Below are 114,413 nucleotides of genomic sequence, written 5' to 3' on the forward strand. Positions count from 1 at the left end.
TGCGCCCGCGCGCCCCAAGCCCGGCGGCGGGCGGCCCCCCGGGGGGGCGGCGCGGCCTCGCCGTTTCCACCCCGTGACTTCTCCCATAGCGGGTCTTTATGAACGGCCGCCATTCATGCGTGGCCGGACTTTGCGCCGGGCATAGTTAATTATCCGCCGGGCACACCGATAGCGCGCCATCGGAAATTCCGGGCGCGCGCGAAATAGGGGCGACGGAGGCCACTGAAGGGCAACGGAAATACTGCTCCACCGAATAACACCCCTTTGTATACGGCGCCCGTGTTAATGCCGCAGGCCCGACACGTTTACGGGATGTTGCGAAGTCCTCACACCGTTCACCCGGTCCGTGCCGCCGGAAAAGCGCAGCCGGTGGGAGATCGTGGACCGCTCGGTGTGCAGCGCGGTGATCGCCCGCGCGCGCTCGCCGTCGCCGCGCGTCACCGCGTCCACGATGGCACCGTGCTCGGCCCAGGACTCCACGGGGTTGACGGGTGCGTCGACGGCGTACATCCAGGCGATCTTGTGGCGCAGCTGGGTGAGTGTCGAGGTCAGGGCGTGGCTGCCGGTGGCCTGGGCGAGCGTCTCGTGGAACCAACCACCCAGGGAGCGCAGGTCCTCGCTGCCGCCCCTGCGGGCCCGTTCCTGGCCCAGCCTGACGAGTCCGCGCAGCACCTTGAGGTGGGCCTCGGTGCGGCGCTGGGCGGCGCGGGAGGCGCCGAGCGGCTCCAGGAGCAGGCGCATCTCCAGCAGGTCGGCGGCCTCCTGCTCGGTCGGTTCCGCGACGCACGCACCCGCGTGCCGACGCGTCACCACGAAGCCCTCGGCCTCCAGGGTGCGCAGGGCCTCGCGGACGGGGACGCGCGAGACGCCGTAGCGACGGGCCAGGAGTTCCTCGGTGAGCCGGCTGCCGCGCTCGTAGACACCCGCGACGATGTCGTCCCGGATCGCTGTGCATACCGAGTGCGCCGGAATCCGCATGTCCGACCTCCGCCTTAATCCCCGTGAAACGCCGCCGAGTGACGTCCGTTCCGTGACTCTATTGCAATGAGCGGGAATTTCCGACGGCGGCCCGGAATCCATGCATATTTTTTGGACACCGGAGTCACGAAAACGACGAAAGCCCCGACTCCGGGGGCCGGGGCTTCGGGGCTCTCGCCAGGTGACGTCACATGGTCATCGCCGTGGTCGGGTCAGACGTTCAGGCCGTGCTTGCGGAGGTAGGCGACCGGGTCGACGTCCGAGCCGTACTCGGGGGTCGTGCGGGCCTCGAAGTGGAGGTGGGGGCCGGTCGCGTTGCCAGTCGCGCCGGAGAGGCCGATCTGCTGGCCGGGGGTGACCTTCTGGCCCACCGTGACGCCGATGGACGACAGGTGGCCGTACTGGGTGTACATGCCGTCGGCCATCTTGATGACGATCTGGTTGCCGTACGCTCCGCCCCAGCCGGTGGTCACGACCGTGCCGGTGCCGACGGCGTGCACCACCGTGCCGCTGGCTGCGTGGAAGTCGATGCCGGTGTGGGCGCCGGAGGACCACAGGGAGCCGCCGGTCTTGTAGCCGGTGGAGACGTACGAGTCGGAGATCGGCGCGACGAAGGCGTTGAGGCGCTTGCGCTCGGCCTCCCGCGCGGCGCGCACCTTGGCCTCGCGCTCCTTCTTGACCTTCTCCGCAGCCTTCTTGCGCGCGGCCTCCTCGGCCGCCTTGCGCTCGGCGGCGGCCTTCTGCGCGGCGGCCTGGGCGTCGATCTGGTCGGCGACGGAGTCGCTGACCGTGATGACCGGGGTGAGGCCGGTCTGCTCGACGGAGTTCTCGGCGGCGAGCGCCGGGGCGGCCGAGACGGTGCCGATGACACCCGTGGCGGTGAGGGCCGCGATGCCGGCGGCCTGCGCGGTGGTGCGCTTCACCCGGCCGGGACGACGGTGCTTCCCGGAGGCGCACATGAACGCCATGTAGAGGCTGGTCCTTTCCTTCCCTCTCGCCTACCGGGTTAGCTGACGGGTTCGGAGCAGGAAGGTCTCCTACGGGCCCCCTCGCGGCTCGCGTGGGCGCCCGATTCACCCCAGGGACTGCATGGGTCCCCGGCTCCCCTGGCTCGCGCCGTACGGGGACTCGGCGATGGCTGTCCGGTGCCGCGGGCGCGGCGCACTGCCTGACGGACAGCCCGGAAGAACCTACGAGGACGTCCTCACAATGCCCAAACGGATCACGGTTTTTGTCGCGTATCCCACAGGGCAGACAGGCAACCTCCGCCCCAATTCGGACATTGGGCGGCCCTGGTGACGCGACAGTCACCAGGGCCGCTGCACGCGCGCGTGCCGCTCGTCCGGCCGCGCTGCTTGCTTCGCTCTGCCTACTCCGCGGCGACGACCGTGACTTCGCCGATACCGAGGGCCTCCACGGGCTCCTTGATCTGCGCCGCGTCGCCGACGAGAACGGTCACCAGGTGGTCCACCGGGAAGGCGTTCACGACCGCCGCGGTGGCCTCCACAGTGCCGGTGGCGGCCAGTTGCCGGTAGAGCGTGGCCTGGAAGTCGTCGGGCAGATGCTGCTCGACCTGGTCGGCCAGGGTGCCGGCGACGGCCGCCGCCGTCTCGTACTTGAGCGGCGCCACGCCGACCAGGTTCTGCACGGCGACGTCACGCTCGGCGTCCGTGAGGCCCTCGGCGGCGAGGGTGCGCAGCACCGTCCACAGGTCCTGGAGCGCCGGGCCGGTGTTCGGGGTGTCCACGGAGCCGCTGACGGCGAGCATCGAGGCGCCGCTGCCGTCGGGGGCGGACCGCAGGACCTGCCCGAAGGCGCGGACGCCGTAGGTGTAGCCCTTCTCCTCGCGCAGGACGCGGTCCAGGCGGGAGGTGAGGGTGCCGCCCAGGCAGTACGTACCGAGCACCTGGGCGGGCCAGACGCGGTCGTGCCGGTCGGGGCCGACGCGGCCGATGAGCAGCTGCGTCTGGACGGCTCCGGGGCGGTCCACGATGACGACACGGCCGGTGTCGTCGGCGGACACCGGGGGAACGGGCCGGGGCTGGGCGGTGGAGCCGCGCCAGGCGCCCAGGGTCTCGCCCAGCAGCTCGTCCAGGTCGATGCCGGTCAGGTCGCCGACGACGACCACCGTGGCGGTGGCGGGCCGTACATGCCGGTCGTAGAAGGCGCGTACGGAGGCCGCGTCGATCTTCTCGACGGTGTCCTCGGTGCCCTGGCGCGGACGGGACATCCGCGCGGTCGACGGGAACAGCTCCTTGTAGAGCTCCTTGGCGGCCCGGCGGCTGGGGTTGGCCAGCTCGTGCGGGATCTCGTCGAGGCGGTTGCGGACCAGCCGCTCGACCTCGCTGTCGGCGAAGGCCGGCGCCCTGAGCGCGTCGGAGAGCAGTCCGAGCCCCTTGCCCAGGCGGGAGGACGGGACCTCCAGGCTGAGCCGGACACCGGGGTGGTCGGCGTGTGCGTCGAGGGTGGCGCCGGCGCGCTCCAGCTCGGCGGCGTACTCCTCGGCGGAGTGCTTGTCGGTGCCCTCGGAGAAGGCGCGCGCCATGATGGTGGCGACGCCGTCCAGGCCGGCCGGCTCGGCGTCCAGGGGTGCGTCCAGGAGCACCTCCACGGCGACGACCTGCTGGCCGGGGCGGTGGCAGCGCAGCACGGTCAGCCCGTTGTCCAGGGTGCCGCGCTCGGGGGCAGGGAAGGCCCAGGGGCGGGCCTCGCCCGCTTGGGGCCGGGGGTGGAAGTCCATGGTGGCGAGCTCGGTCACTTGGCCGTCTCCTCGTCGTCGTGCTCGGCGGTGGCGGCTTCGACCGTGGCCTCGGCCTCGGGGTCCTCGGGTACGTCGGCGTCCTCGACCGCCTCCGGGGACTTGGGCTCGTAGACGAGCACCGCGCGGTTGTCGGGCCGCAGACGGGCCTTGGCGACCTCCTGGACCTCTTCCGGGGTCACCGCGAGGACGCGCTGGACGGCGGTCAGGGCGAGCTGCGGGTCGCCGAACAGGACGGCGAACCGGCACAGTTCGTCCGCGCGGCCCGCGACCGTGCCCAGCCGGTCCAGCCACTCGCGCTCCAACTGGGCCTGGGCGCGCTCCATCTCCTCGGGCGTGGGGCCCTCCTCGGCGAACCGGGCGAGCTCTTCGTCGATGGCGGTCTCGATGACCGGAACCTCGACGTCACCGGAGGTCTTCACGTCCAGCCAGCCCAGGGATGGCGCGCCGGCGAGCCGCAGCAGGCCGAAGCCGGCGGCGACGGCCGTACGGTCGCGCCGTACGAGCCGGTTGTAGAGGCGGGAGGACTCGCCGCCGCCGAGGACGGTGAGGGCCAGGTCCGCCGCGTCGGACGCGCGCGTGCCGTCCTCCGGGAGCCGGTAGGCGGCCATCAACGCCCGCGCGGGCACCTCCTCCACGACGGCCTCGCGCAGCTGCTCGCCGATGACGTCGGGCAGCGAACCGTCACGCGGAGTGGGCTTGCCGTCGTGTGCCTGGATGGAACCGAAGTACTTCTCGATCCAGGCGAGGGTCTGCTTCGGGTCGATGTCGCCGACGACAGACAGGACCGCGTTGTTGGGCGCGTAGTAGGTACGGAAGAACGCCCGCGCGTCCTCCAGGGTGGCCGCGTCCAGGTCCGCCATCGAGCCGATCGGCGTGTGGTGGTAGGGGTGGCCCTCCGGGTAGGCGAGCGCGGTCAGCTTCTCGAAGGCCGTGCCGTAGGGGACGTTGTCGTAGCGCTGGCGGCGCTCGTTCTTGACGACGTCCCGCTGGTTCTCCATCGACTCGTCGTCCAGGGCGGCCAGCAGGGAGCCCATGCGGTCGGCCTCCAGCCAGAGGGCGAGCTCCAGCTGGTGGGCGGGCATGGTCTCGAAGTAGTTGGTGCGCTCGAAGCTGGTGGTGCCGTTGAGCGAGCCGCCGGCGCCCTGGACGAGCTCGAAGTGGCCGTTGCCCTTCACCTGGGCGGAGCCCTGGAACATCAAGTGCTCGAAAAGGTGAGCCAGGCCGGTACGGCCCTTGACTTCGTGCCGGGAACCGACGTCGTACCAGAGGCAGACCGCCGCGACCGGGGTCAGGTGGTCCTCGGAAAGCACCACGCGCAGACCGTTGGCCAAGCGGTGCTCGGTCGCTGTCAGGCCTCCGGAGCCTGTCTCGGCCGTGGTCGTGTGACCCATGGGCATGTACGTCCCTTCACTCGCGCTCACTCGCGGAAGCGGTCTCGAACCGCGGTTTTTCTGCCAGTCCTGCCACTGTATGCAAGCGGGCGGGGGCCCGGCGAAGTTCCCGCACGACGTACGCCCACAGCGGATCGCGTAGCCTGCGTCCGACCCACTCCCGAGCGCCTCCGAGGCACCGGGGCGGGCCGCGGAGACCGGGTCCTGGCCCGGGTTGTCAGTACCGCGGTCCACAATGGTCCGCGTCAGATCCCGTTCACGCATGAGCAAGGAGCCGGCAGCGATGGCCCGCCGCAGCACGAAGACCCCGCCGCCCGACGACTCGTACGAGGAGAGGATCCTCGACATCGACGTCGTGGACGAGATGCGCGGCTCCTACCTCGAGTACGCGTACTCGGTCATCTACTCGCGCGCCCTGCCGGACGCCCGTGACGGCCTCAAGCCGGTGCACCGCCGGATCGTCTACCAGATGAACGAGATGGGACTGCGCCCCGAGCGCGGCTACGTGAAGTGCGCGCGCGTGGTCGGCGAAGTGATGGGTAAGTTGCACCCGCACGGCGACGCGTCGATCTACGACGCGCTGGTGCGCATGGCCCAGCCGTTCTCGATGCGCGTCCCGCTGGTCGACGGCCACGGCAACTTCGGCTCGCTGGGCAACGACGACCCGCCGGCCGCCATGCGGTACACCGAGTGCCGGATGGCCGAGGCGACCAGCCTGATGACCGAGTCGATCGACGAGGACACGGTCGACTTCGCGCCCAACTACGACGGCCAGGAGCAGGAGCCGGTGGCGCTGCCCGCCGCCTTCCCGAACCTGCTGGTCAACGGCTCGTCGGGCATCGCGGTCGGCATGGCGACGAACATGCCGCCGCACAACCTCGGCGAGGTGATCGCGGCCGCCCGGCACCTGATCCGGTACCCGAACGCGGACCTGGACACGCTGATGAAGCACGTCCCGGGCCCCGACCTGCCGACCGGCGGCCGGATCGTCGGCCTGGAGGGCGTCCGGGACGCGTACGAGACGGGCCGCGGCACCTTCAAGATCCGGGCCACGGTTGCGGTGGAGACGGTCACGGCCCGCCGCAAGGGCCTGGTCATCACCGAACTGCCCTTCACGGTCGGTCCCGAGAAGGTCATCGCCAAGATCAAAGATCTGGTCAACTCGAAGAAGCTGCAGGGCATCGCCGACGTCAAGGACCTCACCGACCGCGCGCACGGGCTGCGCCTGGTCGTCGAGATCAAGAACGGCTTCGTGCCGGAGGCGGTCCTGGAGCAGCTCTACAAGCTGACGCCGATGGAGGAGTCCTTCGGCATCAACAACGTCGCCCTGGTGGACGGCCAGCCGCTCACCCTGGGCCTCAAGGAGCTGCTCGAGGTCTACCTCGACCACCGCTTCAACGTGGTCCGCCGGCGCAGCGAGTTCCGCCGCACCAAGCGCCGCGACCGGCTGCACCTGGTGGAGGGCCTGCTGACGGCCCTGGTCGACATCGACGAGGTCATCCGGCTGATCCGCTCCAGCGACAACAGCGCGCAGGCCAAGGAACGCCTGATGGAGCGCTTCTCGCTGTCGGAGATCCAGACCCAGTACATCCTGGACACGCCGCTCCGCCGGCTGACCAGGTACGACCGCATCGAGCTGGACGCGGAGAAGGACCGGCTCACCACGGAGATCGCCGAGCTGACCCGGATCCTGGAGTCGGACGCGGAGCTGCGCAAGCTGGTCTCGGCCGAACTGGCCGCGGTGGCGAAGAAGTTCGGCACCGAGCGGCGTACGGTGCTGCTGGAGGCCTCGGGCGCCCCGGCGGCCGTGGTGCCGCTCCAGGTGGCCGACGACCCGTGCCGGGTGTTGCTCTCCTCGACGGGCCTGCTGGCGCGCACGACGAACGGCGAGCCGTTCCCCGAGGACACCGACGGCAAGCGGGCCAAGCACGACGTGATCGTCTCGGCGGTCCCGGCGACCGCCCGCGGCGAGGTCGGTGCGGTGACCTCGTCCGGCCGTCTGCTCCGCGTCAACGTGGTCGACCTCCCGCAGCTCCCGGAGACGGCGACCGCCCCGAACCTCGCGGGCGGCGCACCTCTGTCCGAGTTCCTGTCCCTGGAGGACGACGAGTCGGTGGTCTGCCTGACCACGCTGGACGAGTCCTCACCGGGTCTCGCCCTCGGCACCGAGCAGGGCGTGGTCAAGCGCGTGGTCCCGGACTATCCGTCCAACAAGGGCGAGTTGGAGGTCATCACCCTCAAGGAGGGCGACCGGATCGTCGGCGCGATGGAGCTGCGCACCGGCGAGGAGGACCTGATCTTCATCACCGACGACGCACAGCTGCTGCGCTACCAGGCCTCCCAGGTGCGTCCACAGGGCCGTCCGGCGGGCGGTATGACGGGCATCAAGCTCACTGAGGGTGCGAAGGTGATCTCCTTCACGGCGGTGGACCCGGCGGCCGACGCGGTGGTCTTCACGGTGGCCGGCTCGCGCGGCACGCTCGACGACTCGGTGCAGACGACGGCCAAGCTGACCCCGTTCGACCAGTACCCGCGCAAGGGCCGCGCCACCGGCGGTGTGCGCTGCCAGCGGTTCCTGAAGGGCGAGGACTGCCTGGCCTTCGCCTGGGCAGGCCCGGTCCCGGCGAAGGCGGCCCAGAAGAACGGCACACCGGCCGACCTCCCGGAGGTCGACCCGCGCCGGGACGGCTCAGGTGTGTCGCTGCCGAAGACGGTGTCGGTGGTGGCAGGCCCGGTCTAGGCCTCGTAGTCCTCCTGAAGGCTCGGGCCCTCCTCCAGGCGCTGGACGTACCGAAGGACGCCCCACATGCCGTACTCGTCGGCGTGCGGGGCGTCGTTCGTACACGCGTCCAGTTCCTTGGGCAGGGCGGCCACGTCGATGCCGGAGCCGATCAGCACCAGCTGCGTCAGCCGCTCCTCGTCCCGCCCCCAGGGCTCGGGGTAGAACCGCAGAAACCGCCCCACGGCGTGTACGGCGTACCGGTTCCCGGTGTCGTACGGCCCGAAGTCGACGTACCCCTTGATCCGGTAGAGCCCCTCGGGCCGGCTGTCGAGGAAGGCCATGAGCCGACGGGGATCGAGGGGCAGCTCGGAGACGAAGGACAGACTGTCGTACACGGTGTGCAGATGCCCCTCGTGCGCGTCGTCTTCTTCGTGATCATGCAGATCGTCGAAGGACAGCTGCCCGACGCGCTCCTCGCTGGGCCGGCAGTCGAAGAGGAACCCGGGGTCGATACGGCCGTAGGTGGCCGGGACGACGGCGGACCCATGGTCGCTGAGGGACCGGACGAGCACCAGGACACGCTCACCGCCCGGCTCGGCCCGGTCGAGCTTGTTGACGACGACCAGGTCGGCGAGGGCGAGGTGCCGGTCGATCTCCGGGTGCTTCACACGCGTGTCGTCGAACTCGGCGGCGTCGACGACCTCGACGAGGCCGCCGTAGACGATGCCGGGGTGCTCGCTGGCAAGCAGCATCCGGACGAGTTCCTGGGGCTCGGCGAGACCGCTCGCCTCGATGACGATGACGTCGATACCGGTGGCGGGGTTGGCCAGGCGCTCCAGGTACAGGTCGAGTTCGCTCGCGTCGACGGCGCAGCACAGGCAGCCGTTGCCGAGCGAGACGGTCGAGTCGCCGAGGGCGCCGGCCACGGCCATCGCGTCGATCTCGATGGCCCCGAAGTCATTGACGATCGCCCCGATCCGGCTGCCTCCGCTGCGGTGCAGCAGGTGATTGAGGAGCGTGGTCTTCCCGGAGCCCAGAAATCCGGCGAGCACGACGACCGGGATCTGCTGGGGGCTGCGGTGGTGCTCCAACGGGGGCCTCTTTCATGCGGGCGGGGTGCGGGTCGGTCCAGGATAGGAAACGACCTGCCGCCGAAGACCGCGCCCGTCGCCCCAGGCGTGCGACTGAGAAACGACGGTTCGAGACGACACCGAAGAGGCCTACCGAGCCGCAGCCGTCACCCTCGGCTCCGGCCCCACATACCGTGCCACCGGCCGGATGATCTTGGAGTCCGCCGCCTGTTCCAGGATGTTGGCGCTCCAGCCGACCGCGCGGGCCGCCGCGAACGTCGGGGTGAACATCTCCCGGGGCAGGCCGCAGAGTTCCATGACCACGCCCGCGTAGAACTCGACGTTGGTGTGCAGTTCACGGCCGGGCTTCAGTTCGGCGAGGATGCGCTCCACTTGGCGTTCGACCTCTACGGCGAACTCCACCCGGGGGCCGCCGAAGTCCTGCGCGATCTCGCGCAGCATGCGGGAACGCGGGTCCTCCGTACGGTAGACCGCGTGCCCGAAGCCCATCACGCGGTCGCCGGCGAGGACCCGTTCGCGGATCCAGGGGTCGATCCGGTCCGGCGTCCCGATCGCGTCCAGGGTGTCCAGCGCCCGGCTGGGCGCGCCTCCGTGCAGAGGCCCGGACAGCGCGCCGACCGCTCCCACGAGACAGGCCGCGACATCCGCGCCCGTGGACGCGATGACACGGGCGGTGAATGTTGATGCATTGAATCCGTGATCAATAGTTGAGATCAAGTATTGCTCGACCGCACGCGCCCGCCGGGGATCCGGCTCCGACCCCGTCAACATGTACAGGTAGTTGGCCGCGTATGAGAGATCCTCGCGCGGTTCCACCGGGTCGAGCCCCTGCCCGAGCCGGTACAGCGCGGTGAGCAGCGTCGGTACGGCCGCACAGGCGGCGACCGTGTCGGCGCGTCGCCGGTCCGCGTCGATGTCGTACACCGGCCGGAACCCCTGTGCCGCGCCGAGCAGCGAGAGCGCGGTGCGCATCCCGGCCAGCGGTCCGGCTCCGCTGCTCGCCGCGGCCACCGCGGGCAGGGCCGCCCGTACCTCGCCGGGCAGGCGCCGCAGCGCGGCGGTCTCGGCGGCGAAGGCGGTGGCGTGCTCCGCGTCGGGCAGTTCACCGTGGATCAGGAGGTGCCAGACGTCCTCGAAGCCGCGGGTGCGCGCCAGTTCGACGGCCGAGTACTGGCGATAGTGGTAGAAGCCCTCGATCCCCCGGACGTCGCCCACCTCGGTGTCCGTGACGACGACACCGGCGAGCCCGCGCGGCACCTCGACAAGGGCCGAAGCGCTCCTGTTGACGGTCATGACGTCCCTCCGCTTTCCTCTGTGAACTTGATTTGACTGTCCATGCTTGACTCGTTCTCTGTCAATATTGATTCAATCAATTCACATCCGACACGACTACGGTGGCGCCATGCGCGATCAACAACCCGCTCCCGGCAGTCCCGCGCGGCGGCTGAGCACCAAGGAGACCGCCGAGCTGCTCGGGGTGAAGCCCGAGACCGTGTACGCCTACGTGAGCCGCGGTCAGCTCAGCAGCAGGCGCGAACCCGGTGGACGTGCCAGCACCTTCGACGCCCAGGAGGTGGAGGCCCTCGCTCGGCGCAACAGACGGGACGCCGCGGGGACTTCAGGCTCCGGCGGGGATCTGTCGGTGCGCACCCGGATCACCCTGATCGAGAAGGACCGCTACTTCTTCCGGGGTGTCGACGCCACCGAACTCGCCGCGCACCACTCCTACGAGGAGGTGGCCGAGTGGCTGTGGACGGGCCGGATGACCCCGGGCGTGACCCTCACCGCCCCGGAGGCCACCGTCGCCGTCGCCCGCCGGGCCGTCGACGCACTGCCGGAGCACACCTCCCCCACCGACCGGCTGCGGGTCGCCACGATCGCGTCGGCCGCCGAGGATCCGCTGCGTTTCGACCTGTCCGAGGACGCCGTCCTCGGCACCGCGCGCGTGCTGATCCCCACCCTGGTCGCCGCGCTGCCGGTGCAGCGCGAGCGCCGGCACGACGACGGCCCGCTGGCCCACCGCCTGTGGCGCCGGCTGACCGGCATCGACCCCAGCGACGCGGCGCTGCGCGTGCTGGACACGGCGCTCGCCCTGCTCGTCGATCACGACCTGGCCGCCTCCACGCTCGCGGTCCGGGTCGCCGCCTCCGCGCGTGCCCACGCGTACGCGGCCGTGTCGGCCGGGCTCGGCGTCCTCGAAGGCCCCCTGCACGGTGCATCCAGCGGCCTCGCCCACCGGATGCTGCTCGACGTCCTCGACCAGGGCACCGCCGTCCCGGTGATCGCGGACGAACTCCGCGCGGGCCGCCGTATCCCCGGGCTCGGCCACCGGCTCTACCAGGGCGAGGACCCACGCGCGCGTGTCCTGTTCGGCCTCCTGGAGGAGGTTCCCCGCGCGGAGCCCGCCCTGCTCGCGGCCCGGGACATCGTGGCCACGACCGCCCGGTACGCTCCCCTGCACGCCAACGTCGACCTGGCGCTGGCGGTGTTCACGGCCTCCTGCGGCATGCCCGCCACCGCGGGCGAGACGATCTTCGCGATCGCCCGAACGGCGGGATGGATCGCGCACACCCTGGAGGAGTACGGGGAACACCCGCTGCGGATGCGTCCCAGCGGCCACTACGTCGGTCCCAAACCGCCGCAGCCCGTGCCTGAGTAGCCCACCCGAGAAGCGAACGGACCGGGCCGGAAGTGGCCCCGGCCGAAGTCAGGTTAGGCTCACCTCTGTGAGTAGGTGCGCAACCGTCTCCCGAATGCTCGACGAGCCCGTTTCCGGCACCGCCGCCACCGCGACGACGTGGCTGCTGCTGGAGCAGGCCGGCCCGTGGGGTGCCAAGGCGCTCACTTCGAGCCATCTGGACCCCGCGCTGGGCCGCGCCCTGGAGGCAGCCGCCAAGGGGACCGGCGTGCGGATCGCACTCATCCGCCGCGCCGGCCGCCACGCCGACCCCGGCCCACCCGCCGTACGCCAGGTGTACGCGGCCCACACGGTTCCCGGGAACGTCTGGCTGCACAGTGCCACCACCCGCGATCCCGGGCGGCTGCTCGGCCTCGACTTCGCCGCGCTCGGCGCGGGCGACCACCGTTCCTTCGGTGCGGCGCTCGGCGGTCGGCCGCACGCGGGCAGTCCCCTCGCCCTCATCTGCACCAACGGCAAGCGCGACCGCTGCTGCGCCCTGCTGGGCCGCCCGCTCGCCGCCGAGTTGGCCGCCTCCGGCGTGACGGGCACCTGGGAGGTCACCCATCTGGGTGGTCATCGCTTCTCGCCGACGGTGCTCGTCCTGCCGTACGGCTACGCGTACGGCCGCGCCGAGGCCCATGCCGTCAAGGAGGTCGTGCACGGCGCCCAGGAGGGCCGTGTGGTGCTGGAGGGGTGCCGTGGGTGCTCCGCCTGGGAACGGCCCGGCCAGGCGGCCGAGCTGGCCGTGCGCGAGGCGGTGGGCGAGTACGCGGCGGGCGTGCTGAGCGTCGTACGGACCGAGGGCGCGGCCCCGCGCTGGGACGTCACCGTCGCCCACGCCGACGGCCGTCGGTGGCGGGTCGGCGTGGCCCAGGGCGCCTCCGTGCCGCCCCGCGCGGAGAGCTGCGGGGTGTCGGTGCTGGGGTCGCCGGCCCGGATGGACGTGGTGTCGCTGCGGGAACTGCGGACGACGGCTCTGGCGAGCTGACGCGACCCTGAAGCCGGATTTCCCCAAGAAACAGTCAAGAGATCCACGCCACACCCTCTACGGCCAGGCCCGCACGCCCACGTACCGTCGTGGGTATGAGCCCCACTCCCCCCGCCCGCCGCCTGCGCCTCGGCCTGCCCCGACGGGCGTTCTCTCAGGTGCTGCTGATGCAGGTGGCGATCGCCGCGGGGGTCGCGGTGCTCGCGACCGGGCTCTTCCTGGCACCGCTGAGCAAACAACTGGACCAGGAGGCGATGCGCAGGGCGCTGGCGATCGCGCAGACCACGGCGCAGGACCCGCAGATCGCCGAGGGCGTCCTGACCACCGAGCCGAGCACGACCGGACCGGTGCAGCGGGAGGCGGAGCGGATCCGGAAGGCCACCCGTGCCGAGTACATCGTGGTGATGGACCAGCGGGGATTCCGCTGGTCGCACACCACTCTCTCGGAGATCGGCCAGCATGTCTCGACCAGTCCCCGGGATGCGTTGGCCGGCAAGGAAGTCATGCAGATCGACAACGGTACCCTGGGCCGCTCCGCACGCGGCAAGGTGCCGCTGTACGACTCGAAGCACCGGATCATCGGGGCGGTCTCGGTCGGCATCGCGTACGACAGCGTGCGGGCGCGCCTGCTCAGCGCGATCCCCGGGCTGTTCGCGTATGCCGGTGGCGCTCTCGCGGCCGGCGCTCTGGCCGCCTGGCTGATCTCCCGGCGAGTCCAGCGGCAGACCCGTGACCTGGCCTTCTCCGACATCTCGGCGCTGCTCGCGGAGCGCGAGGCCATGTTGCACGGCATCCGGGAAGGCGTGGTCGCCCTCGACCGCGGCGGCCGTATCCGCCTGCTGAACGACGAGGCGGGGCGGCTGCTCGGCATCGGTGACGAGGCCGTCGGCCAGTCTCCGGACGAGGCGCTCGGCGAGGGCCGTACGACCGATGTCCTGGCCGGCCGGGTGGTCGGCACCGATCTGCTCACCGTGCGCGGCCAGCGGGTCCTGGTCGCCAACCGCATGCCCACCGACGACGGCGGCGCCGTCGCCACCCTGCGTGACCGCACCGAGCTGGAGCAGCTCGGCCGCGAACTCGACTCCACACGCGGGCTCATCGACGCCCTGCGCGCCCAGGACCACGAGCACGCAAACCGTATGCACACCCTGCTCGGGCTGCTGGAACTGGAGATGTACGACGACGCCGTGGAGTTCGTCGGCGAGGTGGTGGGCGACCACCGGGTCACCGCCGAGCAGGTCACGGAGAAGATCCAGGACCCGCTGCTGGCCGCCCTGCTGGTCGGCAAGGCCACCGTCGCGGCCGAGCGCGGGGTCGCCCTGTGGGTGTCGGACCGCACCCGGCTGCCGGACCGGCTCATCGACCCCAGGGGTCTGGTCACGGTCGTCGGGAATCTCGTGGACAACGCCCTGGACGCGGTCGCCGGCACTCCGCACGCGCGCGTGGAGGTCGAGTTGTGCGCCGAGGGCCGCGCGATCGTCCTCAGGGTGCGCGACACCGGGCCCGGGATTCCGGCGGAGCAGCGGGAGTTGGTCTTCACCGAGGGGTGGTCCACCAAGAAGCCGCCCGTGCACGGCAAGCGCGGCATCGGGCTCTCGCTGGTGCGCCGGCTCGCCGAACGGCAGGGCGGCCGGGCGACCGTGGGCGAGGCGGACGGCGGGGGCGCGCAGTTCACGGTCGTGCTCCCGGAGGCGCTGACCGAGCCGGAGCCGGAACCGGCGCTCATCTGGGCCGACGAGGAGACGCGATGATCGAGGTCCTGGTCGTGGACGACGACACCCGGGTCGCCCACGTCAACGCCGCCTACGTCGAGAAGGTGCCGGGCTTCCATGTGGCCGGCGAGGCCCACAACGCGGCCGAGGCGCTGCGTCAGGTGGAGGTGCTGCCCCGTCTCGACCTGGTCCTCATGGACCACTATCTGCCCGACGACACCGGCCTCGCGGTGGTCCGGGAGATGCGCCGGCGCGGCCTCCAGACCGACGTGATCATGGTGACGGCGGCCCGGGACGTGTCGACCGTGCAGGCGGCGATGCGTCACGGCGCCCTGCAGTACCTGGTCAAACCGTTCGCGTTCGCGGGACTGCGCGCCAAGCTGGAGGCGTACGCCGAGCTGCGACGCACCCTTGATGGCGGCGGTGAGGCCGAACAGGCCCAGGTGGACCGCATCTTCGGCGCACTGTCCACGACGTCCGAGCCGGACCTGCCCAAAGGGCACTCCCCCACCACCGCCGAGCTGGTGCGCCAGTCCCTGATGAACGCCGAGGGTCCGCTGTCGGCCCAGGAGATCGCCGAGCGGACGGGGGTGAGCCGCCAGACCGCCCAGCGCTATCTGAAGCTCCTGGAGCGCACGGGACGGGCCAGGCTGACCCTCAAATACGGCGACGCGGGCCGCCCGGAACACCGTTACGTGTGGGCGACCCGCGGCTGAACGCCGTCAGCTCCGCCGCTACTTGGCGGCCTCGACGAACTCGGTCGTGTACGTCTTGCTGAGGTCGACATCGGCGTTCTGGATGTTCGTGTTGAACGCCTTGAGCACCTTCTCCACGGTCTCCGGGCCGTTCTTCGGCATCACACCGTCGTCGGTGAACATCGGCAGCGTGCTCTTGATGGACTGCGTGTAGAGAGCCTTGTCGCCCTGCGCGTAGTCGGCGGGCATCTTGGCCGCGATCTCGGCAGCACTGTGCGTGGACATCCACTTGAGCGTCTTGACGAATGCATTGACCAACTTCTGGACGGTGTCCTTGTGACCGTTGACCCAGTCCGTCTGCATGTACAGGCTCGACGACGGGTACGGGCCGCCGAGCGCCTCCTGGGAGCCTTGCGGCGTGCGCATGTCCAGCAGGACCTTGCCCGCCTTCTTGTCCAGGATGGTCGCGACGGTCGGATCCGTCGTCATGCCGCCGTCGATGGAGCCCTGCTGGAGCGCCGAGATGAAGGTCGCACCCGCTCCGACAGCGACCGGCGAGAAGTCGCTGACCTTCACCCCGTTCTTGACGGCGAGGTACTTGGTGAGGAAGTCGGTCGACGACCCGAGGCTGGTGATGCCGAGCTTCTTGCCCTTGAAGTCCTTGGGCGAGGTGATGTCGCCGGCCGCCTTCGTGGAGACGACCTCCACCTCACCGGGCGCCCGCGAGAACTGCACGACGGATTCCACCGCCTTGTGCTTGGTCTGGAGGTCCAGTGTGTGGTCATAGAAGCCGACCGTCCCCTGGACCTGCCCGGCGACGAGCGCGGTCTCGGCCTGGACGCCGGCCGGCTCGGTCAGCAGTTCCACGTCGAGGCCCTCGGCGTCGAAGTAGCCGAGCCGCTGGGTGAGCATGGCGGGCATGTAGATGACCTTGTCCAGGCCGCCGACCATGATCTTGACCTTCGTACCCTTGCCGTCACCCTTGCTGCCGGAGCCGGTGGAGGCGGTGCTCGCCGCGTCGTTGGCGCAGGCGGTGAGCGAGGAGAGGGCGAGCAGGCCGGCGGCGGCCAGGGTGGTGTATCTGGCGGACTTGCGCATGACGGTTCACGTCCTTGTGAGAGGGCGGTGCGGGGTGAGGAGAAGGCGGGCCGGTCAGCTGTCGGAGTCCGACGGCTTCCAGCGGAAGATGCGTCGCTCGGCGAAGGTGAGCAGCCCTTCGGCGGCGAGCGCGACGACGGCGAGGATGACCATGGCGGCGTAGACACCGGCCGCGTTGAAGGTGCCCTGCGACTGCGCGACGAGCAGGCCGATGCCCTTGGTGGCACCGATGTACTCGCCGACGATGGCACCGATCAGGGCGAAGCCGAAGCTCACATGAAGGCTGGTGAAGATCCAGGAGGTGGCGGACGGGATGACGACCTGGAGGGTCACCCTGCGGTCGCTGGCGCCGAGGATGCGGGCGTTGGCGACCAGGTTGCGGTCGACCTCACGCGCGCCCTGGAAGGCGTTGAAGAACACCGGGAAGAACACCAGTACGACGGCGGACGCGACCTTGGAAGAGGCACCGAGCCCGAACCAGATCACGAAGATCGGGGCGAGCACGATCCTGGGAATCGAGTTGAGCACCTTGATGTATGGACCAAGGACATCGGCGAGGAAGGTGATCCGCCCCAGGGCGATACCGCAGACCACACCGGCGATGACACCGATGACCCAGCCGAGCAATGCCTCGTAGAGCGTGTACCAGATCTGTTCGCCCAGGGAGCCGAGGGCGGTGCCGTGGGTCACCCAGGTCCAGATCTGGTCCCAGATCTTCGACGGCATGGAGAAGTTGAACGGGTCGATGACCTCGGCCCGGGAGAGGACCTCCCAGAGACCGAGCACGGCCACCAGAAGCAGTACGCGCACGGCGAGGACGATCGCCTTGCGTCTGCGGGCGGCCTGGGCGCGCGACCGGGCGCGGTCCGGGGTCTGCTTGACGGTGTCGACGACCGGTGTGCTGAGCACCTCAGGCGACATGAGCGGCACCCCTCTCGCGGGTGATGCGGACCTCTTCGCCGAGGGACTCCCAGATCTCGCGGTAGATCTCGATGAACCGCGGCTCCAGACGCACCGACTCGACCTTGCGGGGGCGGGGCAGGTCGATGTCGAAGACCCGCTTGACGGTCGCGGGCCCGGCGGTCATGACGACGACCTTGTCGGCCAGCGCGATGGACTCCTCCAGGTCGTGGGTGACGAAGACGACCGAGGCGCCCGTGCCCTCCCACAGTTCCAGCAGTTCGTCCGACATCAGGGCCCGGGTCTGGACGTCGAGCGCCGAGAACGGCTCGTCCATGAGCAGGATCTCGGGGTCGTTGACGAAGGTGGCGGCGAGCGCCACACGCTTGCGCTGGCCGCCGGAGAGTTGATGCGGATAACGGTCCTCGAAGGCGGCGAGACCGACCCGGGCCAGCCATGCGCGGGCCTTCTCCCTGGCCTCCGCCTTGGGCACGCCCCGGAAGCGGGGGCCTGCCATCACATTGGACAGCACGGTCCGCCAGGGGAAGGTGGCGTCCTGCTGGAAGACGAAGCCGACCTTGTCGCCGACACCGGCCACCGGCTCACCGGCCACCAGCACATCGCCCTCGCTGGGCTCCTCCAACCCGCTGACCAGCGTCAGCGTGGTGGACTTGCCACAACCCGTCGGCCCTACGACGGCCACGAACTCGCCGCGCCCCACGGTGAGGTCGAGGCCGCGAACGGCCGTGTGCAGACCCCCCGACGGGGTCTTGAAGATCTTGCTCGCGCCCCGCAGTTCGATGGCGGGGCTGGTCTCTGCGCTCATGGGCCGGGACGGTATGTGTGGCCCGGACCACAGCAGCAGTCTTCTGGGCACAAGCCGTTCTTTTGCTCGCAAGCACCTGTTGTGCTCGTTTTGCTCGCGCTACAACTGCGCAGACGAAACACGGGCTTAACGCTCGCCGGCCTTGAAGGAGAGGCCTGATGATTGACGTCCTGGTGGTCGACGACGACTTCCGCGTCGCCGAGATAAACGCCAAGTACGTGGGGAAGGTTCCCGGCTTCCGGGTGGCCGCCCGCGCGCACAGCGCCGCCCAGGCCCTGGCCATCGTGGAACGCGGCACCATCGACCTGGTCCTGCTGGACCACTATCTGCCGGACCGGACCGGCCTCGAACTCGTCCACCGGATGCGGGAACAAGGCCATGGGACCGACGTCATCATGATCACGGCCGCCAGCGACGTGGCCACGGTCCAGAAGGCGATGCGCCTGGGCGCCCTGCACTACCTGGTCAAGCCGTTCACCTTCGCCGCCCTGCGCACCCGCCTCGACTCCTACGCGGCCCTGCGCCGCACCGTCGACCGGGTCGGCGGCCGGGGTCTGACCGGGCAGGAGCAGGTCGACCGGATCTTCGGCGCGCTGCGCACCTCACCTGCGCCGTCCGCGCCCGGGCTGCCCAGCGGCCACTCCGAACCCACCACCGACCTCATCTGCGCCGTCCTGCACGGTGCCAACCACCCGCTCTCCGCACACGAGGTCGCCGCCGAGACCGGCCTCAGCCGCTCCACCGCCCAGCGCTATCTCCGCCATCTGGAACAGGCGGGCCGACTCCGTCTCTCCTTGAAGTACGGCGACACGGGCCGCCCGGAGCACCGGTACGCCTGGGTGGCGCCGTAGCGGCTCCCAACGGGTCAGACGGCCCCCGCCCCGGTCAGCGACCGCACCTCGGTCTCCGCGTGCTTGGCCTCGTCCGGCACCTCCTCCGAGGTGACCGTGCCGAGCCACCCGGCGAGGAAGCCGAGCGGGATGGAGACGATCCCCGGGTTCTGCAACGGGAAGTACTGGAAGTCGACGCCCGGGAACAGCGCTCCCGGGCTCCCCGACACCACCGGAGACAGCACGACCAGCCCCAGGGCCGGGACGAGCCCGCCGTATACGGCCCACACCGCGCCGCGGGTCGTGAAATCCCGCCAGAACAGCGAGTACAGCAGTGCGGGCAGGTTCGCCGAGGCTGCCACCGCGAAGGCCAGCCCCACCAGGAAGGCGACGTTCATGTCGCGGGCCAGCAGGCCGAGGGCGATCGCCACCATCCCGATGCCGACCGCGGCCGTGCGCGCCACCGCCACCTCGCTGCGCTGCTTGGCGTGCGGCCTGCGCAGCGAGGCATACAGGTCATGGGCGACGGAAGCCGAGGAGGCCAGGGTGATCCCGGCGACCACCGCGAGGATCGTCGCGAAGGCGACGGCCGCGACCACCGCGAACAGAACCGTTCCGCCTGTGGAGCCCGCGCCACCGCCCAGGTCGAGCGCCAGCAGCGGAACGGCTGTGTTCCCCGACGCGTTCGACGCGCGCACCGCGTCCGGTCCCACGAGGGCCGCCGCCCCGAAGCCGAGCACGATCGTCATTAGGTAGAAGCCGCCGATCAGCCCGATCGACCAGACCGCCGAACGCCGGGCCGCCCGAGCCGTGGGCACCGTGTAGAAGCGGGACAGGATGTGCGGCAGCCCCGCCGTGCCCAGCACCAGCGCCAGCCCCAGGCTGATGAAGTCCAGCCGGGCGCTCCAGCTGCCGCCGTACTTGAGGCCTGGCGCCAGGAACGCCTGCCCGTGTCCACTGCGGTCGGCGGCCGTGAGCAGCAGGCGGTCGATGTCGCCGTGGAACCGCAACAGCACGAGCACGGTCAGCACCACCGTCCCGCTGAGCAGCAGGACCGCCTTGACGATCTGGATCCAGGTGGTCGCCCGCATCCCTCCCAACGACACATAGATCACCATCAGCGCGCCGACCCCGATGACCGTCCACGCCTGCGCGGCCTGGCTCGTCCGCCCCAGCAGCAGCGCCACCAGACTGCCCGCCCCGACCATTTGCGCCACCAAATAGAGAACGGAGACGGTGATCGAGGAAGTTCCCGCCGCGATCCGCACCGGCCGCTCCCGCATCCGTGCCGCGATCACATCGGCGAGCGTGAACCGCCCGCAGTTGCGCACCAGTTCTGCCACCAGGAACAGCACGACCAGCCACGCGACCAGAAAGCCCACCACGTACAGCAGCCCGTCATAGCCGAAGAGCGCGATGAGCCCGGTCACGCCGAGGAAGGAGGCCGCCGACATGTAGTCGCCCGCGATGGCAAAACCATTCTCCATCGGGGAGAAGAGCCGCCCGCCGGCATAGAACTCCTCCGCCGAACCGTGCCGCCTCCGGCTCACCCACGTCGTGATCCCGAGCGTCACCGCGACAAACGCGCTGAACAGCAGCAAGGCCAGCGTCTGATGATGCCCCGTCATGACTCACCACCCCTGGCCCCCCGAGTCAGCTCCTGGGTGTCCCAGCGCAGCTCCAACGCGGCGCGGTCCCTGCGCAACCGTGCATGCCGGGCGTAGGCCCAGGTGAGCAGGAACGTGGTCAGGAACTGCCCGAGGCCCGCGACCATCGCCACGTTCACCGCCCCCGCGACGGGCCTGGCCATCAGCCCCGGCGCGGTCGTCGCGGTCACCACATATCCGACGTACCAGGTGAGGAAGACGGTGACGCCCGGCACCACGAACCTCCGGTAGCGGCTGCGCACCTCCTGGAAGGCCGCGCTGCGCTGCACCTCCAGATACACGTCACGGGCGCGAACGGCCGCCCCCTCCCGCTCCGTCCGCGCGGCCGGTACGGCGGGAGCCGGTACCCCGGTGCCGTCCAGCTCGCCCCAGCCGGAGGCCAGTGCGTCGTACCAGGGGTCCTCATACCTGACTTCTCGGGAGGCCGTGCCGTACTCGCCCTGGTCCTCGTGCTTCTCGGCCGAACTCTCGGGACCGCCCCCGCCGTCGCGGTGACGCCCGTTGCTTGACTGCATGCCCAAGGATGGACAGACCGGGAAGATCCCCGACACTTCTTCCCCTGGCTCTTCACCCCATCAGGTGACTCAATCCGCTGGTGGCCGCACCAATCCCTTCCCATAGGCGTAACGCACCGCCTGGGCCCGGTCCTTGAGGCCCGTCTTCGCGAACAGGTTGTTGATGTGTGTCTTCACGGTCGCGGTGGACACGTGCAGCCTGCGGGCGATCTCCTGGTTGGTGAGCCCGTCGGCGATCAGCACCAGGACCTCGGTCTCCCGCGCGGTCAGCCCGTCGGGCGCCTCGGCGGCCACGGGCGCCGGCTCGGGCTGCGACAGCCTTTCCAGCAGCCGCCGTTGGATGCTCGGCGACAGCCCCGCCTCCCCCGAGAGCACGCTCTCCACCGCCCGCACGATCTCGTCGCCGCCCGCATCCTTGGTGAGGTAGCCACGCGCGCCTGCTTTCAGCGCCGGGAACAACGAGTCGTCGTCCGCGAACGTGGTGAGCACCACGACCTGGGTCCCGGGGTACTCGGACCTGATCCGCCGGGTCGCCTCCACACCGTCGCAGCGCGGCATCCGCAGGTCCATCAGCACCACGTCCGGGGCGAGTTCGGCGACCAGCCGCACCGCCTCCTCCCCGTCGCCCGCCGCTCCCACGACCTCGACGCCGGGCAGCAGACCAAGGAGCATCACGATGCCCTCCCTGACCACGGTCTGGTCATCGGCGACCACGACCCGCGCGGGCTTCTTCTCCCCCTCCGTCATACGGGCACCCTCAACTTCACCTCGAACCCCTCGTCGTCACGCCCTGCCTCCAGCGACCCGCCCAGCAACTCGGCCCGCTCCCGCATACCCAGCAGACCGTACCCGCCGCCGGCGCCGGTCAGTTCGCCGGGACGGCCGCCCGAGTCCCTTACGTTCAGGGTCACTTCGTGCTCCTGGTAGTCCAGCCGTACCTCCACCTTGGCGCCGTAGGCGTGCTTGCGGACGTTCGTCAGCGCCTCCTGGGCGACGCGTCGTACGGTCTGCGACGCCTCTGCGGGCAGGGGCCTGCGTTCACCTGTGACGGTGACCTCGGCGCCGTCGGTGGAACCGACGATCTCCGTGAGGAACTCCTCCAGCGGGCTCAGCTCGCCGCGCAGAGCGGACAGCGCCTGACGGGTCTCGGCGAGTCCGTCCCGGGCCATTCCCCGGGCGGCCACGACGCGTTCGAGAATCTGCTCCCGGTCGGCTCCGCGCTCGATCAGCAGCCGCGCCGCCTCCAGGTGCACCATCTGGGCCGAGAGGCTGTGGGCCAGCACATCGTGGATCTCCCGCGCGATCCTGGCCCGCTCCGCGAGCGCCGCCGACTCCGCCTCGGCCGCTCTCGCCGCGCGTTCCTGGGTCAGCAGTCGCTGCGCGTGGCCCCGGGCCTCGGCGTCGAGTCTCATCACGTAGCCGGCGAGAGCCATTCCGACGACGGTGGCCGCGGTGGTCAGCCACACGTCGTTGTTGAACGCGGAGTACGAAGCCAGGGCCACGGACGCGACGGGCACCGCGATCGCGATCGGCAGCCGCTCCAGTGCGGCGATGCCGCAGCCACACCAGATCACGAGGGCCGGTCCCCGGAGCCCGTTGGCCTCCGCAGCGACCGCGGCGGCCAGAAGGACACCGATGAGGACCAGGGAGGGCACGAGCCGGTGGGCGTAGGTGGTCCGGTAGAAGCCCCAGGAGGCCACGGCGGTCACGACGACACCCGCCACGGCCGCGGCTACGTCCCAGCCGTGGATGTGCGACTGGTTGAAAGCGCTCCACAGCAGGAGGGCGAGGATCACCAGCCGCACGGCCCAGGCGAGCATGCGCCGGGGCCGGGAGATACCCGCGCGGCTCAGCGCTTCGCGCGAGGGCCAGCGCGTCCAGACGTTCTCCGTCACACGCCTTCCTTCCTGGTGACCCGTGCCATGCCGCCACCGTAAGCCCGGGCGGGGCCATCCGCGGACGGCCCGGAGGGGAGCGACTGCGCACGCCAGACGAGGATGCCGGCGCGAACCAGCAGAGTGACCGCCAGTCCGAGCATGAGCGCCGAGCTGTCCTGATGGACGCCGGCGAGGGCGCCGAGGCCGACGAGACCGACGCGCACGGCTATCCCGACGAACCAGACGACCGCGCTGGCCTTGGTGCTCTTCGTCCATACGACCCCATCGGGCTCCGTCCACACCCGGGTGGTCCAGGCCCAGGCGGCACCCATGACCAGCCCCACAAGCAATTCCATACCGAGCAGCAGGGCGGATTCGGCGCGGTGATGGGCGTCGAGTATGCCGGGTTCGCGCAGCGCGACGACCGCGAGGACCACGGGCAGTAGCCACCAGCGCCGGCCGGTGTTGATCGGGCGGGCACGGAACTGGCGCACGATCACCACGACGATGACTGCCACGATCAGCAACGCGTTGACGAGCCCGGACATCAGAGCCTCCGTGAGCGGGAAGGGGCCGTGTCGGGAGCGGGAGCTGCCGACACCTTCGAAGCTACGGAAACGCGCAGGTCAGCAGATCGGAGCACGGGTGGATCACGGGTGGAATCCGACGAGCGGGATCTCTCCACCCAAGGGTGGAGAACCATGCGGAGGGCCGCGGGGACGGCTGACGCGTGGCGGACGGCGGGCACATGGGGGGCGGCTGGCACATGGGGAGCGGCGGGCACACGGGGCGGGTACGTGGGGGGGCGACGGGCGAATGCCGACGAGCGGCAGGCGAGGGATAACCCGAGCGGCGGGTGTCTCGTGGGATAGCCGGTTGGTGACTCGTGGGACGGTCGGCGGACGTCTCCCGGGTCAGGCCGACGGGGCCCTTGCCCAAGGGCCCGGGGTCCGTGCACGCCCCCTCGACCAGTCAATGGAACACGAGCGTGGAAATCGGGCGAGCCCCCCGTTGAGGCCGGTCAGCACGCATGCTCGCAAACGCCCAGTCTCCACCACCGCCCGGCCCCACCGTCACCACCGCGCGACCCACCCCGCCATGCCCCACCGCCGCCCAGCCCGCGCCCGCCCCGCCCGACCTACCGACGCCGGCCCACCGCCCCTTCGTCCAAAGCCCGGCGCAGCGGCTACGCGTCGATCCGCGACCGGTCCAGCGTCGCCGCCGAGCCGGAGATGAACTCCTTCCGGGGAGCCACGTCGTTGCCCATCAGCAGGTCGAAGACCTGCTCGGCCGCTTCGAGGTCGGAGAGGTTGATCCGCCGCAGGGTGCGGTGGCGCGGGTCCATGGTCGTCTCGGCCAGCTGGTCGGCGTCCATCTCGCCGAGACCCTTGTAGCGCTGGATGGAGTCCTTGTACCGGATGCCCTTGCTCTGGAACTCCATGAGCTTGTCGCGCAGCTCACGGTCCGAGTACGTGTAGACGTACTTGTCCTGGCCCTTCTTCGGCTGGACGATCTCGACGCGGTGCAGCGGTGGCACCGCCGCGAAGACCCGGCCGGCCTCCACCATGGGCCGCATGTAGCGCTGGAACAGCGTCAGCAGCAGGCAGCGGATGTGCGAGCCGTCGACATCGGCGTCGGTCATCATGATGATCTTGCCGTAGCGGGCCGCGTCGATGTCGAAGGTGCGGCCGGAGCCTGCCCCTATGACCTGAATGATCGCGCCGCACTCGGCGTTCTTGAGCATGTCCGTCACCGAGGACCGCTGAACGTTGAGGATCTTGCCCCGGATCGGCAGCAGCGCCTGGAACTCCGAGTTCCGGGCCAGCTTCGCCGTACCGAGCGCGGAGTCCCCCTCGACGATGAAGAGCTCGCTGCGCTCGACGTCGTCGCTGCGGCAGTCGGCGAGCTTGGCCGGCAGGGACGAGGACTCCAGGGCCGTCTTCCGGCGCTGCGCGTCCTTGTGCTGGCGCGCGGCGATGCGGGTCCGCGCGGCGGCGACCACCTTCTCCAGGACCACGCGGGCCTGGGCGGCCGCGTCACGCTTGGTGGAGGTGAGGAACGCCTTCAGTTCCTTGGTGACCACGTTGTTCACGATCCGGCGGGCGGCCGAGGTGCCGAGGACCTCCTTGGTCTGGCCCTCGAACTGCGGCTCGGCAAGGCGGACGGTGACGACGGCGGTGAGGCCCTCCAGGGCGTCGTCCTTGACGATGTCGTCCTCTGCGACGCGCAGCAGTTTCTTGGCGCGCAACACCTCGTTGAGGGTCTCTCGGACGGCCTGCTCGAAGCCGGCCATGTGGGTACCGCCCTTGGGCGTGGCGATGATGTTGACGAACGACCTCAGGGTCGTGTCGTAACCGGTGCCCCAGCGCAGCGCCACGTCGACGCCGAGTTCGCGGGTGACCTCGGTGGGGGTCATCTGGCCGTGGTCGTCCAGGACCGGGACGGTCTCCTTGAAGGTGCCCTGCCCGGAGAAGCGGAGGACGTCGCAGACCGGCTTGTCGGTGGCCAGGTACTCGCAGAACTCGCTGATGCCGCCGTCGAAGCGGAAGGACTCCTCGCCCTTGCTGCCGTCCGCGCCGAGGCCGTACTCGTCACGGACGACGATCGTCAGTCCGGGCACCAGGAACGCGGTCTGCCGGGCGCGCTGGTGGAGGGTCTCCAGAGTGAGCTTGGCGTCCTTGAGGAAGATCTGGCGGTCGGCCCAGTAACGCACGCGCGTGCCACTGCGCGTCTTGGGGATCTTCTTGGTCTTGCGCAGTCCGCTCTTGGCCTCGAACTTCGCGTCCGGGCCGTCGCCGGCGAAGGCGCCCGGGGCACCGCGGCGGAAGCTGATCGCGTGCACATGGCCGCCGCGGTCCACCTCGACGTCGAGCCGCGCGGAGAGCGCGTTGACCACGGAGGCGCCGACGCCGTGCAGACCGCCGGAGGCCGCGTAGGAGCCGCCGCCGAACTTGCCGCCGGCGTGCAGCTTGGTCATGACGACCTCGACGCCGGACAGGCCGGTCTTGGGCTCGACGTCCACGGGGATACCGCGGCCGTTGTCCCGGACCTCGACGGAGAGGTCGTCGTGGAGGATGACCTCGATGTGGTCGCCGTAGCCGCCCAGGGCCTCGTCCACGGCGTTGTCGATGATCTCCCACAGGCAGTGCATCAGACCGCGACTGTCGGTCGAGCCGATGTACATACCCGGGCGCTTGCGCACTGCTTCGAGGCCCTCGAGGACGAGCAGGTGCCGCGCGGTGTAGTTGGAACCGTCCCGGTCTGCTCCTGCCAGCAGCGCTGTGGACGGCACGGACGTATCGGCGGTCACGCGGTTCGCTCCTCGCTGAATTTCAGTGAAGCCCCTTTTGGGTAAGGGGCCGGCTTCGGTCGCCGTTCAGAGGGTACCGAGGCCTGGTAGAGCCGTTGTAACGCCACCCTCGTCGGGGACTCACACTAGTCCAGGGTCGCATGCGTGTTCGATCCCTCGATGGAGTGAAGTACATATCACGTTCCCTTCGAGGCATGAACCATTTAGGCTCCGGGCACGTCCTCACAAACAACCGGCAACCCGGCCGGGAGGATGAGACCGATGAACCGCGCGAACCCGTAAGCACCGAAGACGACGCAATACGGCACATTCGCCGCCAACCGGCAGCAGACGGCCACCTCGAAAGATTTTTTTCGAGGAGAAGCCCCGAGCGGGAACGTTTTCGGGCTGGTTGGATGTTGACCCTGGTACGACAGCTCGTCGAGCTAGAGAAGAGGCGACGTGACTACTGTTCTGACCCCCGCGAGCCACCTGACGGCCGCCGATCGCTGCGACCGCTGCGGCGCCCAGGCATACCTGCGCGTCGTGCTGCTCAGCGGCGGAGAACTGCTCTTCTGCGCCCACCACGGTCGCAAGTTCGAGCCGGAACTCAAGAAGATCGCCGCTGAGATACAGGACGAGACGGAGCGGCTGACGTCCGTTCCGAACAACGACTCCGAAGATGAGCGCTGACCTCTCGCACACACGACGAGCCAGCTCCGGCCCAGACCGGTGAACGGGCGGCCGCTCCCTCGGGGGAGCGGCCGCCCGTCGTCATGTTCCCCGCAGCGGCCCTCAGGAGGGCTTGTGGGGTCCCCCTGAGCCACTGCGGGCACCGTCCCACCCCAGTGCTCGCACGACCTCGGAGACGCGCGTATAGACGCCGGGGCTTCCCGGGCGCCCGCAGCCGCTGCCCCACGACACGAGTCCGATCAGCCGCCCCTCGGCGACCAGCGGTCCCCCGCTGTCCCCCTGGCAGGCGTCTGGACCACCCAGCGCCTCCCCGGCGCACACCATGGAATCCGCCCGGTAGGTGCCGTCGGGGCCTCCGGGATAGGCCCGCTCGCACGTCTTGTCGGGCAGCACATGGACCTGCGCCGCATACAGCCGGCGCGTGTAGTCACCGCCGCCCGAGATGTCGCCCCATCCGGTGACCAGGGCACCGGTGCCGGGCCGGTAGGCGGCGTCGCCCTTGGCGGCCATCGTGACGACGGCGTCGGCCGGCAGGGGCTGGGCGAGGGTGAGCACGGCGAAGTCGCCGGTGTTCGCATCGGCGTCGTAGCGCGGATTGACCCGGGCGACGGTCACCGGGATCTCCTGGCCCTGCACCGAGAGCAGATCCGTACGGCCCGCGATGACCTTGAGATCGCGCACCCGGTCGGAGGGCCCTCCGATCACGTCGTCGGCCAGGCAGTGGGCGGCGGTGAGCACCGTGGTCCGGCCGATCGCCACTCCGCCGCAGAACTGACCGGCCCGCGTACCCCCGAACCGGTCACGGCTGGACAGCGCGACCGTCCAGGGAGTCTGGGAGACATCGACGGGAAACCCTCCGACGACAACGCTGTCGGCGGCTGCCGGAGGCGGGCCGGCCAGCGGTATTACGGCGGCGACGGCCGCCAGGATCAGCGGTCGGATCAGGACCGGGGCAAAGGGACGGCGCATGCACACTCCTCACTCTGGGTGGTACCAGGACACCCAGAGTCATCCAGTGCATCGCGACCCGCAGCCCGAAGGCCCGGCTCCCCCGTGGGGAGCCGGGCCTTCGACTTCGTACGTCCGCGACCTAGTCGAGGTAGTCGCGCAGCACCTGGGAACGCGACGGGTGGCGCAGCTTCGACATGGTCTTGGACTCGATCTGGCGGATGCGCTCACGCGTGACGCCGTAGACCTTGCCGATCTCGTCGAGGGTCTTCGGCTGACCGTCGGTGAGACCGAACCGCATGGAGACGACACCGGCCTCGCGCTCGGACAGGGTGTCCAGCACCGAGTGCAGCTGCTCCTGGAGGAGCGTGAAGCTGACGGCGTCGGCGGGGACGACGGCCTCGGAGTCCTCGATGAGGTCACCGAACTCGCTGTCACCGTCCTCACCCAGCGGAGTGTGCAGGGAGATGGGCTCACGGCCATACTTCTGGACCTCGATGACCTTCTCGGGGGTCATGTCGAGCTCCTTGGCCAGCTCCTCCGGAGTGGGCTCACGGCCCAGGTCCTGGAGCATCTGGCGCTGCACACGCGCGAGCTTGTTGATGACCTCGACCATGTGCACCGGGATACGGATGGTGCGGGCCTGGTCGGCCATGGCGCGGGTGATCGCCTGACGGATCCACCAGGTGGCGTACGTGGAGAACTTGTAGCCCTTGGTGTAGTCGAACTTCTCGACCGCGCGGATCAGACCGAGGTTGCCCTCCTGGATGAGGTCCAGGAAGAGCATGCCGCGGCCGGTGTACCGCTTGGCCAGGGAGACCACCAGACGGAGGTTGGCCTCCAGGAGGTGGTTCTTGGCGCGGCGGCCGTCCTCGGCAATGATCTCCAGCTCGCGCTTGAGCTTCGGCGCCAGCTTGTCGGCGTTGGCCAGCTTGTCCTCGGCGAACAGACCGGCCTCGATGCGCTTGGCGAGCTCGACCTCCTGCTCTGCATTGAGCAGCGGGACCTTGCCGATCTGCTTGAGGTAGTCCTTGACCGGGTCGGCGGTGGCACCGGCCGCGGCGACCTGCTGCGCCGGCGCGTCGTCCTCGTCCTCGTCGGACAGGACGAAGCCCGCGCTCTCGGTGCCCTCGGGCTCGTCGGCTCCCGCCTTGGGCTCCTCGAGGACCTCTTCCTCAGGAATCTCGGCGTCGTCCTTCTTGGCGGTGGTCTTCTTCGCCGGCACCGTCTTCTTCGCGGCGGTCGCAGTCTTCTTCGCGGCCGCCTTCTTGGCGGTGGGGGCGGCCTTCTTGGCGGCAGCGGCCTTCTTCATGGGCTCCGCCTCCTCGGCCGGATCGTCGGTTCCGGCGGGTACGGCAGGGGCGGCCGTGGCGGTGGCCTTCCGGGCGGTCACCGTCTTCGCCGCGACCGTCTTGGTGGCGGTGCGCTTGGCCGGACTCTTCGCTGCGACGCTCTTTCGGGTGCGCTTGGGCTCCGCGGCACTGACCATCAGCGTCACACCCTCTTCCTCAAGGATCTGGTTGAGGCTGCGCAGTACGTTCTTCCACTGAGTGGCCGGAATCTGGTCAGCTTCGAAGGCCCGACGCACATCGTCGCCGGCGATCTGCCCCTCAGCCTTTCCCTGCTCAATGAGAGCCATGACAGAGACGGACTCGGCGATCTCCGGCGGGAGCGTACGGGATGTGCTGGCCGACACGAACAACCTCTCGGAACGTTGGAAAACGGCTTCCGGCCCCGTCCTGGACGGACCGGAGCCGACCGCCGGCTTGGGGATGGGCCGACGGCGCGGGCGGGGGCCGGGAAGATACACAGCGCCATGAATGGCGTCCGTATTCCCTCCGCGACTGTCACCTCTTAGGTCATCGCGCTGTTCGCAAGAGCGTTACGCCCAATCTACGTGGCCCGAGTCACACCCCGTAAGCGCTCAAAAACGGTCAGACATGGGCAGAGGTTGTCGCCAACGATCTCTCAGCACTGTTCCGGACGGCAGCGGGTTCGCCGTACGACCGCCACGGGCCTGACACACACCGCTCGACCGTTGCGGTGCCTGTCACGCTCGACCGTTGCGGTGCCCGTCATACGACCGCTGCACGCGCGCCCCGCCGCCGGACCTCGCCGGAGCCCCGAGGGCTCCGGCGAGGTCCGGCGGAAGCGGGGTCCGAGGCCGACTGCGCCCCTGGCGCGCGGAACCGACCGAGCACACCGCTCTCGACGAGGGTCAGTGCTCACGCGGGGCAGGCACCACGCGCTCGACCTCGGGGTGGACGGTGAGCAGTTGACGCATGGCCGACTCTGCCGCCGCGCCGTCGCCGGTGCCGAGCGCGTCGACGATCCGCGCGTGCTGGGCCAGGGACGTCTCGTTCGGCCGCTCACAGCCGGTGAACGGGCCACCGGAGACCTGGAGGGCCGCCGTCACGATGCCGGAGAGGTGCTCCAGCATGCGGTTGCCCGCGATCTGGATGAGCATCGAGTGGAACTCGGCGTCCGCGCGCGAGAACGTCAGCGCGTCGCCCTGCGCCATCGCGTGGCTCATGATCTCGACCATGTCGGACAGACGCTGCTGGACGTCCTCGCGCCCGTGCCCGGCGGCGAGCCGGGCGGCGAGTGGCTCGATCGTCCAGCGCAGCTCGCTGAGCTCACGGCGCTGGTCGTCGCGCTGCGGCCCGAAGGCGCGCCACTCGATGATGTCGGGGTCGAGGAGGTTCCAGTCACTGACGGGACGCACGCGCGTGCCGACGTTCGGGCGGGCGCTGACCAGGCCCTTGGCCTCCAGGACCCGAAGGGACTCACGGACTACGGTGCGGGAGACCTCGAAACGCTGGCCGATCTCCTCGGGCACCAGCGGGCGGTCCGCGCCCAGGTCGCCGGAGACGATCATCTGACCCAGCTGTTGAACGAGTTGACCGTGCAGTCCGCGGCCGCGGCTGCCCGCGGCACGTCGGCCCACACGGCCCAGCTCCGGATCCGGGCCCTCCCAGGAGGGCGCCCCGACACGATCGGGGGTGGGGGCGTCCGCGTAGGGGTAGCGGTCGAGTTCGCCCGGGCCGACCAGACCAGAGTCTGCGGAGCGGGCGGCGGTCATCATGGTGTGCGCAAGGGTACTCACGGATCCTTTGTCGGCGCTGCCTCCAACTCCCTTGAGGTCTTTGGTGAAAAGCACACGAAAGGGTGATCGCTCACCCCATCGCAATTGACGCCTTATCGGAAAGAAATGCCCTTTCTTCAGGGAGTTGTGTGCACGGCGGGATCGGAAGCGCCCGGTCCGTGGTCATCGAAGTCTGGCTCGCAGGGTGGTGAACAGGTACGCGCAGAGCAGCGCGGTCAGCGACAACGCCAATGCCCCGCCCACGGGTTGGGCGAGTACCCGGATGGCAGCGACGAGATAGCGCTCGCCTCCGAAGGGCCACTGCAGCAGGAACGTCTCCCGCATCCGCGTCGGGAGTCCGGCGGCCATCCGCACACCCGGTCCCTGCAGCACCTTGTGTACGACGGGCACGACGAGCACGGGTACGGCGAGCACCGCGGCGAGACCGGCCGTGGTGGACCGGAAGACGCCCGCGGCCAGCACACCGGCCCAGGCACAGCCGAGGACCAGTCCGAACCAACTCGCGGTCAGCGGAAGCCAGTCAGCGGGAACCTTCGCGAGTTCCCGACCGTAGACGAGATAGAGCATTTCGGCGTCGCAGCCCAGGGTGAGGAACGAGAGCAGCACCGCGGTGGCTCCGGAGACCACCAGCTTCGCGGTGAGCAGCCCCAGCCGGCGGGGCACGGTGCCGCGGTCCGCCGCAAGCGCGGGGTGGCGGAACTCGTCTCCGAAGGCCAGCGCCCCGAGCAGCCCCGCGCCGAGCGCCGCGGGGGGCAGCGGCAGCTCCCGCGGCCAGGCGGCGAACAGCCGGGCCTGCGGGGTGTGCCCGAGCCGGGCGAGCAGGACGGCGATGAGGGCGGACACCACCAGGACGGCACCGCAGGTGACAAAGCCCGTACCGACCCCGGCGGCCCGTCGGAGCTCGTAGCGCAGGGGGCGGAGGGGGCTGGGGGCAGGGCGGACGGAGATGGCGGGTGGGAGCGGGGACAGGTCGTCCAGAGCGACGGCTTCGCCCCGCCACGCGGGCCCGACCGGGGTCAGGGCGGGGTCATCGCCGACTGTCGGGATTTCACCGGGCCGTGGCTTCGGCTGCGGCTGTTTGGCCGGGAGATGGGTGGTGGTGGGGGCCTCGCCGGGTTGCGACTGCGGCTGGTTGGCAGGGTGCGGGGCAGTGGCGGCTTCGCCAGGCTGTGGCTGCGGCTGCTGGGCGGCGGGGGCTTCGTCGGGCACGGCGCCGGTCGGTGACTGCGGAGAGGCAAGGAGGGCGGAGGAATCGCCTGGAACGGAGCGGGTCGGTGACTGGGGGGATACGGCGGGGGCCTGCGGTTGGTCGACTACGGCGGAGGCCGGCTGCCGGGCGGAGGCCGTGGCACCTGTCGGGCGGGCGGAGGCGGCAGTGGCCGAGGGGTGCGTAGAGGCGCCAGCGGCCGAGGTGTGAGCGGAGGCGGCGCCAGCTGATGGCCGGGCGGAGGCCGTGGCGACTGTCGGGCGGGCGGAGGCGGCAGCGGCCGAGGGCTGGGCGGAATCGGATGCGGACGGTGGCTGAGCCGGGACGGTGGCGGAAACCGGGTCCGGGGGTGTTGCGTGGGCCGGCGGTTCGGGTGATGTGGCCGGGGCCTGAGGCTGTGAAGACGTGGCGGTGGCCGACGGCCGGGTAGTTGCGGAGGCGCCTGTCGATTGGGCCGAGACCGCGGCGGTCGGGGCCTCGGTGGCAAGGGCGACTCCAGGCGGTTCCGCGTGCGAAGACCTTGGCGCGGCCGCCGGGCCGTCGGCGAGCGCCCCGGTGGGCGCGGGCGGCTGCTCTTCAGCCGTGACGGACGGCTCCACTGCGTTCGAAGACCGATCCGGGCCGGACTCCTTGCCGGTGGCGCGCGCCTGGCTCACGGGCCTCTGGGCGGCCGACACCCGTGGCTGTGGGGTGACCGGGGAACCTCCCGCGTCCTGGCGTCGATCGGCGCCGGGCATGTCCCACCGCCCAGTGGTCGGCGCCTCGTCCGCCGTCCGGCGTTCGTCCGCCGTCCGAGCCCCGTCCGCCGCAGCCGGCTCGCTTACGCTCCGGTGCCGTCGTACGGCCTCCGGTACGGCATGCGTCGACGGCTCCGTTCCGGCGCCCGCTCCCATGTCGCCGACCTCGTCGGCGAGTTGGTGCACGAGGATGCCGTGGCGGAACGCGGTCTCGCCGACCTCGGCCGTCGTGCTGCCGTACACCGACAGACGGTTACCCCCTTCGCTTACTACCTCCACGGAGCGGTGGGCCGTGCGGGCCTCCTTGGTGAGAAGGGCGGCGAGCCGGACGGCGTGGGGGCTTCGGACGGCCACACGTGGGCGCAGCCGGGTGCGGGCGAAGTCGGTGGCCTCCTGGTCCGCGACGAGCCTGCCGGCCTCCAGGGTGACCACCCGGTCCGCGGCGCGGGCCGCCTCCTTGGGGTCTGAGGTGGTGAACAGGACCGTGCCACCCTGCGCGGCGTGCGCCTGGAGCATGCGGTGCAGCCAGCGGCCCTCACGGGCGGAGAGACCGTGCGCGGGTTCGTCCAGGACGAGGGTGTGGGGGTCGGGGAGCAGGGCGCAGGCCAGGCCCAGCCGGCGGTCCACGCCGCGTGACAGCGTGCCCAGGCGCTCCTCGCGCAGGCTGACGAGCCCGACCGCTTCGAGTACTTCGTCTGCACGCCGGACCGGGACTCCGGTCGCCGCGCACAACATGCGCAGATGGCCGCGGACGGAGCGGGCCGGGTGACCGGGGACATCACCGAGGAGCACGCCGACCTCACGCGCCGGGTGGGCGATGCGATGCAGGGGGCGACCCCTGAAGTAGGCGATTCCACGGCCCGGTTGGAGTTCGAGCATCAGTCTGAGCGCCGTGGTCTTGCCCGCGCCCGCCTCGCCCAGGAGCGCGGTGACGCGCCCCGCGCACGCTTCGAAGGTCACGTCGTCGACGGCGGGCGGGTGCGCCTTGCGGGGATTGCTGGTCAGTCCGAAGGCCTCGATCACCTTAGGGAAGATAGCGCGGAATGACCGTTTTTCCAGGTATAGAAGGGTTTAACCCGGCAGGGTTCGCGCTGTCGGGCGGTTCAGACCTCGGGTCGCAGCATCGGCGGGTTGAGCAGAGTGGCGCCACCGGCGCGGAAGAGCTGGGCCGGACGGCCGCCCTGACGAGTGGTCGTGCCGCCGGTGGGGACGAGGAAGCCGGGGGTTCCGGTCACCTTGCGATGGAAGTTGCGCGGGTCGAGTGCCACGCCCCACACCGCCTCATAGACCCGGCGCAGCTCACCGACCGTGAACTCGGGCGTGCAGAACGCGGTGGCCAGGGACGAGTATTCGATCTTGGAGCGGGCGCGCTCCACCCCGTCGGACAGAATCTGCGCATGGTCGAAGGCGAGCGGCGCGACGGGCTCGCCCTCCCGGCCGTAGCCACCCTGCGCGAGCAGTTCCTCGACCGGTGCCCAGCGCGCGTTGCTGGCGTCGCCGCCCGCGCGGGGCGCGGGAAGGTCGGGGGCCAGGGCGAGGTGAGCGACGCTGACCACGCGCATCCGGGGGTCCCGCTTGGGGTCACCGTAGGTCGCCAGCTGCTCCAGGTGGGCTCCGCCGTCCTGGGCGGGGGCGTCGGGGTCGTGAGCGCGCAGCCCGGTCTCCTCCGCGAGTTCCCGCGCCGCCGCCTGCGCGAGATCCTCGTCGGCCCGCACGAAGCCGCCCGGCAGCGCCCAGCGCCCCTGGAACGGCTGCTCGCCTCTGCGTACCGCCAGCGCGCACAGTGCATGGCGGCGCACAGTCAGCACGACCAGGTCCACGGTGACGGCGAAGGGCGGAAAGGCTGACGGGTCGTAGGGCATGCCGTGATCATAGTCGTCTGCCTGACGATAAACACTCCCTTCGTCACCCGCTTCGACGGCTGATCCACGTCGCTCCGGTATGCGCCCTCGGTCCGTTCCGGTAGGGCGTTTGGCGTCCGGCCGCCCGTTCGTCATGACGGGCACGTCACGCAAGGTTGCCCAAGGGGTCACACCCCCAACTGCAGGCCGTCCGCGGCCTCCTCCACCATGGCCAGGCCGAGTCTGCTGACCCGTACCGAGAAGGGCGCGCCGGCCACCCGCAGGCCGGTCAGGCCGAGCTCGCCCAGGGGTGCGCTGTGGACAGGCCGGAGGGTGACGGTCCCGGCCGGGGCGTCGGGGCGGATGCCGGCGAGCGTGGTGAGGAGCAGAACCCCGGAGGCGGCCGCCGTGGCCGCCGGACGACAGGCCGCGGGGTGCGGAAGGGGGACGCCCCCGTCGGTACGCTGCTCACCGGCGAACATCTCGGGCAGCCGGTGGCCGAAGTGCTCGGCCGCCGCCAGCAGGCCGCGTAGCAGCCCGCCCGCCTCCTTCTCGTAGCCCGCGGCGGCGAGCCCGGCGACGGCGAGTGCCGTCTCGTGGACCCGGACGGCGCCGGCCCGGTGACCGAACGGATTGTGTCCCGTCTCCTTGGCCCCCAGTCCGCGCAGCCCCCACCCCGAGTCCATGGCCGGACCGCCGAGCAGCCGGGCGAGCTGCTCGGTCTGCACCTTGTCGAGCAGGCCGGCGGCCGGTCTGCCCGCGCCGAGCAGGCCGGTGTCGAGCAGGTGGACGACGGCAGAACCGAGGTGGGTCAGGGTGCGGCCGTCCGGGGTCCGCGCCGCCGCCGGACGGCCGCCGCCTCTGTCATCGGCCCAGAAGTCCGTCCGGAACGCCTTCCTCAGCTCCCCTGCCCAATGCCGCAGTGCGGCGCCGCCGGGCCGGTCATACGCGTCGAGGAGATCGGCGCCGAGCAGTGCCGCCCGGTGGGCGTGGGCCTGCGTCTCGCTGCGTGCAGGGCCGCCGGGCTGCGGGTCGCAGAGGTAGGTGTGGTCGCCCACCGTGGTGCGCAGCCAGGTCAGGCAGTGCTCTGCGGCGGGCAGCAGCTCTCGCGTCTCCTGGTCCGGGAGCCCCCAGCGGCGGGCCTCCGCCAGCAGGACGGGGAAGAGCAGGGTCGCCTCCGTACCCGTGCAGCCCGGTGGCAGATGTGCCCCGGCGTCGCGGCGCGGGCCGGGGATCATGCCGGCCCGCGGTCCCGGGCCGCGGAGTTGGGTGCGGGCCAGAGTGCGCAGGGTGCCCGTGGCGAGGCGGGTGCCGAGGGGCAGGGTCATCCGCGCGGCTGCCAGCGCCTCGGCGGGGGCCAGACCACAGCGCCAGGGAGCCCCGGCCGCGAGGTAGGTGTCGGAGGGGTGCGCCGGGTCGCGGAGCAGCAGCGCCTGGAGGTCCTCGACGCTGGTCCTGAGCAGCGCCCCGGCCCTCGGGTCGTCGCCCGCGGCCCTGGCCGGCGCCACCGGGCTCGTGGCGGCGCGCCCCACGGCACGCAGGGGGCCCGCGCCGTCCGGGCGCACCCGCAGTTCCACGCTCGCCGTTCCGCCCGGTGGCAGTTCGAACTCCCAGCGCAGCAGTCCAGCGGAGGCCAGCGCGTCGGCGGGTGGTGGGTCCGCCGTGACCGCCGAGCTGCCGGTGGGGGTGGCCCAGCGCAGGCCGGAATCGTGGACGCTGGCCGGGATTTCGGGGCCGGGACTGCCGGAGGCGATGGCACTCAGCTCCGCGAGGTCGGTACCGAGGGCCACCTCCAGCGGCAGGCGCAGGGGGTGCCGGGCGGAGTTGTGCAGGGTGATGCGCTCGGTGCCCTCGGCGTGACGAATCCGCTCTACGACGACGTCCGGATCCGGGCCGGCCGCCGGGGAGGCCCGCAGCGTGCCCACGAAGCGGGCGGAGTCCGCCCCCGCCATCAGGGCCTGCACGGGGAGCGGTTCGCGGCCGGCGACACGGACCTGGCAGCGCGCGAGCAGCCGTCGGCCCGCCCGGTAGAACCCCTCCAGGCCGCGACCGGCCAGCTGGCCCTGCTCCGTGGAGACAGCGAGGCCGGGCAGCGCGATGCAGATCAGGGCGGTGTGCGTGGGCGGCAAGCCGCCGGCCTGTGCCGGGCCCTGGGCACCGGGAGCCGGTCGCGGGGGCGTGGGCCGGGTTCTGCGGTTGCGTGGCTGTCCCGAGACGCCCTCTGCCGGCGGGAGCCACGGCGGGCTGTCCCGGAGTCGGCGGTTGTCGTCGGTGGTGGAGGACGGAGTCGACTGATGCATGGGGAGGCTCCTTCTGCGCTCTGTGCGCCTGGGACGTGCCAGGCGCCGGACGGAGGGCTTCGGAGGGAGGGGGGATGGGCGACGGCACGGCCCGTCCAGGCGTTCCGCCACTCAGGTGAACGGGGGAGGGCTCCCCCTGGTCACGCCTTCGCCCGCGGAACCCCAAACGGGCGACGGTGTGCGGAGACGTCGTTCGGGCCGGTCGGCCTGCACTTCCGGACGCCGAAGGCCAACGGGCCGCCACCGCCTCGGCCGAAGGGCGGGCAGTCACGGCGCCGCCCAGTCCGATGAGGTTCCGTGCCCGACGGCAGAGGCCGACCCACGCCCGTCCGTGTGCCACCCACGGCCGGTCCCCGTTCATTCGTCCCCCTCGCCACAGCCCTTCCCCGTGCGCGTGTCCTCCCGCGCGGCCCGGCCACCTCGGGTGTCCCTCTTCTCCGCCGCGCGGCTGCGGGCGCCTTCACCCGGCCTGGACGAACCGGGGCGAGTGCGGGTGCGACCTGCGCCCGTCTGTCGCGGACGGGCGCCCTCCGGCCGTGGCCGCGGCACCTCGGGATCGTCCCCGGTGCGCGGACGGTGGCGACGACGTCGGGTTTCGGAGGCGTCGATCGGCTCTTGGTCGGCGCCCGGACCGACCGGAGCAGTGTCGGCGCCCGGATCGACCGGAGCGGTGTCGGCGCCCGCTGCCGTGCTGTCCGCCGGCTCGCGCCTCGCGCGTTCCGTACGCAGGCAGCGGCGGATCGACTCCGGGTCAAGGCCCTCGTTGCAGGCCTGGTGCAACAGGCGGGCGAAGAGGTAGTCGACATCCGCACCCAGTGCCATCGCCAGGGCCTCCCGCGCCTCCAGGTCGTCGCCGGTCGACCAAGCGACCCAGCCGGCCAGTGTCAAGGGGGCGGCAGCGTGTTCGCCGTACGGGCCGACGCAGCGGCGGGCAAGGGCTCGCCACAGGCGCAGAGCGGGTCCGGCCTCGTCGCCCTCCATCCAGGCGGCCGCTCGGTCGCGGGTCGTGCGGTCCTGCAGTCCGAGGATCAGCACCGCGGCCTCGTCGTGGGCGAGCATGGCGTCGTCACGGAGGTCCGCCTGGTGGATGCCGGACACCGGGGTGGCGGCGGCGTACCGGCTCATGATCCGCTCGGCGAGGGCGAGCGTCTCCTCGGCCACCTCCGCGCGCGATGCGTCGTCGAGGATACGGGGCACCAGTGCCATTCCGGCCTTGTCCAGGGCGATCTCCTGTTCCAGCGCGGCACCGGTCTCCCGGGGCTGCAGCCTGGCCTGGAGCTCGCGCAGGGTGCCTCGTACCTGGATCCCGGCGTAGGTGGCGGCGGCGGCGAGCACGGAGGTGCCGGGCAGGCCCATGGGGGCGCCCTCGGGGGGACAGCACTCATCCGCCGGGCAGCAGTACGACCAGAAGCGGCCTTCCGAGACGCACAGCGCCTCGATCACCGGAACGTCGAGGCGGCCGCACTCGGTGCGCAGCAGGTGGGACAGTGGTGCGAGCCGGCGCATGACGTCCCTGCCGGTTTCACCGGGCGCGGGTTCCTGGCAGACGTAGGCGACCATCTGCTCGGGGCGCGCTCCGCGGCGCTCGCTGCCCGTCATCAGGCCCTGGGCCAGCTGGCGCGCGGCCGATTCCCAGTCGTCCTTGTTCGCGGGGATGCCGAGCCGGGCCCGTCCGCCGAAGCGGCCGCGGCCGCCACAGTCGTGCAGGGCCACCAGCACCATGCTGTCCTCGGGACGGTACCCGAGCAGATAGGGCAGTGCGTCGGCCAGTTCGGCCGGGGTGCGCAGGGTGATCTGGGTGTCGTGGGCGGATCGGCCGAGGGGCGCCGCACCTCCTGTGATGTCGCCGTTTTCGGAGGGTCCAGTGGTTTCGCTGTGATTCGTCATGCCGCGACGATCTCGCGGATTTTGGGGTTCCGGTTGACCTGTGGATAAGTCGAATCAGGGACACGACAAAGCCATCTCGCTCGTCCACAGTTCGCCCGGCTGTCGGTCCCGTCCTGTTGTATGGGGCGCATGGAGCACACGAACAACGCGGAACTCCGGACGCGGGCGGACGCCGTCCTCGCCCGTCTCGTCGGCGACGACACGGGCACGGCCCGGTTGCGCGAGGACCAGTGGCGGGCGATCGAGGCACTGGTCGCCGACCGGCGCCGGGCCCTGGTCGTCCAGCGCACCGGCTGGGGCAAGTCCGCGGTGTACTTCGTGGCGACCTCGCTGCTACGGGCCGCGGGCAGTGGCCCGACGGTCATCGTCTCCCCGCTGCTCGCGCTCATGCGCAACCAGGTGGGCGCCGCGGCCCGGGCCGGCATCCACGCCCGCACCATCAACTCCTCCAACACCGAGGACTGGGAGGCCATCCAGGCAGAGATCGCGGCCGGCGGCGTCGACGTCCTCCTCGTGTCCCCGGAGCGCCTCAACAACCCCGACTTCCGCGACCAGGTCCTGCCTAAGCTCGCCGCGGCGACCGGTCTGCTCGTCGTGGACGAGGCCCACTGCATCTCCGATTGGGGCCATGACTTCCGGCCGGACTACCGGCGGCTGCGCACGATGCTCGCCGACCTGCCGCCGGGTGTACCGGTGCTGGCGACCACCGCCACGGCCAACGCGCGTGTGACCGCCGATGTCGCGGAGCAGCTCGGCACCGGTGGCGGCTCGGACGCGCTGGTGCTGCGCGGTCCGCTGGACCGGGAGAGCCTGAGCCTGGGTGTGCTGAGGCTGCCGGACGCCGCGCACCGGATGGCGTGGCTCGCGGATCACCTGGACGAGCTGCCGGGTTCCGGCATCGTCTACACGCTCACCGTGGCCGCCGCCGAAGAGGTCACCGCCTTCCTGCGGCAGCGCGGGCACGCTGTGGCGTCGTACACGGGAAAGACGGAGAACGCCGACCGGCAGCAGGCCGAGGACGACCTGATCGGCAACCGCGTCAAGGCGCTGATCGCCACCTCGGCCCTCGGTATGGGCTTCGACAAGCCCGACCTCGGGTTCGTGGTGCACTTGGGCTCGCCCTCCTCCCCCATCGCCTACTACCAGCAGGTGGGCCGCGCGGGGCGCGGTGTCGAGCACGCCGAGGTACTGCTGCTGCCGGGCAGGGAGGACGAGGCGATCTGGGACTACTTCGCCTCGCTCGCCTTCCCGTCGGAGGACCTGGTACGCCGCACCCTGGACGTCCTCTCCCAGGCCGGTGGCCCCGTGTCGCTGCCCGCGCTGGAGCCGCTGGTGGAGCTGCGCCGCTCCCGGCTGGAGACCATGCTGAAGGTTCTCGACGTGGACGGCGCGGTCAAGCGGGTCAAGGGCGGGTGGATCGCGACCGGGCAGCCGTGGGCGTACGACGCGGAGCGCTACGACTGGGTGGCGCGGCAGCGCGCGGCCGAGCAGCAGGCGATGCGCGAGTACGCGGCCACCTCCGACTGCCGGATGGAGTTCCTGCAGCGCCAACTCGACGACGAGGGCGCGAAACCCTGCGGCCGCTGCGACAACTGCGCGCGGCCGCGCTTCACGGCGGACACCTCCACGTCCGCGCTGGACGCCGCACGGGTCGACCTCGGCCGCGCGGGCGTCGAGGTGGAGCCCCGCCGGATGTGGCCGACCGGCCTGCCGACCATCGGCATCGATCTCAAGGGACGCATTCCGGCCGGTGAACAGGCCTCGACGGGTCGGGCCCTGGGGCGGTTGTCGGACATCGGGTGGGGCAATCGGCTACGGCCACTGCTCGCGCCCCAGACGCCGGACACTGCCGTGCCGGACGATGTCGCCCATGCGGTGGTGGAGGTGCTGGCCGACTGGGCAAAGGGCCCGGGCGGATGGGCCCCGGGCGTGGCCGACGCGCAGCCACGGCCGGTGGGTGTCGTCACGGTCGCCTCGCGCTCCAGGCCCCGGCTGATCGAATCCCTGGGCGCCCGCATCGCGGAGATCGGCAGACTGCCCCTGCTGGGTTCCGTGGAATACGCGGGCGAAGCGCCACGCGTCTCGCGCAGCAACAGTGCCCAGCGTCTGAAGGCCCTCGACGGTGCGCTGACCCTGCCATCCGCACTCGCCGCCGCGCTCTCCGCGGCTCAGGGCCCGGTACTGCTGGTGGACGACTTCACCGAGACCGGCTGGACGCTGGCGGTAGCGGCGCGCATGCTGCGGAGGTCCGGGGCGCGCGGGGTGTTGCCGCTGGTCCTGGCCGTTCAGGGCTGATCGGCCCGGTGCTGTTGAATACGGCAACGGGTGCGACGTACGCATGTGCCGTAGTCGAACGTCCCAAAGCGCCTCCGGTGCCTCACTGGGTAGGGATATAAGCCACGCACCATCAGATAACAGTCGGTGGCCCCATTTGCTCGTTGCCGCATTCAAGTTCGACAGGAAGAATTGAGGTCCGCTCCCCGCACGGCTCGTCCGTGATCCGGTTGGGCCTTACTGCGGTGCGCGCTCCCCAATCCGATCTCGCCCGCTGTGTGGGCGCGTAGCCGAAGGGAGGAACGTGACCTTCGGATTCGCTCCGTCCTCGGCGGCATCGTTGTCGACATCCGCGTCCGCCGCTTCCGCCAGCCGTCTGCTCGAGCCCGCGGAGTGGGCCGATGCCGGAATACCGCTGCTCCGGAACCCCCGTGAGGTCGTCAGCGGGCTGCACGCCCGGCACCGCCCCAAGCCGGGGACGGCGATCGTGGCCGTCCTCGACCCGGAGGAACGGCTGTGCGCCAGCGCCTCGTTCACCCGGCTCTCGGCCCAGGCCGACGGCTGGATGTTCCGCAACGCGCTGCTGGCCCAGCTTCGCCGGGTCATCCCGCACGACCTGCGCCGCCGTACCCCGGTACGGACCGCCGTACTGCTCTACTGCCGCGAGGGGGACGCGCGTTGGACGGAGGAGGACGGTGCCTGGATGTGGGGGCTACGGGACGCCTGCACCCTGCACGGGCTGCGCTGCGGGGCCTACATCACCCTGACCCACGACGGCTGGCAGGTGCTCGGCGAGGGCCGCGGCGGAAGGCGTCCGAACGCCGACTCGCCTCCCGAACCCTTCGCGCTGTCCGAGGCCGCGCCCCTGCCACCGCGCACCGGAGGCGCGGCCTCCGAGGTACTGCGCCGCGCGGCCGCCCGCTGAAGCCGGCCCCGGCCCGGGGGCACCGGCCGAGCCCGCACCGTCCGGGCGCGGCGCCCCGCGCGTGTCATGCCGCCCGACCTGCTCAGCGGGTCGCTCGACGTGCTCCGGGCCGCCGAGGACGGCCCTTCGTCCCGTCGTGCCGTCACTCGGGCAGGTCCGGCCCGTTGCCCGCTCCGGATCCGCCGTCCGCCGAACGGCCGCTCCACGACGGTCAGTGCCCATCGCCCGACGTCCGGACATGCCGAAGGCACCACCGTGCGAGTCCGTCACTGCGGCTCCTTCGGTACCTCCGGAGTCCCAGAGGTGCCGGAGGTGGCTCAGACGCCTGCGCCCAGCACCGAGTTGATCCGCTGCGGGTCGCCGCAGACGATCAGCAGGGCACCGGCCCGGGAGAGAGCCAGCGGCAGGGCGGTGCCGGCGACGGCGTCGGAACCGCCGTTGAGGGCGACGACGACCACTGGGCGACTCGCGGCACGGGAAGCGACGGCGGCGTCCGTGTAGAAGACGTCGTCGCCCGCGTCGTGCTGCGCCCAGTAGGAGGCTTCACCGAAGGACAACTCGTGGTCGGCCCACGGATGCTGCGCGCCGGTGGTGATCACCAGCACGTCACCGGGGGCACGGCCTGAGTCGAGAAGCAGGTCCACTGCCTCCTCGGCCGAGTCGAGAGCGTTCTCGACCGATGCCGGGATCAGCTGGATCTGCGGGGCCGCCGCTGCCGCGGCGGGCACGACCGGGCCGGACGGGCCTGGCTTGGCCACCTCACGCGGCGTGCGCTGCACCGGCGGCGTGGGCCGCAGAGGGCCGGGATGACCGGGACGCGACGGTGCCGCCGGGCGGGGGCCGGGTACGGGACGAGGGGTCGGCGCGGTACGGCCGCTGGCCGGAGTGGCGCGGGGACCCTGGGCACTCTCGTGAATCTGAGGCTCCTCGGGAATGAGAGGCATGAGCTGATATTTATCAAACGTTGGTGCAGGTCACGTGAACTGGGTGGCACAACAGTGCGACTGGAACGTCAGAAGTCGAAGCCGAGCTGACCCTCGATCTCCGGAACGCTTCCCTCCGCCCAGCTGCGGACCTTCTTGAGGTGCTGCCACTGGGGCAGCGCATCAAGATACGCCCACGACAACCGGTGGTACGGGGTGGGCCCCCGCTCCTCCAGTGCGGCCTTGTGCACAGGCGACGGATACCCGGCGTTGTCCGCAAATCCGAAGTCTGCATGGTCGATACCCAGTTCGGCCATCATTTTGTCGCGCTGAACTTTGGCGATCACCGAGGCCGCGGCGACGGCCACGCACAATCGGTCACCCTTGATGACCGTGCGCACCTGCCACGGGGCACCGAGGTAGTTGTGCTTCCCGTCGAGGATGATCGCGTCGGGACGGACCGGGAGTGCCTCCAGGGCACGGACCGCGGCGAGCCGCAGCGCGGCCGTCATCCCGAGGCCGTCGATCTCCTCCGGCGAGGCATGACCCAGGGCGTAGGCCGTGACCCACGTCCGCAGCGCCTCGGCAAGTTCCGTACGCCGCTTGGCGGCCAGCAGCTTGGAGTCGGTGAGGCCCTCGGGCGGCCGGCGAAGACCGGTGACCGCGGCGCAGACGGTGACAGGGCCGGCCCAAGCGCCGCGCCCCACTTCGTCGACACCGGCAATGACCTTCGCTCCGGTCGTGGCGCGGAGGGAGCGCTCGACGGTGTGAGTAGGCGGTTCGTACGGCATGGCGCCCTTAGGGTACGCCGCACTGATCCCCGAACGACACCCCGGCCTACCCGACGGAACCGTGGGCCGCCGGAGCGGTGGATCAGGCTCGGTGCGACAGCAACAGCGGAAGCATGTAGTGGTCGATCATCTGCTCGACCTCCTGGTCGTTCCATTCGCTTCCGGAAATCTTGTTGCGATACATCATCATCGCCGGAATGGCGTCGAGGACATAGTCGTTGGCCGCGTCGGCGCGCACCTCCCCCCGCTCTATGCCACGGGCGACGATGTCACCGATCAGCTTGGTGGTCGGCCCTACGACGCCGTCGAAGATCACGCAATGGAACCGCTCGACCTGCGTCGGATCGCATTCGTGAATCACCGATCGCAGTGCGAAGCCGGGGCGCGAGAACATCGCGTCCCGGGCCTGCCGGCACAGGGCCAGCAGGTCTTCGCGCACACTTCCGAGGTCGGGGGCCTCCTCCAAACGTGGCAGACCGGCCTGCAACGCGTCGGCGACCAGATCCTCCTTGGAGGGCCAGCGCCGGTACACGGCTGCCTTCCCGGTCTGCGCACCTGCGGCGACACCCTCCATGGTGAGGCCGTTCCATCCGACGGTGCTGAGCTGCTCCAAGGCGGCGTCCAGGATCGCGCGTTCGAGGACCGCACCGCGCCGACGAGGGGAGGCCGCCTGAGGAGGAGCGGCAGTCCAGCGCGAGGTAACCATCTGAGTATCTCCAGCGAGCGAGAGGGAGCGGGGATTGCGGAGCGGGGAGAGGCGCGGCGCGCGACGACAAAGGGGGACGCGGCACGCGACGCGCAGTTAAGTGAACGCTTGCGTTCTCTACCGAGGACTCACTACCGTTGACGCGACAGTGAACGCGAGCGTTCACTAAAACCTTCGTGGGGGACCCATAGTGACAACCTCTCAACTGATACCTGATCAGAAACCAGGGGCGGCCCGTCGGCAGGGGCGCCCCGGCATCGCGCTCACCGTGATTGCCGCCTGCCAGCTCATGGTCGTACTTGACGCGACGATTGTGAACATCGCGCTCCCGCACATTCAAGACGCGCTCAAGTTCAGCACCACGGATCTCACCTGGGTGGTCAGCGCCTACACGCTCACCTTCGGCGGTCTGCTGCTGCTCGGTGCGCGGGCCGGTGACATCCTCGGCCGGCGCCGGGTGTTCATGACCGGCATCCTGCTGTTCACCTTCGCCTCGCTCCTCGGCGGTCTCGCCCAGGAGCCCTGGCAGCTGCTGGCCGCCCGCGCCCTCCAGGGCATGGGTGGCGCGATCGCCTCGCCGACCTCCCTGGCGCTGATCACCACCACCTTCCCGGAGGGCCCGGAGCGCAACCGGGCGTTCGGTGTCTTCGCCGCCGTCTCCGCGGGCGGCGGTGCCATCGGCCTGCTGGCAGGCGGCATGCTCACCGACTGGCTGGACTGGCGCTGGGTGCTCTTCGTCAATGTGCCGATCGGACTGCTGATCGTCGCCCTCACCCCGCAGTACATCAGCGAGTCCGAACGGCATCCCGGACGGTTCGACATCGCGGGCGCGCTGACCTCCACACTGGGCATGGTCTCCCTGGTGTACGGCTTCATCCGGGCCTCGGAGGAGGGCTGGCGCGACAGTCTGACCCTCGGCTCCTTCGGCGCCGCGGTGGTACTTCTGCTGGCTTTCGTCTTCATCGAGACCCGGGCGAAGGAACCCATCACCCCGCTGCGGATGTTCGCCGACCGCAACCGGTCCGGCACCTACGTGATCATGCTGAGCCTGGCCGCCGCGATGTTCGGCATGTTCTTCTACATCGTGCTGTTCGTGCAGAACGTGCTGGGCTACAGCCCGATCCAGGCCGGTCTGGCCTTCCTGCCCGTGACGGTGGCGATCGCCGTCGGGGCCGGGCTGTCGCAGCGGTTCCTGCCCACCCTGGGCCCCAAGCCGTTCATGATGACCGGCTCCGCGCTCGTGGTCGTCGGCCTCACCTGGCAGACGTTCATCAAGCCCGACAGCTCGTATCTCGGCGGGATCCTGGGACCCATGCTGATCTTCGGCTTCGGTATGGGCCTGAACTTCGTGACGGCGACCGTCACCGCGGTCTCCGGGGTCGCCCAGCACGAGGCGGGAGCGGCCTCCGGACTGCTCAACGCCATGCAGCAGGTGGGGGGTTCGCTGGGCCTGTCGATCCTGACCACGGTCTTCGGCTCGGCCAGCAAGGACGAGGGGAAGAAGCAGTTGCCGAAGTTCCTCACCGACGGTTCGCCGGAACAGAAGGCGGCGTTCGCCAAGTCCCACCAACTGCCCGCGCCCTGGGGACACGAGGTGCTCGCACACGGAATCTCGACCGCGTTCGTCCCCGCCGCCGTCATGGCCGCGCTCGGCCTGCTCACCGCGTGGTTGGTGATCAAGGTCCGCAAGAGCGACCTCGAAGCCCTCGCCGGCACGGCCGGCCCTGGACTGGGCTGACCCCACCGGGTCCGCGCGGAGCCGCGGATGGCCCGACCGCCGCCAGGGGACAGACGGCAGGGGCAGAGGTCCGGCCATCCGCACCACGGCCGGCATGGCCGCCAACACCATCAGAAGGAACACTCCGACCCACACCAGCGCCACCCCTCCCCCGGCGACTCCGCTTCCTTCTCCGCCGTCCACACTCGGACGGAGCGCGGAGCGGATGCCGGGAAAACGCCTGGTGGTCACGGAGAGTTCCCATTGGGCACAGAGAGTTTCGATCGTGCCCGGGACGCCGCGACCCAAGGCCCACAGGACCACCCAGACTCAGGTCGCACAGACCAAGAGAGCCTCGACTCGGGCGTCGCGGTGCACCCGTGATCACCCGCCGACAGCGGTTCCCGTCCTCGTAGGCACCCACTCCGGCAGCGCCTCCGTCCGCTCCGTCCATGCGGCCGGGGGCGCTCCCGCCTTGCCGGCCGCGAGCACGCCGCCGACGATGGCGCAGGTGGTGTCCACATCGCCGCCCACCTGGGCGGTCGCCCAGAACGCCGTCTCGTAGTCGCCGAGGGCACGCGCCGCCGACCACAGGGCGAAGGGGACGGTGTCATGGGCGCTCGTACGCCGTCCGCAGCCCAGGACGGCCGCGACGGTGCCGGCGTCGCCGTAGTCGAGCATGTCGCGGGCGCGCCGCAGGCCCTGGCCGACAGCGCTCTTGGGGACCAGCGCGACGACCCCGTCGAGGAGCGCCTCTGGGCTCGGCAGACCCCCGGGCGCCCCCGCCAGTGCCGCTGCCGCGGCAACCGCCATGGCACCGACCACCGCCTCGCGGTGCTGGTGCGTGGGGTAGGCCGAGATCTCGGCCTGGTGGGTGGCCTGCTCGGGATCGTCCGCGTACCAGGCACCCAGGGGCGCGATCCGCATCGCCGCGCCGTTGCCCCACGAGCCCCGCCCGTTGAAGAGCGCGGCAGCCAGTTCGCGCCAGTCCCCGCCCTCCCTGACGAGGCGGAGCAGCCGGTTGACGGCGGGGCCGTAGCCCCGGTCGAAGTCGTGGTGCGCGGCGAAGGAGTGGGCCAGCGCGTCCTGGTCGATGCGATGGTGGGCGGCGAGGACGGCGACGACCGAGCAGGCCATCTCCGTGTCGTCGGTCCACTGCCAGGGGCCCGGCGGCAGTTCGCGCCGCCGCAGCAGCGGGTAGTTCACCGGAACGAAGAACTGTGAGCCCAGGGCGTCGCCGGTCGCGAGTCCGCGCAGGCTGGCCAGGGCGCGTTCCAGGCGCCCGGCGTTCGAAGTGTCGGAGGGAGAGGTCATCTCGGCCAGCCTAGCCGCTCATCCAGTAGGGCTCCGGGTCCCGCCAGCGGTCAAAGGGCCGGTCGAGCGTGTACTTGCCGTCGTCCCCCAGAACGAGCATCCGCATCTCGGCGTTCCCGGGATTGGAGAGCGACTCGAAGTCCGCGACCGTCCAGTGGAACCAGCGCATGCAGAACAGCCGCATCGCCAGGCCATGGGTCACCAGGAGCACGTTGGGCGGATGGTCCGGCGCCTCGAAGCTGCGGAACAGGCTCTCCAGGAAGCCGCCGACCCGGTCGTACACGTCTGCTCCGGACTCGCCCTGGGGGAAGCGGAAGAAGAAGTGCCCGTACGCGTCCCGGTACGTCTTCTGCAGTCGTACGTCGTCACGGTCCTGCCAGTTTCCCCAGTCCTGCTCGCGCAGCCGGGGCTCCTCGCGCACGCGTATGAAGTCCGGGTCGAGATGGAAGGCGCGGAGGGTCTCGTGCGTGCGCCGGTACGGGGAGACGTACACGCTGACGCGCTCCTGGCCGAAGATCTCCCGGATGCGTTTCCCGGTCTCCTCGGCCTGTCGCCAGCCCCGGTCGGTCAGGGCCAGCGAGTGGTCGGGTTCCCGCTCGTACACGGAGTCGTCGACATTGCCGGTTGACTCGCCGTGCCGGACAAGGACGATGCGCCGTGGTCGTGCCATGCCAAAACCCTAGATCGAGTGACGGAAAGTCGAGCACTCGGATGGGCTCTATACGGCGTAGGTCACACAAATCGCGGGTTGGAGATTCATACGATCCAGCTCGGTTCGAGCTCCACGATGTCGCCCGTGAGGGCTGCGATGTCGGCCTCCGTCTGGGCTCGCAGCGCCAGCCGTTCCACCCGCTCGGTGCGGTACTTGCCGTGCTCGGCGGCCGACCGCCACATCGAAAGGATCATGAACTCGTGCGCCGGGGCCTCCGCGAACATGCCGCGGATCATGCCGGGCGAGCCGGCCATGGCCGGATTCCAGACCTTCTCCTGCATCAGCATGAAGTGCTCCACGCGCTCCTCGTGCACCCGGCAGAGGGCCACCCGGATCAGGTCGGAGTCCGTGAACCGCGGTTCGAAGCCGGTCTTCACATCGAACCGGTACTCGAACAACTTGACCTGCTGATCCTTGTACGTGCCGGACTGGGACGCGGCCAGACGGTCGTGCGAACGCGCCATGAAGGAGTCGTAGAAGGCACGGCTTTCCCAGAAGGCGAAGGTGTGCGCCACTCCCGGCCGCTGCCGACTCCAGCCCCCGCCCTGTCCGCGAAATCCCGGCTCCCCCGGAAGCCCCGCCCATTTCCGCTGCCCCCGCTCGAACCCGCGGCGGTCCACCACGGTGCAGCGAATCCACTTGACCAGCACCGCGCCATCGTAAGGCCATGGGACGTGGCGTCGGTCACGCTCCGGCGGAGATCACCCGCGCATGCACCCCCGCGCGCGTGGCACGATGGACAAAGAGCCTCGGCAGCCCATCAGTTGGGGCAGTGGATCTCCAGGGGGGAAGGGGACGCGTGATGAGCGGTTTCAGCAAGGCGCTCCGCAAGGTCGAGGTCGCGGTGAAGTGGGATCCCAGCCCGGCCGGGCAGCCGCCCACCGATCTCGACATCATTGCCGGTACCTACACGGCGGGTGACCCGTACGGGACTGCGGCCTATCTGGTGCACTTCGACAGCCGCTCGCCCGACGGCACCATCTTCCTCAACCGGGACAGCCAGGACGGCAAGGGTTTCGGCTGGGACGAGGTGATGACCCTGGAACTCGACCGGCTCGACGGCAGGTACACGCGCGTGGTGGTCGGAGTCGTCATCCAACAGCGGTCAGCGCACCGGACGTTCGTGAACGTCCTGAACCCGGAGGTGCGTGTCCGGGAGGGTTACAACGTGCTGGCCGAGGACGACTTCGGCTCGGTCCTCGGGGCGACGGCGGCCGCTGTCGCGGAGTTCGTGCGCGACGAGTCCGGCGACTGGAGCTTCCGGCCCGGCCTGCACGGCTTCGAGGACGACCCCGTGGTCTTCACACGTGCCATGGGCGGCCTCGGCCGGCCATGACGGCGAACCACCAGAAGCAGCGGTAAGGGGCGTCGGCCAAGGCCGACGCCCCTTACCTCACTTCACATCAACTCGTCAGCTGCAGCCGCTGGTCGAGCCGCAGCCCTCGCAGATGTAGCAGGAACCGGCCCGCTGCATCTTCGTACCGCAAGAGAAGCAGAGCGGGGCGTCGGCCTGGATGCCCAGCTGCATCTCCACCAGTTCTGCGCTGGTGTGGGCCTGCTGCCGGGCCGGCTTGGCCGCCCCGGCCTCGGCCTTCGGGGAGGCGACGGCCTTCAGCTCCTGGGCGCGCGGCGCGGACTGGGCCAGGCCCTCGACGTCCACGTCGTCGTCGGCCGACTCGTACGAACCGGTCTCCAGGTGGCGCTGACGCTCCTCGGCGGAGTGGATGCCGAGCGCGGAGCGCGTCTCGAACGGCAGGAAGTCCAGCGCCAGGCGGCGGAAGATGTAGTCGACGATCGACTGCGCCATCCGCACGTCCGGGTCGTCCGTCATACCGGCCGGCTCGAAGCGCATGTTGGTGAACTTCGAGACGTACGTCTCCAGCGGGACGCCGTACTGAAGGCCGACGGAGACCGCGATGGAGAAGGCGTCCATCATGCCCGCGAGGGTGGAGCCCTGCTTGGACATCTTCAGGAAGACCTCGCCCAGGCCGTCGTCCGGGTAGGAGTTGGCCGTCATGTAGCCCTCGGCGCCACCGACGGTGAAGGACGTGGTGATGCCGGGGCGGCCCTTCGGAAGGCGCTTGCGGACCGGGCGGTACTCGATGACCTTCTCAACCGTCTCGCGGATGGTCGCCTCGGCCTTCTCGGTGGCAGCGTCGGCCGGGGACTTCTCCTTCTCCTTGGTCTTGGCGGAGAGCGGCTGGCCGACCTTGCAGTTGTCGCGGTAGATCGCGAGCGCCTTGACGCCGAGCTTCCAGGCCTCGTAGTAGATCTCCTCGACCTCCTCGACGGTCGCCGTCTCCGGCATGTTGACCGTCTTGGAGATGGCGCCGGAGATCCACGGCTGGATCGCGGCCATCATGCGGACGTGGCCCATCGGGGAGATGGCGCGCTCGCCCATGGCGCAGTCGAAGACCTCGTAGTGCTCGTGCTTGAGGCCGGGGGCGTCGATCACATTGCCGTTCTCGGCGATGTGGGCGACGATCGCCTCGATCTGCTCCTCCTGGTAGCCCAGGCGGCGCAGGGCCTGCGGCACGGTGCCGTTGACGATCTGCATCGAGCCGCCGCCGACCAGCTTCTTGAACTTCACGAGCGCCAGGTCGGGCTCGACGCCGGTGGTGTCGCAGGACATCGCGAGACCGATGGTGCCGGTCGGGGCGAGGACGGACGCCTGAGAGTTACGGAAACCGTTCTTCTCACCAAGGCGCACCACGTCCTGCCAGGCCTCGGTGGCGGCGGCCCACACCGGGGTGTCCAGGTCGTCCATGCGGACGGCCACGGTGTTGGCGTCGGCGTGCTGCTTCATGACGCGGTTGTGGGCGTCGGCGTTGCGGGCGTAACCGTCGTACGGGCCGACGACCGCGGCCAGCTCGGCGGAGCGCTTGTACGCCGTGCCGGTCATCAGGGAGGTGATGGCACCGGCCAGCGCGCGGCCGCCGTCGGAGTCGTAGGCGTGGCCGGTCGCCATCAGCAGGGCGCCGAGGTTGGCGTAACCGATGCCGAGCTGGCGGAAGGCGCGGGTGTTCTCGCCGATCTTCTGGGTCGGGAAGTCGGCGAAGCAGATGGAGATGTCCATCGCCGTGATGACCAGCTCGACGACCTTGGTGAAGCGCTCGACCTCGAAGGACTGGTTGCCCTGGCTGTCGTCCTTCAGGAACTTCATCAGGTTCAGCGAGGCGAGGTTGCAGGACGTGTTGTCCAGGTGCATGTACTCGCTGCAGGGGTTCGAGCCGTTGATCCGGCCGGACTCCGGGCAGGTGTGCCAGTGGTTGATCGTGTCGTCGTACTGGATGCCCGGGTCGGCGCAGGCCCAGGCGGCCTCCGCCATCTTGCGGAACAGGTCCTTGGCCTGGACCTCCTCGATGACCTCGCCGGTCATCCGGGCGCGCAGACCGAACTGTCCGCCCTGCTCGACCGCCTTCATGAACTCGTCGTTCACGCGGACCGAGTTGTTGGCGTTCTGGTACTGGACGGAGGTGATGTCGTCACCGCCCAGGTCCATGTCGAAGCCCGCGTCGCGCAGGGCGCGGATCTTCTCCTCTTCCTTGACCTTGGTCTGGATGAAGTCCTCGATGTCGGGGTGGTCGACGTCCAGGATGACCATCTTGGCGGCGCGGCGGGTGGCACCGCCCGACTTGATGGTGCCGGCGGAGGCGTCGGCACCGCGCATGAAGGAGACCGGGCCGGAGGCGTTGCCACCGGAGGAGAGCAGCTCCTTGGAGGAGCGGATCCGGGAGAGGTTCAGGCCGGCGCCGGAGCCGCCCTTGAAGATCATGCCCTCTTCCTTGTACCAGTCGAGGATCGACTCCATGGAGTCGTCGACGGACAGGATGAAGCAGGCGGAGACCTGCTGGGGCTGCGGGGTGCCCACGTTGAACCACACGGGGCTGTTGAAGCTGAAGATCTGGTGCAGGAGGGCGTAGGCCAGCTCATGCTCGAAGATCTCGGCGTCGGCGGGCGAGGCGAAGTACTTGTGGTCCTCGCCGGCCTTCCGGTACGACTTCACGATGCGGTCGATCAGCTGCTTGAGGCTGGTCTCGCGCTGCGGGGTGCCGACGGCACCGCGGAAGTACTTGCTGGTGACGATGTTGACCGCGTTCACCGACCAGAAGTCGGGGAACTCGACGCCACGCTGCTCGAAGTTGACCGAGCCGTCGCGCCAGTTGGTCATGACGACGTCACGGCGCTCCCAGCTCACCTCGTCGTACGGGTGTACGCCGGGGATGGTGTGGATGCGCTCGACACGCAGCCCCTTGGTGGCCTTGGCCCCCTTCGCGCGGGAACTCCGTGCCGGACCGCTCGCCGTCTCTGTCATGCCGCCTCCCTCTACGGGCTAAAACGCCCTGAAATGCCACGATGTTCCCGTGACACGCTGTTCTGTTCTCACGTCGCGGGCACCCTCAGCTGCCACCCGCAACAAGTCCTGGACCGCCGTCCGACAACCGGATCCGAGTCCTCCGCCCGGTTCCGGTCCGCGCGTCAGCCGGCGAAGTGGACGGGCGCGGGCGCCCGAGTGGTCCCGCCCGGCCCGTGATCGTCCTCCTGGCTCCCCGCTCCCGCGTCTTCGTCGTCCGCGACGGGGCCCTGCGCCGCCTGCCTGAGCTCCGCGATCGCCGCCTCGAAGTCCTCCAGCGAGTCGAACGCCCGGTAGACGGAGGCGAATCGCAGGTAGGCGACGAGGTCGAGCTCCTGCAACGGACCGAGTATGGCCAGCCCCACGTCGTGGGTGGTCAGCTCGGCACTTCCGGTGGCCCGCACCGCCTCCTCGACCCGCTGGCCGAGCTGGGCGAGCGCGTCCTCGGTGACTGGCCGTCCCTGGCACGCCTTGCGCACGCCGTTGATGACCTTGGTACGGCTGAATGGCTCGGTGACCCCGGACCGCTTGACCACCATGAGCGAGCACGTCTCCACGGTCGTGAAACGACGGGAGCAGTCCGGACACTGGCGGCGCCTGCGGATCGACGTGCCGTCGTCGGTCGTACGACTGTCGACCACACGGCTGTCGGGGTGCCTGCAGAAGGGGCAGTGCATGATCTCCAACCCTCCTCACAGCAGACTCAATAGCCTCGCTGGGCCACCCGGGCCTCGCGAAGCAGCCCCAAGCATAGGCGATCTCTGAGCCACCGGAGACCCAGGGGACCACAACTTGTGGGCTGCTGTAGCAATCCAACCACTAGATGTGGTGATTGGCTGATACATCGCCAGGTTGCGCGTGTCGCACACGTACCGCTACGGCGGATACGGAGATACCGTGGGCGCCGCACGGAGGTCACGTGCGGCTCCGGCGCAGATGGGGACGGCCGTCCCGGTCAGCGGCGGTCCGGATGGCAGACTGGGCCCGCCCACCAGGCCATCAACCCGGCGGCGAAATTACAACAACGGGTCCTTTGTCCGACGGGTATCGCGTGAGCCATACACCCCGAAATGTGATCGCGTCCGATGAACCGCGTTTTTTCACTCGAACGTGTGTTTGGCGCAACCTTTCGAAAGCAACTACCGTTGTCCAGCAGGGAGACCATCGAGAGGGGCCGACGTGACCACGACCGCTGACAGTGCCACCATCACCGCCCAGGACCGCTCCCAGGGCCGACTCGACCCGGTGCATGCCGTGAACGAAACCGTGAATCCCGAGGGACCCAAGCGTTCCCTGCCGGGTCGACCTCCAGGCATCCGGGCTGACAGCTCGGGGCTGACCGACCGGCAGCGCCGAGTGATCGAGGTGATCAGGGACTCGGTGCAGCGGCGGGGCTACCCGCCGTCGATGCGCGAGATCGGCCAGGCCGTCGGTCTGTCCAGCACGTCCTCGGTGGCGCACCAGCTGATGGCACTGGAACGCAAGGGCTTCCTGCGCCGCGACCCGCACCGCCCGCGCGCGTACGAGGTGCGCGGTTCCGACCAGGCCGTGACCGTGCAGCCCACGGACACCGCCGGCAAGCCCGCCGCGTCGTACGTCCCGCTGGTCGGCCGGATCGCCGCCGGTGGCCCGATCCTCGCCGAGGAATCGGTCGAGGACGTCTTCCCCCTTCCCCGGCAGCTGGTCGGTGACGGCGAGCTGTTCGTGCTGAAGGTCGTCGGTGACTCCATGATCGAGGCCGCGATCTGTGACGGCGACTGGGTCACCGTCCGCCGTCAGCCGGTCGCCGAGAACGGCGACATCGTCGCCGCCATGCTCGACGGCGAGGCCACCGTCAAGCGCTTCAAGCGCGAGGACGGCCATGTGTGGCTCCTCCCCCACAACTCGGCCTACGAGCCGATCCCCGGCGACGACGCGACCATCCTGGGCAAGGTCGTCGCGGTGCTGCGGCGCGTGTGACGCCTGCGGCGGGCGGCCATCCCGCCCGCCCTCCGATCGGGCCCCGGGACCCCTGCGCCGGTTCCGGGGTCCTGCACTGTCCGGGCCCTGGGCGACCGCGTCTTGGTATCGCGGGTTAGCCTGTCCCTGCGCAGGGACAGGCTAACCCGCGATCATTGCGCCTCCGCCTGCCGCGCCACCGCGTCGATGGCCGCCAGCGACTTGCGGACCTGGTTACGGTCCGTGGTGTACCAGAAGTCGGGCAGTGACGTCTTCAGATAGCCGCCGTACCGCGCGGTGGCCAGTCGCTGATCGAGCACGGCGACCACACCCCGGTCCCCCGACGCCCGGACCAGCCTGCCCGCGCCCTGGGCCATCAGCAGCGCGGCGTGGGTGGCGGCGACGGCCATGAAGCCATTGCCGCCTGCGTCCTCGACGGCCTTCTGCCGGGCGCTCATCAGCGGGTCGTCCGGGCGCGGGAACGGGATCTTGTCCATGACGACCAGCTGGCAGCTGGGGCCCGGGACGTCGACACCCTGCCACAGCGACAGCGTGCCGAAGAGACAGGTCTGGGGGTCCGCCGCGAAGTTCTTGATCAGCTCACCGAGGGTCTCCTCGCCCTGCAGCAGTACCGGGAACTCGGGGATCCGGACGCGCAGCTCCTCGGCGGCCTGCTGGGCGGCCCGCATCGAGGAGAACAGGCCGAGAGTACGGCCGCCGGCGGCCTGGATCAGCTCGGTCAGTTCGTCCAGCATGTCGGCGCGGTCGCCGTCCCGCGCGGGGCGTGACAGGTGCTTGGCGACATAGAGGATGCCCTGCTTCGGGTAGTCGAAGGGCGAGCCGACGTCCACGCCCTTCCACTGTGGGAGGTCCTCGCCCTCGGTGCCCTCGGGGGCCAGGCCCAGGGACGCGGCCACGCCGTTGAAGTCGCCGCCGAGCTTGAGCGTCGCCGAGGTGAGCGTGACCGAGCGGTCAGCGAAGAGCTTCTCCCTGAGCAGGCCCGAGACGGACATCGGGGCGACCCGCACGGAGGCGCCGAAGCGCTCGTGACGTTCGTACCAGACGACGTCCCACTCGGAGCCGTTCACGATCCGCTCCGCCACGTCGTGCACGGTCTCCACCGAGGCCAGCGCCTGTTTACGGACCGCGTCCTCGTCCTGGACCGACTTGTCACGGGTCGTGCCGATCGCGGAGATCACGGTTCGGGCGGCGTCCCTGAGGGCCGCCAGGGCGTAGCCGAGGTCCTCCGGGATCTCCTCCAGACGGCCCGGCAGGGCCAGCTCCATCAGCCGCTCGAAGCCCTCGGCGGCAGTCTGGAGCTGGTCGGCGGCCTTCTCGTCGACCAGCTTGGCGGCGCGCCGGACCGCACGGTTGACCTGGCCCGGGGTGAGCTCGCCGGTGGCCACACCGGTGACGCGGGACACCAGTTCGTGCGCCTCGTCCACGATCAGCACCTCGTGCTGCGGAAGCACCGGGGCCCCCTCGATGGCTTCGATCGCGAGCAGCGCGTGGTTGGTGACGACGACGTCGGCGAGCTTGGCGCGCTCACGGGCCGTCTCGGCGAAGCACTCGGCGCCGTAAGCGCACTTGGAGGCGCCGAGGCACTCCCGGGAGGAGACCGAGACCTGCGCCCAGGCCTTGTCGGAGACGCCCGGCGTGAGGCCGTCGCGGTCACCGGTCTCGGTCTCGTCCGCCCAGTCCCGCAGTCGCAGCAGGTCCTGGCCGAGTTTGCTGGTCGGCGCGGCCGCCTCGAACTGGTCGAAGAGGCCCTCCTCCTCGTCCTGCGGCACACCTTCGTGCAGCCGGTGCAGACACAGGTAGTTCGACCTGCCCTTGAGCATCGCGAACTCCGGGCGGCGGCGCAGCAGCGGGTGCAGGGCGTCGACGGTGCGCGGCAGGTCACGTTCCACGAGCTGTCTCTGCAGGGCGAGGGTCGCCGTCGCCACGACGACCCGCTCCCCATGGGCCAGCGCGGGCACCAGATAGCCGAGCGACTTTCCGGTGCCTGTGCCGGCCTGGACCAGCAGATGGGATCCGTCGTCGATCGCTTCGGCGACCGATTCGGCCATGGTCACCTGGCCAGGGCGCTCCGTACCGCCGACAGCTGTGACAGCGGCATGCAGGAGTTCAGGGAGTGAGGGCTTCGTCATAGCCCGACCACCCTACGGCCCGGCACTGACAATCGGGCGATCAAGGCGGGGACGGGGGATGGGATCACGCCGGGTGCTCCTGGACAGGGGGCTATGGAGAGGCTGAGGAGGGAAGGGCAGGTCGGGCGGTTGGGGCGCGTCGTTTTCATCCGAGTGGCCGGGAACTGGATTCTTCTGAATTCTTCCGAGTGGCCGGGAACCTGATCGGCGGCCGCTTCGTACTACATGTGTACGCGCAATCACTCAGCGCTACATCAGGTGACGTAGGGACCGGTCTCGGATCATGAGGGCGGCCCGTTTGGCAGGCAGAGCGACCTCGGCGGCGTAGCGGAAGCCCGCGTCGAGGAAGGCGGCCACGGAGGGGGTGTTGCGAAGATCGGGCTCCGCGACGACGCGCGCACAGGCGGGGCGATGATCGAGTACGAGATCGGCCACGGCTCTGAGCAGGGCGGACCCCAGTCCTCGGCCCCGGTCGGCGGCGTCGCCGATGAGGAGGTGGACTCCGGTGTCGTGCGGGCGGGCCGGATAGTGGCGGGCGAGTGGGTCCAGATCGGCCCGGTAGATCTCCCAGTAGCTCATCGGGACGCCGTCGAGCCTGCCCAGGCAGGGCACGCTGCGTCCGTCTCCGGCGAGCTGGGCGCGCAGATGGTCCTCTGTCTGCGCCCGTGAGCCGGCCAGCTGCCAGAAAGCGGCCACGGCGGGGTCGTTCATCCAACCGCTGATGATCGGCAGGTCGCGTTCGACGTCGACGGGCACGAGGTGGAAGGCGCCGACGGGGGTCTCGGTGGGGCCCCAGGCGGCCAGCTGATCGAGCAGGTCGAGCGTGTCGAGGGGGCCGAGCGGCTCGATCGGGTCGTGGTGGAGCGGAGTCGGTCGGACGTGGGCGTGCGGGGTGGGTCGTTCGTGACCGAGCGGGGTGGGCCGTTCGTGACCGGATGCGGCGGCTCGATCATGGTCGAGCGCGGCGGCTTGGTCATGACCGTGTGCGAGGGCCTGGGGCTCGGTGGCCCGGCCGGCGCGAGTGCCGTCCGGGGCGGACGCTGCGGGTAGTCCCCCACCGAGATCGGGGCCGGTCGCCTTCCCGGCGTAGAGGGTGAGGAGTTCGGCGGGCAGGCGGAGGTCCAGGGTGTCCTCACAGTCCCGGGTGTCCTCGGCGGGACCGGAGCGGCCGGGGTGGACGGGGTGGACCGGTACGGGGCCTGCGTCGGCGCTCGCGTCGGTGGGAGGCATGGTGCGCTCCTCTCAGGAGACGAGGTAGGTCATGTTCCTCGGTCGGTGAATGAAGGGCGGTGAATGAAGGGCGGTGGGTGGGAGGAGGTGAAGGTGGTCAGGGCGGGTCGGACGGTCAGGAGCGGAGGGGGTTGGTGATGGTGACGTAGACGGACTGGGTGTCGACCGGGCCGACGAGTTCGTCGAGGCCGTGCAGCCGCGTCAGCAGGTTGGCCTTGCAGCGCAGGACGGGTGAGTCGAGCAGGCGGCCGGGCAGGGAGGTGCGCATCCGGGCTGGTCCGGAGGCCGCGTCGGTGAGGAACCGGCGGAAGGCCGCGAGCAGCAGGCGCTCGTCGGCGAGCCGCTGGGAGCCGAACGCGCCGATCAAACCCAGCACGTTGTTGATGCCGAGGTAGTAGGCGAAGCGTTCGTCGGTGACCTCGTCGGAGACGAAGGTGTCGCTGTGCTCGCCGATGCCGGGCAGCCGGGCGTCGAGTTCGGGCCGCCGGGACTCACGGAAGTAGTAGCCCTGGTTGTCGCGGTAGCGCCCGCCGGCAGGCCAGCCGTCGGCGTCCAGCAGGAGCAGGGTGTTCTGCTGGTGCGCCTCCAGGGCGATACCGGCCTCGCCGTCGAGCCAGAGCACGGGGCGGACGACCTGCTCCAGGTAGCGCAGGAACCACTCGGCACTGACGGCGTCGACAGGGCGGCCGGTGCGTGCGGCGAGCCGGGCGACCACCCGGGCCAGCCGGGACCGGTGCGGCCGGGGACTGCCGTTCGCCGCGGGGGTGTCGAGGGGGCGCGGGGCGACCAGCCCGGCGACGCAGGAAACGTCGTCGGTAGGCGTGAACGGGTTGTGCCGGATCACCACGTCGAGTCCGGGCACGGGTCGGCCGTCCTGGCCGTCCACGGCCAGCCAGGCGGGGTCGCGCACGATGTCGAAGCCGGGGTGGACGGCCTGCCACTGCTTGGCGAGGCCGGTGCGCAGCAGGCGGTGCATCTCGACGCCCCGGTGGAGTTCCTTGCGGAGGTTCTCCCGGCGGGAGTTGGTGATGCGCAGGCCCAGCGACAGCTTGAGCATGGCGGGGGCGCCGGTGCGGTGAACGGTTCGTACGGAGGAGGTGGGATGCCAGGGGGCACCGAGGGGGCCGAGGTCGCGCAGGAGCCCGGCGTCGAGAAGGGCGGCAGTCGTCTCGCGGTGGCGGACCTCCCGGGCCTGCCAAGGGTGCAGGGGCAGGGCGGCGGCATAGCCGTCGGGCAGCGGCAGGGTCGTGCCGGCCAGGCCTTCCATGAGGTGCGGCGCGGGAACGGGGCGGCCGCGCTCGGTCCAGGCCGAGTCGGTGGCGAGAAGGGAGGAGGCGACCGCCATCCAGTGCAGGGGGAAGGAGCCGCGTAGCTCCGGTGAGTAGAGGCGGGCTTCGGAGTCGGTCAGGCTCTCGCGGCTCTTGGGGGTCGGGTGCAGCGGATGCCCGAGGAGGAGTGCCTGCTCGGCGGCGAGAAAGCGGTCGGGGCCGTCGGCGGGGTGGGCGCGCCGGTCGGCGATAAAGGTGACCGTGCGGCGCAGGGAGTCGGCGACCCGAGCCACGAGGTCGCCGGTGTCGGGAGGCACCCCCCGCACCCAGGCCGCTCCGCGGTGTTGGCCGTCGGCGCGGACGGGGCCGTCGTCGGCGCGGACGGGGCCGCCATTGGCGTGGGCGGCGGTGCCGTTGGCCTGGGCGACGGTGCCCTCGGCCGGATCGGCGCTGCCGTCGACTGGGCCGACGCTCGTATCGACGTGACCGCCGGCAGTGCGCTCGGCTCGGCCCGCGCTTTCATAGGCGTGACCGACGCTGCCCTCGGCTCGACCGGCCGCATCCCCTGCCGCTGGGGCCGTCTCGCGGGTGAGCAGGGCGGCGAGGGTGACCGCGTCGACGGGTGGGGCGGTGTCGGGGGTGCCTGCCAGGCGGGGTTGGCCGAAGCGGTGCCAGCCGGTCGGGGACCAGTGGCGGACCGGGGTGATCAGGGCCGTACCACTGGCGGGCAGTGGAATGCGGAGGGCGCCGGTGTCCGGCGCGGGGAGGTTCGTCTCGCGTGCCCAGCAGCGAAGCAGGTTCTCCACGGTGGCGGCCTGGGCAGCGATGTGCGGGTCGGGGTGTTCCAGAAGATCCCCCGTGTCGTCGCGGGGCCGCTCGGGCTGGAAGGTGCGGGCCCGTTGCTGGGGAACCGACTCGGCGAGCGGAACGGGACGTCCCTGTGAGCCTTGGTCTCCGTGGTCGTCGGGGGTGGGGGTGGCGTTCAAGGGGGTTCCTCGGGGGCTCGGGCGGTGCGGGGTTGGCCGTTGGCCGTTGTGCGCGGCGAACTCGGCTGTACGGGAGTTGAGTTGAGTGCTGGCTGTCCTTACGAGAGAGGTGCGGACGATGTGGGGTTTCCTGCACGGGCCGGTCGGGCCGGCCGGTCCGCTCCGGGCGCGCCGACCGACTGGTTCACCTCGGCGGCACCGGGCGGGCGACCTCCTGACGGCGGTCCGGTGGGCGGGCGCCGTTCGGGTGGTCCGGCGGGACGGGTCCCTCCGGGCGAGCCGTTCTGCCGGGTCGCCCAGGGCACGAGGGGTGGTCGGCCCGTTCCGGAGGCGTGGGCTAGCCAGTCGGCTCCTTGCGGCCATCGGGTCGGCGGGACCGTACGCCGTGGGCGGCCGGGTCGCGGGCCACCGCCGCCACGGCGTCGGCGAGGCGGTCCAGGACGGCGTCGGCCTGTTCGTCGGTGATGGTCAGTGGCGGGAGGAGTCGCACGACACCGGCATGGCGGCCGCCGAGTTCGACGATCAGGCCGCGTTCCAGGCATGCGCGCTGCACGGCGGAGGCCAGTTCGGGAGCGGCGGGGCGGGGCCGGGCCGCACCGTCCCACTCCCTAAGCGCACCACCGTCCCACCCACTCCTCGCGCCGCCGTCCCAGTCACCACCGTCCCACCCACTCCTCGCGCCGCCGTCCCAGTCACCCGCGCCCACGGAACCGCCCTGCATCGCCACCGCCCTACCGGAGCCCCGGACCTCGCCGGAGCCCCCGACCTCGCCGGAGCCCCCGACCTCGTCCTCTCCCTCCGGGTCCACCAGTTCCACCCCGATCATCAGCCCCCGCCCCCGCACATCACCCACGCACGCGAACTCCTCCTGGAGTCCGCGCAGTCGGGAGAGCATGCGGGAGCCGAGCAAGCCCGCGCGTTCGGCGAGGCCGTTTTCGCGGACGTGGGTGAGGGTGGCCGTGCCGGCCGCCATGGCGAGTTGGTTGCCCCGGAAGGTGCCGGCGTGGGCGCCGGGTTCCCAGACGTCGAGGTCGTCGCGGTAGACGACGACGGCAAGGGGGAGGCTGCCGCCGATGGCCTTGGACAGGACCATCACGTCGGGGGTCACGCCACTGTGTTCGACGGCCCAGAAGGCACCGGTTCTGCCCACCCCGGTCTGGATCTCGTCCGCGATGAGGGGGATGGACCGGTCGGCGGTGAGTCGGCGCATGCGGCGGAGCCAGTCGTCCGGTGCGGGAATCACCCCTCCCTCGCCCTGGACGGGTTCAAGGATCATCCCCGCGGGCAGCGGGACACCGGACTTGGGGTCGTCGAGGACGGACTCGGTCCAGCGGGCGGCGAGTTCGGCGCCGCCCGGGCCGCCGACACCGAACGGGCAGCGGTAGTCCTGGGGGTAAGGCAGCCGGGCGACGCGGACGTGGTCGGCTCCGCCGGAGGCGGCCAGCGCGCCGCTGGTCATCCCGTGGTAGGCGCCGGTGAAGGCGAGGATGCCGGTGCGGCCGGTCGCGGCTCGGACGAGTTTGAAGGCGGCTTCGACGGCGTCCGTGCCGGCGGGCCCGCAGAACTGGACACGGGCACGGTCCGCGAGGCCGGGCGGCAGGGTGCGGAACAGTTCGGTAGTGAAGGCGTCCTTGACGGGGGTCGCCAGGTCTAGGACGGAGAGCGGGGCGCCGGAGTCGAGGACCTTGCGGATCGCCTCCAGCACGACCGGGTGGTTGTGGCCGAGCGCGAGGGTGCCGGCGCCGGAGAGACAGTCCAGGTAGCGGCGGCCGTCGGCGCCCTCGATGGTCAGGCCCCGGGCCCGCACCGGCACGATGGGGAGGGCGCGGGCGTAGGTTCGCGCCCGCGACTCGCGCGCCGACTGGCGTCTGAGGATCCCCTCGTGCGCCGCGCGCGCTCCTGCGAACGTCCCCCCGGTCACCGACTCCGTCACGGCCACGGCTCGCTGTCCTCCCCGCTGTCCAGAGGCGACTTGATCGGCGGCACCGGGCACAGGCAGCGGGACCCCCACCGCTACCAACCCCGGACCGTCCACGGAGTTACGGGTTGCCTCAAGATCCTTGCCACACCCTTTCCCTGCTCCTCGAACTCGACCACGAGACCGACGACGGCTGTGACCGGAGTGGCAGGTGAGCGGGGTTGTCCGGGCGGACGGCCCGTAGCGAAACCGTTGCCCTTCCATGGGAAGCCCCGCACAGCAACCGCATAGTGTGTGGCGCTGAAGTTCCTTGCCGACAGGGGGAGTCACCACCATGCGATCCATCCGGCCGTCGTTCACCCTTCGAAGGGGCGCGCCCCGGGCGCTGGCGGCCGTCGCCCTCGCCTCGGCGCTGGCGCTGACCGCGACAGCCTGCGACACCTCCGGCGACGACAACGCGGCCGGCCCGGCATCCGCGTCCGCCACCGGGGACACCGGCGACACCGGCGACGGCAAGATCAAGATCCCGGACGACATCAAGAACAAGCTCAAAGAGCACGGGATCGACATCGACAAGTGGAAGAACGGCGCCTGGAAGAACTGGGACAGGGACGACTGGCTGCGCGAGGCCAACGACTTCGTCAACCCCATCATCAAGGGCCTGTGGGACCCGGACCGGATGCGGGACGCCAACGACCCGGACAAGGACAAGGGTGTCGACGCCAACGACATCTCCGGTGACCAGGGGGTGACCGACCCGACGCCGGACCCGGTCGAGGCGAGGGCTGTGCAGCCGGCGTACCACGCCAACGCGGCCACCGCCGGGAAGGTGTTCTTCGACTCCCCCGAGGGCACGATGGTCTGCTCGGCGACGGTCGTCGAGGACCCGGCGCACCCGGGCAACTCCAACCTGGTGTGGACGGCGGGACACTGTGTGCACGCCGGCAAGAGCGGCGGCTGGTACCGGAACATCGCGTTCGTGCCGTCGTACAACGACCAGGGGCTGACGGGCACGGCGCTCACGCAGGCGACGCGCTCCCAGGTCGCGCCGTACGGCGTCTGGTGGGGTGACGGGGCGCAGACCTCGCAGCAGTGGATCGACCAGGGCGGGGAGACGGGCGGCGACGGTGCGTCGTACGACTACGCCGTGATCCATGTGACGCCGGAGCAGGGCAGTGGCGGCAAGTCCCTTGAGGAGACGGTCGGTTCGGCGCTTCCGGTGAACTTCGACGCGCCGGCCGTGCCGAAGGTGTCGAGTATCACGGCCACCGGGTATCCGGCGGCGAAGCCGTATGACGGGTCGCTGCTGTACCAGTGCGCCGGCAAGCCGGGGCGGCTGTCGGTCGACGCGTCGGCGCCGACGATGTACCGGATCGGTTGCACGATGACCGGTGGGGCGTCGGGTGGCGGCTGGGTGGAGACGGGCGCCGACGGCAAGCCCGCGCTGGTGTCCAACACGTCGATCGGGCCGGTGAGTTCGGGGTGGCTGGCCGGACCGCGGTTGGGCGATGTGGCCAAGGGTGTGTATGAGGGGGTCAGTAAGGAGTTCGCGGGGCAGTAGGGACAGTCGCCCCTGGGCAAGTGAAGGCCCGCCCCCTTGAAAAAGGGGGCGGGCCTTCACATACCAGTCGTCAGCCAGCCGGAGTCGGGACGTACGGCGCAAGTTCCGCCGCCAGTTCCTCGTGCACCCGCACCTTGAGGAGGGTGCCCTCGGCGGTGTGCTCCTCCGAGAGGACCTCGCCCTCGTTGTGGGCGCGGGCGACCAGCTTGCCGTGGGTGTACGGGACCAGGGCCTCGATCTCGACCGACGGGCGGGGCAGCTCGTTGTCGATCAGGGCGAGGAGTTCCTGGATGCCCTGGCCGGTGCGGGCCGAGACCGCGAGGGAGCGCTTCTCGTTGCGCAGCAGGCGCTGGAGGACCAGTGGGTCCGCCGCGTCCGCCTTGTTGATCACCACGACCTCGGGTACGTCGGTGGCACCGACGTCCCTGATCACCTCGCGCACGGCGGCCAGCTGCTCCTCCGGGGTCGGGTGCGAGCCGTCGACCACGTGCAGGATCAGGTCGGCGTCGCCGACCTCCTCCATGGTGGAACGGAACGCCTCGACCAGGTGGTGCGGCAGATGGCGCACGAACCCGACCGTGTCCGTCAGCGTGTACAGACGGCCGCTCGGGGTCTCCGCGCGACGGACCGTCGGGTCCAGGGTCGCGAACAGGGCGTTCTCGACCAGGACGCCGGCGCCGGTGAGGCGGTTGAGCAGGGAGGACTTGCCTGCGTTGGTGTAGCCCGCGATGGCGACGGAGGGCACCTTGTTGCGGCGGCGCTCCTGGCGCTTGATCTCGCGGCCGGTCTTCATCTCCGCGATCTCCCGGCGCATCTTCGCCATCTTCTCGCGGATCCGCCGCCGGTCCGTCTCGATCTTGGTCTCACCGGGACCACGTGTGGCCAGGCCACCGCGACCGCCACCCATCTGCCGGGACAGCGACTGACCCCAGCCTCGCAGTCGCGGCAGCATGTACTGCATCTGTGCGAGCGCGACCTGCGCCTTGCCCTCTCGGGACTTGGCGTGCTGGGCGAAGATGTCCAGGATCAGGGCGGTCCGGTCGATGACCTTGACCTTGACGACGTCCTCCAGCTGGATCAGCTGGCCGGGGCTCAGCTCACCGTCGCAGATGACGGTGTCCGCGCCCGTTTCGAGGACGATGTCGCGCAGCTCCAGGGCCTTGCCGGAGCCGATGTAGGTGGCCGCGTCGGGCTTGTCGCGGCGCTGGATGACACCGTCGAGCACCAGCGCGCCCGCCGTCTCGGCGAGTGCGGCCAGCTCCGCGAGGGAGTTGTCCGCGTCCTGCACGGTGCCCGTGGTCCACACCCCGACCAGCACGACCCGCTCCAGACGGAGCTGTCGGTACTCGACCTCGGTGACGTCCTCGAGCTCGGTGGAGAGGCCCACCACGCGGCGCAGGGCCGCGCGCTCGGAGCGGTCGAACTGGTCGCCGTCCCGCTCTCCGTCGATCTCGTGGCTCCAGGCGACGTCCTCTTCCATCAGGGCATCGGCCCGAAGACCGTCGGGGTAGTCCTGCGCGAGGCGCCTGGTGTCCTGGGAAGGGGAAGAAGAGGAGGTCATTGGGTCCTTACGTCGATGGGGATGCCGAAAATCGGCGTTCACTTGCTCAACGTACGAATACCCCGGGAGATTCCCCGTGACCCGTACCACGCCGACCCCATGATGGTCGCACGGTACGCCCCTTCCCGGCATCGTGTTATTCCGTGGCCCGCCCCGCCGTCACCTCTTGGCTTGCTTGGCCGGGGCCGGGACCTGCTTCCAGTCCGGGTGGCCGGGCATCGGCGGGGTCTTCTCGCCGTACAGCCAGGCGTCGAGGAAACCCGTGAGGTCGCGGCCGGCGATGGCGGAGGCCAGCTGGACGAAGTCGGCGGTGGTGGCGGTGGCGTCCTTGTGCCGCTGCACCCAGATCCGCTCCAGGCGCTCGAAGGCGGGCTTGCCGATCTCCTGGCGCAGGGCGTAGAGGGCGAGGGCGGCGCCGTCGTAGATGTTGGGGCGGAAGATGCTGATCTTCTGCCCGGGTTCGGGGGCCTTGGGCAGGGCGGGCGGCCCGCCGGCGGCGCGCCAGCGGTCGGAGGCGCCGTAGGCCGCCTTCATCCGGTCGATCATGGGCTTGTGGCCCTTCTCCTCCGCGTACAGCGCCTCGTACCAGGTGGCGTGGCCTTCGTTCAGCCACACGTCCGACCAGACGCGCGGGCTGACGCTGTCGCCGAACCACTGATGGGACAGCTCGTGCACCATGATCGACTCCAGGTACCACTTGGGGTACGCGGGCTCGGTGAACAGGTTCTTCTCGAAGAGGGAGAGGGTCTGGGTCTCCAGTTCGAAGCCGGTGGACGCCTGGGCCATGAGCAGGCCGTACGTCTCGAAGGGGTACGTCCCGATCTTGCTCTCCAGCCAGGCGATCTGGTCCGGGGTCTTGGCCAGCCAGGGTTCGAGCTTCTTGGCGTCGGCGCTCGGGACGACGTCCCGGACGGGCAGTCCGTGCGGTCCGGTGCGGTGCAGTACGGCGGAGCGGCCGATGGAGACCTGGGCGAGCTCGGTGGCCATGGGGTGCTGGGTACGGTACGTCCAGGTGGTCTGGCGGCCGACCCGGGCGGAGTCGGTGGGGAGCCCGTTGGCGACGACGGCGTAGCCGTTCGGCGCGGTGATGTGGAAGGTGAACATCGCCTTGTCGGACGGGTGGTCGTTGCACGGGAAGACCAGGTGGGCCGCGTCGGCCTGGTTGGCCATGGCGAGCCCGTCGGTGGTGCGCACCCAGCCGCCGTCCTGGCCCTTGGCGGCCACCGGGTCACTGGTGTGCTTCACGGTGATCCGGGTCCAGCTGCCCTGCCGCAGCGGCTGGTCCGGGGTGACGACCAGGTCCTCACCGGCGCTGTCGAAGGAAGCGGACCGCCCGTCGACCTCGACGGACTCGACCTTGCCGTGCGCGAAGTCCAGGTTGACCCGGTCCAGGTCGGCGGTGGTCCAGGCGTCGATGGTGGTGACGGCCTGGAGCGGCTTGTCGTTGCTGCCGGGATACGTGAAGGAGAGGTCGTACGACGCCACGTCGTACCCCGGGTTGCCCAGGTAGGGGAAGAGCCGGTCGCCGAGGCCCAGCGGGACCGGCGGGGCGCTCGCGCCGAGCAGGGCGACGGAGACGGCGGAGGCGAGAAGGGCGGCGTGCCGGCGCCTGGGCCGACGGGCGCGGAGGGTGAGCGACATGGACCACCGCTACCAGCGCGTTCCCGGCTCACGGCGACGACGCGCGTCCGATCCACTCGAACGAGTAACTCACTGGTGTTGCGCTCGGTCGACGTCGTACACACCGGCCACGTTGCGCATCGCGCGCATCAGGGCGGGCAGGTGGGCCGCGTCGGGGAGCTCGACGGTGTAGGTGTGGCGGACGCGCTGCTGGCTGGGCGGTTCCACGGTCGCCGAGACGATCTCGGCGCCTTCCTGGGCCATCGCCTCGGTGAGGTCGGCGAGCAGATGGGGGCGGCCGAACGATTCGGCGACCAGGGTGACCCGGCAGGCGGTGCTGTCGCCCCAGTTCACGGCGACCTCGGGGCGCCCGGTGCCCTTCATGTGCGCCACCGAGGCGCATGCCACGCGGTGCACGGTGACCACTCCCCCGCGCACGGCGAAGCCGGTGACCTCGTCGGGCGGTACGGGGGTGCAGCAGCCGGCCAGCCGTACGGTCGCGTCGGGCCGGTCGACGACCATGGCGCTGGCGGTGCGGGGGGTGGGGGCCTGGGGCTCCGGGACGGGGCGCGTGGGTACGGCCACGGGAGCGTGGAGCTCCTCGGTGCTGTCCGGGTGGGTGGCGAGCCAGCGCTGGATGGCGATGCGCGCGGCGGGCGTGTGGGCGTGCTCCAGCCACTCCCGGGAGGGTTCTGAGGCCGGGTCCTGGCCCATCAGCAGCTGGACGGTGTCGCCGTCCTTGAGGACGGTGCTGAGGGTGGCGAGGCGGCCGTTGACCCGGGCGCCGATGCAGGCGTGCGCGTCCTCGCCGTACTGGGCGTAGGCGGCATCGACGCAGGTGGCGCCCTCGGGGAGGCCGAGGGTGCCGCCGTCGGGGCGGAAGACGGTGATCTCGCGGTCCTGGGCGAGGTCCTCACGGAGGGTGGACCAGAAGGTGTCGGCGTCGGGCGCGGCCTTCTGCCAGTCGAGGAGGCGGGAGAGCCAGCCGGGGCGGGTGGGGTCGGCGCGCTCGCCGTCGGCCGGGGCGTCGGAGACGGGCGCGTCGGCGGCCGGGGCGTAGGGGTTGCCGAGGGCGACGACACCGGCCTCGGCGACCTTGTGCATCTGGTGGGTGCGGATGAGGACTTCGGCGACCTGCCCGTCGGCACGGGCCACCGCCGTGTGGAGCGACTGGTACAGGTTGAACTTCGGTACGGCGATGAAGTCCTTGAACTCCGAGACCACCGGGGTCAGACAGGTGTGCAGTTCGCCGAGGACGGCGTAACAGTCCGCGTCCTCGTTGACCAGCACAAGGAGCCGGCCGAAGTCGGCGCCGCGCAGCTCGCCGCGTTTGCGGCTGACGCGGTGGACGGAGACGAAGTGGCGTGGCCGGATGAGGACTTCGGCGGGGATGTCGGCCTCGCGCAACACCCCGCGCACCTCGTCGGAGATCTCGGCGAGGGGGTCGTCCGCGCGGGCCGCGTTCTCGGCGATCAACTCCCGTGTGTGCTCGTACTCCTCGGGGTGCAGGATCGCGAAGACCAGGTCCTCCAGCTCGGTCTTCAGGGCCTGTACACCGAGCCGTTCGGCGAGCGGGATGAGGACGTCGCGGGTGACCTTGGCGATGCGCTCCTGTTTCTCGGGGCGCATGACGCCGAGGGTGCGCATGTTGTGGAGACGGTCGGCGAGCTTGATCGACATCACCCGGACGTCGCTGCCGGTGGCGACGAGCATCTTCCGGAACGTCTCGGGTTCGGCGGCGGCCCCGTAGTCGACCTTCTCGAGTTTCGTCACCCCGTCGACCAGGTAACGGACCTCCTCACCGAACTGTTCCCGCACCTGGTCGAGGGTCACGTCGGTGTCCTCGACGGTGTCGTGGAGCAGAGAGGCCGTCAGGGTCGTGGTCTCGGCGCCGAGTTCGGCGAGGATCAGGGTGACCGCGAGGGGGTGGGTGATGTACGGCTCGCCACTCTTGCGCATCTGGCCGCGGTGCGAGGACTCGGCCAGTACGTAGGCGCGGCGCAGGGGTTCGAGGTCGGCGTCGGGGTAGTGGGCGCGGTGCGCCTCCACGACGTGGCCGATGGCGTCGGGGAGTCTGCCGCGGGCGGCGTTGCCGAGCAGCGCGGCCCGGCCCAGCCGGCGCAGGTCGATCCGGGCGCGGGCCTTCCTGCGGGCCGCTGTGGGCGCTACAGGTCCGGGCGTCGCAGGGTTCGTGGCCTCCGCACTCATGGGCACCTCCGGCTCGTGGACCGGCGGACGGGGCCCCAGGGCATACACGGCTCAGGGATTGGTGACATTCCCCCGTCCGTGCCGGTGCTTGATGCTATCGAGCCCAACACGCCCGACTGACCGCCTCTCGCCGAGCGTGAAACGGATCACCCATTCGAGCGACGACTTGGAGGTTTACGATTTTGCGCCACCTGTTCGGGGGGTGGCCGCCGTTTCTCGCCACCAGGGGCAACGCGGGCCGTGGATCCGGGTGTTGTACGGCGTCCCGGACCACGGTTCGCGACGTTCGGCCGATTCAGCGGGTGGCGTTTTCCAGCCATTCGGCGTCGATCTCGCCCTCGGCCACGATCACGGCGGGGCCGGTCATCTCGATCTCGCCGTCGGGTCGTTCGGTGATGACCAGCCGTCCGCCGGGCACGTCCACGGTGTACGTCGCCGGGGTGCCGGTGACGGCGGGGTCGGCGCCGTCACGGCGGGCGGTGGCCACGGCGACCGCGCAGGCGCCGGTGCCGCAGGAGCGGGTCTCGCCGGAGCCGCGCTCGTGCACGCGCATCGCGACGTGGCGGGGGCCGCGGTCGACGACGAACTCGACGTTGACCCCTTCGGGGTAGGCCGAGGGCGGGCTGAACGGGGGCGGGCTGTAGAGGTCGCCGGCGTGCGCGAGGTCCGCGACGAAGGCGACGGCGTGCGGATTGCCCATGTTCACGTTCCGCGCGGGCCAGGTGTGGTCGCCGACGCTCACGGTCACCTCGCCCTCGGGAAGGCGGGCGCTGCCCATTCCGACCGTGATGTCGCCGTCCTTGGCGATGTGGACGGTCTTCACTCCCCCGCGGGTGGCGACGGCGAGATCGCCCTCCGTGACATGACCGGCGTGCTGGAGGTAGCGGGCGAAGACACGGACGCCGTTGCCGCACATCTCGGCGATCGAGCCGTCGCCGTTGCGGTAGTCCATGAACCACTCCGCGTCGGCGGCCATCCCCTTGGCCTCGGGGTGCGCGGCGGACCGGACGACGTGCAGCACGCCGTCCGCGCCGAGGCCGGCCCGGCGGTCGCAGAGGAGGGCTACGGCGGTCGGCGTGAGGCCCAGGGCGTTGTCCGGGTCCGGGAGGATCACGAAGTCGTTCTCGGTGCCGTGGCCCTTGAGGAAGGGGATGCTCATTCTTCGAGGGTAAAGGAGGAGTGTGGTCCTTTGGCTTCGGCCCCGCCCCGGTCGGCGGCGCCTGCTAGCGCAGTCGCGCCACTCGCCACACAGCCAGGACGACCACGACCGCCACCAGCAGCACGTAGCCGATCACGACCCGCCAGTCGGGCCTGCGGCCCGAGCCCTTTGCCGGGAAGCCCGGCAGGGTGTAGCCCACCCTACGGGCGGCCATCATTCCCCAGCCCGCCGCGCAGGAGCAGATCAGCAGGCCCAGCATCGCGATCACCGCGCCGCTGTCGCCGAAGTCGAAGGCCAACGGGAAAGCGAACATCAGGGAGCCCACCGCGGCCAGGCCCACGATCGGGGCCAGCTGCCACAGGCGCAGACGGCGCTGCGGGCGGAGTTCGACCTCGACCTCGGGGCCGCTGGTGAACATCTCCTCCGGCTCGGGGCCGTCGGCGGTCACGCCGCCACCCACCGTGTCGTCCGGACCGTCCGGTGTCAGGCGGTCCTCGCCCTCTTCCGGATCACCCGGTTCCACGGCGACGTGCTCGGTGTCTTGTGCGGTGTCGCGAGGGCCGGCCTCCATCGCCACGCGCCCTCCCAACTAGGACTCCACTTGCGATCGAAGCTCGATGATGGCACGGCGCCGGAGGCCTCGATGACCGGTGGCGCATCCCGATGCCATGACGTGATCAGGCTGTGACCGGTCGTTCGAGCAACGCCAGGGCCAGCCGCGGAAGTTCCTCGCGGTCCGCCGCGGCCCCACTCAACCAGTGCACCCGGGGGTCGCGCCTGAACCATGAATCCTGGCGGCGTGCGAAGCGCTTGGTGGCACGGACGGTCTCGGCTCGCGCTTCCGCTTCCGTGCACTCCCCGGCGAGCGCCCCGAGGACCTGCTGGTAGCCGAGCGCACGCGACGCCGTACGGCCCTCGCGCAGCCCGTGCGCCTCCAGTGCGCGCACCTCGTCGACGAGCCCGGCCTCCCACATCCGGTCGACGCGCAGCGCGATGCGCTCGTCTAGCTCGGGGCGGGCCACGTCGACGCCGATCTGGACGGTGTCGTAGACGGAGTCGTGGCCCGGGAGATTGGCGGTGAAGGGCTGGCCGGTGATCTCTATCACCTCCAGGGCCCTGACGATACGGCGCCCGTTGCTGGGCAGGATGGCGCGTCCGGCCTCGGGGTCGGCGGCGCACAGCCGGGCGTGCAGGGCGCCGGAACCGCGCAGCGCGAGTTCCTCCTCCAGGCGGGCCCTGACCTCGGGGTCCGTGCCGGGGAACTCCAGGTTGTCGACGGCACCGCGGATGTAGAGCCCGGAGCCGCCGACCAGGATCGGCCAGCGGCCCTCGGCGAGCAGGGCGTCGATACGGGCGCGGGCGAGTCGCTGGTACTCGGCGACGGATGCCGTGACGGTCACGTCCCAGATGTCGAGCAGGTGGTGCGGGACGTCGGCGCGCTCCTGGTGCGTCAGCTTGGCGGTGCCGATGTCCATCCCCCGGTACAGCTGCATGGAGTCGGCGTTGACGACCTCGCCGCCGAGCCGTTGGGCCAGGAAGACGCCGAGGTCGGACTTTCCGGCCGCGGTGGGGCCGACGACGGCGATGACACGGGGGGCGGGGGATGCGCTGCTCACCGCACCAGTCTCGCAAACCTCGCAGGCGGGTCTCGAACGAGTTACGTGACAGTCCGTGTCCGGCTTCGTTGCCCGTTGCGAGGTTCCTGCCGCCTGAGAGAGGCGGTGACCGGGGTGGCGCAAACGGACGCACCGGGTCACGCGGGATTTCGCTCGCACGAGTAACGTATGGAGTGGATATGGGCGTTTTTGCACGATTCCTCGGGACGAAGCCGAAGGCGACGGAGGAGCCGGGCGCCGAGACGCCGGCCGGTGTCGAGCCGGACGGGGCCGAAGCGAACGGGTCCGAAGTGAACGGGTCCGAGGCGGAGAACGTGGTGAAGGAGGCGGCCGGGGCGACGGCGGCGAAGGGGCCCGGCGAGGACGACGGCGGGAGCGCGGAGGCGCGCACGGAACCGGATCCCGTCGGGGTCACCGGCGCCGAGAGCACCGAGATCCCCCAGCAGCAGTCCGCCAAGGAAGCCGCTGACAACGAGGCCGGCGAGGGCGCCCGCACATAGCGCCCCGCGAGGGAAGCCATAGGGAAGGTAACCATGGGTCTTTTGGACAATTTGAAGGCCAAGCTCGCCCCGGCCAAGGACAGGGCCTCTCACCTCGCGCAGCAGCACGAGGACAAGATCGACAAGCTCCAGCACGGCATGGACAAGGCCGCGCGGGTCGTCGACGAGAAAACCAAGGGCAAGTACAGCGACAAGATCCAGACGGGTACGGGCAAGGCGAAGGACGCCATGGACCGGTTTGTGCACCCGGACGCGACGGGCGGTACCGCGACCGGCCCCATCACCCCGACCCGGCCGGAGGGACCGCCGCCGGCACCCTGAACCAGGCGGACCACGAAGATCGGCGGACGGCCGAGAGTCACCCGACTCCCGGCCGTCCGCCGTTTTCCCGAAGCGGTCAGGACCAGATCGCCACGAGGTAGCCGACGCCGTACGGCGCGTCGTCGTAGAGCAGCGCCCCGGCAAGGCCCGCCTCCTCGGCAGCGCCGGCCAGGATCTGCCAGGGGGCCCGGCCCGAGGCCTTGAGCTGGTACGCCAGCTCGGTGTCGAGGGCCTTGATCGCCGCGATGTCGGCCGTGCCGAGCGCGCGGGCCGCCTCGGCGTCGAAGGGGGCGGCCCGCTCGTCGAGGTAGCCCGGCGCCTTGAGGGTGCGGCAGGCGCTGGCGTCGCCCATGACCAGCATCGCCACCCGCGCGGCCCGGCCGGCGATCTCCCGCCCGGTGCGGACGCACCGCTCGGCCTCCAGAGGCTCGCCCACGCCGAGCCCCTCGATCGGTGCGTCGGCCCAGCCGGTGCGCTCCAGCAGCCAGGCGCCGACTGCGAGCGAGGCCGGCAGCTCCCGCTCACCGGCCTCGCCGCTGCCCAGCCGTACGTCGACGTCGACGCCGAAGCCCCGGAAGGAGCCCCGGCTGCCCTGCGGGAACACGCCCCGCCCGGGCTTCTCGGCGGGCCCGACCACCACCAGCAGGTCGGGCCGCGCGGCGGCGAGCACGCCCAGCGCGTCGGCACAGGCGGCACGGGCTGCGTCCAGTTCGGGGGCGGCGCCCGCGGCGACCTCGGGGACGAGAAGCGGCGGGCAGGGGCAGACTGCTGCTGCGACAAGCATGATCGGCAGGTTAGCGGCGACGGCCGCCCAGGAGTCAGTCCTCGATCAGGACGTCAGTCAGGTCGATCAATGTGAGGACGAGCACGACGAGCTTGCCGTCGCTGATCACGTACTCGACGAAGAGGTTGCGGGAGAGGGCGATCTCCCGCGTCGACTCGTCGCCGCGGACGGGATGGGAGAGCTTGTGCCGCGGTTCGGTCACCAGTATGGCCAGGCCGCGCTCCAGCACGTCACGCCTGTCGGCGGGCAGGCTGTCGCGCACTTGGGCGGCCTCTTCGGTGAACGCAACTCGGTACGGCAACATGTGATGCTCCTTTCCGCCCGTATTGTGGCAGGCCGTCAGTCGCAGCCGCAGCCGCTCCCCGAGGCCACGGGCAGTGGCTCCGGTACGCCGATCTTCGGCAGTCCGAGCAGTACGCCCGCCGGCTTGGCCGCCTCGGCGGCGTTGCGCTTCTCCCAGGCGTCGCCCGCGCGGGTCCGGCGCACGTCCAGTACGGCGCCCTCCGCGAGGAGGTGGTGCGGGGCGGCGTACGTGATCTCGACGGTGACGACGTCGCCGGGGCGGATCTCCTGGTCGGGCTTGGTGAAGTGGACCAGGCGGTTGTCGGGGGCGCGGCCGGAGAGGCGGTGGGTGGCGCCGTCCTTGCGGCCCTCGCCCTCGGCGACCATCAGCTCCAGGGTGCGGCCGACCTGCTTCTTGTTCTCGTCCCAGGAGATCTCCTCCTGGAGGGCGACGAGACGCTCGTAGCGTGCCTGGACGACCTCCTTGGGGATCTGGTTCTCCATGGTGGCGGCCGGGGTGCCGGGCCGCTTGGAGTACTGGAAGGTGAAGGCCTGGGTGAAGCGGGCCTCACGGACCACGTGCATGGTCTGCTCGAAGTCCTCCTCCGTCTCGCCCGGGAAGCCCACGATGATGTCCGTCGTGATCGCGGCGTGCGGGATGGCGGCCCGCACCTTCTCGATGATCCCGAGGTAGCGGTCCTGCCGGTACGAGCGGCGCATCGCCTTCAGAACCGTGTCCGAGCCGGACTGGAGCGGCATGTGGAGCTGGGGCATGACGTTCGGGGTCTCCGCCATGGCCGCGATCACGTCGTCCGTGAAGTCGCGGGGGTGCGGGGAGGTGAAGCGGACCCGCTCCAGACCCTCGATGCTCCCGCAGGCCCGCAGCAGCTTGCTGAAGGCCTCGCGGTCGCCGATGTCGGAGCCGTACGCGTTGACGTTCTGCCCGAGCAGCGTGATCTCGCTGACGCCCTCACCGACCAGGGCCTCGATCTCGGCGAGGATGTCGCCGGTGCGGCGGTCCTTCTCCTTGCCGCGCAGGGCCGGGACGATGCAGAAGGTGCAGGTGTTGTTGCAGCCGACGGAGATCGACACCCAGGCCGCGTACGCGCTCTCGCGCCGGGTCGGCAGCGTGGAGGGGAACGCCTCCAGCGACTCGGCGATCTCGACCTGCGCCTCCTCCTGGACCCGGGCGCGCTCCAGCAGGACCGGCAGCTTGCCGATGTTGTGCGTGCCGAAGACGACGTCGACCCAGGGGGCCCTCTTCACGATGGTGTCGCGGTCCTTCTGAGCGAGGCAGCCGCCGACCGCGATCTGCATACCGGGGCGCTTCGTCTTCATCGGGGCGAGGCGGCCGAGGTTGCCGTAGAGGCGGTTGTCGGCGTTCTCCCGGACGGCGCAGGTGTTGAAGACGACGACATCGGCGTCGCCGTCGGAGCCCTCGGGCGCGCGTACGTATCCCGCCTCCTCCAGCAGCCCGGACAATCGCTCGGAGTCGTGGACGTTCATCTGGCACCCGTAGGTGCGGATTTCGTAACTCTTGGATCCTTGAACGTCCACTGCGGGGCTCCGGTCGCTGCTGCTGGTCATGGCTCAAGGGTAGGCGTTGTCCTTGGTGCCCTGTCCCCACGCGTGTGGCGGCAGCCGGATCAGCACGCCGCTAGGGCTGCGCCCCGGTGCAGGTCTTGCCCGGGGCCAGGGGGTCGGGGTCATAGAGTCCGTCCACGTCCCAGCGGCTGGCGGGGATCTCCTCGACGCAGTCCCGCCCTTCCCGCAGCACTGTGTAAAGGTCGTCCGGCCCGTGCACTCGACCGGGGAGAGTGCACCCGATCCCTATCGACGCGATGGGCTCGACATCCATGCAGGATTTCTCCTTCGAAGGACGGGAAAAGGAGCTGTCACAGCGCCCGGAAATTCGCCGAGTTCCATTTCGGCGCACCTGTGTAAGGCTGGGTGCGCGGCCGATCAGGGAACAAGCAGCGCTGTTGGTGCGGGCGACGTCTGCGGAGGGCGTGCGTGGACGGAGGGCGCGTGACGGTGGCCGTGTGCCCGCCCCGAGTTCCTGCCGTGGCCCGAGGGGCGAGCCGTCGCGCCGAGAACCGCGGACACCGCGGCCCACCCGCCGCCGTCGAGCTCAGGCCCGTGCCGGTTCGGCCTCGGTGATGGCCGGGGCCACGTCGTCCGTGGCGTGGCCGGACGCGATCGCCTCGTCCCAGCGCTTCAGCAGTGCTTCGGTGAGCGGCAGTTCGAGCCCCCGGTGGTCGGCGGCCGCCAGGGCGAGGGCCGCGTCCTTGCCCGCGTGGTGCAGCGGGAAACCCGGGGTGAAGTCGTGCTCGACCATGGCACGCCCCTTGGCCGTCGCATAGGGGGATCCCAGCGGGCTCTCCGTGAGGGTGCCGAGCACCAGACCCGGTTCCAGCCCGAGCGCGCCGGCCAGGCTGATGGTCTCGGCCATGCCTTCGACCAGGACCGCCAGCCAGTTGTTCAGGACCAGCTTGAAGCGGTTGCCGTCGCCGAGGTGGTCCAGCCACAGCGTCCGGTGGCCCAGCGCGTCGAACAGTGGCTGTACGCGGGGGCGCAGTGCCGGATCCCCGGAGGCGAGGACGAGCAGTTCGCCCCGTTCCGCGGGCTCGGAACTCCCGGAGACGGGGGCGTCGACGAACGCGGCGGTCCCCTCGGTGAGTTCCGCCAGGTGCCGGGTGGCGTGCACGCCGACCGTGCTCATCTGGATCCAGACCGCGCCCGGCTCGATCGCGGTCAGGGCACCCTCGGCGCCGGCCATCGCGCTCTCCACGGCGGCACCGTCGGTGAGCATGGTGATCAGGAACTCGGCCTCCGCGGCCGCCTCGGCCGGGGTCCCGGCCACCCGCGCGCCTTGGCCGGCGAGCTCCTCCGCCTTCTGCCGGGTCCGGTTCCACACCGTCACGTCGAACCCGGCGCGCAGCAGACTGCGCGCGATGGGGGCGCCCATGACACCGGTGCCGAGGACGGCGACCCGGGTCCTTGCTGTGCTTGTTCGTTCGGTCTGTTCAGTTCGCTTTGTCATCACACACTCTCCGGGGAAGGTCCGGCCACCGGGGCGGCCGCCGCCATGATCGAGTCGCTCGACTTGAGGTCCGCCGGTGCTGCGCAGGCTGCCCTTATGGGTGACCACCAACTTGCCGAAGTGACCGCGGAGGTCGAGGTCAGCCCGCTCTGGCGCCGACCACATGCCCGATCCCGAAGACGGCCGCGGCGGCGAGGGCGCCCACGAAGAGCTGACGGGCTCCGGAGCGCAGCGGGGGCCGGCCGTTGAGCAGGCCGATCGCACCGCCGACGGCGAACAGGGCGCTGCCCGCCAGGGCGACGGCGAGGAGCAGTGCGGCCGTCCCCGAGAGGAAGAGGAAGGGCAGTACGGCGGTCAGCGCGCCGATGGCGAACGAGGCGAGGCTGGAGAACGCCGCCGACCACGGTGAACCCAACTCGTCGGGGTCCAGCCCGAGTTCCTCGCGGACCATGGTGTTCAGGGCGGTGTCGTGGTCCCGCATGATGGTCGTCGCGACATGCCGGGCGTCGTCCGCGTCCAGCCCCTTGTCCCGGTAGACCTGGGCGAGTTCCGCCTGCCGCGCGCCCGGGTCGGCGCGCAGCCGGTCGGCGGCGACCGCTATCTCGCGTTCGTAGGCCTCGCGTTGGCTGCGCATGGAGATGTACTCGCCGGCGGCCATGGAGAACGCTCCGGCCAGCAGTCCCGCGACTCCGGCGAACAGGACCGCCGTACCCGGGACGCCGGATCCGGCGAAGCCCATCACCAGGGCCGTGTTGGAGACCAGGCCGTCGTTGACGCCGAACACCGCGGCGCGCAGGGCGCCCGAGCGGTCACCGCGCCGCGATCGCTCGGCGGGGTCCCTGGTCTCGGCCTTCACCGTGTCCGCGCGAGCGACGTACGGCCGTTCGGATGACGTCAGCGACATCGCAGCTCTCCGATCTTCGATGGTGGTTCCATCGGCGACTAATACCGGCCTGCCGGATATTCACCGCCATACACACCAACGCACGGAAAGCCGCACTGTTTCCCAATTGCGATAGATAGTCGAAGATAAGTGTTATCGCCGGAAAGGATAGGCAACGTAAGAATTATATAAGCGCGTGACTCCCGTCGGCGGGCGTGATGGCACGGGCGGCATGGAGCTGCGGGCGTTCGTGGCGGTCGTGGAGGAGGGCGGGCTGTCCGCTGCGGCGCGGCGGCTGCATGTGAGTCAGCCCGCTCTACCTTCTTGATCGGGTTGATCGAGCCATTCGTAGGTTGGATCGCCCAGGGGTACTGGGTGTGGCTATCAGCCCGCTGCCGATTCGTGGCTCCCGAGGCTTCGCCGCCCAGTGCCCCACGACGACTCGGCCGCCGATTAGGAAGTGCGAACAAGTCGCTGTGTAGAGCAATGCCGGCGAGGTCGTCCGTGGCACGAACAGCACGAATACGCACGTCAGGAGCACGATGAGCCGGATATGGGCAGGGATCGACAGCGGCAAGGGCCACCACCACGGCCTCGCGCTGGACGCCGAGGGCAAGACCCTGCTGTCGCGACGGGTCGCCAACGACGAGCCCGAGCTGCTGAAGCTGATCGGAGACGTCCTCGACCTCGCCGACGGTCGTCCGGTCACCTGGGCCATCGACATGACCGGCGGCGAGCCCGCGCTGCTGCTGGCCCTGCTGGTCAACCACGGCCAGGAGGTCCTGTACTTCCCCGGTCGGCTGGTGAACCGGGCCTCCGACGGCTACCGCGGTGAGGGTAAGACCGACGCTCGCGACGCGTACGTCATCGCCGACCAGGCCAGGATGCGCCGCGACCTTCGGCCCATCCGCCCCGGCGACGATGCGGCCGTCGAGCTCAAGCTGCTGACCGGACGCCGGGCCGACCTGGTCGAGGACCGTACCCGGGTCGTCGACCGCCTGCGTGGCACCTTGCTGAGCATGTTCCCAGCCCTGGAGCGGGCTCTGGACGTGACCAAGACCGGTCCGCTCCGGCTGCTGACGGGGTACCAGACCCCGGCCGCGATACGCCGGGTCGGGACCGCGCGGCTAACGAAGTGGCTGGCCAACCGCAAGGTCCGAAACGCGAGATCCCTGGCCGAAGCGGTGGTGGAGGCCGCCGAACGTCAGCACACCGCCGTCCCCGGGGAGAAGACCACCGCGAAGCTGGTCCACACCCTGGCCGAGGAGGTGATGGCCCTCAACGAGCAGATTTCCGAGATGGACAAGCTCATCGAGGGCCGGTTTCGCGAGCACGAACTCGCTGACATCGTCCTGAGCGTCCCGCGAATCGGCACCGTGCTCGGTGCTGAGTTCCTCGCCGCCGTCGGCGGCAGCCTGGACGAGTTCGACTCCCCGGACGCCCTGGCGGCCTTCGCCGGCGTCGCCCCCGCGCCGCGCGACTCGGGCAAGGTCAGCGGCAACCTCCACCGGCCGCTCATCTATCACCGCAGGCTCCAACGCGTCTTCTACACCTCCGCGCTGGTCAGCGTCCGCTGCGACCCGAACTCGCGGAAGTTCTACGACCGCAAACGCGTCGAGGGGAAGAAGCACGTCCAGGCCGTGCTCGCCCTCGCCCGCCGACGCGTCAACGTCTTGTGGGCCTTGATCCGTGACCGACGGTGCTATCAAGTCACACCACCGGTGACTGCCGCCGCTTGACAACAGCATTAGGAAGCCTCGGGCGCCCGCCGGAAGAGCTCGTTCAGGTCTGTCTGTGAGATCTGGTGTTCGGCGTAGGAGAAGGTCCCCCGGTCCGCCAGCTCCTTCGCCGCGCCGAGCAGCTGCGCATACATCGCCCGTGCGATGCTGCCGCCCACCGTGACCCGGCGCACCCCGAGCTCCCGCAGGTCGGCCAGTGACAGGGCGTTGCCGGTCAGCCCCATCACCACGTTCAGCGGGCCGTCGATCTCGCGCACCAGTGTGCCGATCGTCTCGGGATCGGCCGCACCCGGCACGAACGCGCAGTCCGCGCCCGCCGCCAGATAGGCGTTGGCCCGCCGGACGGCCTCGTCGAGCGGTCCTCCGGTCAGCAGCACGTCGGTGCGGCCGACCAGGACGAACGGCTCACCGGCCGTGTCGACCGCCTCCCGTGCGGCACGGATACGGTCCGCCGAGAGCTCCGGATCGTAGAGCGGCCGGGAGCGGTCGCCGGTGAAGTCCTCGACGTTGCCGCCCGCGGCTCCGGCCGCGAGGGTCATCGAGATCGTCTCGGCCACGGTCCCGGGCGCCTCGCCGAACCCGTCCTCCAGGTCCGCGCTCACCGGGATCCGCACCTCGGCGGCCATCTCGCCGATCCGGCGGATCATGGTCGGGCGGTCCACCCGGTCGCCGGCCGACGATTTGTCGACGTAGTCATGGTCCGGGCGGCCCAGGGAGAAGGCCACCCCCGCGCTGGTGGTGGCCACGGCCGGGAACCCGGCCGACTCCAGGACGCGGGCGCTTCCCGCGTCCCAGGCGTTGGGGAGCAGGAAGCAGCCCTCGCGGTGCAACTCGACGAAGCGTGCGGCCAGTTCCGAGCGTTGAGTGTCCACGTCGCCCAGTCTGTCAGCCCGGCATAGCCGAGGGTGAGGGTCTCGCGGTCCACCCGCGCCTCACGGTCCTGCAGCGGTCGTACGACGTCGTCGGCCGCGTCCATGAGCGGGAAAAGCGCGCAGCCGTGCTCTCAGCCCATCAGGTCGGCGACCGCGACGAAGGCCTCCAGCGGACAGTTGCCGGCCCCGGCGCCCTGGCCGGCGGGGGAGGCGTCGACGCGGGTGACGCCGTTCTCCACGGTGACGACCGAGTTGGCCACCCCCGGGCCCAGGTTGTGGTGGGCGTGAATGCCCAGCTCCGTCGCCGGGTCCAGGACCTCGCGGTACGCCCGGACCCGGTCACGGACGCCGTCCATGGAGTTCTGCGCACGGGTCACCGGGTGGCTGGAGACGACGGGCCGCGCGCCCGGCCGGACGATCGCGGTGGTGGAGCCGGAGGTGGTACGGGCCGTGGTACTGCACGCGCTCGGGGCGCCCGAGTCGGCATTCTGGCGCGTGGACGTCCCGCCGCCGGCGGCGACGGAGGTCACCGGCGACCCTGGCCGGTCGGAACCTCCGGCTCGGCCGGGTCGGCAGCTAGGGAGCGTCCGACGGGCGGCGGAAACCGGTGGAACAGCGCACCCCGCCCTGCCTAGGGTCCCGGCATGACCACCCGCACCTTCCGCGTCACCGTCCGCGGCGTCTTCGACGGCCTCAGCGCCGAGCAGCGCGCCGAACTGCTGTCCAGGGCCGCCGACCACGACGTGCTGCGCGCGGCCTTCACGCCCGAGGGCCATCTCAGCTACGACATCGCCGCGAGGGCCGCCTTCACCTTCCGCTTCCTGGACACCGGGGAGGAAGAGGAGGACATCCTGGAGGCGACCGAACGTGCCGAGGAGGCGGCCAGGGAGTGGCTCGCCGAGCGCGGGTACGGCCACAAGAACCTCCGGTCCCGCGCGGAGGATCTCTCGCAGGCACCCCTGAGCAAACGGCAGCGCCGGGCTGCCGCGCAGCAGCAGGGCTGAGCTTCCCGGAAACGGCCACGGCGGCCTGAAGTCGCCGTGGTTCAGGTCACGTTGGGCTGTGGCCGGGTTGTGGAGGCCTGGTGTCCGCGGGCGTGGCATGCTCGGGCCCGCACCGAGTTACCGGCCGGTTCTACCCGTCGGTAGCCAACGTCGGTGTCTCTTCGTCACCCCCCACCCTCAGGACTGACCTTGCGCAGACGCACGAGGCCCGGGCATGCCCTCATGCCCGCCTTCGCCGTGACCGCCCTCCTTCTCGCCGTGGGCTGCTCCGCACCCCCGCACCAGAGTTCCGCCGGGGACCGCGCCCAGGAGACCGGCCGGGTCTCCGACGACACCACCGCCACCGCCCGCACGGACGGCCAGTCGCTCGCCGTCGCCGCCGCGCCCGCCGCCACCGCGACCGCGACCGCCGGTCCGGCGGGTTCGGGCCGCCCGGCGCACCCCACCACGCTCACCATCGCCTCGTACGACAGCAGGACCCGGCGCGCCGTCATATCCAAGACGGCCAAGGGAAGTTCGGCGTCCCCGACCGTCTCCCCCAGCCCCTCGGCATCGGCATCGCCCCCGGCAGCGCCCGGGCAGGCCGCCGTCGGTGATGTGATCGCCAGCGCCCCCGCGCCCGGCGCCCCGGACGGACTGCTCGCCAAGGTCACCAAGGTGATCGGCGAGACCGACGAGGGCACCGAGGTGCAGACCCAGTCCGCCACGCTCGACGCCCTGCTCGGCGACGACACCGCGAAGGGCACCGTGCCGGTCGCCCCCGACACCTTCGACGTGGACAAGCTGCTGCCCGGCGTCAAGGTGTCCTGGGCCAAGTCGGGTGATGTGCACGTCGGCCCGGAGGGCGCCACCGTGCCGCTCGGCAGTCTCCGGCTGGACGTCAGCGCCGAGATCCCGACCGCCACGGGTGCTCCGGCGTCCGACTCGGCCTCGGTGTCCGGCTTCGTCCAGGTCGCCCCGCAGGTCGACTTCGCCTACGGCGGCGCGGGCACCGGCGCCGCGCCCGGCTCCGCCTACCTCGGCGTCTCCGGTGACTGGGACTCGGGCTGGGCGGTCGAGGGCCGGGCCGCGGCGGCCACGGCCACCCCGCTGCGCATCCCCTTCGCCGAACTGCACGCCGACCCCGTCCTCCAGGTCGGGCCGGTCCCCGTCGTGGTCAACCTCGACCTGACCTGTTACCTCCGGATCAGCGGCGACGGCAAGATCACCGTCGACGTGGCGCAGAGCCTCAAGGGCGATTTCAATGCGGGCGGCACCTTCGGCACGGCCGAGGGCTGGACGCCGGTGAGCAGCTCCGACATGACGAGCACGCCGGTGCGCACCTCGTTGACCACCGCCGGCAGCGTCAAGACCGCGCTCGGCGCCGAGGCCTCGGTGGGCCTCTACGGCGCCGTGGGCGTCACCGCCGACCTGGCCCCCTATCTGCGGGGCGAGGCCATCGGCACGGTCACCGCCACCTCCGCGACTCCGGGCGCGGACGCCCAGGGTGCCTGGAACCTGTACGGCGGTGTCGACCTCTCCGGCACCCTGCGGCTCCAGCTGTCGATCTTTGGTACGCCGGCGGTGCAGCGAAGCATCCCGCTGGGCGCCCTGCACCGCGAGTGGAAGCTGGCGGGCGGCACGCTCTGAGCCCGGGTCAGGCCGCGCCGCCGGGTATCCAGCCCTGGCGGCGCAGCTCGGCCGAGACGTCCGGCGCCCGGTAGTGCTCGCCCTTCAGTACCTTTCCGTCGGCCCGGCGGGCGACCTCCCCGTCGGGCCCCAGCTTGCTCATGTTGGACCGGTGGATCTCGGCGATCACCGCGTCGAGGTCGATCCCGTGCACCAGCGCGGTGCCGTACGCCACGTAGACCACGTCAGCCAGTTCGTGCGCGAGCCGGTCGAGGGGCCCGGCGACTGACACCTCGGCGACCTCCGCGGCCTCCTCGGCGAGCAACTCCCCCCGGTGCGCGGCCAGCTCGGCGGACACCTCGGTCGGCGTGGTGCGGGCGTCCAGGCCGAAGGCGTGGTGGAACTCGCGGACGAGGCGGGCGGGTGAGGAGCTGGTCATGCGAACGACTCTAGCTGCGACCACTGACACTCCCGGCCCGCCGCCCTGCCCCCGGCCCTGGTCAGGAACGTGACCGGCTGGCAGGATCGCGCGCATGTCCAAGGTCTTCCCCCGTATCGGCAGGCGCCGCGCGCTCCAGGGCGCGGCCGCAGGCTTCGTCGCGTTCGGCCTGCTGCTGTGGTGGCTGCTGCCGCTGGGCGAGAAGCCGCCGACCGGGACGATCACCTTCAGCACGGGGACGCTGCGCGGGGTCTACCAGGAGTACGGCGAGCGGCTGCGCACCGAGTTGGGCCGGGACATGCCGGGGCTGAAGGTGAAGCTGGTCCAGAGCGCGGGGTCGTACGAGAACGTGCGGCGGGTGGCGACCGGTCAGGCCGACTTCACCATCGCGGCGGCCGACGCGGTTAAGACGTACGAACTGAACGACGGCCGGGGCGCCGACCGGATGCGCGGGGTGGCGCGGCTCTACGACGACTACGTCCAGCTCGTCGTGGGGCGCGACTCGGGCATCACCAGCGTCGCGCAACTACGGCACAAGCGGGTGGCGATAGGACTGCCCAACTCGGGTGTCCGGCTGATCGCCGACCGGGTGCTCAGGGCCGCCAAGATCGACCCCGCGAAGGACGTCACCCCGGTGTCCGACGGCATCGACACCGGGCCGGACCAGCTGCGGCGGGGCAAGATCGACGCGTTCTTCTGGTCGGGCGGACTGCCGACCAAGGGGCTGCTGGACCTCGCGAAGAAGTTCAGCTTCACGTTCGTGCCGATAGACGGCGGTCTCGTCACCAAGCTGCACTCCGAGGGCGAGGCAGCGCTCTACTACCGGGCGACCAACATGCCCGAGTCGGCGTATCCGTCCGTACAGCAGGGCACCACGGTGGCGACGATCGCGGTCTCCAACCTCCTCATGACCCGCAAGGACATGGACCCGCGCCTCACCGAGTGGGTGACCCGCACGGTCATCAAGAGCCGCGACGACATCGGCGCCCATGTCCACTCGGCCCAACTGGTGGACCTCCGCACGGCGATCTACACGGACCCGCTGCCCTTGCAGGAGGGCGCACGACGGTACTACCGCTCGGTGAAGCCGTGAAGCACCCCTGGGGAAACGCCCGCCAGCGGCGGGAGCAGCCCCCGTCGGCCCGCACCCGACCGCATCCGCACCCACCCCTCTCTCTCACCGGCTCCTCGGTACCGCCACCGTCACCCGCAACCCCCGCGGCTCATGGTGCTCGCACGACAACGAGCCCCCACCCGCCGCCAGCAACGCCCGCGTGATCGACAACCCCAACCCCGACCCCTTCACGTTCTGATGCCGCCCGCTCCGCCAGAACCGGTCCCCCACGCGCGCGAGTTCCTCAGCGGTCAGCCCCGGCCCCGTGTCGGTCACCACGACCTTCGACACGTCACCGTCGGCCGCCACTCCCACCTCCACCGAACCCCCCTCCGGCGTGAACTTCACCGCGTTGTCGATCACCGCGTCCAGTGCGCTGGACAGCGTGATCGGGTCGGCCCACCCGGTGGTCGCCGGGCACTCCCCGCTCAGCCGGACCCCCTTCGCCGCCGCCGCCGGCGCCCACGCCGCGACCCGTTCCGCCGCCAGCCGCCCGACGTCGGTCAGCATCAGGTCCGCCTCGGCGTGCTCGGCCAGGGCGAGGTCGAGCAGGTCTTCCAGGACCTGGGCGAGCCGCTTGCCCTCGGTGCGGACCGAGGCGATCTCCTCGTTGTCCTCGGGGAGTTCGAGGGCGAGCAGCTCGATGCGCAGCAGCAGCGCGGCCAGCGGGTTGCGCAGTTGGTGGGAGGCGTCGGCGACGAACGCGCGCTGCTGCTCCAGCACGTCCTCGACATTGTCCGCCATCTCGTTGAACGCCCGGGCCAGCCGTCTGAGTTCCGGCGGGCCGCCGGCCGCCGCGACCCGGGACTTGAGCCGGCCGCTGGCGATCTCGTGGGTGGTGGCGTCGAGCACCCGCACGGGCCGCAGCACCCACCCGGTCAGCCGTAGGGCCGCGCCGACGGCGAACAGCATCGCGGCGATCTCGCCGGCGCCGATGAACAGCCAGCCGCGCAGGGTTCGTGAACGCATCGGCCCGGTGGGCGAGTCTGTGACCACCACGGCGACGACGTCTCCGTCACGGATCACCGGCGAGGCCACGACGAGCCGGGTGCGCTGCCAGGGCCACACCTGCTGCGGGTCGTGGCTGCGCCGGCTGAGCAGCGCCTCGTCGTAGGCGTCGCGTACCTCGCCCGTCTTCGGCAGGACCCAGTCGTCCGGCGCGTTGGCCATGGAGGACGCGTTGCGGTAGAAGACGCCCGCGCGGATGCCGTAGACCTCGTAGTAGCTGATCAGTTCGCGGCGCAGGGTCTCCTGCCGGTCGTCCGTGCGCATGGGGCGCGCGGTGGTGGGTGCGTCGGTGACGAACTGGGCGAGGGCCGCGAACCGGGCGGTGTCGTCGATCCGGTCCACGACGACCTTCTGCTGCTGGGCGGCGGCCACGCTGCCGGCGAGGGGGACGCCGAGCGCGAGCAGGACCGCCGCCAGCAGGACGATGAGCAGCGGGAGGAGACGTGTGCGCACCCGTCCCCGCTACGCGGCCGGGGCGACGAGCCGGTAACCCACGCCGCGTACGGTCTCGATGAGCGCGGGCATGCGCAGCTTCGCGCGCAGGGAGGCGACATGCACCTCCAGGGTGCGGCCGGTGCCCTCCCAACTGGTGCGCCAGACCTCGCTGATGATCTGTTCCCGGCGGAAGACCACACCGGGCCGCTGGGCGAGCAGGGCCAGCAGGTCGAACTCCTTGCGGGTGAGCTGGACGACCGTGCCGCCCACGCTGACCTGGCGGGTGGGCAGTTCGATGCGGACCGGGCCGAGCCGGAGCGCGTTGTCGCCGCCGGCCGGGCCGTCCTCGTGGTGGGTGCGCCGGCTGACGGCGTGGATCCGGGCGAGCAGTTCCCCGGTGTCGTACGGCTTCACCACGTAGTCGTCCGCGCCCAGGTTGAGGCCGTGGATGCGGGAGCGGACGTCGGCGCGGGCGGTGACCATGATGACCGGGGTGCTGGTGCGCTTGCGGATCTTGCCGCAGACCTCGTAGCCGTCCTGGTCCGGCAGGCCGAGGTCGAGCAGGATGACGTCGTAGCCGTCGCCCTCGGGGACGAGCGCCTGGAGGGCCTCCTCGCCGCTGCGGGCGTGGGTGACGGAGAACCCGTGCCGGGCCAGGACCGCGGAGAGTGCGGCGGCGACATGGTTGTCGTCCTCGACGAGCAGCAGTCTCATCCCGGCCCCCTCCGGTTCAACGGTCGTTTCGTCCTGGTTCGTTCTCGACTTGCCTGCGGAGAACCTGCGCCTTGTAAAGGGCGCGCGCACGCATGCGTGCACGATGGCAGTCACGCTGATGGACGACGATGGCGTCAAGTGGGTTCGGGCGGCGGGCCGGTTCCGTTACCCGGCCGATACGCGAGCAGGTTGCCGCTGCTACGACGTGTGCCCGATTGCTATCGGATCGTGATGCTCAGATCTCCCTCAGATGTAATGACGCTGGTCATGCGCGCTCACTACATTCCTCCGAAACCGAGGAGGACGGAGCCCGAAAGCGATGACCGACGTATCGGTGGCCAAGGAAGACAGGGCCGCGACCGGCGAACTGGTCGTCCTGAAGAGCGTCAACAAGCACTTCGGCGCGTTGCACGTGCTCCAGGACATCGACCTGACGATCGCCCGCGGCGAGGTCGTCGTGGTGATCGGGCCCTCCGGGTCCGGTAAGTCGACTCTGTGCCGCACCATCAACCGCCTGGAGACCATCGACTCCGGAACGATCACGATCGACGGCAAGCCGCTGCCCCAGGAGGGCAAGGAGCTGGCCCGGCTGCGCGCCGACGTCGGCATGGTCTTCCAGTCCTTCAACCTCTTCGCGCACAAGACGGTGCTCGAGAACGTGATGCTCGGTCAGGTGAAGGTCCGCAAGGCGGACAAGAAGCAGGCCGAGGAGAAGGCCCGCGCCCTGCTCGACCGGGTCGGTGTGGGCTCCCAGGCCGACAAGTACCCCGCACAGCTCTCCGGCGGCCAGCAGCAGCGCGTCGCGATCGCGCGGGCGCTGGCGATGGACCCGAAGGTCATGCTCTTCGACGAGCCGACCTCGGCCCTCGACCCCGAGATGATCAACGAGGTCCTGGAGGTCATGCAGCAGCTGGCCAGGGACGGCATGACGATGATCGTCGTCACCCACGAGATGGGGTTCGCCCGGTCGGCCGCCAACCGGGTGGTCTTCATGGCCGACGGCCGGATCGTCGAACAGGCCACGCCCGACCAGTTCTTCAGCAACCCGCGCAGCGACCGGGCCAAGGACTTCCTGTCGAAGATCCTGCACCACTGAGACGCGGCAGGACCCGCTTCCTTTTCACAGACGTCGTCACCAAAACGAGGGATGTTCATCATGCAGCTCCGCAAGGTCACCGCCGCCTCGGCCGCCGTGCTCGCGCTCGCCCTGTCCGCCACGGCGTGCGGCGGCAGCGGCAAGAACGACGACAGCGGTTCGTCGGGCGGCGGCAAGATCAAGATCGGCATCAAGTACGACCAGCCCGGTCTCGGCCTCCAAAAGCCCGACGGCTCCTTCTCGGGCTTCGACGTGGACGTGGCCACGTATGTCGCCGGACAGCTCGGTTACAAGCCGAACCAGATCGAGTTCGTGCAGACCAAGAGCGCCGACCGCGAGAACGCCCTCGCGCGCGGTGACGTGAAGTTCATCGCGGCCACCTACTCGATCACCGACGAGCGCAAGCAGAAGGTGGACTTCGCCGGCCCGTACCTGCTGGCCCACCAGGACCTGCTGGTCAAGAACAACTCGGACATCGCCAAGGGCACGGACCTCAACGGCAGGAACCTGTGTTCCGTGACGGGTTCGACCTCGGCGCAGAACGTCCAGAAGACGATCGCCCCGAAGGCCAACCTCAAGGAGGTCGGCACCTACTCGGAGTGCATCGCCGGCCTGCAGAGCGGTGCCGTCGACGCCGTGACCACGGACGACTCGATCCTCGCGGGCTTCGCCGCGCAGGACAAGTACAAGGGCCAGTTCAAGCTCGCCGGTCTGAAACTGAGCAACGAGAACTACGGCATCGGCGTCAAGAAGGGCGACTCCGCGACCCTCGGCAAGATCAACACAGCGCTGGAGAAGATGGTCAGCGACGGCTCCTGGAAGAAGGCGGTCGACGCCAACTTCGGCCCGGCGAACTACAAGAACGAGCCCGCCCCGAAGATCGGCGTGATCCTCAAGTAGGGCGCCGTTCCGCGCGCCCCGCGGAACTCCGCCGACGCAGGGACCCGGCAGGTCGCACGGTTCCTCGGGCGCGCCGCCGCCACCGCTTCCCCTGGCGGCGGCGCGCCACGCCCTTCACGTACGCCACACACACCCGGAAGCGCGGGAGATCGTGTTCGACTTTCTTCAAGGCTACGACGTCCTAGGGGCGTTCTGGACGACGGTGCAACTGACCGTCTTCTCTGCCGTGGGCTCCCTGGTCTGGGGCACCCTGCTGGCCGCGATGCGGGTCAGCCCGGTCCCGCTGATGCGCGGGTTCGGCACGGCCTACGTCAACATCGTCCGGAACATCCCCCTGACGGTCATCGTCATCTTCACCTCGCTCGGCCTCGCCGACATCTTCGGCGTCACCCTGGGCGCCCACGACTTCAAGATCCAGGGCTTCCGGCTGGCCGTGCTCGGCCTCATCGCCTACACCGCGGCCTTCGTCTGCGAGGCCATCCGTTCCGGCATCAACACCGTGCCCGTCGGACAGGCCGAGGCGGCCCGCGCGATCGGGCTGAACTTCTCGCAGACCCTGCGGCTGATCGTGCTGCCGCAGGCCTTCCGCGCGGTGATCGGCCCGCTGGCCAACGTCCTGATCGCCCTGACCAAGAACACCACCGTGGCGGCCGCGATCGGCGTGGCCGAGGCCGCGACCCTGATGAAGACGATGATCGAGAACGAGGCCCAGACACTCGCCATCGGCGCGGTCTTCGCCTTCGGCTTCGTGGTCCTGACCCTCCCGACCGGCCTGTTGCTCGGCTGGCTCGCCAAGCGCCTGGCGGTGAAGCGATGAGCTCGGTTCTGTACGACACCCCGGGGCCCCGCGCCAAGCGGCGCAACGTACTTCTGTCCGTCGTCTTCGTCCTGCTCCTCGCCCTCCTGCTCTGGTGGGTCTGGCAGAAGATGGACGACAAGGGCCAGCTGAAGTGGTCCCTGTGGCAGCCGTTCACCACCTCCGACGCGTGGACCACGTATCTGCTGCCGGGCCTCGGCAACACCCTCAAGGCCGCGGCCCTCTCCATGGTCATCGCCCTTCCGCTGGGTGCGGTCTTCGGTATCGCCCGGATGTCCGACCACGCGTGGATACGCATCCCGGCCGGTGCCGTCGTGGAGTTCTTCCGCGCGATCCCGGTCCTGCTGCTGATGCTGTTCGCCCAGGAGTTCTACGTCCGCTCCACCGACATCGGCAGCGACGAACGGCCCCTGTACGCGGTCGTCACCGGCCTGGTGCTCTACAACGCCTCGGTGCTCGCCGAGGTCGTACGCGCCGGTGTCCTGGCCCTGCCGAAGGGGCAGACGGAGGCGGCGTACGCGATCGGTCTGCGCAAGGGGCAGACCATGACGAGCATCCTGCTGCCGCAGGCGGTCACCGTGATGCTGCCGGCCATCGTCAGCCAGCTCGTGGTGATCGTGAAGGACACAGCGCTGGGCGGTGTGATGCTGCAGTTCACCGATCTGCTCAACGCCCGTGGCACGCTGGCCGCCAACTACGCCAACGTCATCCCCAGCTTCATCGTCGTGGCGATCATCTTCATCCTGCTGAACCTGGTCCTCACCACGTTCGCGTCCTGGCTGGAGGGCCGGCTGCGGCGCAGCAAGCGCGGCACGGGCGCGGTCCTGGGCGCCGACGATGTCGACGATCTGAACGCGGCCGAGGTCGGCGGCGGCTTCGCCACCGGAGCGTCCGCCTGACACGGAGTCAACCCGGACGACACCCAAGGAGGCAGCGGCCGTACGACCGCTGCCTCCGCCGTTTTCCGGGCCGGTGCCGGGCCCGCGCGCCCGCCATGCTGACGTGTCCCCGGGTGCGCCGCTTGACCGGGTGGCGCCCAGTCTGTTGCATACGTTCTGTGATCGTGCACCCTGCTCCACCAACCTGTTCATCCGTGTCCGTCGGGACTTGCGTACGGGCAGGGGGCGCCGCGCCGTGGACCCGGTGATCATCGTCGGAGCGGGGCCCGTCGGGCTCACGCTCGCCCTGGCGCTGGCGCGTCAGGAGGTGCCGTCCGTCGTCCTGGACGAGGGCCCGGGCAAGGACGAGCCGCGCCCGGCGCGCACGGTGCTGCTGCGCGAGGACACCGCCGCGCTGCTGGCACGGCTGTCCGGCGCGCCGCTGGACGAGCTGGGCACCCGCTGGACCGGCTGGCGCTCGATGCGTCGCAAGCAGGTGATGCGCGAGGTCGTCTTCGACGACACCGGCGAACCGTCCCCGCTGCACATCGCCCAGCACACGCTCACCAACGCCCTGCGCGCCGCGATCGTCGACCAGCCGCTGATCAGGGTCGCCACGGACAGCCGTCTGGACACCGTCGAGCAGGAACGCTCCGGCGTCACCGCGCACACCCGCGGCCCCAAGGCCACCTGGTGGCGCGGCAGTTACCTGGTGGGCTGCGACGGCCCCCGCTCGACCGTGCGCAAACTCCTGGACATCCGCTTCCCCGGCCGTACGGCGGTGGAGCGGCACGCGGTCGCCGCGCTGCGCGCGGAACTTCCGTGGCCCGGTCAGGCGTTGCTCCATCGGACACCGCCGTGGCGGACGTCCGGGCCCTCGGCCGGGGAGGTGACCGCCCGCCCCCTCCCGGACGGCGTGTGGCGCCTGGACTGGCTGCTGCCGCCCGGCAAGGACCTGGTCACGCCCGAGCTCCTGGTGAACCGGATCCGCGAGACCCTCGCGGGCTGGACGGGCGGCACCACACCGCCGTACGACCTGCTCGACACCGGGGTGCACACGGTCCACCACCGTCTCGCCCGCCGGTGGCGGGTGGGCCGGGTGTTCGTCGCCGGGGACGCGGCGCATCTCCTCGGCGCGTTCGGCACGCACGGCCTGGAGGAGGGCCTGCGGGACGTGGACAACCTCGCCTGGAAGCTGGCCCCGGCCTGGCACCACGGTCCGCACGAGGCGCTGCTGGACAGCTACCAGACGGAGCGGCGGGCGGTGGTCGCCGCCCGGCTGCGCACCGCCGACCAGGTGCTGCCCGTGCTGCGCGGCGGTGGCGGGCTGCGCGGGATCGTGCCCGGCGCCGCCCGGGGGCATGACGCGCTCCTCACCGAAGGTCACCTGGGGCACGGCCCGCTCGGTGCGCCGGGGCCGTACGCCGACTCCCCGCTCGCACCCCGGTACCTGGAGCACGAGATCCCGGTCGACACCCCGCCGGGGGCGCCGGTCACCGACGTCAGGGTCACCGCGGAGGACGGCACCTTCGTACAGCTGCGCTCACGGCTCGGCCGCGGCGCGCTGCTCGTCGTACTCATCGCACCCGGTACGGGCGTATGGGACCGCAAGCACTGGGTCTCCGCCGGGATCATGCCCCGGCTCGCCGCGGCCGTGACCGCGCTGCCGCACCCCGCCGAGCTGCTGGTCGCCGAGGCCTACCCGGGCGCACCGGCGCACACCGTGCTGCTCGTGCGCCCCGACGGCCATCTGGTCACCGCCCTCAACGGGGTCCGCCCCGCCGATCTGTACGCGGCCGCCGAGGCGACGCTGGGCGGCAAGGACACGGAGCGGACGGAGGCGGAGGCACGGACCGGTTCCGGCGCGCGGTGAACGCACGGTGACGGCGCGGTCCACATGCTGACAGTGAGTTGACCGGTCTGCACCGGCATGGTGTACTCCGCAACGTGAACGACACCACTGTGCGCCTGTGGCGGAAGGTCCATGTCGACCTGGTCCGCTATGCGGGCTGCGTGTGTCTTCCGTCCTGCTGATTTCGCTTTTCTCCTTTCTTCTCCGGGCGCAGTCTGCGCCCCCTTCGGCGAATCTTCACCAGGAACGGTGCACGTGTCTGCCTCTCTCTCCACCCCGTCCTCGCCCGTCTCTCCGTCCGGCGCCGCGCCCACCCAGGCGGATCTTCTCGACTTCGTCCGGCGTACGGCCGCCGACACCGAGCTGATCTCCTCGCTCCCGCTCGACCCCGAGGGCCGCACCTGGGTACGGCTTGAGGGCCCCGGCGGCAGCGAGGCCTGGCTGATCGGCTGGCCGCCCGGCAGTGGCACCGGCTGGCACGACCACGCCGAGTCGGTCGGCGCCTTCCTCACCGCCGCCGGTGAGCTGCGGGAGAACTCGCTCGCCACCCGGCTGCCCACCGACGGCTGGAAGACCCTGGAGCTCTCCGAGGACGTCGACCGCGAGCGTCGGCTGCCCGCCGGAAAGGGCCGCTCCTTCGGTCGCGACCATGTCCACGAGGTGCTCAACGACTCCACCGGGCACCACGCGATCTCCGTCCACGCCTACTACCCGCCGCTGCCGCGGATCCGCCGCTACAGCCGCAGCGGACCGGTACTGCGCCTGGAGCAGGTCGAGCGCCCGGAGGACTGGCAGTGAGCGGCTCCGGACAACCCCCCGTGGGCATCGACGAGTTGCTGGACCGGGTGCGGGCCGGCTACCGGCGCGTGGCGGCACACGAGGCGTACGAGGCGGCGCAGGCCGGAGACGCCCTGCTGGTGGACATCCGGTACGCGGCGCTGCGCGAGCGGGACGGAGTGATCCCGGGCGCCCTGGTCATAGAGCGCAACGAGCTGGAGTGGCGCCTGGACCCCCAGGGCAGCCACAAGACCCCCGAGGCCACCGGCCACGACCTCCAGGTCGTCGTGATCTGCAACGAGGGCTACGCCTCCAGCCTGGCCGCCGCCTCCCTCCACCAGCTGGGCCTGCACCGCGCGACAGACCTGGTCGGCGGCTTCCAGGCCTGGAAGGCAGCGGGTCTACCGGTCACGCCCTGACGACACCGGTCCCTGGTCCTGCGCCGTCGCCACCGTCGCCCGTCAGACTGCCCGCCTGTCAGATCTGCCCGTCCGTCAGAAGTCCCCGCCCTCGAGGAACTCCGTGTCCTCGCCCTCCTCCTCCAGTGCTCGCCGGACGACCCTGAGGGCCATGCCCTCCGGGTATCCCTTGCGGGCAAGCATGCCGGCGAGGCGACGGAGGCGTTTGTCCCGGTCGAGGCCCCGGGTGGAGCGGAGTTTCCGGGCGACGAGTTCGCGGGCCGTCTCCTCCTCCTGTTCGGAGTCGAGTTGGGCGACGGCCTCGTCGATGAGCGCCGAGTCGACTCCCTTGGTCCGCAGTTCCTGGGCGAGCGCGCGCCGGGCCAGCCCCCGGCCGTGGTGCCGGGACTCCACCCATGCGTCCGCGAACGCGCTGTCGTTGATCAGCCCGACCTCCTCGAACCGCGACAGCACCTCCTCGGCGACGTCGTCCGGGATCTCCCGCTTGCGCAGGGCGTCCGCGAGCTGTTTCCGGGTGCGCGGGTTCCCGGTGAGCAGGCGCAGACAGATCGCCCGCGCCCGCTCGGCCGGGTCCGCCGGAGGCTCCCCCTGCTCGGCCCTCGACAAGGAGGAGGAACCCCCGTCCTCACCTGACGGCTCCCCGGAGCTACGCCGACGGCGCGTCCCGGGCCTCCGCGAGCCACGGCCGGGTGATCCGTGCCCGCGGGGCCCGTCCGGGCCGTCGTGCGTGCCGTTCTCGTACGCGCTGTACGAGTCGGGCGGGCCGTCGTCCTCGTACGAGCCGTCACGCCCGTATGAGCCCTCGCTCCCCCCTGCCGCTCCCCCCTGCCGACGGCGCCGGCGTGCCGCCGGGTGTCCCTCGCCGTCGCCTCCGTACCTGTCGCCGCCGGTGCCGTGGGCCCCGGCACCGTCCCCGGTGGAGCCCGAGTCGTCCCCGGTGCCCATCCCCCGTGGGGCACCGGGGGACGTGTACTCGTGGTCGGCCCAGTCGGTTCGTCGTGTCACGGTGTCAGCTCTTGGCGGCGGCGGCCTTGGGCTTGGTGACCTTGGCGGCGGCCGGGGCGGGCACCGTCTTCGCCGGGTCGTCCGTGGCCGCGGTGGTGACCGCCGCGTCCGCGCCCGGCTCGGCGGCGGGCTCCTCCGGGCGGACACCGACGCCCAGCTTCTCCTTGATCTTCTTCTCGATCTCGTCGGCCAGGTCGGGGTTGTCCTTGAGGAAGTTGCGCGCGTTCTCCTTGCCCTGGCCGAGCTGGTCGCCCTCGTACGTGTACCAGGCACCGGCCTTGCGGACGAAGCCGTTCTCCACGCCCATGTCGATCAGGCCGCCCTCACGGCTGATGCCCTGGCCGTAGAGGATGTCGAACTCGGCCTGCTTGAAGGGGGGCGCGACCTTGTTCTTGACAACCTTGACGCGGGTGCGGTTGCCAACCGCGTCGGTGCCGTCCTTCAGCGTCTCGATGCGGCGGATGTCGAGCCGCACCGAGGCGTAGAACTTCAGCGCCCGGCCACCGGTCGTGGTCTCCGGGGAGCCGAACATCACGCCGATCTTCTCGCGGAGCTGGTTGATGAAGATCGCGGTGGTCTTGGACTGGTTGAGCGCGCTGGTGATCTTCCGGAGCGCCTGGCTCATCAGTCGGGCCTGCAGACCGACGTGGCTGTCGCCCATCTCGCCCTCGATCTCCGCGCGCGGGACGAGCGCGGCGACGGAGTCGATGACGATGAGGTCGAGCGCGCCGGAGCGGACCAGCATGTCGACGATCTCCAGGGCCTGCTCGCCGTTGTCCGGCTGGGACAGGATCAGGTTGTCGATGTCGACGCCGAGCTTCTGCGCGTAATCGGGGTCGAGGGCGTGCTCCGCGTCCACGAACGCGACCTGACCGCCGGCCTTCTGCGCATTCGCCACCGCGTGCAGGGTCAGGGTCGTCTTACCGGAGGACTCCGGTCCGTAGATCTCCACGACGCGGCCGCGCGGGAGGCCGCCGACGCCGAGGGCCACGTCGAGCGCGGTCGACCCGGTCGAGATGACCTCGATGGGCTCCTTCGTCCGGTCACCCATGCGCATGACCGCGCCCTTGCCGAACTGCCGTTCAATCTGTGCGAGGGCGGCTTCGAGAGCCTTCTCGCGGTCGGTACCTGCCATGGGTTCCACCCGGTTTGCTTGAGTCGATCGCTTCACGTCAAAGACGCTAACGCCTGCCACTGACAATGCGCCCCGACGCCGGTCCGGCCTGTGGATAACTCGGGGACTTCTCCGCCGAAACCATGTCGAACTGCCACTGGAATCCCCGTCGAGAACCTCGCCGGAGCCCCAATAAGAATAGATGTTCGATTTTCGTGTCAAGCGCACCACGCGGTACTCCCGTACTTCCCCGCACGGCACTCACCCGCCGCACACCGACCACCTCCGAGCGGCTTCCGGCCGGTATCCGGGCGCTGTCCAGGCGGTGGCCGAGCACCCCGCCGCGGCGATCCGCACTGTCGGGCGAGGCTTCATCCGATCGCGAGTTTCCCGCACATCCGCTCCCCTCGTGCCGCGATGCTCGAAGAGGCGGCCGGTGAGCGGCGCCCCTGGGTTTGCCGTGGGTGGGAGAGCGCATGACACGTGAGACGGGACGACGCGGCCTGGACGAACAGGCCGTGCTGCTGGTGGCGGGCCTGGCCGATCTGGCCGTGAGCACACTCGGCACCGCCGCCGGCACGGTACGGGGGCTGCTGCGCCGCTCGGACGCCGGCGCGCTGGCGGCGGAGGCCGAGCAGGACCTCACCGCACGGGGACGCCTGGTCCTGGACCGGTACGCGACCGTCCCCCCGGCCCATCTGGAGATCCTCGCCCGGCACGCCCTCGCCAGGCGGACCGCCGACGATGACTGACCGGTGGGATCCGGCCGCCTTCAAGATCCGCGTCGACGAGGTGCTGCGCCGGTTCGTCGCCCAGGAGGCCGACCTGTTCTCGGCGATCGATCCGCTTCTGGGCCCGGTGGCCGAGCAGCTGGAGGCGGCGGTCGCGGACGGCAAACGGCTGCGGGCGGCGTTCTGCTACTGGGGCTGGCGTGCGGTGGGGCAGCCGGACAGCGACGCGCTGGTGCGGGCGGCGGCCTCCATGGAGCTGGTACACGCCGCCGCCGTCGTACACGACGACCTCATCGACGACAGCCCGCTGCGGCACGGGCGTCCCACGGCACACATCGCCCTGCGTACCGCCGTGCCGGCTCACCCGGGCGCCGACGGCACCGCGCGGTCGCTGGCGATGCTGGTGGGCGATCTGCTGATGTCGCTGGCCGGGCAGCTGTTCGCGACCTGCGGTCTGCCCGCCGCCTATCTCGCCCGGGCCCGCCCCCTGTGGTCGCTGCTGGCCCGGGAGCTGATCGCGGGCGAGTGCCTGGAGATCCTGCGTACCGGGACCGGTCCGGACACCACGGCCTCGCTGAAGGTGATCCGCTACAAGACTGCCAAGTACACCGTCGAGCAGCCCCTGTTGATCGGCGGCGCCCTGGCGGGGGCCGGCGAGCGGCTGCGGGAGGGGTACTCCGCGTACGGGCTACCGCTGGGCGAGGCGTTCCAGCTGCGCGACGACCTGCTCGGCCTGTTCGGGGAACCGAAGCGCACCGGCAAGGCCAACGCCGACGACGTGCGCGGCCACCGGCCCACCGCGCTGCTCGCCGAGACCTGGCGGCTCGCCCGTCACGACGACCGGGAGCGGCTCGGCACCTTGCTCGGCAGGCGCGACCTGGGCGCGGAGGGTCTGGACGCGGTCCGCGAGGTGATGCGCCGGCTCGGGGCGCCGGACCGGATCGAGGACATGATCGGCGCGCGGGTCGCGGAAGCGCTCGACGCCCTCCATGGACTGCACATGCCGGCCCCCGCCGCCGGCGCCCTGACCGCGCTGGCCCACTCGGCGGCGGTCCGCCTGTCCTGACGCCCATCCGGTGGCACGGACGACACCCGCGAAGACACCCGCCAAGACTAGGAGCCCTGCCGTGACCCCCACCGAGGCATCGATGGACGCCCTGCGGCACGCCGGTGACGAACTCGCCGACGCCACCGTCGCCACACTCTTCGAGCGCGGGGAGGTGGGCACGTTCAACACCCTGATGCGCTATGTCTCCACCGCAGGCGCTCCCCTGCCGGACGGGCTGCCCGACGTCGCGCGGGAGTATCTGGAGGCCACCCGGGTCCCGCCGTCGTGGGTGGACTGGGGCGAGATGGAGAAAGCACGGCTGTTCTTCATCGACAACAACGTGCACATCGCGACCGCGCTCTCCTTCGCCTCCATGCCCGCCTGTTATGTCGTCCCGCGCGTGGCGAAGCTGCTGTCGGCCACACACGGGCTCAGCTATCCCTCGAAGCGCATGGCGGAGACCGGCCAGTTCACCGTCTATCTGATGCAGCCCGACGCCTTCGAGGCCGGCGGCCGCTTCATTCCCGCCGCCCAGAAGGTGCGCCTGCTGCACGCCTCGATCAGGCATCACCTCAAGCGCGAGAACCGCTGGGACACCGAGGCGCTGGGCACGCCGATCTGCCAGGAGGACATGATCGGCGGGCAGATGTTCTTCTCGCTGCTGGTCCTCGACAGCCTGCACCGGCTGGGTATCCATCTGTCCACGGAAGGCGCGGAGGCCTACTACTACGCGTGGCGGGTGGTCGGCGCCATGCTCGGCGTCGACCAGGAGGCCGTCCCCAGGACCCTCGACGAGGCACGCCGCTTCCTCGACCTGTACATGATCCGGTACATGGGCCCCTCCGAGGAGGGCAGCCGGCTGACCCGGCAGCTCATCGAGCTCTACGAGGAGGTCGTCCCCGGCACCTTCTTCGACCCGATCGTCCCGGCCCTCGTCCGCCACCTCGTCGGCGATACCTGCGCGGACTGGCTGGACGTGCCGCGCACCCCCTGGGACACCGTCGTCAAGGCCGTACCGCACCTCCTCGGCGTCCTGGAGACCATCGAGGACCGCTCCCCGCTGGGCGCCTGGGCCCTGGACCGCCTCGGCCATCTCACCACCGTATTCGAGCTGTCCTCCCTCACCCGTGGCCGCGTCATGCACTACGCCATCCCCGAACACCTCAGGAAGGACTACGGCCTCTCGGGCGCGGTACCCCGCACCCGGCGGTGGACCCCGCCGGCCGCCACAGTCTCCTGACGCCCGCCTACTCCCCACGGCGTACGGCGGGTGTCTTCGGCCGGACGACGACCGCGCGGACGGCCCCCGGAAGGGTGGTCCCATGCCCTCCCCCCTGGAACGTGCGCCCTCCCTGGAAAGTCCGCACCCGAATCCACCGGCGAGCCCCCTGCGCGGGATCCGCCCCGCCGAGCGTCTCTGTCATGTGACGGGGATGCTCCTCGTCCTCTCCGGCCTGGTGCATCTGGTGGTGTTCGCGGTGGACGGCGGCCCCTGGTACGGCCCGGTCTCCTGGCGCAAGCCGGTCACGTTCGGGCTCTCCTTCGGGCTGACGCTGATCGCGGTCACCTGGGTCACCTCGTATCTGAGGATCGGGGAGCGGCTGCGGACCGTACTGCTCCTGGTGTTCGCCGCCGACTGTGTGGTGGAGGTCGGCGGGATCACCCTGCAGGCGTGGCGCCGGGTGCCCTCGCACCTCGACATGGAGACGCCGTTCGACACGGCGGTGTCGATGATGCTCGCGGTGGGCGGCGGGGTCCTGGTGGTGCTGCTCACCGTCTTCGCCGTGGTGTCGTTCCGGCGGCGGCCGGCCGGTCCCGTGGGCATGCCACTCGCCGTACGCTCCGGGTTCGCGGTCCTGCTCGTGGCGCTGGCCTCGGGGGCCGCGATGATCGCGCGCGGGGTGGTGCTCGTCCGCACCGGGCACCAGGAGGCGGCGTACGACTCGACGGCCCCGCTGAAGCCGCTGCACGGGGTCAGTCTGCACGCGGTGCTGGTCCTGCCCGCGCTGGCCTGGCTGCTGTCCCGCACCTCCTGGAGCGAACGGGTCCGGTGGCGGGTCGTGGCCACGGCCGCGGGCTGCTACGCAGCCGCCGTAGCCGCCGCCGGGGTGTGGGCGGTGCTCACCTACTGATCGCGGTGGACGTCACTGGTCGAGGTGAAGGTGACTGATCCCGGCGGCCGTCGCTGATCCCGGTCGGCCGTCGACATCCGGTCGGCCGTCGCTGATCCCGATCGCCGTCGCTGGTCCCGATCGCCGTCGCTGACCGCGGCGGCCATCGCTGACCGCTGCGGCCGTCAGGCCGAGCCCTCCCGTGAGTCCTCGGCCGGCCGCTGCCATATCGTCCGCCGTGCGCGTGCGAGCAGCCCGGGGCCGCTCGCGCCGCGTCTGCGGTGCCCGTGCACCCGGGGGTCGTCCGTGACGTCGTACCGCTTCACATAGGCGCCCAGGAACGCCTGGAGCGTGGCGACCGCCGGGATCGCGATCAGCGCGCCGACGGCGCCGAGGAGCGCGGTGCCCGCGATGACCGAGCCGAAGGCGACCGCCGGGTGGATGTCGACGGACTTGGAGGTCAGCTTGGGCTGGAGCATGTAGTTCTCGAACTGCTGGTAGATCACCACGAACACCAGCACCCACACCGCGTACAGAGGGTTGACGGTGAACGCGAGCAGCATCGGCAGCGCGCCCGCGAGATAGGTGCCGATGGTGGGGATGAACTGCGAGACCAGGCCCACCCAGACACCGAGCACGGGCGCGTACGGCACGCCCAGGGCCTCCAGCAGGATGTAGTGGGCGATGCCGGAGATCAGCGCCATCACACCGCGCGAGTACAGATAGCCGCCGGTCTTGTCCACCGCGATCTCCCAGGCACGCAGCACCTCGGCCTGACGGGCGGGCGGCAGGACGGAGCACAGGGTGCGGCGCAGCCGGGGGCCGTCGGCGGCGAAGTAGAAGGCGAACAGCGTGATCGTCAGCAGTTGGAAGAGGCCGCCGAGCACCTGCCCGGAGACATCGAGCACACCGGCCGCGCTGTTCTGCGCGTACTTGCGCAGCCAGTCGGAGTGCAGCAGGCCCTCCTGGACGTCGACCCGCTTCACGTCGGTGTGGAAGGTGTGGTTGACCCAGTTGATGACCGAATCCAGGTAGTCCGGGAAGTCTTCGACGATCTTGATGATCTGGCCGGCCAGCATCGAGCCGAGCAGCGCGACGAATCCCGCGGTGGCGATGGCCAGGCCGAGGAAGACCAGGAAGGTCGCGAACCCCCGGCGCATCCCGCGCGAGGCCATCCAGCTCACCGCCGGCTCGATGGCGAGCGCCAGGAAGAACGCGATGAGGATGTTGATCAGCAGGCCGGTGAGCTGGTGGAAGGCCCAGCTGCCCAGCTGGAAGGCGGCGACGAGGGCGAGCGCCAGCACCATGGCGCGCGGCAGCCAGCGCGGCATGCGGGCGCCCGCCGGCGCGGCGCCGGCGGCCGGGGGTCCGGCGGGCGGCGTCGAGTCGACCGGGGATACGTCCTGGGCGGTCCGCCCGTCGTCGTCAGTGAGTGCCACGGTGCAAGTCTCGCCGACGGCACTGACAACGCGTGGCCGGTGTCCAATCTCTGGGCACGCTCAGCGCTTCTCCCCGGGAACGTTCATGACCGTGCAGACCACGCGCCACACTTCCTTGGCCTCCCAGCCGGCGTCCAGCGCCTGGTGCACCGTGCGTCCGCCGAGCTCCGTCATCACATGATCGCGTGCGAAGGTGTCGGCGTACCCGGAACCGAAGTGCTCCGTCATCCGCTGCCAGAAGACCGTCAACCGCATGACACCAGTATCCCGCCCCTGAGAGTGGGCCCTGCCCGGGACCGCTTGCGGAGACCGCTTTCCGTCCTACGGTCTGACGCATGGCCGAAACCGGAGCTTCCCCACTCCCCCCTACGCCCCCGGCGCACTCCCCGCTCTTCCGCGCCGAACAGTTCATCTGGCTCACCGCGCGCGTGCTGGAGCAGCGCCTCTTCGCCTACCACTTCCTGAGCGGCGGTCCCGATCCGGTGGAGACGGCGCTGAACGCCTACCGCAACGAGGACGGCGGGTACGGCCACGCTCTCGAGCCCGATCTGCGCGGGCCGGTGAGCCAGCCGCTGCACACCGGGCACGCGCTGCGTGTCCTCGACGCCATCGGGCGCTGCGGCGGGCAGCGGGTGGAGCGCGTGTGCCGCTATCTGACGTCCGTCTCCACGGCGGACGGGGCGCTGCCGGCGATCCATCCGAGCCAGCGCGGCTATCCGGCCGCCCCGTTCATCCCGATCGCCGATGACCCGCCCAGTGAGCTGCTCGCCACCGGTCCTGTGGTGGGTCTGCTGCACCGCAACGAGGTGTGGCACGCCTGGCTGTTCCGGGCCACCGACTTCTGCTGGGAGGCCGTGGCGTCCCTGGAGAAGTCGCACCCCTACGAGATCGAGGCCGCCGTCGCCTTCCTGGACGCGGCACCCGACCGCGCCCGCGCGGAGGCGGCCGCCGACCGGCTGGGCAGACTGGTGCGCGAGCACCGGCTGGCCGCGCTGGACCCGGAACACCTGGACGCGTACCCGGTGGCGCCCGGGTACGCCCCGGGCGAGCACCACTTCCCGCACGACTTCGCGAAGTCCCCGCACTCGCTCGCGCGCGCGTGGTTCACCGACGAGGAGATGGCCCGCTCGCTGGACCACCTCGCCGCCGAGCAGCAGGAGGACGGCGGCTGGCCGATCCGGTGGCTCCAGTGGGCGCCGACCACCGCCCTGGAGGCCCGCCCGATGGTGACGATCGAGGCCCTGCGCACGCTCAAGGCGTACGACCAATTCGTGGGGTGACGCATCTGTCAGCCGCGCTCAGCCGCTCCGAGCCCCGCTCAGCCGCCCATGGCCCGTACCCCCGCCGTCACCAGCACGGCCGCGCAGACGACAACCAGGAAGGGCGCGCGCAGCACCAGTGCCACGGCGGCCGCCCCGAGCCCCGCGGCACGGGCGTCCAGCACCAGCGTGTGCCCGTCGGCGAACGTCTGCTGGGCCGTGAGGGCGGCGAGAAGCGCGACCGGCAGCAGGGCGGCCAGCCGCCGCACCACCGGCCGCTCCAGGACGCCCGCGGGCACCAGCAGTCCGGCGAGCTTGACGGCGTAACAGCCGAGGACGGTCGCGGCGATCGCGATCCAGGCGTTCAACGGGTCTCCTCGGGGGCGGCGTCGCGGGTACGGCCGGACCGGCGGCCGGAAACGTACAGGGCAGCCGGCGCCGCCAGCGCGGCTGCCAGGACCGGCACCCCGGCGGGCAGCACGGGCAGCAGGCCGAGCCCCAGCAGCACCGCGAGAGCGGCGACCGCGCGGTCGGTCGTGGTCTTCAGCATGGGGGCGAGCAGCGCCAGGAAGACGGCGGGCCCGGCCGCGTCCAGGCCCCACGCGTCGGTGTCGCCGACGGCCTTGGCGCCGAGCGCGCCGAGCAGGGTGGTGAGGTTCCACAGCACGTACAGGCTGAGCCCGGTGACGGTGAAGCCGATCCGCGCGGCGCGCCGCGTCGGCTGGGCGAGGGTCACGGCGGTGGTCTCGTCGATCACCCACTGGGCGGCCAGCGGCCGCACCGCGCGCGGGAGGGCCAGCACCTGCGACAGACGCAGCCCGTAGAACGCGTTGCGCACCCCCAGGAAGAAGGCGCCAGCGGCCGCGGTGAGCGGGTTGCCGCCGGCCGCGAGCGCCCCGACCAGGGCGAACTGGGAGGCGCCGGTGAACACCAGGAGGCTGAGTGCGCAGGTCTGGAGCAGGCCGAGCCCGCTGCCGGCCGAGGTCACCCCGAAGGCGAACCCGGAAAGTCCCACGGCGACGCCGACCCCGAGGGCGTCCCGGACGACGGCGGAGTCAGGTTTCGGCTCGCCTTCGCCGCGTATGTCTGCGAGTGCTGTCTGCTGTGCCACGCCCAGGACGCTACGTGCGGCCGTCCCGCGCGTCTTGTACGTTCTTGCGCCCGCTCGGGCGCGCTCCGGGACTGCGCTCGCGCTGGTAGGCGCCGGGTGGGACGCCGACGATCCGGGCGAAGTGCCGGTTGAGGTGCGGCTGGTCGGTGAAACCGACGGCGACGGCCGCCTCGGCGGGTGCCGTGCCCGCGTCCAGCAGCAGCCGGGCGCGGCGCACCCGGGCGTCGGTCAGCCATGTGTGCGGGGGCATGCCGTAGGCGTCGCGGAAGGCCCGCAGCAGCGCGAAGGGGCTGGTCCCGAGGTCGGTGGCGAGCCGCTCCAGGGTCGGCGGCTCGGCCATCCGCTCCTCCAGCACGGCACGCGCGCGTACGGCGAGCCGGGCGCCGGCGGTGCGGACCTGCCGCTGTGGCAGCGGACCGCCGTTCAACCGGAGCAGCCGGGTCACCGCCAGCCGCAGCAGGGTGTCGGCGGCGAGCGCGTTGCCCTCGTCGGCGGCGCGCAGCACCCGGTGCACCAGGGCGACGGAGTACGGATCGTCGAGCATCGGGCTGACGAAGCCGGGGGTCCCCCGGATCGCGGTGGTCTCCGCGGCGATCGCCGCCACCAGTTCGGGGGACGGGTACACGGCCCCGTACCACCAGCCCTCAGGGACTCCGGCCCGGCCGGTGTGTGCGGTGTCGGGGTTGACGAGCGCGAGCGCGCCGGCGCCGACGGTCACGTCCGAGCCCCGGTGCCGGAAGACCTCGACCCCGTCCGTGATTCCGGCGATCACGAAGTGCTCGTGGGTGTGCCGGACAAACGCCTTCCGGACATACCGGGCACGCAGCAGATCGACATCGGGCAGCGCCTCGTACCGCCAGTGCCGTGCCCGCTCGACCGATCCCGCCATACCGCCATTGTCGGCCGGCCCCGACCACGCCCGACCACCCGCGCCCGCCCTCGGCTGCCGGCCGACCCCGCACACCATCGGCCCGGTCGGCGAGCCGCACCCGGCCAATCGCATTTCCGCAGGTCAGACCGATTGTCAGTGGCCGGGTGCAGGATTGACCCATGGCGAAATCCGCGCATCGAGCCCTCGACGGCTTCTCCCCCGCGACCCGCGGCTGGTTCACGGGGGCGTTTTCCGCGCCCACCGCGGCCCAGGCGGGCGCGTGGCAGGCCATCGGTGAGGGCTCGGACGTGCTGGTGGTCGCCCCGACCGGTTCCGGCAAGACGCTGGCCGCCTTCCTCGCCGCCCTGGACCAGCTGGCCTCGGCCCCGCCCCCGGCCGACCCGAGGAAGCGCTGCCGGGTGCTGTACGTGTCTCCGCTCAAGGCCCTCGCCGTCGACGTCGAGCGGAATCTGCGCAGTCCGCTGACCGGTATCCGCCAGGAGTCCGTCCGCCTCGGCCTGCCCGAGCCGGAGGTCAGGGTCGGCATCCGCTCGGGCGACACCCCGGCCGCCGAGCGCCGCGCCCTGTCCACCCGCCCCCCGGACATCCTGATCACCACGCCGGAGTCCCTGTTCCTGATGCTGACGTCGGCCACGCGCGACGCGCTTACGGGCATCGAGACGGTGATCCTGGACGAGGTGCACGCGGTCGCCGGCACCAAGCGCGGCGCGCATCTCGCGCTCTCCCTGGAGCGGCTGGACGAACTGCTGCCGAGGCCGGCCCGCCGCATCGGCCTGTCGGCGACCGTCCGCCCGGTCGACGAGGTGGCCCGTTACCTCTCGCCGCGCCGCAAGGTGGAGATCGTCCAGCCCAGCTCCGGCAAGGAGTTCGACCTCTCCGTCGTCGTACCCGTGGAGGACATGGGCGAGCTGGGCGGCTCCCCGGCCACCGACGCCAAGGAGGGCGGGGAGCGGCCGTCGATCTGGCCGCATGTGGAGGAGCGGATCGCCGACCTGGTCCAGGCCCACCGCTCGACGATCGTTTTCGCCAACTCGCGCCGACTGGCGGAGCGGCTGTGCAACCGGCTCAACGAGATCGCCTACGAGCGTGTGACCGGCGAGCCGCTCGACGAGCACCACTCCCCCGCCGAGCTGATGGGCGGCTCGGGCGCGGCCCAGGGCGCCCCGCCGGTCATCGCCCGCGCGCACCACGGCTCGGTCTCCAAGGAGCAGCGCGCCCTGGTCGAGGAGGACCTGAAGGCCGGCCGGCTGCCCGCCGTGGTGGCCACCTCCAGCCTCGAACTGGGCATCGACATGGGCGCGGTGGACCTCGTCGTCCAGGTCGAGTCCCCGCCCTCGGTGGCCTCCGGCCTGCAGCGCGTCGGCCGCGCGGGACACCAGGTCGGCGCGGTCTCCACCGGCGTGGTCTTCCCGAAGTACCGGGGCGACCTGGTGCAGGCGGCCGTGGTCACCGAGCGGATGCGCACCGGCTCCATCGAGTCCCTGAGGGTGCCGGCCAACCCCCTCGACGTGCTGGCGCAGCAGCTGGTCGCGATGACCGCGCTGGACACCTGGCAATTCGACGACCTGCTCGCCATGGTCCGCCGCGCGGCTCCTTTCGCCTCGCTCCCGGAGTCGGCGTTCACCGCGGTCCTCGACATGCTCGCGGGCCGCTATCCGTCCGACGCCTTCGCGGAGCTGCGCCCGCGCGTGGTCTGGGATCGGGTCGCGGGCACGATCACCGGCCGCCCTGGCGCCCAGCGCCTCGCCGTCACCTCAGGCGGCACGATCCCCGACCGCGGCCTCTTCGGGGTCTTCCTCGCCGGCGCCGACCCCAAGAAGGGCGGCGGCCGGGTCGGCGAGCTGGACGAGGAGATGGTGTACGAGTCCCGGGTGGGCGATGTCTTCACTCTGGGCACCAGCTCCTGGCGCATCGAGGACATCACCCGCGACCGTGTCCTGGTCTCCCCCGCCCCCGGGGTGCCGGGCCGCCTGCCCTTCTGGAAGGGCGACCAGCTGGGCCGCCCGCTCGAACTGGGCCGCGCGGTGGGCGCGTTCCTGCGCGAGGTCGGCTCGCTCGCCAAGGACGACGCCCGGCTGCGCCTGCTCGCAGCGGGCCTGGACGCGTGGGCGGCGGACAACGTGCTGTCGTACCTCGACGAACAGCGCGAGGCCTGCGGCCATGTCCCCGACGACCGGACGATCGTCGTGGAGCGCTTCCGCGACGAACTGGGCGACTGGCGCGTCGTCGTCCACTCCCCGTTCGGCGCCCAGGTCCACGCCCCCTGGGCGCTCGCCCTCGGCGCCCGCCTGTCCGAGCGGTACGGCATGGACGCCCAGGTCATGCACGCCGACGACGGCATCGTGCTGCGGCTGCCCGACGCCGATCTGATGGGCCTCGACCTGCTGGACCAGGCCCCCATGACGGCCGGTACGGAGTACGACGCCGACCAGGCGCCCGTCGGGGCGGCGGACGTCGCCTTCGACAAGGGCGAGGTCGACCAGATCGTCACCGACCAGGTGGGCGGCTCGGCCCTGTTCGCCGCCCGCTTCCGCGAGTGCGCGGCCCGCGCGCTGCTGCTGCCCCGCCGCAACCCCGGCAAGCGCACCCCGCTGTGGCAGCAGCGTCAGCGCGCCGCCCAACTGCTCCAGGTGGCGAGTGAGTTCGGCTCCTTCCCGATCGTCCTGGAGGCCGTCCGCGAGTGCCTCCAGGACGTTTTCGACGTCCCGGGCCTGGTCGAGCTGATGGGTGACCTGGAGTCTCGGAAGGTCCGTCTGGTCGAGGTCACCACTCCGGAACCGTCCCCCTTCGCCCGGTCCCTCCTGTTCGGCTATGTCGCCCAGTTCCTGTACGAGGGCGACTCCCCGCTCGCCGAGCGCCGGGCGGCCGCGCTCTCCCTGGACTCCCGGCTGCTGGCCGAGCTGCTGGGCCAGGCGGAGCTGCGCGAGCTGCTCGACGCGGACGTGCTGACCGAGCTGGAGCGTGAGCTCCAGTGGCTCACCGAGGACCGTCGGATCAAGGACCCCGAAGGCGTCGCCGACGTACTGCGGCTGCTCGGGCCGCTCACGGACGCCGAGTTGACCGAGCGGGGCGCCGAGCCGCAGTGGGCCAAGGAGCTGGCCGGTGCCCGCCGGGCGATCAAGGTCAGGATCGCCGGTGCCGACCACTGGGCGGCGATCGAGGACGCGGGCCGGCTGCGCGACGCCCTGGGAACCGCTCTGCCGGTCGGTGTCCCCGAGGCCTTCACCGAGCCGGTGAAGGACCCGCTCGGCGACCTCCTCGCCCGGTACGCCCGCACGCACGGCCCGTTCACGTCGACCACGGCGGCGGCCCGCTTCGGGCTCGGGGTGGCGGTCACGGAGGGCGCGTTGCAGCGGCTCGCCGCGAGCGGCCGGGTAGTGCAGGGCGAGTTCCACCCGGCGGGCATCGGCCAGGAGTGGTGCGACGCGGCCGTGCTGCGCAGGCTGCGCCGCCGTTCCCTGGCCGCGCTCCGGCACGAGCTGGAGCCGGTGGCACCGGCCGCGCTCGCACAGTTCCTGCCGCAGTGGCAGCACATCGGCAAGGGGCACGGGCTGCGCGGCGTCGACGGACTGGTGCGCGCCGTCGAGCAGTTGCAGGGCGCGTCGGTACCGGCATCGGCTCTGGAGAAGCTGGTCCTGCCGTCCAGGGTGACCGGCTACACGCCCTCGATGCTCGACGAACTCACCGCCGCCGGAGAGATCGTGTGGGCCGGCGCGGGCGCCCTGCCGGGCAAGGACGGCTGGGTCTCCCTGTATCTGGCGGACGCGGCCCCCCTGCTCCTGCCACCGCCTCACCCTCTGGAACTGACGGCCCTCCACCAGTCCGTCCTGGACACCCTCTCCGGCGGCTACGGCCTGTTCTTCCGTCAGATCGCCGACCAGGTCCGCGCCACCACCCACCCCGACGCCACGGACCCCCAACTGGCCGACGCCATCTGGGACCTGGCCTGGTCCGGCCGGCTCACCAACGACACGCTGGCGCCGATGCGCTCCCTGCTGGGCTCGGGTCGTACGGCTGGTGCCACGGCCCACCGCGCCAAGCGCACCGTCCCACGCGGCCGCTACGGCTCCCTGACGGCCGCCGCCCGCACCGCTTCCCGCACCGGCCCGCCGACCGTCGCCGGCCGCTGGTCCCTGCTCCCGCAGCGCGAGCCGGACACCACCGTGCGCGCCCATGCCCTGGCCCGCACCCTGCTCGACCGGCACGGTGTGGTCACCCGGGGAGCGGTCGCGGCGGAGGGCGTCGAGGGCGGCTTCTCAGCGGTGTACCGCATCCTGGCGGCGTTCGAGGAGAGCGGCCAGGCCCGCCGGGGTTACGTCGTCGAGGGCCTCGGCGCGGCCCAGTTCGCGATGGACGGCGCGGTCGACCGGCTGCGCGCGGTGTCCAACGCCCGCGAGCGCGGCGAGGCAGTACCGGGCACCGCCTTCGTAAACGGCGGCCCAGTCGCTCCCGCCGCCTTCGGAACCAGCGGCCCTGCCACCCCCGCCGCCTTCGACAGCGGGACCCCCGTCGGCCCCATCGACGAAGCCGACTTCCCGGTCCTGGACGGCGACTTCGGCTGGCCCCCCGAGCCCCCCACCGCCCCCGGCGACTACGTCTCCCCCAAGGACCTCGCCCCCGCCGACCCCTTCGCCGCCCCCGGCTACGGCGGCCCCCGAGGCGGCAGTGCCGCGAACCCCTACACCTACGGCAACCACCACACCCGCACCCCCGCCGCCCCCGACCCCAGAGCCGTGGTCCTGGCCGCCGCCGACCCCGCCAACGCCTACGGCGCCGCCCTCGCCTGGCCCGAGCCCCCGACCGATGCCGGGCACAAGCCGGGCCGCAAGGCGGGCTCGCTGGTCGTTCTGGTGGACGGCGAGCTGACCCTCTACATGGAGCGCGGCGGCAAGACCCTGCTGGCCTGGCCCTCCGCCCCGGACACGGACGCCGGCGACGACCCCCGCCTGCGTACGGCCGCCGAAGCGCTCGCGGCCGCCGCCCGCGCCGGCACCCTCGGCACGGTGACGGTGGAGCGCGTCAACGGCGCCGTGGCCCTGACCTCGCCCCTGGGCACCCTCCTGGAAGCAGCGGGCTTCATCGCGACCCCGCGCGGCCTGCGCCTACGGGCGTGAACGCCCCATGACCACCATGACCACCACCCATGATCACCGCGCCCCCAGCGCGCCGTGTGTGCCCTCGCCACCCCGCCCCGCGGCCGCGCCCCACACCCCCGTGTCACCCTTGAGCCATGCCCGAAGGTGACACGGTCTGGCAGGCCGCGAGGCGGCTGCACGACGCGCTCGCGGGCAAGGTGCTGACCCGCAGCGACTTCCGGGTGCCCAAGTACGCCACCGTCGATCTCACCGGCCGTACCGTCCTCGGCACCGCCCCGCGCGGCAAGCATCTGCTCACCCGCTTCGAGGGCGGCCTGACCCTGCACACGCATCTGCGGATGGAGGGCGCCTGGAAGGTCTACGGCAGCGGCGAACGCTGGAAGGGCGGTCCCGCCCACCAGATCAGGGTCATTCTCGGCGCCGCCGACCGCACGGCCGTCGGCTACCGCCTCCAGGTCCTGGAGTTTCTGCGCACCAGCGAGGAGGAACGCGTCGTGGGCCACCTCGGCCCCGACCTGCTGGGCCCCGACTGGAACCCCGACCGCGCCCTCGCCAACCTCCTCGCCGACCCCGCCCGCCCACTCGGTGAGGCCCTGCTCGACCAGCGCAACCTCGCCGGCATCGGCAACATCTACAAGAGCGAGCTCTGCTTCCTGCTCGGCGCGACCCCCTGGCTCCCGGTCGGCGCGCTCCCCGCCGACCGTGCCGCCAAGCTCCCCGAACTCGCCAAGCGGCTCCTGGAGGCCAACCGCGACCGCCTGGTCCGCCAGACGACGGGCCTGCGCAACCAGGACCTGTTCGTCTACGGCCGCGCACCCCGCCCCTGTCTGCGCTGCCACACCCCGGTTCGCGTGGCCGATCAGGGGGACGGCTCCCGCGAGCGCCCCACCTACTGGTGCCCCGCCTGCCAGACCGGCCCCGCCCCCACCCCGGGCTCCCACCACACCCCTGGAACCCGCCCCCGTACGACTAATTGACGACCCGTCAGAAATGCTCGTACCGTCCCCTCATGTCCCTCAAGGCGTACGACCTCACCGGACGCACCGCATTCGTCACCGGGGCCGCCAGCGGTATCGGCCGGGCCTCCGCCGTGCTGCTCGCCGAGGCGGGCGCGACGGTGCACTGTGCCGACCGGAACGCGGAAGGCCTGCACGAGACGGCCACGCTGATCAAGGACAGTGGCGGCGCCGCCCACACCCACACCCTTGACGTCACCGACCGGGCACAACTCGGGCAGGCTGTACGGTCCTGCGAACGGCTGGACGTCATGGCGGCGATCGCCGGGATCATGCACCGCAGCACGGTGCTGGAGACCCGGGACGAGGACCTCGACCGGGTACTGGACGTCAACTTCAAGGGCGTCCTGCGCGCCTGCCAGGAGGCGGCGCGGCTGATGATCGCCCGCCAGGCCGGGGGCAGCATCATCACCATGGCGTCCGGCGCGATCGACACCGGCGGCCCCGGCCTGCTCTGCTACGGCGCCGCCAAGGCAGCCGTGGTCCAGCTGACCAAGACGCTCGCGGGTGAGGTCGGCCGGCAGGGCATCCGCGTCAACGCGGTCGCCCCGGGCTGGACCCGCACCCCCATGACCGACCGCGACGACGGGGAGGAACAACGCCAGACGGAGGCGTGGATGGCCCGGATGTCGCCCCTTGGCCGGGTCGGTGAGGCGTCGGATGTCGCGCACGCCGTGGTGTATCTGGCGTCCGACGCCTCCTCGTTCACGACGGGCCAGATCCTGCGCCCGAACGGAGGGGTGGCAATGCCCTGGTAGCGCCCTGCGCCCGCCAGGCGGCTCGCCACCGCCCGGGGCCCATGGCCCCCGCCGCCCGGGCTCTCGGTACACAGTTCACCGGCAGCAGGCTCAGTCCCCATCCCCCGGCTGCCACGGTCCCTTCCAGTGCCCCGGCGCCGCCGGCGAAGGTGATCCGCAGCACGGCCCACCACCACACCGCCGCGAACCCCAGGGCAACCCCCCAGCGCAGTATCCGCCCCACCATGGCCGCCACCTCCAGCCGGACGCTAGAACGCCGCCCGGTCCAGCGGGGAGGCGCACCGAGGGCTCACCGATGCAACGGCCGTCGGCCGGCGTCGGCCACTGCTACGCGTTCTCCGCCTGGAACATCCAGTGATGCTTCTCCAGATCCGCTGTGATCCCGATGAAGATGTCCTGGGAGACGGGATCCGGCTCCGCGGTGGCCATGACCCGCTCCCGCATCCGGGTGATCATCGCGCCCAGCGCGTCCACCAGGGCGCCCACCGCGTCCGAGTCCTTGACCCAACCCCCGGGTGCGGTGGCGATGTCGCTGCCGGCGGCCACCGTGGCCGCGCGTCCGTCCGGTGAGACCCCCAGCGCCGAGGCCCGCTCGGCGACCGTGTCGGAGTGCGCCCGTGCCGTGGCTACGACCTCGTCGAGCTGGAGATGGACGGTCCGGAAGCGAGGGCCGACCACGTTCCAGTGGATCTGCTTGGCGACCAGCGCCAGGTCCACCAGATCGACGAGGGCGCCCTGCAGCGCCTCGGCCACGGTCTTCAGGTCCGCGTCGGACAGCGGGCTCTTCACGACGTACATGGTGTCTCTCCGGTCGTTTCGCCCCCTGTCGGTCCCTCCACCATGACCGCACCACCGGGCACCGGCAAATGGACGCACACCGCCGACGGGCATACGAAGGCCCCGGCCGTGCCTCCCCAGGTCTGCCTGGAGAAGCCCGCCGGGGCCTCGCACACTTCTTTCGACGCCGGGTCGGCGCCACGTCGGTCTACGCCCGCACAGGCGTCACGCGGCGACCACGTCCACTGCCTCGGCCGGCGCCTTGATGGTCACCCGTTCCGGTGGCACACCGGTCACCGAGACGGTTCCCAGCATCGGGCGAACCGGCGTGGGCACGGACTCGGTGGCCTGAGCGGACTGGGCCAACTCGGCGAGGGCGAGTTCGTCGCTCACTTCTCGCATGAGTTCGGACATCCGTACGTCCAGCGCGTCGCAGATGGCGGAGAGCAGCTCGGAGGAAGCCTCCTTCTGCCCCCGCTCCACCTCGGAGAGATAGCCGAGTGAGACTCGGGCGGACGAGGAGACTTCGCGCAGAGTACGGCCCTGGCGCTGGCGCTGCCGACGCAGCACGTCACCCAGCAGGCGACGGAGCAGAATCATCGGTGGCTCCCTCCTCGGACCGCGTAGCCGCATCCTTCACGCCCCACCGTACCGCCTTGCGCCGCGGCCGTGCGGGGAGCGATGTCGTGTTCACTCAGGGCTGCAAACATCAAAACCCCCCGTTCTGTTCCGTATCCTGTGTCCGCTCATTCCCGGTCTGTTCGCTCGCAAGCTCTCTCAGGAGCAGCGCGAGTACGCTCCGTACACTCTCTCTACGAATTTCCGCACGGTCGCCGTTCAACCGCAGGGCCTCTACTTTTCCGCCAGCGGCAGAACCGGAACCGGCACCGAAGGGGCCGTCGACGGCCACGAAAACCGTGCCGACCGGGCGGCCGTCCTGGGGTTCCGGGCCGGCCACTCCGGTGGTCGCGACGCCCCAGTCGGCGCCCAGCGCCTTCCGCACCCCGGCCGCCATGTGGGCCGCGACCTGCGGGTCCACCGCGCCACGCTGGGCCAGCAGGGTGGCGTCGACGCCCAGCAGCTCGTGCTTCAGCTCGGTCGCGTACGCGGTGACCGAGCCCCGGAAGGCCTTGGAGGCTCCCGCGACCGCTGTGATCTCCGCTGCCACGAGGCCGCCGGTCAGCGACTCGGCGACAGCGAGGGTCTGCCCCCGCACCGTCAGTAGTCGCACCACTTCGGCGGACGTGGAATTCACGCTTCCGACTCCTCCAACGCTGCTGCGCGCTCGGCGATTCCCTGCCGCCGCAGCACAATGGCCTGTCTCACATAGTCAAGGCCCGTCACGACCGTCAGCACGACGGCCGCGGCCATCACCCAGAACCTCAGAGTCGCCAGCCACCCCGTCAGTGCCAGCACATACATCCCCACGGCGACGCCCTGGGTGAGGGTCTTGAGCTTGCCGCCGCGGCTGGCCGGGATCACGCCGTAGCGGATGACCAGGAAACGCAGCAGGGTGATCCCGAGTTCCCGACCGAGGATCACGATCGTCACCCACCAGGGCAGATCGCCGAGCGAGGACAGACAGATCAGCGCCGCCCCCATGATCGCCTTGTCGGCGATGGGGTCGGCGATCTTCCCGAAGTCGGTGACCAGGTCGTAGGTGCGCGCCAGATGGCCGTCGAACAGGTCGGTGATCATGGCGATGGCGAAGGCGGCCCAGGCGAGCGAGCGCCAGGCCGGGTCGTATCCGCCGCCGGCCAGCATCAGGGCGACGAAGCCGGGGACCAGGACAAGCCGGAGCATGGTCAGCAGGTTGGCGACGTTCCACACGCTGGCCTGGTTGACGGCGACCGCGGCGATCTTCCGTCCCCGCACGGGCCTCTCGCCGTCACGGGAACCGGAACTCCCGGCACCGGAACCCGCGGCACCGGCGGTCTGCGGACCGGAGACGTCCGGAGTGGCACCGGGGGCGGCGGCGGAGCCCGGGGCGCCGTGTGCGCCGGAGGAACCGCCTGCGGCGGACGCCGGGACTCCGGTCATCTGCCGGCCTCCTCACTCCACGCGGGCGCGTCCTGCAGCGGCTCGGCCACCAGGTCGACACCCTCCGTACCGACCACCTTCGCCTCGACGATACGGCCGGCGCGCAGCCCTTCGCCGCTCGTGAGCAGCACCTGCCCGTCCGTCTCCGGCGCCTGGTGGGCCGCACGGCCGTAGACGCCGTCCTCGTCGTCCACGGACTCCACGAGGACGTGCACGGTCTCGCCGACGCGCTCCTCGGCCCGCTGCGAGACAAGTTCCTCGGCGAGCCGGGAGACCCGCGCGAGCCGCTCGGCGACGACGTCCTCGTCCAGCTTGTTCTCGTAGGTCGCCGCCTCGGTGCCCTCCTCGTCGGAGTACCCGAAGACGCCGATCGCGTCGAGCCGCGCGCCGTTCAGGAAGCGCTCCAGCTCGGCCACGTCGGACTCGGACTCGCCGGGGAAGCCGACGATGAAGTTGGAGCGGACACCGGCCTGCGGCGCCTTGGCCCGGATGGTGTCGAGCAGCTCCAGGAAGCGGTCGGTGTCGCCGAAGCGGCGCATGGCCCGCAGTACGCCCGGGGCGGAGTGCTGGAAGGACAGGTCGAAGTACGGGACGACGTTCGGCGTGGAGGTCAGTACGTCGATCAGGCCGGGGCGCATCTCGGCCGGCTGGAGGTAGCTGACGCGCACCCGCTCGATGCCGTCGACCTCGGCCAGCTCGGGCAGCAGGGACTCCAGGAGGCGGATGTCGCCCAGATCCTTGCCGTAGGAGGTGTTGTTCTCGGAGACCAGCATGATCTCCTTCACACCCTGTTCGGCCAGCCACCGGGTCTCGTTCAGCACATCGCTCGGGCGGCGTGAGATGAAGGAGCCGCGGAAGGAG

The 114,413-nt window shown here is 71.0% G+C and carries 98 protein-coding genes, 1 pseudogene and 1 riboswitch (1 of these 100 running past the window's edge); of the genes and pseudogenes, 36 read left to right on the forward strand and 63 right to left on the reverse strand.

Annotation, left to right across the window (positions count from 1 at the left end; translation table 11 throughout):
- Positions 1-282 precede the first annotated feature (282 nt).
- The 4 genes from ABTY98_RS31370 to ABTY98_RS31385 all read right to left on the reverse strand — a co-directional run bounded on the left by ABTY98_RS31370 (position 283) and on the right by ABTY98_RS31385 (position 5,136).
- On the reverse strand, positions 283-978 hold the full coding sequence (locus tag ABTY98_RS31370) for a GntR family transcriptional regulator (protein WP_352224433.1): 696 nt from the start codon (positions 976-978) through the stop codon (positions 283-285).
- Positions 979-1,190: 212 nt separating this feature from the next.
- Positions 1,191-1,946: a M23 family metallopeptidase gene (locus ABTY98_RS31375; RefSeq protein WP_352224434.1), complete on the reverse strand. Its 756-nt coding sequence runs from the start codon at positions 1,944-1,946 to the stop codon at positions 1,191-1,193.
- Positions 1,947-1,958: 12 nt separating this feature from the next.
- Positions 1,959-2,122, reverse strand: a riboswitch (cyclic di-AMP (ydaO/yuaA leader).
- Positions 2,123-2,347: 225 nt separating this feature from the next.
- Complete coding sequence (locus ABTY98_RS31380; protein ID WP_352224435.1) at positions 2,348-3,736, reverse strand: M16 family metallopeptidase; 1,389 nt, start codon at positions 3,734-3,736, stop codon at positions 2,348-2,350.
- The gene (locus ABTY98_RS31385) at positions 3,733-5,136 is read right to left on the reverse strand and encodes a M16 family metallopeptidase (RefSeq protein ID WP_352224436.1); all 1,404 of its coding nucleotides are present in this window, start codon (positions 5,134-5,136) and stop codon (positions 3,733-3,735) included. Before ABTY98_RS31385 ends, ABTY98_RS31380 begins: the two co-directional genes overlap by 4 nt.
- 277 nt (positions 5,137-5,413) lie before the next feature.
- Between ABTY98_RS31385 and ABTY98_RS31390 the strand changes: the two genes are divergently transcribed.
- Positions 5,414-7,870: a DNA gyrase/topoisomerase IV subunit A gene (locus ABTY98_RS31390; RefSeq protein ID WP_352224529.1), complete on the forward strand. Its 2,457-nt coding sequence runs from the start codon at positions 5,414-5,416 to the stop codon at positions 7,868-7,870.
- On the opposite strand, the gene ABTY98_RS31395 is transcribed toward ABTY98_RS31390, so the two are convergent.
- Together ABTY98_RS31395 and ABTY98_RS31400 are read right to left on the reverse strand one after the other, a co-directional pair.
- Entirely contained in the window at positions 7,867-8,943 is a 1,077-nt protein-coding gene (locus ABTY98_RS31395) for a CobW family GTP-binding protein (protein WP_352224437.1), read from the reverse strand. The genes ABTY98_RS31390 and ABTY98_RS31395 overlap by 4 nt on opposite strands.
- 129 nt (positions 8,944-9,072) lie before the next feature.
- Positions 9,073-10,236 carry a citrate synthase gene (locus tag ABTY98_RS31400; RefSeq protein WP_352224438.1) on the reverse strand — a complete coding sequence of 388 codons (1,164 nt, stop codon included), beginning with the start codon at positions 10,234-10,236 and terminating at the stop codon, positions 9,073-9,075.
- Between the two features lie 109 nt (positions 10,237-10,345).
- Here ABTY98_RS31400 and ABTY98_RS31405 point away from each other — a divergent pair, with 109 nt between their 5' ends.
- The 4 genes from ABTY98_RS31405 (at position 10,346) to ABTY98_RS31420 (ending at position 15,039) form a co-directional block, all read left to right on the forward strand.
- Positions 10,346-11,602 carry a citrate/2-methylcitrate synthase gene (locus ABTY98_RS31405; RefSeq protein WP_352224439.1) on the forward strand — a complete coding sequence of 419 codons (1,257 nt, stop codon included), beginning with the start codon at positions 10,346-10,348 and terminating at the stop codon, positions 11,600-11,602.
- A 67-nt stretch (positions 11,603-11,669) separates the two neighbouring features.
- A complete protein-coding gene (locus tag ABTY98_RS31410) occupies positions 11,670-12,611 on the forward strand; it encodes a ferredoxin family protein (protein ID WP_352224440.1) in 942 nt (313 codons plus the stop codon).
- Between the two features lie 95 nt (positions 12,612-12,706).
- Positions 12,707-14,362 carry an ATP-binding protein gene (locus tag ABTY98_RS31415; RefSeq protein WP_352224441.1) on the forward strand — a complete coding sequence of 552 codons (1,656 nt, stop codon included), beginning with the start codon at positions 12,707-12,709 and terminating at the stop codon, positions 14,360-14,362.
- A complete protein-coding gene (locus ABTY98_RS31420) occupies positions 14,359-15,039 on the forward strand; it encodes a response regulator (RefSeq protein WP_352224442.1) in 681 nt (226 codons plus the stop codon). The genes ABTY98_RS31415 and ABTY98_RS31420 overlap by 4 nt, the downstream gene beginning before the upstream one ends.
- Positions 15,040-15,057: 18 nt before the next feature.
- On the opposite strand, the gene ABTY98_RS31425 is transcribed toward ABTY98_RS31420, so the two are convergent.
- The 3 genes from ABTY98_RS31425 to ABTY98_RS31435 are packed head-to-tail and all read right to left on the reverse strand — an operon-like array spanning position 15,058 to position 17,842.
- Positions 15,058-16,116, reverse strand: coding sequence for an ABC transporter substrate-binding protein (locus ABTY98_RS31425; RefSeq protein ID WP_352224443.1), 1,059 nt, complete (start codon positions 16,114-16,116; stop codon positions 15,058-15,060).
- A 54-nt stretch (positions 16,117-16,170) separates the two neighbouring features.
- Positions 16,171-17,037, reverse strand: a complete 867-nt coding sequence (locus ABTY98_RS31430; RefSeq protein WP_352224444.1) for an ABC transporter permease — start codon at positions 17,035-17,037, stop codon at positions 16,171-16,173.
- Positions 17,027-17,842, reverse strand: coding sequence for an ABC transporter ATP-binding protein (locus tag ABTY98_RS31435; RefSeq protein WP_352224445.1), 816 nt, complete (start codon positions 17,840-17,842; stop codon positions 17,027-17,029). The genes ABTY98_RS31430 and ABTY98_RS31435 overlap by 11 nt, the downstream gene beginning before the upstream one ends.
- 158 nt (positions 17,843-18,000) lie before the next feature.
- On the opposite strand from ABTY98_RS31435, the gene ABTY98_RS31440 reads away from it, so the two are divergent.
- Positions 18,001-18,693: a response regulator gene (locus ABTY98_RS31440; protein WP_352224446.1), complete on the forward strand. Its 693-nt coding sequence runs from the start codon at positions 18,001-18,003 to the stop codon at positions 18,691-18,693.
- A gap of 14 nt (positions 18,694-18,707) precedes the next feature.
- Here ABTY98_RS31440 and ABTY98_RS31445 read toward each other — a convergent pair whose 3' ends face one another.
- From ABTY98_RS31445 to ABTY98_RS31470, 6 genes are all read right to left on the reverse strand, one after another.
- Complete coding sequence (locus ABTY98_RS31445; RefSeq protein WP_352224447.1) at positions 18,708-20,300, reverse strand: monocarboxylic acid transporter; 1,593 nt, start codon at positions 20,298-20,300, stop codon at positions 18,708-18,710.
- Positions 20,297-20,854 (reverse strand): DUF485 domain-containing protein, encoded by a 558-nt coding sequence (locus ABTY98_RS31450; protein ID WP_352224448.1) that lies wholly within the window; start codon positions 20,852-20,854, stop codon positions 20,297-20,299. Before ABTY98_RS31450 ends, ABTY98_RS31445 begins: the two co-directional genes overlap by 4 nt.
- 69 nt (positions 20,855-20,923) lie before the next feature.
- A complete protein-coding gene (locus ABTY98_RS31455) occupies positions 20,924-21,601 on the reverse strand; it encodes a response regulator transcription factor (RefSeq protein ID WP_352224449.1) in 678 nt (225 codons plus the stop codon).
- The gene (locus ABTY98_RS31460) at positions 21,598-22,749 is read right to left on the reverse strand and encodes a sensor histidine kinase (protein ID WP_352224450.1); all 1,152 of its coding nucleotides are present in this window, start codon (positions 22,747-22,749) and stop codon (positions 21,598-21,600) included. Before ABTY98_RS31460 ends, ABTY98_RS31455 begins: the two co-directional genes overlap by 4 nt.
- Positions 22,746-23,279 carry a DUF1453 domain-containing protein gene (locus ABTY98_RS31465; RefSeq protein ID WP_352224451.1) on the reverse strand — a complete coding sequence of 178 codons (534 nt, stop codon included), beginning with the start codon at positions 23,277-23,279 and terminating at the stop codon, positions 22,746-22,748. The genes ABTY98_RS31460 and ABTY98_RS31465 overlap by 4 nt, the downstream gene beginning before the upstream one ends.
- A gap of 638 nt (positions 23,280-23,917) precedes the next feature.
- A complete protein-coding gene (locus tag ABTY98_RS31470; RefSeq protein ID WP_352224452.1) occupies positions 23,918-26,041 on the reverse strand; it encodes a DNA gyrase/topoisomerase IV subunit B in 2,124 nt (707 codons plus the stop codon).
- A gap of 441 nt (positions 26,042-26,482) precedes the next feature.
- Here ABTY98_RS31470 and ABTY98_RS31475 point away from each other — a divergent pair, with 441 nt between their 5' ends.
- Positions 26,483-26,713, forward strand: coding sequence for a DUF7455 domain-containing protein (locus ABTY98_RS31475; protein WP_352224453.1), 231 nt, complete (start codon positions 26,483-26,485; stop codon positions 26,711-26,713).
- Positions 26,714-26,815: 102 nt separating this feature from the next.
- Here the strand turns inward: ABTY98_RS31475 and ABTY98_RS31480 are convergent, their stop codons facing one another.
- From ABTY98_RS31480 to ABTY98_RS31510, 7 genes are all read right to left on the reverse strand, one after another.
- Positions 26,816-27,682, reverse strand: a complete 867-nt coding sequence (locus tag ABTY98_RS31480) for a serine protease (protein ID WP_352224454.1) — start codon at positions 27,680-27,682, stop codon at positions 26,816-26,818.
- A gap of 121 nt (positions 27,683-27,803) precedes the next feature.
- The gene (locus tag ABTY98_RS31485; RefSeq protein WP_352224455.1) at positions 27,804-29,357 is read right to left on the reverse strand and encodes an RNA polymerase sigma factor; all 1,554 of its coding nucleotides are present in this window, start codon (positions 29,355-29,357) and stop codon (positions 27,804-27,806) included.
- A gap of 522 nt (positions 29,358-29,879) precedes the next feature.
- Positions 29,880-30,767, reverse strand: a complete 888-nt coding sequence (locus tag ABTY98_RS31490) for a FadR/GntR family transcriptional regulator (RefSeq protein WP_352224456.1) — start codon at positions 30,765-30,767, stop codon at positions 29,880-29,882.
- 162 nt (positions 30,768-30,929) lie between these two features.
- Positions 30,930-33,734, reverse strand: coding sequence for an ABC transporter ATP-binding protein (locus tag ABTY98_RS31495; protein WP_352224457.1), 2,805 nt, complete (start codon positions 33,732-33,734; stop codon positions 30,930-30,932).
- 80 nt (positions 33,735-33,814) lie between these two features.
- Positions 33,815-34,573, reverse strand: a complete 759-nt coding sequence (locus ABTY98_RS31500; protein ID WP_352224458.1) for an NUDIX hydrolase — start codon at positions 34,571-34,573, stop codon at positions 33,815-33,817.
- A gap of 167 nt (positions 34,574-34,740) precedes the next feature.
- On the reverse strand, positions 34,741-36,852 hold the full coding sequence (locus tag ABTY98_RS31505; protein ID WP_352224459.1) for a glycogen debranching N-terminal domain-containing protein: 2,112 nt from the start codon (positions 36,850-36,852) through the stop codon (positions 34,741-34,743).
- 357 nt (positions 36,853-37,209) lie between these two features.
- The gene (locus tag ABTY98_RS31510) at positions 37,210-38,739 is read right to left on the reverse strand and encodes a DUF4192 domain-containing protein (RefSeq protein WP_352224460.1); all 1,530 of its coding nucleotides are present in this window, start codon (positions 38,737-38,739) and stop codon (positions 37,210-37,212) included.
- A gap of 129 nt (positions 38,740-38,868) precedes the next feature.
- Between ABTY98_RS31510 and ABTY98_RS31515 the strand changes: the two genes are divergently transcribed.
- Positions 38,869-41,034, forward strand: coding sequence for a RecQ family ATP-dependent DNA helicase (locus tag ABTY98_RS31515; protein ID WP_352224461.1), 2,166 nt, complete (start codon positions 38,869-38,871; stop codon positions 41,032-41,034).
- A gap of 283 nt (positions 41,035-41,317) precedes the next feature.
- The gene (locus ABTY98_RS31520) at positions 41,318-41,938 is read left to right on the forward strand and encodes a hypothetical protein (RefSeq protein WP_352224462.1); all 621 of its coding nucleotides are present in this window, start codon (positions 41,318-41,320) and stop codon (positions 41,936-41,938) included.
- Positions 41,939-42,255: 317 nt separating this feature from the next.
- Here ABTY98_RS31520 and ABTY98_RS31525 read toward each other — a convergent pair whose 3' ends face one another.
- From ABTY98_RS31525 to ABTY98_RS31535, 3 genes are all read right to left on the reverse strand, one after another.
- Positions 42,256-42,882: a hypothetical protein gene (locus ABTY98_RS31525; protein WP_352224463.1), complete on the reverse strand. Its 627-nt coding sequence runs from the start codon at positions 42,880-42,882 to the stop codon at positions 42,256-42,258.
- A gap of 68 nt (positions 42,883-42,950) precedes the next feature.
- Entirely contained in the window at positions 42,951-43,652 is a 702-nt protein-coding gene (gene rnhB / locus ABTY98_RS31530) for a ribonuclease HII (protein WP_352224464.1), read from the reverse strand.
- An 82-nt stretch (positions 43,653-43,734) separates the two neighbouring features.
- On the reverse strand, positions 43,735-44,358 hold the full coding sequence (locus ABTY98_RS31535; protein WP_352224465.1) for a TetR/AcrR family transcriptional regulator: 624 nt from the start codon (positions 44,356-44,358) through the stop codon (positions 43,735-43,737).
- A gap of 190 nt (positions 44,359-44,548) precedes the next feature.
- On the opposite strand from ABTY98_RS31535, the gene ABTY98_RS31540 reads away from it, so the two are divergent.
- A complete protein-coding gene (locus ABTY98_RS31540) occupies positions 44,549-46,096 on the forward strand; it encodes an MFS transporter (protein ID WP_352224466.1) in 1,548 nt (515 codons plus the stop codon).
- Positions 46,097-46,459: 363 nt separating this feature from the next.
- Here ABTY98_RS31540 and ABTY98_RS31545 read toward each other — a convergent pair whose 3' ends face one another.
- The 3 genes from ABTY98_RS31545 to ABTY98_RS31555 form a co-directional block, all read right to left on the reverse strand.
- A complete protein-coding gene (locus ABTY98_RS31545; protein ID WP_352224467.1) occupies positions 46,460-47,389 on the reverse strand; it encodes an ADP-ribosylglycohydrolase family protein in 930 nt (309 codons plus the stop codon).
- A 10-nt stretch (positions 47,390-47,399) separates the two neighbouring features.
- The gene (locus ABTY98_RS31550) at positions 47,400-48,059 is read right to left on the reverse strand and encodes a histidine phosphatase family protein (protein WP_352224468.1); all 660 of its coding nucleotides are present in this window, start codon (positions 48,057-48,059) and stop codon (positions 47,400-47,402) included.
- A gap of 86 nt (positions 48,060-48,145) precedes the next feature.
- Positions 48,146-48,751 (reverse strand): YdbC family protein, encoded by a 606-nt coding sequence (locus ABTY98_RS31555; RefSeq protein WP_352224469.1) that lies wholly within the window; start codon positions 48,749-48,751, stop codon positions 48,146-48,148.
- Between the two features lie 122 nt (positions 48,752-48,873).
- Here ABTY98_RS31555 and ABTY98_RS31560 point away from each other — a divergent pair, with 122 nt between their 5' ends.
- The gene (locus ABTY98_RS31560) at positions 48,874-49,437 is read left to right on the forward strand and encodes a TerD family protein (RefSeq protein ID WP_352224470.1); all 564 of its coding nucleotides are present in this window, start codon (positions 48,874-48,876) and stop codon (positions 49,435-49,437) included.
- 75 nt (positions 49,438-49,512) lie between these two features.
- Here the strand turns inward: ABTY98_RS31560 and ABTY98_RS31565 are convergent, their stop codons facing one another.
- Both ABTY98_RS31565 and nrdR read right to left on the reverse strand, forming a co-directional pair.
- Positions 49,513-52,416 carry a vitamin B12-dependent ribonucleotide reductase gene (locus tag ABTY98_RS31565; protein ID WP_352224471.1) on the reverse strand — a complete coding sequence of 968 codons (2,904 nt, stop codon included), beginning with the start codon at positions 52,414-52,416 and terminating at the stop codon, positions 49,513-49,515.
- A gap of 164 nt (positions 52,417-52,580) precedes the next feature.
- The gene (gene nrdR / locus ABTY98_RS31570; RefSeq protein WP_352224472.1) at positions 52,581-53,132 is read right to left on the reverse strand and encodes a transcriptional regulator NrdR; all 552 of its coding nucleotides are present in this window, start codon (positions 53,130-53,132) and stop codon (positions 52,581-52,583) included.
- A gap of 502 nt (positions 53,133-53,634) precedes the next feature.
- Between nrdR and lexA the strand changes: the two genes are divergently transcribed.
- On the forward strand, positions 53,635-54,414 hold the full coding sequence (lexA, locus tag ABTY98_RS31575) for a transcriptional repressor LexA (RefSeq protein ID WP_352224473.1): 780 nt from the start codon (positions 53,635-53,637) through the stop codon (positions 54,412-54,414).
- Between the two features lie 152 nt (positions 54,415-54,566).
- Here the strand turns inward: lexA and ABTY98_RS31580 are convergent, their stop codons facing one another.
- The 4 genes from ABTY98_RS31580 to ABTY98_RS31595 form a co-directional block, all read right to left on the reverse strand.
- Positions 54,567-56,543 carry an ATP-dependent DNA helicase gene (locus ABTY98_RS31580; protein WP_352224474.1) on the reverse strand — a complete coding sequence of 659 codons (1,977 nt, stop codon included), beginning with the start codon at positions 56,541-56,543 and terminating at the stop codon, positions 54,567-54,569.
- A 249-nt stretch (positions 56,544-56,792) separates the two neighbouring features.
- Complete coding sequence (locus ABTY98_RS31585; RefSeq protein WP_352224475.1) at positions 56,793-57,773, reverse strand: GNAT family N-acetyltransferase; 981 nt, start codon at positions 57,771-57,773, stop codon at positions 56,793-56,795.
- Between the two features lie 115 nt (positions 57,774-57,888).
- Complete coding sequence (locus ABTY98_RS31590) at positions 57,889-60,027, reverse strand: IucA/IucC family protein (protein WP_352224476.1); 2,139 nt, start codon at positions 60,025-60,027, stop codon at positions 57,889-57,891.
- A 337-nt stretch (positions 60,028-60,364) separates the two neighbouring features.
- Positions 60,365-61,966 carry a diaminobutyrate--2-oxoglutarate transaminase family protein gene (locus ABTY98_RS31595; protein WP_352224477.1) on the reverse strand — a complete coding sequence of 534 codons (1,602 nt, stop codon included), beginning with the start codon at positions 61,964-61,966 and terminating at the stop codon, positions 60,365-60,367.
- A gap of 313 nt (positions 61,967-62,279) precedes the next feature.
- Between ABTY98_RS31595 and ABTY98_RS31600 the strand changes: the two genes are divergently transcribed.
- Positions 62,280-63,506, forward strand: coding sequence for a trypsin-like serine peptidase (locus ABTY98_RS31600; RefSeq protein ID WP_352224478.1), 1,227 nt, complete (start codon positions 62,280-62,282; stop codon positions 63,504-63,506).
- A 70-nt stretch (positions 63,507-63,576) separates the two neighbouring features.
- On the opposite strand, the gene hflX is transcribed toward ABTY98_RS31600, so the two are convergent.
- The 6 genes from hflX to miaA all read right to left on the reverse strand — a co-directional run bounded on the left by hflX (position 63,577) and on the right by miaA (position 71,670).
- Positions 63,577-65,067 (reverse strand): GTPase HflX, encoded by a 1,491-nt coding sequence (gene hflX / locus ABTY98_RS31605; protein ID WP_352224479.1) that lies wholly within the window; start codon positions 65,065-65,067, stop codon positions 63,577-63,579.
- A gap of 159 nt (positions 65,068-65,226) precedes the next feature.
- Entirely contained in the window at positions 65,227-66,708 is a 1,482-nt protein-coding gene (locus ABTY98_RS31610) for a M1 family metallopeptidase (RefSeq protein WP_352224480.1), read from the reverse strand.
- Positions 66,709-66,777: 69 nt separating this feature from the next.
- Positions 66,778-68,895, reverse strand: coding sequence for a RelA/SpoT family protein (locus ABTY98_RS31615; RefSeq protein ID WP_352224481.1), 2,118 nt, complete (start codon positions 68,893-68,895; stop codon positions 66,778-66,780).
- A 295-nt stretch (positions 68,896-69,190) separates the two neighbouring features.
- Entirely contained in the window at positions 69,191-70,054 is an 864-nt protein-coding gene (gene dapF / locus ABTY98_RS31620; protein ID WP_352224482.1) for a diaminopimelate epimerase, read from the reverse strand.
- A 64-nt stretch (positions 70,055-70,118) separates the two neighbouring features.
- Positions 70,119-70,625, reverse strand: a complete 507-nt coding sequence (locus ABTY98_RS31625; RefSeq protein WP_352224530.1) for a hypothetical protein — start codon at positions 70,623-70,625, stop codon at positions 70,119-70,121.
- Between the two features lie 106 nt (positions 70,626-70,731).
- Positions 70,732-71,670, reverse strand: a complete 939-nt coding sequence (gene miaA, locus ABTY98_RS31630) for a tRNA (adenosine(37)-N6)-dimethylallyltransferase MiaA (RefSeq protein WP_352224483.1) — start codon at positions 71,668-71,670, stop codon at positions 70,732-70,734.
- A gap of 179 nt (positions 71,671-71,849) precedes the next feature.
- Between miaA and ABTY98_RS31635 the strand changes: the two genes are divergently transcribed.
- Entirely contained in the window at positions 71,850-72,170 is a 321-nt protein-coding gene (locus ABTY98_RS31635; protein ID WP_352224484.1) for a hypothetical protein, read from the forward strand.
- A gap of 33 nt (positions 72,171-72,203) precedes the next feature.
- Positions 72,204-72,491 (forward strand): antitoxin, encoded by a 288-nt coding sequence (locus ABTY98_RS31640; RefSeq protein ID WP_352224485.1) that lies wholly within the window; start codon positions 72,204-72,206, stop codon positions 72,489-72,491.
- Between the two features lie 76 nt (positions 72,492-72,567).
- Here the strand turns inward: ABTY98_RS31640 and ABTY98_RS31645 are convergent, their stop codons facing one another.
- The 6 genes from ABTY98_RS31645 to ABTY98_RS31670 form a co-directional block, all read right to left on the reverse strand.
- Positions 72,568-73,275, reverse strand: coding sequence for a class III extradiol dioxygenase subunit B-like domain-containing protein (locus ABTY98_RS31645; RefSeq protein WP_352224486.1), 708 nt, complete (start codon positions 73,273-73,275; stop codon positions 72,568-72,570).
- A gap of 34 nt (positions 73,276-73,309) precedes the next feature.
- Positions 73,310-73,579: a hypothetical protein gene (locus ABTY98_RS31650; protein WP_352224487.1), complete on the reverse strand. Its 270-nt coding sequence runs from the start codon at positions 73,577-73,579 to the stop codon at positions 73,310-73,312.
- A gap of 35 nt (positions 73,580-73,614) precedes the next feature.
- The gene (miaB, locus tag ABTY98_RS31655; RefSeq protein WP_352224488.1) at positions 73,615-75,144 is read right to left on the reverse strand and encodes a tRNA (N6-isopentenyl adenosine(37)-C2)-methylthiotransferase MiaB; all 1,530 of its coding nucleotides are present in this window, start codon (positions 75,142-75,144) and stop codon (positions 73,615-73,617) included.
- A gap of 70 nt (positions 75,145-75,214) precedes the next feature.
- Positions 75,215-75,415 carry a beta-ketoacyl synthase N-terminal-like domain-containing protein gene (locus ABTY98_RS31660; protein ID WP_352224489.1) on the reverse strand — a complete coding sequence of 67 codons (201 nt, stop codon included), beginning with the start codon at positions 75,413-75,415 and terminating at the stop codon, positions 75,215-75,217.
- 273 nt (positions 75,416-75,688) lie between these two features.
- The gene (locus ABTY98_RS31665; RefSeq protein WP_352224490.1) at positions 75,689-76,600 is read right to left on the reverse strand and encodes an NAD(P)-dependent oxidoreductase; all 912 of its coding nucleotides are present in this window, start codon (positions 76,598-76,600) and stop codon (positions 75,689-75,691) included.
- A 139-nt stretch (positions 76,601-76,739) separates the two neighbouring features.
- The gene (locus ABTY98_RS31670; RefSeq protein WP_352224491.1) at positions 76,740-77,504 is read right to left on the reverse strand and encodes a VIT1/CCC1 transporter family protein; all 765 of its coding nucleotides are present in this window, start codon (positions 77,502-77,504) and stop codon (positions 76,740-76,742) included.
- A 211-nt stretch (positions 77,505-77,715) separates the two neighbouring features.
- Between ABTY98_RS31670 and ABTY98_RS31675 the strand changes: the two genes are divergently transcribed.
- Together ABTY98_RS31675 and ABTY98_RS31680 are read left to right on the forward strand one after the other, a co-directional pair.
- Positions 77,716-77,811, forward strand: a complete 96-nt coding sequence (locus ABTY98_RS31675; RefSeq protein ID WP_352224531.1) for a helix-turn-helix domain-containing protein — start codon at positions 77,716-77,718, stop codon at positions 77,809-77,811.
- A 214-nt stretch (positions 77,812-78,025) separates the two neighbouring features.
- Positions 78,026-79,222 carry an IS110 family RNA-guided transposase gene (locus tag ABTY98_RS31680; RefSeq protein WP_352224492.1) on the forward strand — a complete coding sequence of 399 codons (1,197 nt, stop codon included), beginning with the start codon at positions 78,026-78,028 and terminating at the stop codon, positions 79,220-79,222.
- Positions 79,223-79,230: 8 nt separating this feature from the next.
- On the opposite strand, the gene ABTY98_RS31685 is transcribed toward ABTY98_RS31680, so the two are convergent.
- Together ABTY98_RS31685 and ABTY98_RS31690 are read right to left on the reverse strand one after the other, a co-directional pair.
- Positions 79,231-80,094, reverse strand: coding sequence for an isocitrate lyase/PEP mutase family protein (locus ABTY98_RS31685; protein WP_352224493.1), 864 nt, complete (start codon positions 80,092-80,094; stop codon positions 79,231-79,233).
- 14 nt (positions 80,095-80,108) lie between these two features.
- A pseudogene (locus tag ABTY98_RS31690) lies at positions 80,109-80,453 on the reverse strand (hydroxymethylglutaryl-CoA lyase-like TIM-barrel protein); the annotation flags it as partial.
- Positions 80,454-80,738: 285 nt separating this feature from the next.
- Here ABTY98_RS31690 and ABTY98_RS31695 point away from each other — a divergent pair.
- Positions 80,739-81,098, forward strand: a complete 360-nt coding sequence (locus tag ABTY98_RS31695) for a DUF6204 family protein (protein WP_352224494.1) — start codon at positions 80,739-80,741, stop codon at positions 81,096-81,098.
- Positions 81,099-81,320: 222 nt separating this feature from the next.
- The gene (locus ABTY98_RS31700; protein WP_352224495.1) at positions 81,321-82,727 is read left to right on the forward strand and encodes a hypothetical protein; all 1,407 of its coding nucleotides are present in this window, start codon (positions 81,321-81,323) and stop codon (positions 82,725-82,727) included.
- Between the two features lie 7 nt (positions 82,728-82,734).
- Here ABTY98_RS31700 and ABTY98_RS31705 read toward each other — a convergent pair whose 3' ends face one another.
- Positions 82,735-83,145 (reverse strand): pyrophosphohydrolase domain-containing protein, encoded by a 411-nt coding sequence (locus ABTY98_RS31705; RefSeq protein WP_352224496.1) that lies wholly within the window; start codon positions 83,143-83,145, stop codon positions 82,735-82,737.
- A 94-nt stretch (positions 83,146-83,239) separates the two neighbouring features.
- On the opposite strand from ABTY98_RS31705, the gene ABTY98_RS31710 reads away from it, so the two are divergent.
- Positions 83,240-84,238, forward strand: a complete 999-nt coding sequence (locus ABTY98_RS31710) for a TAXI family TRAP transporter solute-binding subunit (RefSeq protein WP_352224497.1) — start codon at positions 83,240-83,242, stop codon at positions 84,236-84,238.
- Positions 84,239-84,322: 84 nt separating this feature from the next.
- Here ABTY98_RS31710 and ABTY98_RS31715 read toward each other — a convergent pair whose 3' ends face one another.
- A complete protein-coding gene (locus ABTY98_RS31715) occupies positions 84,323-85,720 on the reverse strand; it encodes a HAMP domain-containing sensor histidine kinase (RefSeq protein WP_352224498.1) in 1,398 nt (465 codons plus the stop codon).
- A gap of 9 nt (positions 85,721-85,729) precedes the next feature.
- A complete protein-coding gene (locus tag ABTY98_RS31720; RefSeq protein ID WP_352224499.1) occupies positions 85,730-86,416 on the reverse strand; it encodes a response regulator transcription factor in 687 nt (228 codons plus the stop codon).
- A gap of 319 nt (positions 86,417-86,735) precedes the next feature.
- Here ABTY98_RS31720 and ABTY98_RS31725 point away from each other — a divergent pair, with 319 nt between their 5' ends.
- From ABTY98_RS31725 to ABTY98_RS31760, 8 genes are all read left to right on the forward strand, one after another.
- Positions 86,736-87,512, forward strand: coding sequence for an amino acid ABC transporter ATP-binding protein (locus tag ABTY98_RS31725; RefSeq protein ID WP_352224500.1), 777 nt, complete (start codon positions 86,736-86,738; stop codon positions 87,510-87,512).
- Between the two features lie 60 nt (positions 87,513-87,572).
- Positions 87,573-88,412, forward strand: coding sequence for a glutamate ABC transporter substrate-binding protein (locus ABTY98_RS31730; RefSeq protein WP_352224501.1), 840 nt, complete (start codon positions 87,573-87,575; stop codon positions 88,410-88,412).
- 151 nt (positions 88,413-88,563) lie between these two features.
- Positions 88,564-89,229: an amino acid ABC transporter permease gene (locus ABTY98_RS31735; protein ID WP_352224502.1), complete on the forward strand. Its 666-nt coding sequence runs from the start codon at positions 88,564-88,566 to the stop codon at positions 89,227-89,229.
- Entirely contained in the window at positions 89,226-90,128 is a 903-nt protein-coding gene (locus tag ABTY98_RS31740) for an amino acid ABC transporter permease (RefSeq protein ID WP_352224503.1), read from the forward strand. Before ABTY98_RS31735 ends, ABTY98_RS31740 begins: the two co-directional genes overlap by 4 nt.
- A 235-nt stretch (positions 90,129-90,363) precedes the next feature.
- Complete coding sequence (locus tag ABTY98_RS31745; protein ID WP_352224504.1) at positions 90,364-91,980, forward strand: FAD-dependent monooxygenase; 1,617 nt, start codon at positions 90,364-90,366, stop codon at positions 91,978-91,980.
- An 89-nt stretch (positions 91,981-92,069) separates the two neighbouring features.
- Positions 92,070-92,141, forward strand: a complete 72-nt coding sequence (locus ABTY98_RS31750) for a putative leader peptide (protein ID WP_311737274.1) — start codon at positions 92,070-92,072, stop codon at positions 92,139-92,141.
- Between the two features lie 73 nt (positions 92,142-92,214).
- On the forward strand, positions 92,215-92,757 hold the full coding sequence (locus tag ABTY98_RS31755) for a cupin domain-containing protein (protein ID WP_352224505.1): 543 nt from the start codon (positions 92,215-92,217) through the stop codon (positions 92,755-92,757).
- Positions 92,754-93,155 carry a rhodanese-like domain-containing protein gene (locus tag ABTY98_RS31760; protein WP_352224506.1) on the forward strand — a complete coding sequence of 134 codons (402 nt, stop codon included), beginning with the start codon at positions 92,754-92,756 and terminating at the stop codon, positions 93,153-93,155. Before ABTY98_RS31755 ends, ABTY98_RS31760 begins: the two co-directional genes overlap by 4 nt.
- A gap of 75 nt (positions 93,156-93,230) precedes the next feature.
- Here the strand turns inward: ABTY98_RS31760 and recX are convergent, their stop codons facing one another.
- Together recX and recA are read right to left on the reverse strand one after the other, a co-directional pair.
- Positions 93,231-94,160: a recombination regulator RecX gene (recX, locus tag ABTY98_RS31765; protein WP_352224507.1), complete on the reverse strand. Its 930-nt coding sequence runs from the start codon at positions 94,158-94,160 to the stop codon at positions 93,231-93,233.
- 4 nt (positions 94,161-94,164) lie between these two features.
- Entirely contained in the window at positions 94,165-95,295 is a 1,131-nt protein-coding gene (gene recA, locus ABTY98_RS31770) for a recombinase RecA (RefSeq protein ID WP_352224508.1), read from the reverse strand.
- Positions 95,296-95,750: 455 nt separating this feature from the next.
- On the opposite strand from recA, the gene ABTY98_RS31775 reads away from it, so the two are divergent.
- The 4 genes from ABTY98_RS31775 to ABTY98_RS31790 all read left to right on the forward strand — a co-directional run bounded on the left by ABTY98_RS31775 (position 95,751) and on the right by ABTY98_RS31790 (position 99,185).
- Complete coding sequence (locus ABTY98_RS31775) at positions 95,751-96,026, forward strand: polyprenyl synthetase (RefSeq protein ID WP_352224509.1); 276 nt, start codon at positions 95,751-95,753, stop codon at positions 96,024-96,026.
- A complete protein-coding gene (locus ABTY98_RS31780; protein WP_352224510.1) occupies positions 96,019-97,071 on the forward strand; it encodes a polyprenyl synthetase family protein in 1,053 nt (350 codons plus the stop codon). The genes ABTY98_RS31775 and ABTY98_RS31780 overlap by 8 nt, the downstream gene beginning before the upstream one ends.
- 61 nt (positions 97,072-97,132) lie before the next feature.
- Positions 97,133-98,293, forward strand: a complete 1,161-nt coding sequence (locus tag ABTY98_RS31785; protein ID WP_352224511.1) for an oxygenase MpaB family protein — start codon at positions 97,133-97,135, stop codon at positions 98,291-98,293.
- Between the two features lie 193 nt (positions 98,294-98,486).
- Positions 98,487-99,185, forward strand: coding sequence for a hypothetical protein (locus ABTY98_RS31790; RefSeq protein ID WP_352224532.1), 699 nt, complete (start codon positions 98,487-98,489; stop codon positions 99,183-99,185).
- A gap of 164 nt (positions 99,186-99,349) precedes the next feature.
- Here ABTY98_RS31790 and ABTY98_RS31795 read toward each other — a convergent pair whose 3' ends face one another.
- Both ABTY98_RS31795 and ABTY98_RS31800 read right to left on the reverse strand, forming a co-directional pair.
- Positions 99,350-100,603: an AI-2E family transporter gene (locus ABTY98_RS31795; RefSeq protein WP_352224512.1), complete on the reverse strand. Its 1,254-nt coding sequence runs from the start codon at positions 100,601-100,603 to the stop codon at positions 99,350-99,352.
- A gap of 60 nt (positions 100,604-100,663) precedes the next feature.
- On the reverse strand, positions 100,664-100,858 hold the full coding sequence (locus ABTY98_RS31800; protein ID WP_352224513.1) for a DUF3046 domain-containing protein: 195 nt from the start codon (positions 100,856-100,858) through the stop codon (positions 100,664-100,666).
- An 80-nt stretch (positions 100,859-100,938) separates the two neighbouring features.
- Between ABTY98_RS31800 and ABTY98_RS31805 the strand changes: the two genes are divergently transcribed.
- Positions 100,939-101,883, forward strand: a complete 945-nt coding sequence (locus tag ABTY98_RS31805) for a hypothetical protein (protein ID WP_352224514.1) — start codon at positions 100,939-100,941, stop codon at positions 101,881-101,883.
- A 38-nt stretch (positions 101,884-101,921) separates the two neighbouring features.
- Here ABTY98_RS31805 and ABTY98_RS31810 read toward each other — a convergent pair whose 3' ends face one another.
- From ABTY98_RS31810 to ABTY98_RS31820, 3 genes are read right to left on the reverse strand one after another with little or no spacing between them, the layout of a single operon-like run.
- The gene (locus ABTY98_RS31810) at positions 101,922-102,230 is read right to left on the reverse strand and encodes an AzlD domain-containing protein (protein ID WP_352224515.1); all 309 of its coding nucleotides are present in this window, start codon (positions 102,228-102,230) and stop codon (positions 101,922-101,924) included.
- On the reverse strand, positions 102,227-102,973 hold the full coding sequence (locus ABTY98_RS31815) for an AzlC family ABC transporter permease (protein ID WP_352224516.1): 747 nt from the start codon (positions 102,971-102,973) through the stop codon (positions 102,227-102,229). The genes ABTY98_RS31810 and ABTY98_RS31815 overlap by 4 nt, the downstream gene beginning before the upstream one ends.
- A 10-nt stretch (positions 102,974-102,983) precedes the next feature.
- Positions 102,984-103,862 (reverse strand): AraC family transcriptional regulator, encoded by an 879-nt coding sequence (locus ABTY98_RS31820; RefSeq protein WP_352224517.1) that lies wholly within the window; start codon positions 103,860-103,862, stop codon positions 102,984-102,986.
- A 161-nt stretch (positions 103,863-104,023) separates the two neighbouring features.
- On the opposite strand from ABTY98_RS31820, the gene ABTY98_RS31825 reads away from it, so the two are divergent.
- The 3 genes from ABTY98_RS31825 to ABTY98_RS31835 all read left to right on the forward strand — a co-directional run bounded on the left by ABTY98_RS31825 (position 104,024) and on the right by ABTY98_RS31835 (position 110,735).
- A complete protein-coding gene (locus ABTY98_RS31825; RefSeq protein WP_352224518.1) occupies positions 104,024-108,979 on the forward strand; it encodes an ATP-dependent helicase in 4,956 nt (1,651 codons plus the stop codon).
- Between the two features lie 116 nt (positions 108,980-109,095).
- Positions 109,096-109,938: an Fpg/Nei family DNA glycosylase gene (locus ABTY98_RS31830; RefSeq protein WP_352224519.1), complete on the forward strand. Its 843-nt coding sequence runs from the start codon at positions 109,096-109,098 to the stop codon at positions 109,936-109,938.
- Positions 109,939-109,970: 32 nt separating this feature from the next.
- Entirely contained in the window at positions 109,971-110,735 is a 765-nt protein-coding gene (locus ABTY98_RS31835) for an SDR family NAD(P)-dependent oxidoreductase (protein ID WP_352224520.1), read from the forward strand.
- Between the two features lie 327 nt (positions 110,736-111,062).
- On the opposite strand, the gene ABTY98_RS31840 is transcribed toward ABTY98_RS31835, so the two are convergent.
- The 5 genes from ABTY98_RS31840 to rimO all read right to left on the reverse strand — a co-directional run.
- Positions 111,063-111,533, reverse strand: a complete 471-nt coding sequence (locus ABTY98_RS31840) for a Dps family protein (protein ID WP_352224521.1) — start codon at positions 111,531-111,533, stop codon at positions 111,063-111,065.
- A 204-nt stretch (positions 111,534-111,737) separates the two neighbouring features.
- Complete coding sequence (locus tag ABTY98_RS31845; protein WP_132894382.1) at positions 111,738-112,112, reverse strand: helix-turn-helix domain-containing protein; 375 nt, start codon at positions 112,110-112,112, stop codon at positions 111,738-111,740.
- Positions 112,113-112,221: 109 nt separating this feature from the next.
- Complete coding sequence (locus ABTY98_RS31850; protein ID WP_352224522.1) at positions 112,222-112,767, reverse strand: CinA family protein; 546 nt, start codon at positions 112,765-112,767, stop codon at positions 112,222-112,224.
- Complete coding sequence (pgsA, locus tag ABTY98_RS31855; RefSeq protein WP_352224523.1) at positions 112,764-113,552, reverse strand: CDP-diacylglycerol--glycerol-3-phosphate 3-phosphatidyltransferase; 789 nt, start codon at positions 113,550-113,552, stop codon at positions 112,764-112,766. The genes ABTY98_RS31850 and pgsA overlap by 4 nt, the downstream gene beginning before the upstream one ends.
- Positions 113,549-114,413 carry the 3' portion of a 30S ribosomal protein S12 methylthiotransferase RimO gene (rimO, locus tag ABTY98_RS31860; protein ID WP_352224524.1) on the reverse strand. Its footprint extends 608 nt past the window's final position, so 865 of the gene's 1,473 nt are visible here — the last part of the coding sequence; the start codon falls outside the window, past its right edge; it ends in the stop codon at positions 113,549-113,551. The genes pgsA and rimO overlap by 4 nt, the downstream gene beginning before the upstream one ends.

Source organism: Streptomyces sp. NPDC096040 (assembly GCF_040303265.1).
Classification (GTDB): Bacteria; Actinomycetota; Actinomycetes; order Streptomycetales; family Streptomycetaceae; genus Streptomyces.

What these genes read in the sequence shown, in the direction of transcription:
- ABTY98_RS31370 (WP_352224433.1), bottom strand. Translation starts at nt 978, where the DNA reads ATGCGGATTCCGGCGCACTCGGTATGCACAGCGATCCGGGACGACATC.
- ABTY98_RS31375 (WP_352224434.1), bottom strand. Translation starts at nt 1,946, where the DNA reads ATGGCGTTCATGTGCGCCTCCGGGAAGCACCGTCGTCCCGGCCGGGTG.
- ABTY98_RS31385 (WP_352224436.1), bottom strand. Translation starts at nt 5,136, where the DNA reads ATGCCCATGGGTCACACGACCACGGCCGAGACAGGCTCCGGAGGCCTG.
- ABTY98_RS31390 (WP_352224529.1), top strand. Translation starts at nt 5,414, where the DNA reads ATGGCCCGCCGCAGCACGAAGACCCCGCCGCCCGACGACTCGTACGAG.
- ABTY98_RS31400 (WP_352224438.1), bottom strand. Translation starts at nt 10,236, where the DNA reads ATGACCGTCAACAGGAGCGCTTCGGCCCTTGTCGAGGTGCCGCGCGGG.
- ABTY98_RS31405 (WP_352224439.1), top strand. Translation starts at nt 10,346, where the DNA reads ATGCGCGATCAACAACCCGCTCCCGGCAGTCCCGCGCGGCGGCTGAGC.
- ABTY98_RS31415 (WP_352224441.1), top strand. Translation starts at nt 12,707, where the DNA reads ATGAGCCCCACTCCCCCCGCCCGCCGCCTGCGCCTCGGCCTGCCCCGA.
- ABTY98_RS31420 (WP_352224442.1), top strand. Translation starts at nt 14,359, where the DNA reads ATGATCGAGGTCCTGGTCGTGGACGACGACACCCGGGTCGCCCACGTC.
- ABTY98_RS31425 (WP_352224443.1), bottom strand. Translation starts at nt 16,116, where the DNA reads ATGCGCAAGTCCGCCAGATACACCACCCTGGCCGCCGCCGGCCTGCTC.
- ABTY98_RS31430 (WP_352224444.1), bottom strand. Translation starts at nt 17,037, where the DNA reads ATGTCGCCTGAGGTGCTCAGCACACCGGTCGTCGACACCGTCAAGCAG.
- ABTY98_RS31435 (WP_352224445.1), bottom strand. Translation starts at nt 17,842, where the DNA reads ATGAGCGCAGAGACCAGCCCCGCCATCGAACTGCGGGGCGCGAGCAAG.
- ABTY98_RS31440 (WP_352224446.1), top strand. Translation starts at nt 18,001, where the DNA reads ATGATTGACGTCCTGGTGGTCGACGACGACTTCCGCGTCGCCGAGATA.
- ABTY98_RS31445 (WP_352224447.1), bottom strand. Translation starts at nt 20,300, where the DNA reads ATGACGGGGCATCATCAGACGCTGGCCTTGCTGCTGTTCAGCGCGTTT.
- ABTY98_RS31450 (WP_352224448.1), bottom strand. Translation starts at nt 20,854, where the DNA reads ATGCAGTCAAGCAACGGGCGTCACCGCGACGGCGGGGGCGGTCCCGAG.
- ABTY98_RS31455 (WP_352224449.1), bottom strand. Translation starts at nt 21,601, where the DNA reads ATGACGGAGGGGGAGAAGAAGCCCGCGCGGGTCGTGGTCGCCGATGAC.
- ABTY98_RS31465 (WP_352224451.1), bottom strand. Translation starts at nt 23,279, where the DNA reads ATGTCCGGGCTCGTCAACGCGTTGCTGATCGTGGCAGTCATCGTCGTG.
- ABTY98_RS31480 (WP_352224454.1), bottom strand. Translation starts at nt 27,682, where the DNA reads ATGCGCCGTCCCTTTGCCCCGGTCCTGATCCGACCGCTGATCCTGGCG.
- ABTY98_RS31500 (WP_352224458.1), bottom strand. Translation starts at nt 34,573, where the DNA reads ATGCCCTACGACCCGTCAGCCTTTCCGCCCTTCGCCGTCACCGTGGAC.
- ABTY98_RS31505 (WP_352224459.1), bottom strand. Translation starts at nt 36,852, where the DNA reads ATGCATCAGTCGACTCCGTCCTCCACCACCGACGACAACCGCCGACTC.
- ABTY98_RS31510 (WP_352224460.1), bottom strand. Translation starts at nt 38,739, where the DNA reads ATGACGAATCACAGCGAAACCACTGGACCCTCCGAAAACGGCGACATC.
- ABTY98_RS31515 (WP_352224461.1), top strand. Translation starts at nt 38,869, where the DNA reads ATGGAGCACACGAACAACGCGGAACTCCGGACGCGGGCGGACGCCGTC.
- ABTY98_RS31525 (WP_352224463.1), bottom strand. Translation starts at nt 42,882, where the DNA reads ATGCCTCTCATTCCCGAGGAGCCTCAGATTCACGAGAGTGCCCAGGGT.
- rnhB (WP_352224464.1), bottom strand. Translation starts at nt 43,652, where the DNA reads ATGCCGTACGAACCGCCTACTCACACCGTCGAGCGCTCCCTCCGCGCC.
- ABTY98_RS31535 (WP_352224465.1), bottom strand. Translation starts at nt 44,358, where the DNA reads ATGGTTACCTCGCGCTGGACTGCCGCTCCTCCTCAGGCGGCCTCCCCT.
- ABTY98_RS31545 (WP_352224467.1), bottom strand. Translation starts at nt 47,389, where the DNA reads ATGACCTCTCCCTCCGACACTTCGAACGCCGGGCGCCTGGAACGCGCC.
- ABTY98_RS31550 (WP_352224468.1), bottom strand. Translation starts at nt 48,059, where the DNA reads ATGGCACGACCACGGCGCATCGTCCTTGTCCGGCACGGCGAGTCAACC.
- ABTY98_RS31565 (WP_352224471.1), bottom strand. Translation starts at nt 52,416, where the DNA reads ATGACAGAGACGGCGAGCGGTCCGGCACGGAGTTCCCGCGCGAAGGGG.
- nrdR (WP_352224472.1), bottom strand. Translation starts at nt 53,132, where the DNA reads ATGCACTGCCCCTTCTGCAGGCACCCCGACAGCCGTGTGGTCGACAGT.
- ABTY98_RS31580 (WP_352224474.1), bottom strand. Translation starts at nt 56,543, where the DNA reads ATGACGAAGCCCTCACTCCCTGAACTCCTGCATGCCGCTGTCACAGCT.
- ABTY98_RS31585 (WP_352224475.1), bottom strand. Translation starts at nt 57,773, where the DNA reads ATGCCTCCCACCGACGCGAGCGCCGACGCAGGCCCCGTACCGGTCCAC.
- ABTY98_RS31600 (WP_352224478.1), top strand. Translation starts at nt 62,280, where the DNA reads ATGCGATCCATCCGGCCGTCGTTCACCCTTCGAAGGGGCGCGCCCCGG.
- hflX (WP_352224479.1), bottom strand. Translation starts at nt 65,067, where the DNA reads ATGACCTCCTCTTCTTCCCCTTCCCAGGACACCAGGCGCCTCGCGCAG.
- ABTY98_RS31610 (WP_352224480.1), bottom strand. Translation starts at nt 66,708, where the DNA reads ATGTCGCTCACCCTCCGCGCCCGTCGGCCCAGGCGCCGGCACGCCGCC.
- ABTY98_RS31615 (WP_352224481.1), bottom strand. Translation starts at nt 68,895, where the DNA reads ATGAGTGCGGAGGCCACGAACCCTGCGACGCCCGGACCTGTAGCGCCC.
- dapF (WP_352224482.1), bottom strand. Translation starts at nt 70,054, where the DNA reads ATGAGCATCCCCTTCCTCAAGGGCCACGGCACCGAGAACGACTTCGTG.
- ABTY98_RS31625 (WP_352224530.1), bottom strand. Translation starts at nt 70,625, where the DNA reads ATGGAGGCCGGCCCTCGCGACACCGCACAAGACACCGAGCACGTCGCC.
- ABTY98_RS31635 (WP_352224484.1), top strand. Translation starts at nt 71,850, where the DNA reads ATGGGCGTTTTTGCACGATTCCTCGGGACGAAGCCGAAGGCGACGGAG.
- ABTY98_RS31640 (WP_352224485.1), top strand. Translation starts at nt 72,204, where the DNA reads ATGGGTCTTTTGGACAATTTGAAGGCCAAGCTCGCCCCGGCCAAGGAC.
- ABTY98_RS31645 (WP_352224486.1), bottom strand. Translation starts at nt 73,275, where the DNA reads ATGCTTGTCGCAGCAGCAGTCTGCCCCTGCCCGCCGCTTCTCGTCCCC.
- ABTY98_RS31650 (WP_352224487.1), bottom strand. Translation starts at nt 73,579, where the DNA reads ATGTTGCCGTACCGAGTTGCGTTCACCGAAGAGGCCGCCCAAGTGCGC.
- miaB (WP_352224488.1), bottom strand. Translation starts at nt 75,144, where the DNA reads ATGACCAGCAGCAGCGACCGGAGCCCCGCAGTGGACGTTCAAGGATCC.
- ABTY98_RS31660 (WP_352224489.1), bottom strand. Translation starts at nt 75,415, where the DNA reads ATGGATGTCGAGCCCATCGCGTCGATAGGGATCGGGTGCACTCTCCCC.
- ABTY98_RS31665 (WP_352224490.1), bottom strand. Translation starts at nt 76,600, where the DNA reads ATGACAAAGCGAACTGAACAGACCGAACGAACAAGCACAGCAAGGACC.
- ABTY98_RS31670 (WP_352224491.1), bottom strand. Translation starts at nt 77,504, where the DNA reads ATGTCGCTGACGTCATCCGAACGGCCGTACGTCGCTCGCGCGGACACG.
- ABTY98_RS31675 (WP_352224531.1), top strand. Translation starts at nt 77,716, where the DNA reads ATGGAGCTGCGGGCGTTCGTGGCGGTCGTGGAGGAGGGCGGGCTGTCC.
- ABTY98_RS31680 (WP_352224492.1), top strand. Translation starts at nt 78,026, where the DNA reads ATGAGCCGGATATGGGCAGGGATCGACAGCGGCAAGGGCCACCACCAC.
- ABTY98_RS31695 (WP_352224494.1), top strand. Translation starts at nt 80,739, where the DNA reads ATGACCACCCGCACCTTCCGCGTCACCGTCCGCGGCGTCTTCGACGGC.
- ABTY98_RS31700 (WP_352224495.1), top strand. Translation starts at nt 81,321, where the DNA reads ATGCCCGCCTTCGCCGTGACCGCCCTCCTTCTCGCCGTGGGCTGCTCC.
- ABTY98_RS31705 (WP_352224496.1), bottom strand. Translation starts at nt 83,145, where the DNA reads ATGACCAGCTCCTCACCCGCCCGCCTCGTCCGCGAGTTCCACCACGCC.
- ABTY98_RS31710 (WP_352224497.1), top strand. Translation starts at nt 83,240, where the DNA reads ATGTCCAAGGTCTTCCCCCGTATCGGCAGGCGCCGCGCGCTCCAGGGC.
- ABTY98_RS31720 (WP_352224499.1), bottom strand. Translation starts at nt 86,416, where the DNA reads ATGAGACTGCTGCTCGTCGAGGACGACAACCATGTCGCCGCCGCACTC.
- ABTY98_RS31725 (WP_352224500.1), top strand. Translation starts at nt 86,736, where the DNA reads ATGACCGACGTATCGGTGGCCAAGGAAGACAGGGCCGCGACCGGCGAA.
- ABTY98_RS31730 (WP_352224501.1), top strand. Translation starts at nt 87,573, where the DNA reads ATGCAGCTCCGCAAGGTCACCGCCGCCTCGGCCGCCGTGCTCGCGCTC.
- ABTY98_RS31740 (WP_352224503.1), top strand. Translation starts at nt 89,226, where the DNA reads ATGAGCTCGGTTCTGTACGACACCCCGGGGCCCCGCGCCAAGCGGCGC.
- recA (WP_352224508.1), bottom strand. Translation starts at nt 95,295, where the DNA reads ATGGCAGGTACCGACCGCGAGAAGGCTCTCGAAGCCGCCCTCGCACAG.
- ABTY98_RS31775 (WP_352224509.1), top strand. Translation starts at nt 95,751, where the DNA reads ATGACACGTGAGACGGGACGACGCGGCCTGGACGAACAGGCCGTGCTG.
- ABTY98_RS31780 (WP_352224510.1), top strand. Translation starts at nt 96,019, where the DNA reads ATGACTGACCGGTGGGATCCGGCCGCCTTCAAGATCCGCGTCGACGAG.
- ABTY98_RS31790 (WP_352224532.1), top strand. Translation starts at nt 98,487, where the DNA reads ATGCTCCTCGTCCTCTCCGGCCTGGTGCATCTGGTGGTGTTCGCGGTG.
- ABTY98_RS31800 (WP_352224513.1), bottom strand. Translation starts at nt 100,858, where the DNA reads ATGCGGTTGACGGTCTTCTGGCAGCGGATGACGGAGCACTTCGGTTCC.
- ABTY98_RS31805 (WP_352224514.1), top strand. Translation starts at nt 100,939, where the DNA reads ATGGCCGAAACCGGAGCTTCCCCACTCCCCCCTACGCCCCCGGCGCAC.
- ABTY98_RS31820 (WP_352224517.1), bottom strand. Translation starts at nt 103,862, where the DNA reads ATGGCGGGATCGGTCGAGCGGGCACGGCACTGGCGGTACGAGGCGCTG.
- ABTY98_RS31825 (WP_352224518.1), top strand. Translation starts at nt 104,024, where the DNA reads ATGGCGAAATCCGCGCATCGAGCCCTCGACGGCTTCTCCCCCGCGACC.
- ABTY98_RS31830 (WP_352224519.1), top strand. Translation starts at nt 109,096, where the DNA reads ATGCCCGAAGGTGACACGGTCTGGCAGGCCGCGAGGCGGCTGCACGAC.
- ABTY98_RS31835 (WP_352224520.1), top strand. Translation starts at nt 109,971, where the DNA reads ATGTCCCTCAAGGCGTACGACCTCACCGGACGCACCGCATTCGTCACC.
- ABTY98_RS31840 (WP_352224521.1), bottom strand. Translation starts at nt 111,533, where the DNA reads ATGTACGTCGTGAAGAGCCCGCTGTCCGACGCGGACCTGAAGACCGTG.
- ABTY98_RS31845 (WP_132894382.1), bottom strand. Translation starts at nt 112,112, where the DNA reads ATGATTCTGCTCCGTCGCCTGCTGGGTGACGTGCTGCGTCGGCAGCGC.
- pgsA (WP_352224523.1), bottom strand. Translation starts at nt 113,552, where the DNA reads ATGACCGGAGTCCCGGCGTCCGCCGCAGGCGGTTCCTCCGGCGCACAC.